This is a genomic window from Dickeya sp. ws52 (assembly GCF_007210685.1).
GTDB classification, from domain to species: Bacteria; Pseudomonadota; Gammaproteobacteria; order Enterobacterales; family Enterobacteriaceae; genus Dickeya; species Dickeya chrysanthemi.
This window is the reverse complement of record NZ_SZVX01000005.1, coordinates 1-115,343: the sequence shown is the minus strand read 5'-3', so window position 1 is coordinate 115,343 and position 115,343 is coordinate 1. Positions and strand designations below refer to the sequence as shown.

The following is a 115,343-nucleotide window of genomic DNA, read 5'->3' as shown; positions in this document are numbered from 1 at the left end:
CGCGATGGTTTTCGTAGTGTATAAAATGTTGAAAAAGATGCAACAAAATCAATACTGGTCGAACCAAGATTTTGTGCTTTTTGCAGTTTTCGCTGCAAATTAACGCAAATTACGGTGTTACTTATCAGATCATATACATGCCACCATTGACATGCAATGTTTCGCCAGTAATGTAACCCGCCTCATCAGAGGCTAAAAACGCTACAGCACTGGCGATTTCTTTAGCATCACCCAGACGATTGGCCGGAACATTCGTCAAAATGCCCGCGCGTTGTTCCTCTGTCAATGCCCGAGTCATATCGGTTTCGATGAAGCCAGGCGCCACCACGTTAACGGTGATACCGCGAGACGCCACTTCCTGAGCCAGTGATTTACTGAAACCAACCAACCCCGCTTTGGCAGCGGCATAGTTGGCCTGACCAGAATTGCCGCGGGAACCGATCACGGACCCTACGGTAATGATGCGACCAAAACGTTTTTTCATCATGGCGCGCAACACTGCTTTGGACAGCCGGAAAACGGAACTCAGGTTGGTATCCAGTACTTCCTGCCAGGCCTCATCTTTCATACGCAACATCAGATCATCGCGCGTAATCCCGGCATTGTTCACCAGAATATCAATATCGCCGAATGCTTCTTTGATGCTGGCCAAAACGCTTTCTATTGAGGCACTGTCCGTAACGTTCAACGCATAACCTTTACCTTTCGGCCCCAGCCATGCGCTGATATCCGCCGCCCCTTTCTCACTGGTGGCAGTACCGATTACGGTGGCGCCGCGGGCAGCCAACGTCTCGGCGATAGCCCGGCCAATACCACGACTAGCGCCCGTCACCAGGACAATTTTTCCTTCAAAATTCATTATCTTCACCGTTTTACTGTTCAAGCGCTGCTGATAAGGAAGCAGGATCATTAATCGCCGTCGCCGTGAGGCTATCGACGATTCGTTTGGTCAGCCCGGTCAGTACCTTGCCAGGGCCAACCTCTAGCAGGGAAGAAACGCCCTGCGCAGACATGTATTCGACGCACTCCGTCCAGCGAACCGGATTATGCAGTTGGCGCACCAGCGCGCTGCGGATGGCTTCCGGCGCAGATTCAGCACGCACATCCACATTATTCACTACCGGCACGTTCGGTGTGTTGAACGTGATGGCCTCCAGCGCCTCCGCCAGCTTACGTGCCGCCGGTTCCATCAACGCACAGTGAGACGGCACACTGACCGGCAACGGCAAAGCACGTTTCGCACCCGCGGCTTTACACGCGGCACCGGCACGCTCAACGGCGTCTTTACTACCGGCAATCACTACCTGACCCGGCGAATTGAAATTGACCGGTGAAACCACCTGGCCTTGCGCAGCCTCGGCACAGGCAGCAGCGATCGCGTCATTATCAAGACCGATGATAGCATACATCGCACCAGTCCCTTCCGGCACGGCTTCCTGCATCAGCTTACCGCGCAGTTCAACCAGACTAACCGCCTGTCTGAAATCCATAACCCCGGCACAGACCAGTGCGGAGTACTCTCCCAGACTGTGGCCCGCCATCAATGCCGGCAACGGGCCGCCCTGTTGCTGCCAGACACGCCAAAGCGCGACTGAGGCGGTTAATAAAGCCGGCTGGGTCTGCCAGGTTTTATTCAGTTCTTCCGCCGGCCCCTGCTGGGAAAGCAGCCACAAGTCATATCCCAGCACCGAGGACGCTTCGTCAAACGTTTCTTTGATCAACGGAAACTGTTCGGCCAGTTCAGCCAACATACCGACAGACTGAGACCCCTGACCGGGAAATACCATTGCAAATTTCGTCATAGTAATACGTCCAGATTAATCAAAAACGAATCAGAGCGGAGCCCCAGGTAAAGCCGCCGCCAAATGCTTCCAACAGAATCAACTGTCCACGTTGAATCCGCCCATCACGAACGGCCTCATCCAGCGCCGAAGGGACGGACGCGGCGGAGGTATTGCCATGGCGATCGAGCGTGACGACCACTTTATCCATCCCCATACCTAATTTTTTAGCGGTAGCGCTGATAATGCGCAAATTCGCCTGATGGGGAACCAGCCAGTCGAGCTCACTTTTATCCAGGCCGGACGCATCCAGCGTTTCTTCTACAATGTGGGCGAGTTCTGTTACCGCAACTTTAAATACTTCATTACCCGCCATCGTTAAATAAGCAGGCTGCGGTTCATGACGATCCGCATGAGGCAACGTCAGAAGGTTGCCATAACTGCCATCGGCGTGCAGATGTGTAGAAAGAATACCCGGCTCGTCCGAGCGGCCTAACAGCACGGCGCCGGCAGCGTCGCCGAACAGAATCAACGTGCCGCGATCAGCCGGATCCAATGTTCTTGACAAAGCATCTGACCCGATGACCAGCGCATATTCCACCGCACCGCTTTTCACATACTGGTCGGCCACGCTCAACGCGTAGGCAAAGCCGGCGCAGGCGGCTGCAAGATCAAAGGCGATCGTATCTTTGATGCCCAGCATCTGCTGGATTTGGCAAGCCGCGCTGGGGAACGCATGGCTGGAAGATGTCGTCGCTACGATCAGCAATCCCACCCGGCTCTTATCGACGTCTGCCATTTCAAGGGCGTTCTGCGCAGCGCGATACCCCATTGAAGCAACGCTTTCATCCGGCGCAGCAATGCGACGCTCACGAATACCGGTACGTGTGACGATCCATTCATCCGACGTATCCACCATTTTTTCTAAATCAGAGTTCGCTCTGATTTGTTCGGGCAAATAACTTCCCGTTCCGAGAATCTTTGTATACATGTACGCTCAGTCACTCTTGGGTAATACAGCCTTTAGTCGCGACGCAATCCGTTCCGGGAGTTGCCGCTGCACCGTCTGCATCGCCTGTTCAATCGCTACAGCAAACGCATTTTGGTTCGCAGCACCGTGGCTTTTTATGACAGTTCCACGTAATCCTAACAGACATGCACCGTTATAGTGGTCAGGGTTCAGGTGTCCGAAACGCCTGGCCAGACGTCTTTGCAGCCAACGCCCTAAAAATTTCAACCACCATGGCTGTGCTTGCCGACTTTCTCCCCTACCGGACGTCCCCTTCAGGAGAGACAGAAACATTCGCACGACACCTTCCATAGTTTTTAATGTGACGTTACCTACAAAGCCGTCACAGACCACCACATCCGTTTTGCCGGTCAGTAATTCGTTACCTTCCAGATAACCGATATAGTTAATCGAAGGCATCATTTTTAATTGCGCTGCGGCATCCCGAATACTGGCAAGCCCTTTGCTTTCTTCTTCACCGATATTCAGCAACGCCACTCGCGGGTTCGGTAATCCGAGCACGTCTTCCGCCATGACGGACCCCATCACGGCAAACTGGACCAACATCGAACTGTCGCAGTCAACATTCGCCCCTAAATCCAATACGACGCTTTTGCCATGTTGCTGATGAGGCAGCATGGTCACCAAGGCCGGGCGATCAATCCCCTCAATGGGTTTAATCAACAGTGTCGCCAATCCCATCAACGCGCCGGTATTACCCGCGCTGACGCAGGCTTGCGCCCGTCCTTCCCGGATCAGCTCCAGAGCAATGCGCATAGATGTCCCCCGGCTCGAACGAATAGCCTGAGACGGGCGCGCATCGCCAGCAATGACCGATTCAGCTGGCACAATTTCCAAACGGGAAGATAACGAAGAATCGACTTTGGCAAGTAATGGAGTAAGCGCAGAAGGATCGCCGACCAACAGCAAATGGAGGTCTGGATTAGAAGCCAGTGCCTGCAACGCAGCAGGCACTGTAATGCGGGGACCGAAGTCCCCGCCCATTGCATCTAACGCCAAGGTTAGGCGCGTCAAAGTGTTTCCTTGCTAAATCGCAAGAATTACTTGGCAACAACCTTGCGACCGCGGTAGTAACCATCCGCAGTGACGTGATGACGCAGATGTGTTTCGCCGGAAACTTTATCTACGGATACAGCGGAAGTGGTCAGCGCATCGTGAGCACGACGCATACCACGTTTGGAACGGCTAGGTTTATTCTGTTGTACGGCCATGGACCTTACTCCTTAATTACTTACGCTTTAAACTGGCTAATACGGCAAATGGATTCGGTTTTTCCGCCTCAGCGGGCAACTGACCAAACACCATATCCGCTTCGGACACTTCACAGTGTTCAGAATCATGCACCGGCGCAATGGGCAAAGAGAGGATAAGCTCATCTTCAACCATCGCCAGCAAATCAACCTCACCGAACTCATTGACTTCGATAGGCTCATAAGCTTCCGGCAAGGCTTCGGCCTGCTCATCACTGATGACCGGGCTAAAACAGAACGTGGTGTGGACCTGATGTTCGAAAGGCTTGCCGCAGCGCTGACACAGCAACGTCACCGTTACATCAGCCTGTCCATCAATCACCGCCAGCCGCTGGCTGTCAATGCTGAACGACAGCGTCGCATTCACATCGCTGTCCACACTAACCACTGAGTCGGCAACACGCATCGCCTGTTCAGCCGTATAGACACCAACATAATCTAAACGCTTTTGAGCAGTGCGAACCGCATCAAGGGTTAAGGGTAATTTTACCTTTTGCATAGGGCGCGCATATTAACGTCGTAACGACGGAGAGTCAAAGAAAAAGGTGGCGAGGTCAGTACTTTCACCCAAATTTGCTTTCGCACACCCCTATTCGCTTCCAGAGCGACAAGCAGTTTAAAATGCATTCCCTGATTACGCTATGGCCTGGTTTAAATTTATGTCCCGGATTGTGCTCGCTTCTACGTCTATTTATCGCAAAGCTCTACTGGAAAAATTAGGATTGCCGTTTGTATGCGCCGCGCCTGATATTGATGAAACGCCTCATGATGGTGAAAATACCGTCTCGCTGGTTCGCCGACTGGCTATCAGCAAGGCGCGAGCGCTGGCCAACCGCTATCCGAACCACCTTATTATCGGTAGCGATCAGGTCTGTGTACTGGAAGGAGCGATTACCGGAAAGCCGCACACGCCGGAAAACGCGATACGCCAGTTACAACAAGCCAGTGGGCAATGCATCACCTTTTATACCGGCCTGGCGTTATTCAACAGTTCGACGGCGCATCTGCAATCAGTCGTTGAGCCGTTTGACGTGTACTTTCGTACACTCAGTACTCGGGAAATTGAACGCTACGTTGATATTGAGCAGCCGCTTGACTGTGCAGGCAGCTTTAAAAGCGAGGGGCTTGGCATCACCTTGTTCGACCGGCTATCAGGGCGTGATCCCAATACCCTGATAGGATTGCCGTTGATTACGCTGCTGGAGTTATTGCGCGAAGAAGGTGTAAATCCCTTGTTACTTTGAAACCGTATTGCCTTGAAAACCGTTGCGCACGCCTCACCGTTGTAAGGCCGGCGTGCGTATAAGGTTATTTCGAGTTCTGTCGCTGCCGCAAAACCTGCAGACAATGGCGTAATGCCTCATCAAGCGGCGCTTCAATACGCAGCATCTCTCCGGTATGAGGGTGTTCGAAACGTAATGCCTGCGCATGGAGAAACAGGCGTTTGAGCCCAGTCCCCGTCAGTTGCGCGTCAAAATCGCGATCACCATACCGATCGTCAAACGCAATCGGGTGGCCGGCATACTGAGTATGAACACGAATCTGATGGGTTCGTCCGGTCACCGGACTGGCGCGCACCAGCGTGGCGCAATCGAACCGCTCCTCTACCTTGAACAGCGTTTCCGACGGCTTCCCTTCACTATTCACCCGAACGATACGCTCACCGCTTTGCAGCACATTCTTCAGCAAAGGGGCCTGGACCGACTTACAATGCGATTGCCACTGACCGCGCACCAGCGCCAGATAGTCTTTCTGCATACCCTTCCCGCGCAACTGCTCATGTAGCGAACGCAGGGCCGAGCGTTTTTTCGCCACCAGCAGAACCCCGGACGTATCGCGGTCCAGACGATGGACCAGTTCCAGAAAGCGCGCATCAGGGCGCAGAGCTCTAAGGCCTTCGATTACCCCGAAGCTGAGCCCACTGCCGCCATGCACGGCAGTACCCGACGGTTTATTCAGCAGCAACAGATGATCATCTTCATAGAGGATACAATCAGCCAGAGCGGAGACTTTATCCAGGCTGGCGGAAACCGCCGCCTCTTCACGCTCAGACTGGCGCACCGGCGGAATACGCACTTCATCGCCATCCTGCAGCTTATATTCCGGCTTGATGCGTTTTTTGTTTACCCGCACTTCGCCTTTGCGCAGGATGCGATAAATCATGCTTTTCGGCACGCCTTTAAGCTGCGTACGCAAAAAATTGTCGATTCGCTGACCGGCTTCCTCGGCGGAAATCGTCAGAAATTGTACGGTTGGATTCTCTGTTTTCATGGAGCCGGATTCTAAAGAGCACACATCGATAGCGCCACATCTTTTTCTATGGTTAACTGTCAGTCTGGCTTATGAAGATATTGTTACTGCCCATGACCAGACTGGTTTCAGCACCAATCGGCATCAGTTTGATTAAAAGCAGCACAATAAACTTTATATTGACAGGCAAAGTCACCTTGCTAACGACGTAGCAGCAATGGAATAATGCTTTGGCTTTCCGTGCTGATTTCCGGTAGAACAAGGGAAATTGCGGAATTATTATATTTGTCTGATTACTCATAAACGCAGCAATGGCGTAAGACGTATTGAATAATCAGGCAGTTAGCGAGCTGTGGTTTGCAGCTTGGCCGGCATATGGAATCAGATCTGGCAACCTACTTTCAGAAGCTGTTCCCGCAGTAAACGTGCTGTATTTCATCAGGAAATACAGGCTACCGAAACATGCGCCTCTATGCAGGCGACAACCGTGAGGTTGACGCCCCTGCGATAAGACACGAGGCCATCGGTCCCCTCCGGTCATGCACCGCGTTCATCCGCAGCTCTATCAATAATGTAAGTAAAAATAACGAGTTATGTACGATGAAAAGAATGTTGATTAACGCAACTCAACAGGAAGAGTTGCGTGTTGCCTTGGTTGATGGTCAGCGGCTCTATGATTTGGATATTGAAAGCCCCGGACACGAGCAAAAAAAGGCAAACATTTACAAAGGCAAAATCACCCGCATTGAACCTAGCCTTGAAGCCGCTTTTGTTGATTACGGCGCAGAGCGACACGGCTTCCTTCCTCTCAAAGAAATCGCCCGCGAATACTTCCCCAGCAATTACAACTCTCACGGTCGTCCGAACATCAAAGACGTGCTGCGTGAAGGTCAGGAAGTTATCGTTCAGGTGGATAAAGAGGAACGCGGCAACAAAGGCGCCGCTTTAACCACTTTTATTAGTCTCGCCGGCAGCTATTTGGTATTGATGCCAAACAACCCACGCGCAGGCGGTATCTCCCGTCGTATCGAAGGCGATGACCGTACCGAACTGAAAGAAGCGTTGGGCTCACTGGAACTGCCGGATGGGATGGGCTTGATCGTCCGTACCGCCGGGGTAGGTAAATCCGCCGACGCATTACAGTGGGACCTGGCGTTTCGTCTGAAGCACTGGGAGGCTATCAAAAAAGCAGCGGAAGGCCGCTCGGCGCCATTCCTGATTCATCAGGAAAGCAACGTGATTGTCCGCGCGTTTCGTGACTATTTGCGCCCGGACATCGGTGAAATTCTGATCGATAATCCCAAAATTCTGGAGCTGGCTAAAGAGCATATCGCTGCGCTGGGTCGCCCGGATTTCAGTAGCAAAATCAAACTGTACACCGGTGAAATTCCGCTGTTCAGCCATTATCAGATTGAATCGCAGATAGAGTCCGCCTTCCAGCGTGAAGTGCGTCTGCCCTCGGGCGGCTCCATCGTCATCGATACCACCGAAGCGCTGACCGCTATTGATATCAACTCCGCCCGGGCAACTCGCGGCGGCGACATTGAAGAAACCGCATTCAACACCAACCTGGAAGCTGCCGATGAAATCGCTCGCCAGTTGCGTCTGCGCGATTTGGGTGGTTTGATTGTCATCGACTTCATTGACATGACTCCGGTTCGCCATCAACGTGAGGTGGAAAACCGCCTGCGTGACGCGGTACGCCAGGATCGTGCCCGTATTCAGATTGGCCGTATTTCCCGCTTTGGCCTGCTGGAAATGTCACGCCAGCGCTTAAGCCCGTCGCTGGGTGAATCCAGCCACCACGTCTGTCCACGCTGTAGCGGCACCGGCACTATTCGTGACAATGAATCACTGTCGCTGTCTATCCTGCGCCTGATTGAAGAAGAAGCGCTGAAAGAAAACACCAAAGAAGTCCATGCGATTGTACCGGTGCCTATCGCGTCTTATCTGCTTAACGAAAAACGCGAAGCCGTCAATGCAATCGAAAAACGTCAAGGCGGCGTTCGCGCTATTATCGTGCCGCATGATGGGATGGAAACGCCGCACTACTCCGTGCTGCGCATCCGCAAAGGTGAAGAAAAACAAACCCTGAGCTACATGTTGCCTCAGTTACTGGATGCTGAATCTCAGCAGGTAACGGAAGAGCAAGTCGCTGAACGCCGTGCACCCGAACAACCAGCGCTGGTTTCGTTCACTATGCCGGATATTCCGCCCGATGAAGCCAAATCGACGGTGGTCACGGCGACTCCGCCTGCCGCAGCCAAACCCGCTGTTCCTGAACGGGGTTTGTTCGGACGTTTTATCGGCGCCCTGAAGGGGATTTTCGCATCATCCGACGACGGCAAAGACCAGCAGCCTGCCGATACCGCTAAAGCGGAATCCGACGAGCAGGAGCAAAGGCCGGAACGTCGGAACAATCGCCGTCAGTCCGGCCGTCGGGATCGTCCTCGCGACAATCGCGAACCGCGTGAACGTGATGAGCAGCGTCGTAACAAACGCGTACAGCAGCAGAATGCAGACGTTGAAAACGCCCCTGTAACGGATACGTCGGTTCAGGATAAAGCCGTACGTGATGAGCAACGCCGCGAACAACGCGCTGAGCGTCAGCGTCGCCGCCAGGAAGAAAAACGTCAGGCGCAGGGTGAAGTCAAAGAACTGAACAATGCCGCCGCCGAGACAGAAGATGTTGTTACCGAACAGGAAAAACCAGCACAGGTAATGCCGCGTCGTCAACGCCGCCAGTTGACCCAAAAAGTAAGGATTGAAGAGAGTAACGCCACAGGAGAAGACGCTGGCGCAGCACCTCTTTCTGTTACGTACGTGCCATCTTCTCAGGCAGAAGAAACGCTGGATTCCGTTGCTCCGGTCACGGATGTCGCGGATACGGAGAATGATGTTGCCGCAACGGAAAACAGCCGTGAAAATGGCTTGCCTCGCCGTTCCCGTCGTTCACCTCGTCATCTGCGTGTCAGCGGTCAACGCCGCCGTCGCTACCGTGATGAGCGCTACCCGACGCAATCACCGATGCCACTGGCGCAAGCTTCCGCCTCACCGGAAATGGCTTCAGGTAAAGTTTGGGTTCATTACCCAATCGCACAGCCGCAACAGGCGGAATGGATTGAAGAAAGTACCGCTACGCCTGCCGACGACGTGCAGCATTCTGCCGCGCCGGAACTCGCCGCTGCAGCGGTGTTGACCGAGGTTGCAGAGGTTGTGGCCGCAACGCCTGCAAGCACTCCAATCGTAGAAGCACCGGCATCGTCTCCAACACAGCAGGATTCAACCGAATCCAGCAGCGATACTCAGCCTGCCGAAGCCAATGTGCCGGAACAGGCTCAGGAAGACATATCGCCGTCTACGGAGCCTCAGGCGCCTGCGCCTCAGGTTGTAGATAAGATTGCCGATGCTGGAGAAACGCCTGCTGATGCTGTTCCGGATAATGAGACCGTAGCCGACGGCGATGAATCCATGGCGGCTCAGGTCGCTGAACAACCACTGGTGACTCAAGCTCAGGAACAGGCCGAGATCACGCCCGTTGCCGAAGAGCCTGCCGTTACGCCGGCGCTTGTCGAGAGTGTCTCTGTTGTGGTAGCGACGAGTCAGCATCACGCCACTGCGCCAATGACGCGTGCACCGGCTCCGGCATACATTCCGGATGCTCCACGCGTGAGTGACTGGCAGCGCCCGGCATTTGAATTTACAGGCAAAGGTTCCGCAGGTGGTCATGCTGCCGTTAATCAAGCCAGCGCACCCGCAACTCGCCCTGTAGAGTGATATGAAAAAAGCACCTGGCGTTTGCAGGTGCTTTTTCTTCCATTCAGTGCCCGTCTATGACGGGCATTTTTTTAAGCTACGACCTGTAGCAACTTAATATCAATGCCTTCAGTTTTGCCTTCAAGCTGAGCGACAAACGCTTGAAAATGGGCGGTCTTTTCATGTTCATTGATCGCTTCCTGACTTTTCCAGCGTTCAAAAAACACGAATGAACCGCTTTTATTCAGTTCCTCATGCAATTCATACTGCAAGTTGCCCGCTTCCTGGCGGCTCGGTGCTACAACCTGACGAACAACTGCTGTGACCTCATTAATAAATTCCGGTTTAGCCTGAATAGTGGCAACGATACGAATTTCCATCATAATGCTCCATTTATATAACAACCAATTGAATATCCAACCATAAAACGCCAACAACAAGCTAATTTCAACCTTTTCGCAACGAACGGATGCATTAGCGACATTTTCCGCTTATGCTTATTCCCCGCCGTATTTCCCCCTGCTTCAGGGATGCTACTTACTGACTGCCGGAGTTTTCATGACCCCCTTGTCGACTATCCTGAAGATTCGCCGTCCTGACGACTGGCATCTTCATCTGCGTGACGATCAGATGCTCAAGGCTGTACTGCCCTATACCAGTCGTTTGTTTGCCAGAGCCATCGTGATGCCGAATCTGACGCCGCCCATTACCCGCGTGGCACAGGCCGAAGCATATCGGCAACGGATTTTATCCGCTGTTCCTGACGGTGAGACCTTCCAGCCGCTGATGACCTGCTATCTGACTGAGTCACTGGACAAAAACGAGATAATCTCCGGCCATCAGCAAGGCGTATTTACTGCTGCCAAGCTTTACCCGGCACATGCCACGACAAACTCAAGTCATGGGGTTTCAGATATCAAAACTATCTATCCCATACTGGAAGCGATGCAAAAACTGGGAATGCCGCTGTTGGTGCATGGTGAGGTCACCGACCCGGAAGTCGACATCTTCGATCGCGAGGCTCGTTTCATCGAACGAATCATGGAACCGCTGCGTAAGCAGTTCCCGGAGCTGAAAGTGGTTTTCGAGCACATTACCACTCGTGAAGCGGCGCAGTATGTACAATCAGCCGATCGCTTCGTGGCGGCCACCATTACTCCGCAACACTTGATGTTCAACCGCAACCATATGCTGGTAGGCGGTATTCGCCCGCACCTGTACTGCCTGCCAATCCTCAAGCGCAACATACACCAGCAGGCACTACGCGAAGCCGTTGCCTCCGGCAGTGAGAAATTTTTCCTCGGCACCGACTCTGCGCCCCACGCCAAACATCGTAAAGAGTCATCCTGTGGTTGTGCCGGCGTTTTCAATGCACAAGCATCACTCAGCGCCTACGCCACCGTGTTTGAAGAGTTGAACGCACTGGATAAACTGGAAGCCTTCTGCTCGTTGAACGGCCCTCGTTTTTATGGGCTACCGGTTAATGAAGAGACGCTGGAACTGCACCGTCAGCCAGTACAATTTCCAGAAGAGATACCAGCGGGTGAAGAAAGCATCATTCCATTCCTTGCTGGCCAGAGTCTGAACTGGTCGGTTGCCTGATAGTATGCCCCCGACCCGGGCGGGGGCGTCTATACATTTTTTGTTCACGATTGTTGCTTTTCTTTGGGCGCTGTATAAAAATACAGTAAAAAAGGAGACAACTATGCGTATTGAACTCACTTTGGCAAAAACCACCCCACTGCCTGTCGGCGCACTTGAAGCATTGACAAGCGAATTGAGTCATCGGGTTCATGGCATTTACCCGGATACTTCTGTGCATATTCGTTATGCAGCTACAAATAACCTCAGTGTTTTCGGCGGCAGTAAGGACGATAAAGAAAGAATATCGGAAATCCTGCAGGAGACATGGGAGAGCGCTGACGACTGGTTTATTCAAAACGACTAATCCCGACGTCCATCGCAACAGGCGCCTATCGCCACATAAGTATCCAGCGATTCAGCGCTGTCGTTTTGCCTTCTCGTTTCGCTATGAGGCGTAGCGCTGAATCCCTTTCTTAACATTAAGATACTGTACTATTTTTGTTCAATTCCTGTTGTTCACTTTCCAAGATAATTAACCGAAACATCCACTTGAGTTTTTTTTACATTTAATTTCCATAAATGAATCCGGCGGAGATATACTGATATTGCTCAGCTACAAGAGCCGTCTTAAACCTCGTTTAGTCACTCACGGTAGTAACTAGTCAATAAGGGGTATTTATGGACAGAAAAAATGAGATTATTCAAACGCACCCGTTAGTGGGTTGGGATATCAGTACCGTTGACAGTTATGACGCGATGATGATCCGTCTGCATTACCTTTCTACGGCGGATCAGGCGCCGAATGAAGCACAGGTTGACCGAACATTATGGTTAACCACCGATGTGGCAAAACAGCTCATCTCCATTCTGGAAGCTGGCATTGCTAAAATCGAGTCAAAAGACTGCCGCCCTGCTGACTACCTTAAACATTAAAATTTTTCATATTTATCACCGATATCATTCACAGCTCTGACACCGCTCTCTGGAGCGGTGTCTCACTTTCATAACTATACTCTGAATAATTCATCACTTTATTTGTTCCTTTGGACAAATAACCAGAAAAATAAAATACAGAGGTAAAAAATTAAAAAATAAAGAAGTGATATTAGTTAATAAACAAAAATAGATAAATATTTATATAACATTACATACTTAACCCCTCCCCCTATATCGATTGACATATAAGTTTATTATTTTTAATATTCGATTTACATGTTGATTTTACTCTTCAATATCTTTAAGTTTTCGGAACGGTTGTTAACCAACGATAAGGATTTCAATAATGCTTTGGCGTAACACATCAACTCGCTATGGACAGGCGAGTATACTCCTGCACTGGATTACTGCTGCCACAGTGTATGGCATGTTTGGATTAGGCCTATGGATGGTTGCTCTGGGATATTACGACCCCTGGTATCACAAAGCGCCTGATATACATAAAGGGATTGGAGTATTACTGTTCGTTGTCCTGCTTATTCGGGCGATATGGCGCTGGATATCTCCGCCTCCTCATCCTCTTTCCAGTTATTCGGCACTGACTCGTATTGGTGCGGCACTGGCCCATATTTTTCTTTATCTGCTGTTATTTAGCATTCTTATTAGCGGTTATTTGATCTCTACCGCTGAAGGCCAATCAATTTCCGTATTTGGCTGGTTTTCCATTCCTGCCACGTTAAGCGGTGTTCAGGATCAAGCTGATATTGCAGGTACGATTCATTTGTATCTTGCATGGGCCGTGGTCATTTTGTCCGTCTTTCACGCTTTGGCAGCATTCAAGCACCACTTTATTGATCGTGACGCTACGTTGAAACGTATGTTGGGCCGACATGTTGATTAATTCATTCTGGATGTAAAGGAGACATATCCATGTTTAAGAAAGCACTCACCGGTGTAGTTATCGCTTCTCTGTTTACCTGGGCTGGCGTTGCCTCCGCCGCTGATTACAAAATTGACAAGGAAGGACAACACGCATTTGTTCAATTCCGAATTAAACACCTGGGGTACAGCTGGTTATATGGTACTTTCAAAGACTTCGACGGCGCCTTTACTTTCGATGAAAATAACCCTTCCGCAGATAAAGTCAGCGTCACCATTAATACCAACAGCGTAGATACGAATCACGCCGAACGCGATAAACACATTCGCGGAGCCGAGTTTCTGAACGCAACAAAATACCCTCAAGCGACATTTACATCGACAGCAGTGAAAAAAGAGGGTGACGAATTAAAAATTACCGGTGACCTTACATTAAATGGCGTCACCAAACCCCTTACGTTGGATGCCAAACCTGTTGGCCAGGGTAATGACCCATGGGGAAATTATCGTGCCGGCTTTGAAGCTGAGGGTAAACTGAAGCTAAAAGATTTTAATATCACTACCGATCTGGGGCCTGCTTCCCAGGAAGTAGAGCTGATTATTTCTATCGAAGGCATTCGCAAGAAGTAATGTCTCGCGCAGAGCCTAACCGCTCTGCGCGTCTCACCGAATTAATTCTTTTTCTCTTCCGGTGCAGGAATACCTAAGGCGGCATTTAGCAATCCTTTAGATTTATTGAATATTTTCATGCTTGCCTCACGATTCTTCCGACGCTGACGCTGTTCTTCCAACGGTAACCGAATTTCGTCCTGACACACATCACTACAGCACCCGGCATATTTTTCTGCACATGCCGGACATTGAATAAACAACAAATGGCACCCCTGATTTTTACAGTTGACATGGGTATCGCATGGTTCACCGCATTGATGACAATGTGCAATCACGTCACCTGATACACGCTCTCCCATTCGCTCGTCAAAAACAAAATTTTTACCGATAAACTTAAGGGGTAACCCGCGCGACTTAGCCTGACGGACATACTCAATAATACCGCCTTCAATGTGGTAGACGTTTTTGAAACCATGATGAAGCATATAAGCGCTGGCTTTTTCACAACGAATTCCGCCGGTACAATACATCACGATATTCTTGTCGTGTGCGTCGGCCAGCATATCGACCGCCATCGGTAATTGCTCCCGAAACGTATCTGAAGGCACTTCAATCGCATTTTCAAAATGACCAACTTCATATTCATAATGATTGCGCATATCGACAAACAGTGTATCGGGCTCATCCACCATGCGGTTGACATCTTCCGCATTAAGGTATTGACCAACTCGTGTTGGATCGAAACTGTCGTCATCAATACCATCAGCGACAATCCGGTCCCGTACTTTCATGCGTAATACCCAAAACGACTTACCGTCATCCTCCAGCGCAATATTCAGACGGATCCCGTCCAATACAGGGTGAGAACTAAATAATGCAGCGCGAAAATGCTCAAATCGGCTGGCCGGGACGCTGATCTGTGCATTGATGCCTTCTTTGGCGATATACACACGGCCAAATACCTGAATCTGATGAAAGGCGATGTATAACGCATCGCGAAAAGCCTGCGGCTCGTCTAACTGAAAATACTTATAAAAGGACACTGTTGTTCGCGGCTCGGTTTCAGCGAGCATACGCGCTTTCAGTTCCTCATTCGAAACACGGTTATGTAACACTGGCATGGTGTACTGTCCTGTTTTTATTGAGGTGAATGACGTTAAGGTGATATGAATGCAATGTTGCGCAAATAATAAATTTACGCTGCATCATACAGGAGGGATAGCCTGCTGTCAGTGAATGCCCCCCATTAATGACATCCGCTGTTCATGTTTCCAGCGGTGGTCTGTCGCCTTTACAGCAAATCCACCCGGCCCCCAACTACCAGGTGACTTTCGCACAAAAGATGCGCCAGGAAACGGGGTTAGTGACGATTGCCGTGCGATATTGTTCACCCCTCTCTGGCCGTGGAATGCGGTAATCAGGCTAAAAAAGCGCATCACCGTTTCTCCACAGTTCTGGCGGTGCGAACCACATTACGTCAAAGGGTTATTCACCTCCTGATAGCGATTAGTCCCCCCGCGCGCCATGCGGAGATTTATCGTGCAACATCACGAAACCCTATCAATGTCATCAAACGTTAAAATCCGTATTTCACAGATGCTATGATTAATACCGTATTGAATTTGCGGGTAAAAGCCTATGCGTATCTTCGTCTTAAGAAGGATACCGGCGGCTGTTTTGTTGAGAAACACACCTCACTCCATTAACCGTCGGCGCACTGTGCGCCGCTTTTTGATACTAAAGCTATGACACAAATCCCCTCCTTTCATCGCTCACTACTACACCCACGTTACTGGCCGACATGGTTAGGAATTATTCTGCTCTATCTGGTGGTACTACTGCCGTATCCTCTCATCTATCGTATCGGCACCGGCATGGGCAGGCTGTCTATGCGTATTCTAAAGCGCCGTGTCGCTATTGCTCACCGTAATTTGCAACTTTGCTTCCCTGATATGCCTATTGAAGAACGGGAAACGCTGGTTAAGAAAAACTTTGAATCTGTCGGTATGGGCGTCATGGAAACCGGTATGGCATGGTTCTGGCCAGACTGGAGAGTAACGCGCTGGTTTACCGTAATAGGGATCGAAAATATGCAGCCTTTACGTGAGCAGAAGCGTGGAGTGCTGTTGATTGGCCTACATTTTCTGACGCTGGAGTTAGGGGCTCGCATTTTCGGTATGCAAAACGCCGGTATTGGCGTTTATCGCCCCAATGATAATAAATTAATCGACTGGTTGCAGACCTGGGGCAGAATGCGCTCTAACAAATCCATGCTGGATCGCAAAGACGTAAAAGGCATGATTCGTGCACTGAAACAGGGTGAAATCATCTGGTACGCCCCCGATCATGACTATGGCCCACGCAGCAGTGTGTTTGTTCCTTTGTTTGCAGTTAAAAGCGCTGCTACCACCGTCGGCAGCTATATGCTGGCTCGGGCTGCAAAACCCGCGATTGTGCCGTTCGTTCCCCGCCGCCGAGCTGATGGGAAGGGTTATGAATTAATCATTCGCCCGGCTCAGCTGGATATACCGTTGGAAAATGAGGAAACCGCCGCTGCATGGATGAATACCCTGGTGGAAGAAAACATCATGCTGGCACCAGACCAATACATGTGGCTGCATCGGCGTTTCAAAACACGCCCTGCCGGCGAACCCTCACTCTATTAAACGCATCTTAATTACGCACCGAACAATATGGCCAGCCAGGAAAGTGCGATGGGCGACACGGCTCCGAACGATTAGGAACGCGACCTTTGCATTGCCTGGCTGGGCTTGCCCCCTTTACCGAGGCAGCCTTCAGCTTGGTCATCCCATTTCTCTCGCTATACCCCAAATAATTCGAGTTGCGAGACAATCGGCTTACATGCTGAACAACGCAACGCAGCAAATCCTCCGACGCTTCTGGAGTGCGCGACGATTCTGCCGGGAGCGGAGTTGAAGAGGCGAGGCACAAGGATGAGCCAAGTAATAAAGCCAACGGACGGTACCCGAAATGGAATGGGTGCGATTTGCCCTGCCCTGAATGACAAGCATAAAAAAAGCAACGGACATGCCGTTGCTTTTTCATTAAACCTGATCGCCAATCTATTCGCTTTTGATCATTGGTGCAGCAAGCATCTGATAATCACTTCGCCAATTACCGTAATTTTCCGGTTGGCTCCATACCCGATGATGCAGACGGGCCAATGTAACAGGGTCGCTGATTAGCGCCAGACGTAGATTTCCATCCACGTCCTGCGGCTTGCGACTTAGCGCCTCATTGACGCGTTGCTCACGCATATTTTCAATCGGTTTGCTCAGGCGGTGACGTGCCGTTGCCATCGCACTAGCCAACGCATTGATCGACGGGTCAAAAATCGCGTGCATGAAGCCATTTTCCAGCTTGCGCTCACGATTCCGGCGGAAATACTCATCAGTCGCCACCAATTCACGGGGAGGTTCATACTCTTCCGGAATAAGCAGCAGTTTGCCACGCTTACACGCTAAACCCAGACCAGCGCGACTCGACAACACCGATACCAACGGCGACAAAATCAATGAGAAGACGATTGGCCCCAGCCACCAGAGGAAACGTAAATCCAACCATGCCATACCGCCAGCCCAAACCAAGCCCAGCAAAAGTTGGGAACCATGACGGGCAAACGCTTCACTCCACGGGGTCGCATCATCATCACGTTGCGGCGACTTCCATTGTACCGACCACCCCAGGAATGCACTGACGACAAACACGGTATGGAACAACATACGCACTGGCGCCAGCAACACTGAAAACAGCATTTCAATCAGCAGAGAGAGGCACAATCTGGCAGTACCGCCATAAGATTTTGCCCCCTTGGCGCAAACCAAAATGACGCTCAACAGTTTCGGCAGGAACAACAGTACCAGGGTCGTCGAGAACAGGGCTATCGCCAGTTCCGGTCGCCACTGCGGCCATACCGGGTACAATTGACGCGGCTGCAGAAAGTACTGCGGCTCCATCAATGTATGCACCACCTGTAATGCCGTAGAAAGCGCCAGAAACATAAACCACAACGGCGCAGACAAATAAGACATGACCCCCGTCAGGAACACCGCACGATGTACCGGATGCATACCTTTGACCAAAAACAGCCTGAAGTTCATCAGGTTGCCGTGGCACCAACGACGGTCTCGCTTCAACTCGTCCAGCAGATTAGGCGGCAACTCTTCATAGCTACCCGGCAAATCGTAAGCAATCCAGACGCCCCACCCGGCACGACGCATCAACGCGGCTTCGACAAAGTCATGCGACAGGATGGAACCGGCAAAAGATCCCTCACCCGGCAACGGTGCCAGCGCACAATGCTCAATAAATGGTTTCACGCGGATGATCGCGTTATGCCCCCAGTAATGGGACTCACCCAACTGCCAGAAGTGCAACCCGGCTGTGAACAAGGGCCCATAAACGCGGGTAGCAAACTGCTGACAACGGGCATATAACGTATCCATACCCGATGCACGTGGCGCAGACTGGATAATCCCGGCATTTGGATTAGCCTCCATTAGCCGAACCAGAGATGTCAGGCATTCCCCGCTCATCACACTGTCGGCATCCAGCACGACCATATAGCTATACTGGTTGCCCCAGCGGCGACAGAAATCGTCGATGTTGCCACTCTTACGTTTCACACGGCGGCGGCGGCGGCGATAGAAGATACGCCCGGCGCCGTCGACTTCACGGCACAAATCCATCCATGCTTTTTGCTCGGCGATACAGATATCCGGATCGTTACTGTCGCTGAGCACATAAATATCAAAATGGTCCAGATCGCCAGTCGCTGCAACCGACTCGTAAGTCGCACGCAATCCCGCGAAGACGCGTTCCACATCCTCGTTGCAAATCGGCATAATTAATGCCGTACGGTGCTTGGGATTAAGCGGTTCATTGCCGGTGATCGTCGAAGAGATGCTGTATTTATCTTTACCTATCAGCAGTTGCAAGAACCCCATTAATGCGGTCCAAAAACCTGCCGAAACCCAGCAAAATAGAATAGCAAACAGGATCAATATCCCGCTTTGCAGAACGTACGGCAGCAATTGCATAATCGTACGCCATATATCCTGATGAGCCATGGCAAACGGATCGATTAACGCCCATCCCTGATAAGGAAGAATGGTCTTCATATACCAGGTAGCAATAGCAGTCTGGAATAACGTCAGTACCAACAAAATGTAGCGACGTAGCGTACCGACTTTACGCCAGCGATTTTCCGCTTCGTTCTCTTCTGCAGTTTTGTACTGATGACGAAGCGGTTTAGTACGCCCGTTTATCGAATCCCACCAGCGTGCCATGGGATTTGTTTGCCAGGCGTCAGGAAACATGGAAGCACGGGTAATGCGCGGCATAGCTTGTAACGCGGTACGCCCTTCGCGATCTTTACCCAGTTGCTTGCCACCATTTAGCCCGTCTTCCCATGCCAATTCCAGACGGCGTGGAACGGAAACCAGCGGAATATCGTCTGATGACTGCATATTGACGACAGAACCATCAGACAATGACTGGTGTACGGAAGACAAATCCTGAGACGAAGACAATATCTCATGAAGGGCCTCTGCCTGCCCGGCAGGCAGAGGCAATTTCTCGATGTACTCGAGGGAAGTGGTTGACTTATTCATTAGCAGGCAGCTGATAGCTCCAGGTTTCAGTCAATGTCGTATCGCCATTGACCAACGCCGCTCGCATTTCCGTCGGCTGTTTATTGTCCTTCACTTTCAGACGCAGTGTCAGACGCCAGCCATGTGTTACCGGATTATAGCGAACACTGTTTTCCACGATTTCACCGTTGTCGCCAATACTGGCTTGTGAGGCGACAGGCGAATTCGGGTCCAGATCCTTCATTTTGCCGCCGGCAAAATCAACCAGGAATGCGATAGTGCCGTCAGGCTGACGAATCAGGTTGGACTGTTTCACATCCCCCGTCGAACGTCTGGTCTGCATGACGTATGCCTGTTCCGGAGAATGCAGGGCTTCTTCGTCTTTCGTGAAATGCAGCCGATATTTAACTTCCAGCGGCTTACCTTTTTCCGGCAGGGTTTCAGGTGTCCAGAAGGCGACGATATTATCGTTGGTTTCATCCGCAGTCGGGATCTCTACCAGTTCAACTTTGCCTTTACCCCAGTCACCTTTGGTTTCCACCCAACCGCTCGGACGCAAGTCATAACGATCGTCCAGATCTTCATAACCCGAGAAATTACGGCCGCGCTGTAGCAAGCCAAAACCTTTCGGATTCTCAATCGTATAGGTGCTTACGGCGAGATGTTTAGGATTATTCAGCGGACGCCAGATCCACTCGCCATTGCCGGCATGAATCGATAGACCATTGGAATCATGCAATGCCGGACGATAATTCAGTGTTGGCGACGGCTGATTAGGTCCAAACAAATACATACTGGTCAGCGGTGCAACACCCAATTTACCCACTTTATCACGCAGGTAAATCTTGGCTTCCACATCCATCATGCTGTCGCTACCCGGATAAAGCACGAAACGGTAAGCACCCGCAGAACGCGGGGAGTCCAGCAAGGCATAGATCACCAGATGCTTGTCTTCCGGTTTCGGATGTTCAATCCAGAACTCGCGGAAACGCGGAAACTCTTCGCCGGAAGGTAAAGCCGTATCAAGCGCCAGGCCGCGAGCCGAAAGGCCATATACCTGCCCCTTGCCTACGATGCGGAAATAGCTTGCACCCAGCATACTGAGAATTTCATCGTTTTTATCCGCTTTATTGATCGGATAAAGAACTTTAAAACCTGCGAAACCCAGATCTTTTACCGTCTCCGGGTCATGATTGACGGAGCCAAAATCGAAATAATCAGTGGAATATTTGATTTCGTTGACTTCAGTGGCCGTCACTTCGTTGATTCTGACTGGGATGTCAAAATACATACCCTGATGGTAGAACTGCAGTTTGAAAGGCGTCTGGTCCGAATTCCAGTAGGATTTGTCCTGGTTGAAGCGAATCTGCTGATAATCAGCAAATTTCATATCACGAAATTGAGCAGGAAGATTACTCTTTGGCGCTTCATACCCCTTTTCAGCAAGCTTTTCCGCCTTCTGCGCAACATCATCAATGGAAAAAGCCCAAGCGTGCAATGATGTCAAAGACAGCATAACCGCAGCTGAAACCCAGCGAAGATTTGCAACCCGCTGCTTAACCCTAAATTTATTAACCAGCACATCTCCCCCTGTATGTGTGCCTAAATCAACTAAAACCCATATTAATGGATAAGTTAGCTTTCCGACAACTCGAGAAAAGAACGGTTCATCATAATAGGTCATCGTTTAGACAACCATCGACACGCTTAAACGGTAAACCGCCTTTTCAGGATGAAAAACCATAACGGATATCCTTCTGGAAAAGCCTAAGAATAGTCCGTTGAGAAACGAGGGTAAATTTTCCTCTCACACGGCGGTAGTAGCAAGAAACTTCTGGTTATGACCATCACTCAACGTCGCTTTGTGGAACGCAAACCGCAATATCTTCACCTGACATGAACAAAATAGAACATTTTCTTAACTCTCGCGTCATGAATCAGGTAGAGTGTCGCCCATGTTGCCCTTTTCTATTCATCACATGTAAAACATGTCCTTGTTTGAACTGAGACAATGGCGCTTCCCTGCCTGGCTTGGGATCCTGGCCTTTGCCATGATCTTTCTGGCACCGCCTGTTTCGCAGTCATTGCGAAACAGTCATCATGTTCAAATGGCGTCGCACCATTCGCTTTCAGCGATGGCATCCATGCCGGCTCACCACAATCACCACGCCCCTCCCGCTATTCCGACCGGGGGAATGGGAGATATGGGGATGGATCATGCCGCCTGCGGTTATTGCGTTCTCCTTTCTTACTTACCGCTGCTGACGTTATCCGGCCGGCTTCAACCGGTTCATGCAGTTTGGTTATCCCACCGGCAACCCATTAATCGCCGCTCTTTTCTGCCGCCTATTGCCTCTTTCCTATCGCCACTGCCCCGCTCTCCTCCGCAGTCACTCAGCACGATTAAACACCTATGAACTCATTGACGTGGCATCAGACGCGGTTCGGTTTACCGCGGGCTCCGTCATGTCAAACATCGCTGAATCGCTGTAACCGCGCCAGAAAAAACATGTTTTCTTGCTGACGGCGGATTTATTTTATTCCGGAGAGTTTATGTCCGAGTTAAAAACCGAGACATCCTTAATACCGACAATACCGACAGGAACGCGCATTAATGCGCCGCCCGCGCGCAATACGCACCACGATAATATGCTCCGCTCGCAACGAGCGTCATTACAGGCCTTATTGATACGGCTGCATTTTTACATCGGTTTATTTGTCGGCCCGTTCATCTTTATTGCAGCTTTGACCGGCACGCTCTATGTGCTTACACCTCAGATTGAAGCCAAACTGTATTCTCACCAGTTACTTACCAACACGACAGGAACACCGCGCTCACTGTCGCAACAGATTGAAGCCGCTACCCATACTCTGGGTGATAAGGCTCAGCAAGCCCGATTAGTCGCAGTGCGACCAGCCCCGGCAGCCGGACAGACGACGAGGGTAATGTACGCATTGCCGAGTCTCGGTCCATCAGAAAGCTTTGCGGTTTTTGTTGATCCGGTTTCACTCGACATCCGTGGCACCTTAACGGTGTACGGCACCAGCGGCATTTTGCCGTTTCGCACAACGCTGGACTATTTGCACCGCAATCTGTTGCTGGGTGATATTGGCCGTCACTACAGTGAGCTGGCTGCCTCCTGGTTATGGATTGCCGCATTAGGGGGCTTATACATCTGGGTCTCAACCCGCAAAAACCATCCTCAGTTGCGCCGTCGCCCCACAGCCGGGCGACCAAGTCCCGTCAGGCAGCGCCAACTGTTACGCAATAACCACGCGTTAACCGGCTTACTGCTGCTTATTGGGCTGCTGTTTTTTTCAGCAACCGGACTCACCTGGTCCCGTTGGGCCGGTGATAACATTACCCAGCTCCGTACTGTGATGGGCTGGCTGACCCCCTCAGTCAATACCAAGCTGAATTCGGTAACTGCGGCACCCGCTTCGCCGCCGGTGGAACACCCTATGATATCAATGCCTATGGTGCCTACCGGTGCAACGCCGCAAACCTTTGACCAGGTGTTGACCGTTGCCCGAAACGCAGGCATTGATGCGGGAAAAATAGAGATTCGCCCGGCAGCAAACCCCCAGCGGGCATGGACGGTTAGCGAAATTGATCGAGCATGGCCTACACAGGTTGACGCCGTGGCAGTTGATCTGACAACGCTTCGCGTCATAGACAAAGTTAATTTTTCCGACTATCCGTTGGCCGCTAAATTAACGCGTTGGGGGATTGATGCTCATATGGGCATTTTATTCGGTCTGCCCAATCAGATAGTGCTTGCCGCTTTTGGCATCGGTTTATGCAGTCTGATCATATGGGGCTATCGGATGTGGTGGACACGACGCCCTACGCTTGCCGCCACGCGCCACCCCGCTCAAACGTTAACCACAACGTTCCTGCAACTGAATGGCCAATACCGGTTACTGGTACTGGTTATGGCAAGTGCACTGGCGATCAGCCTGCCCGTCATGGGCGTCAGTCTGGTACTGTTTTTACTGCTCGATATCTGGCGTTGGTCACGGCAGCGCCAGACGGCATAACTCATGCCGTTCAGTGAAATGGCGCCTCGCAAACGCAATGCGGCGGCACCTTTCATTTACGGTTACATCTGAATATAAAAAACACCGCAGCCTCGATCCGCTGCGGTGTTTACCCGTCTTTAGTCAACCGTTTAAAACGCTGCCCATTCCGGCGTATCAGTCACTCTTGCGTCTTTTGCGCCCGGCAACCCGGTCAACGCCAGCCCTTTTTCTCCAGGCTGGAACCGAGCCGCACTATTGTCAGACCAGTTATTATTCAGCCTGAATACACTAACGGTTTTCGCCAGCGTTTGCGCTTGTTCCTGCAACGACAACGCCGCCGCCGCAGATTCCTCTACCAACGCCGCATTCTGTTGCGTCGTCGTATCGATCTGCCCGATTGCCAGGTTTATCTGATTAATCCCCTCGCTTTGCTCCAGGCTGGCTCTAGCGATCTCTTTGATGAACCCATCGGCGTTATTCGCGTTATCAATCACCGCCACCATGGTCTGCTCCGTGCTTTCCACCAGTGACATCCCTTCCTGCACCTTCTGGACGGAGTTATCAATCAATTCTTTGATTTCTTTAGCAGAATTAGCACTACGCTGCGCCAGTGCCCGCACCTCGCTGGCAACAACGGCGAATCCCCGTCCTTGCTCACCAGCGCGAGCCGCTTCCACCGCCGCATTCAGCGCCAGGATATTGGTCTGAAAGGCGATGCTGTCAATAACACCAATAATTTCCGCCATACGCTGGGATGCGTTGCGTATTTCACGCATTTCCCGGGTAACATTCGCCATCATTTCTCCGCTCTGGCGGACAATATCGGAAGCCTCGCCGGCCAGTGACGCAGCATGATCCGTATTCGCCGCCGTATTCTTAATGGTGGAGGTCAGTTGCTCAATCGACGCCGCCGTCTGTTCCAGAGAGCTGGCCTGTTCTTCGGTACGGGCAGACAAATCCTGATTTCCCGCCGCAATCTGCGAAGCAGCGGACGAAATGGTTTCAGCACCATCGCGTACCTGGCTGACAATATTGCGCAAGCTCTCATTCATGCCGTACAACGCCTGCAACAGTTGACCGGTTTCGTCCCTTGTACACGCAGAGGCTTCCGTGGTTAAGTCGCCTTTGGCGACTTTTCCCGCCAGTGTTAATGCCGCCTGCAACGGTTGCGTCACGCTACGGGTTATTCCCCAGGCGATCAGCCCTCCAGCGACAATACTGACGATAACAACCAGCCACAGCACTATGCGAATATCGCTATAACTCTGTTGTACGGCTTCCCGTGCGCTACTCATTTGATCGTCCTGATAATCAATGAATTCAGCTACCTTAGCCTTATATTTTTTTTGTAGGTCCTGAGATACACTCATTAATTCAGCTATTGCTTCTTGCTTATTTCCACGGCTAGCCAAATCCATGATTTTATTTCCAGACACACTATATTCACTTCGAATTTGCTGAATCTCATGAAGTAAACTGGCAGAGTGCTCATCCTTCACACTTTTACCTAAATCAGCCAATAAATTGGTAATCACTGCGGAGTGATTTTTAGTTTCTTTATTCTTTTGTTGAATATCGGCATTAGTGTCCAACATCAACACCAGTTGTTGACCAAGCAAGGCATCATTCAACTCGTCGATCAACTTATTCCCTTTGGCTGTCAGCGGATAAAGCTCAGAAACAGTATAATTCATTTTTCGGTTAAATTCGTTCAGGTTGCTTAATGCCACTGCTCCAGAAATAAACAACATGACGATGAGAAATGAAAATCCGATTGCTAGTCTATAGCCTATTTTTAAGTTAGATAAATTCATGTTGAGCCTCTTTAATAAAATCCTTTCGTTTACAATCCAATAAAATAAAGTGGTAAATATTTTATATTTACCAAATTCCATGCTTTAAGAGATTCATTTCTCTGCAATATGAACCATAGGCACACAATCTCTGTCCGACAAGAAGGAAAGTAAGCTGAGGTAATAGCACAGATCTCTTACCTGCGAACAGCCTGGGAAAACCTGTCCGGTATACCCCGAATGGGTTAAGGTCGGATCTCAAGTCATTTTTGTTGGCACGGCATGTGCGCCAACACATTATTCCAGATTTGGAAATCATTTTATCCTCCATGATTATCATTACCAGCTAGTGAGCAGTAGCCAACGCGGCCATGCAATGGCCTGATGAGTAGTCAAGGCCATACCATGGTTATTTCTACCGGCTATTGATTGGCAATAATCGGATGCGGCATCCTGCCATCCCCATTATCAGCGTAATCACCTTCTATGTGACCACACTGACAGTGGATTGTTTCACATTATAAACAGAATGGTAAGTGCATTATGGTTTATGACAAAAAAATCTTACATAAATTTCCATATCATGACGCGACAACTTACCTGGTTTTCCATTCAAGAAATCCTCCTACCTGTCGATATCTTATTTTATAATTAACACCTCTACGTGATGAGACAGAAAGATATTCGATAATTTTGGAAAAAAAAGATGACATTTATATCTTAAAGAAAATTTCCGAAAAAAATGTATACCCTAAATAATTCGATTTGCAGGACAAAACGCGTTGGCCCTACAGAGCAAGGCTCATTGGGCCTTGCCACGCGTTCAGAGATGTCCGTTGCTTAACATTGATCTCCTGTTTGTCACTGCGCGCCCAGACTCGTACTCAGCAAACACAAAACCGTCGATGACGCGCCATGTGAATTAAGTAGATGAACCCAGATGAAAGTTCCATTCAAGTCTCGCCAATCGCAAACGTACCATTTCAATCCCGGCAGGTCGCCCATCGGAGAATTGCACAACGCCACACCCCAACCTTTTAGAGTAAAACGGCGGCGTCTCATGACGCGGCGGTACGGTGCACATTGAGCGCTAACATAAAACAGAGATCAGGGTAACGGGCGAATCGGCATTAGCCAATTTGAACGCTGCCAGCAACGGCTCGTAGGGCGAAGCCCATTGATGGGCAGAAGTAAGAAAGCCAACGCGCCTGTAACGTGAAGCATGACGGGTAATAGAAGTATGACGGGGATAAATGCTGCATCATGACGGCTGATACAGCATTCGACAAACGGAATTATTTTTTCTTGGATGCGCTTTTGCTCTTCAGCAGTTGACGAAGTTTTTTGATTTCCTTCGCCGTCAGCGGTTGCTCCACGATCTCTTCCGTATTCTGACTATCAACGATTTCTGCCTCATCAGCGTCATGGCCATGCTCTTCGATATCAAAACTTCGCAGCAAACGAGCACTGACCTCAGCGCTGATAGAAACCTCGTTTTCCAACGCGGCGGCTTTGATCCGCTCTTTCAGCTCCAATGGGATTTTCAGTGACAGACTTGATATCTCGCTCATTTCATTACCTTTATGGCAGGAGAAAATCTCAAGCTATGCCAGTCTTTGCACAAAGTCCATACTGCAACAAAAAATTAATATAATCGTCATGAAAGTCACAAAAAAACATAAAAAAGATGCATCTTTGATGTGATATAGATCGCAACTTTATTCAACTTATCTTCGTCGATATTTTCCCCGTACCATAACAGCAACCCACCGCGTTAATGCCCAGCGTCAATTACGCTTTGTTCATACTAGAAATAAAGGGTTATCTAAAAAATAGGCAAGTGAAGTTCAGATTATTCTTGATCTGCATTCTTTGACATGTCCGTCAAAAATAAATGAAGGCTCCGTGTAATATTATTACAAAGTAAGGCAAGATCAGCTTAGGGACTGCGCCAGCCGCAACGACACTGCCGCACGCTGTTAACATTTCCCGCTGTTGAGTACCGATGACGGGAGGTGCGCCGCCACGTTGACGAAGAACGGGATAATGAACGCCTCGGCGTGCAGCAAGGTTTAACGACTGGAGCACGGATCCGGCATCGCCAGGCCGGTTAATCGATTGATCGCAACATTTTAACAGCATAGAATACGCCCCCCTGCAACCATAAGGAAGTAAATGTGTCACACCATCACCTATGGGAAATGATCAGAACGCTCTATTTCCTGGGCCTTTCGGTCTCGATGTTATTTACTTTTTTTATGAGTAAAGATAATTCCTTAGTCATGCGCTTTCTGGCTGCAATATTAATTGGCGTTACCTGGCCATTAAGTTTTCCAGTCGTTATCGTTTTTTCATTTTTTTAATTATTATACCCAAAATAATTTTCGGCGCAGGATAAAACGCCCACCTTTTGAACAACGCATTGACTATCGAAGGGTGATGGGACAACGAGTGATGTGAGTCGAACATCAGGCTGCAACGAGGGGCAACGAAGGGAATAGAAAACGCCCCATCATTAATATCTGCGCTATCCATTGACGCTGATGTGCATCCCTGAGAGTAAAGATGGGTACAAACAAGTAGACCATAAGTGAAAGACAAATCATCGTTATTCGGCGGCCGTATTAATCCGTCGATGTATCGTCCGGCGGCTGGTTTAGCATGGCCTGAAGGTCTTGCCTAAGCAACGACATCTGGCTGGCATACTTCTCCTTATGTTCCGCATCCTCCAGCAATTGCACGATGGTTTCCGACAAGGTAATGCCGCGTCGCTGCGCCAGCGCCGCCAAACGTTGCCATACCAGATATTCCAGATCGATGGATTTTTTACGGGTATGCTGGTGCTCTGCATTGAAGTGCCTTTTGCGTCTGGCACGAATCGTCTGTTTCAACCTATTTTCCAGTGCCGGGTTCATACACTGTGCAATCCACTCCAGCACCAATACCGGCTGACTTTCCATTTTCAACAAACGGCTTACGGCTTCATCAGCCGCGCTTTGTTCAATAAAGCGCGTAATGGGCTCACCTTCGCGATGTTTTTTAACCAGGTACTTCCACTTCCAACCGCACTCAAGATTTTTTAGTTGTTGATATTTCATATATTATTCTTTAGTGACCGTGTAACGTGCCTGAACTTGTCACCATTGTTGCCCGATATTCCCATTGCAGGCAATCCCTGGCTGATTGTTTTTCATCCAAAACAGACGCTGAATGCTCTCTTGTTCGCCTCTCCGATCTCAGCACATATGCAGCATTGAGAATTCTTGTATAATTACGCTTTTCCTTATAAACGATTACAGCAGATACTTTGACCAGTAACCGACTCGAATGGCAGCAATTGCTGCCCGATCATGCGCCATATCAAACATTATTCTCCCAGGCCGCTCAGTTGGCTCCTGCAGAATTCTCCGCAGTCCAACCCCGACTGGCCGATGCATTGACGATTTTCTGTCATCCTCGCTCGCCGTCTCAGTTCATGCTGCTGAAAGCGCAGGAGAATAATGCTTATCTCGCATTGATTGCCAATGCCATCGCTCATTTGCCGGCCCGGCAACCAGAGACGTTGCACGGCTATCGTTATCATATTGACGGCCGTCAGATCAGTATTCAGCCGGCTCAATATCCAGATGACAATTTTGCGGCTACGCTGCGTAGCGGCTATCAGGAGTGGATCGAGCCAGAACAGCTGTTCGGCTGTGTGCGGGTGTATAAAGACGACATCAGCCTGCAACCCGGCCTGATCCACCGTGTAAACGGCGGTACGCTGATTCTGTCGGCACGAACATTGCTGGCGCAACCGCTGATGTGGCTACGGCTTAAGCAAATCATTATCGATGGTCAGTACCACTGGCTATCTCCCGATGAGCGGCAACCATTACCGGTATCGATTCCACCGGTGCCGATTGACCTGCGTCTGGTCGTAGTTGGCGATCGAGAAAGTCTGGGCGATATTCACGACATGGAGCCCGAGCTGGGCGAACTGGCAATCTATGGTGAATTTGAATCACACCTGCAATTGATCGAACCCGAAGATATGGTGCACTGGTGTTCGTACATCAATGCGCTATGTCTGGAAAATCAACTGCCGTTGCTGGCCGCAGACGCCTGGCCGGAATTGTTCACGCTGGCGGTACGTTATAGCGGTGATCAGGGCAGTGTTCCATTATGTCCGCAATGGCTGACTCACCAACTCAAACACGCAGCGTTGTATACGCGTCAGGAAGACATTACCGGACAAGCGATTATTGATGCCGTGACTACGCGCCGTTGGCGGGAAGGCTATCTGTCCGAACGTATGCAGGATGAAATCGAACTCGGCCAGGTGTTGATCGAAACCGAGGGCGAGATCATTGGTCAAGTGAATGGCTTGTCTGTACTGGAGTATCCCGGTTACCCACTGATGTTCGGCGAACCAACCCGCATCAGCTGTGTAGTACACCCCGGCGACGGCGAGTTAACCGATGTTGAACGCAAAGCCGAGCTGGGTGGCAACCTACATGCCAAAGGCATGATGATCATGCAGGCTTTTCTGATTTCTGAATTAGAACTGGAGCAACAACTGCCCTTTTCTGCCTCGATCGTGTTCGAGCAATCTTACGGTGAAGTCGATGGCGACAGCGCCTCGCTAGCCGAACTCAGTGCTCTGGTGAGTGCGTTATCGCAATACCCGATTAATCAGCAACTGGCCGTGACCGGCTCAGTCGACCAGTTTGGTCATGTACAACCTATCGGCGGCGTTAACGAAAAAATCGAAGGATTTTTCGAGGTCTGTCAGCGCCGCGGCCTGACGGGTAAGCAAGGGGTAGTTATCCCGGCGACCAACCAGCGCCATTTATGCCTGTCGCCGGATATCATCGATGCGGTACGTAAAGAACAATTCCATATTTATGCCGTGGATTCAGTGGCTGAAGCCTTGATGATATTAACCCAAATGCCTTATGACGATGAGCACCAGCCCAGCCTGCTCTCGGCGATCCGTGAACGCATTGCACAGTTGGCACAACCGGAACGACGTCGTTTCCCATGGTTTTTCCGTTGAGGAAACTGGTTGGGCCAGCAGCAACGGACTTGCTCAGCGTACATCTGTACGCTAACCTGCGTGCTCCACAAAAACAGGGCTTATAGAAACATGGTAGACAAACGCGACTCCTACTCAAAAGAAGATCTTTTCGCCAGCGGACGCGGTGAACTGTTTGGTCCTCAGGGGCCACAACTGCCGGCCGGCAACATGCTGATGATGGATCGTGTCATCTCGATGACCGAAGAAGGCGGTCTGCATGGAAAAGGCTATGTGGAAGCAGAGCTGGACATCCGCCCGGACCTGTGGTTCTTCGGTTGCCATTTCATCGGCGACCCGGTGATGCCAGGTTGTCTGGGGCTGGATGCCATGTGGCAGTTGGTAGGTTTCTACCTCGGCTGGCTGGGCGGTGAAGGCAAAGGCCGTGCGCTGGGCGTGGGTGAAGTAAAATTCACCGGGCAAGTGCTGCCGGACGCTAAGAAAGTGACTTATCGCATCCATTTCAAGCGTGTTATCAACCGCAAGCTGATCATGGGCATTGCAGACGGTGAAGTGTTGGTCGATGGCCGCCTGATCTATACGGCAACCGACCTGAAGGTCGGTCTGTTCAAAGATACCAGCACATTCTAATCACAGAAAAAACGCGGCGTTCTCGCCGCGTTTTGCTGTCGACGCCCGCTCCACTGCACGTTGACGGTCCGCAGACCTCGCCTGTCGCCTGTATCATTTCTTTGCTTTTTCATCTTCCGGTCATTATCCGTCGCCTGACGTCCGGCAACATAACATCAGTCTGAGAAACGGATAACGGTGTACGCCACGAACCCGGTCGGCTATCTTCTCTGCAATTCACAGGCAAAGGCGGTCACGAGAGGTCGATCAGTTCACGTTTTTGCGATCAATTCCGGTTTCTGGTGGTTTGCGGTTTCTGATGAGCAAGGTATACTGAGCCATCGAAATGAAATAGTGTTTTAAAAAATGTAGTTGTCCGCACACTTAAAGGAATGAACATGAAAATTGCACTGATTAACGAGAACAGCCAGGCTGCAAAAAACGCGATTATCGCTGCTGCTCTGTCCAAAGCCGTTGAACCGATGGGTCACACCGTACACAACTACGGTCAATACGCTGTTGAAGACGCAGCACAGCTGACTTACATCCAGAACGGTATTCTGGCTGCCATCCTGCTGAACTCCGGTGCCGCTGATTTCGTGGTCACGGGTTGTGGTACTGGCCAGGGCGCAATGCTCGCCTGTAACTCTTTCCCGGGTGTAATCTGTGGTCTGGTTGTTGACCCGTCAGACGCTTACCTGTTCTCTCAGATCAACAACGGTAATGCCGTTTCTCTGCCGTACGCTAAAGGCTTTGGCTGGGGTGCTGAACTGAATCTGGAAAACCTGTTCACCCAGTTGTTCAAAGAAGAAGGCGGCCGCGGCTATCCGAGCGATCGCGTAGTTCCGCAGCAGCGTAACAAGAAAATTCTGGATGCAGTAAAAGCGGTGACCTACAACGACCTGATCACCATCCTGAAAGGTTTGGATCAGGAATTGGTCAAAGGCGCTATCGCCGGTCCGAAATTCCAGGAGTACTTCTTCGCCAATAGCACCAATGCGGAACTGACCAGCTACATCAAATCCCTGCTGAACTAATTAAGCCAGGTCATATGATGCGACCATCGCTCCGGCGGTGGTCTTTTTTTGCCCGCAAGACAACGCTCGGCAGTACGGGTCGAGCAACAGTTAACCAGACGTTTTAAAAGCCTGAAATACTGCTTGACCATAACAGGGCGACTCCCTATAGTAGCGCCCCGTTGCCCCTGACGGCGACAATCCGGTGAGGTGTCCGAGTGGCTGAAGGAGCACGCCTGGAAAGTGTGTATACGTGAAAACGTATCGAGGGTTCGAATCCCTCCCTCACCGCCAGATTAAAGACAAAAACCCCAGACGCAAGTCTGGGGTTTTTGTCTTTAACCGGTGCCGGGACGGACGAGAACCCACGACAGGGTTCGACAAAACGGTATGCCGTTTTGGACCGCCGCAGGCGGCCCGCAGGGCGAGCGCTCCGCGCGAGTCAATCCCGACCGGACCGGCTCACCCTCACCCGCCTTTCCCCAGACGCAAGTCTGGGGGTTTTGTTTTTAACCGGTGCCGGGACGGATGAGAACCCACGACAGGGTTCGACAAAACGGTATGCCGTTTTGGACCGCCGCAGGCGGCCCGCAGGGCGAGCGCTCCGCGCGAGTCAATCCCGACCGGACCGGCTCACCCTCACCCGCCTTTCCCCAGACGCAAGTCTGGGGTTTTTGTTTTTAACCGGTGCCGGGACGAATGAGAACCCACGACAGAGTTCGACAAAACGGTATGCCGTTTTGGACCGCTGCCCGCCCCTGAACTTCACTCTAACCGCTCATTGCTAACCGGATAAAGAGTCAGCCGAAACAGAGTAGACTGAGCACAAGCTAACAAATAAAAACAGCATCTCGAAATGCATAAAACATGGCAGGCATAACTATCTGAGATAATGTGCTATCTTTATTCGTATATAATAAATAAGAAGAATTAAACTTTTCTTCATATAACAACGTATTCCATACAGATAGTTTCAGCACAGCCTTCTTTATCAAAGGGATAGTGAACACTCAGTAAAACAGGCAAAACATTGATGCAGAACAATAAAATTAAATGACCCATTAGTTACTTAGGTTATACTTACCCAGAAAAGCAAATAAAGCGATTTTTCCTTTTCATTAATGTTCACTTAATCTAAATAAAATAGATTAACCACTGTAAGATAATTATACCGCTACCCAATTCTTCCTTTTTGGTGGAGTATTCGAACATGACCATCGTAAAAAAATTAGCTATCGCAATCAGTATTTTTTCTCTGGCACTGATTTGCGTAGGTGGTTTTGGGCTGCATTCACTGAGCCAGTCAAAAGACCGTCTGGAATATGTGATGACTAACACATTACCCAGCCTCGATAATCTGGTGAGATCGACCAATGCTCTGAACGACGCACGAGGTGCATTGGGGCTCTTTTTTCTTAGCCGTGACGAGCAACAGCGTAATGCTTTAAAGCGTACGCTGGACAACGCTCTCGCCAACGTTGACAAACTGAATGCTGTTTATAAAAAAGAATTGGTTTCTGACAGCAAAGATTTGCAGATGACCAATGACAATCTGCAATATCTGAGCGATTTTCGCGCAGCCAAAGATAAGCTATTCCAGCAATCTCTGACGGATCCCCAGATAGCAGAAAAAGCCTTTTCCAGCCAGGGGTACGTAACACTGGCGCAGGACAAACTGGTAAAAGGGTTCCAGGATCAGTACGACTATAATGTGGCGTTGGCTGGTGATTTGCAGGAACAGAACAACTCCAGTTTCAGGCTGGCATTTTTGGGGCTGGTCGGACTGATTGTGGCTGCACTGCTGGTAGCGGGTACATTGTCCACAATGATTATTAACTATGTTCGTACCAGCCTGAACGCTCTGCGCCAGACATTGACGAACGTTAGTGAAAATCTGGATTTGACGTTACGGGCAGATACCAGCAAGAACGACGAGATAGGCCAGACTGCCAACGCCTTTAATAACCTGATTCAACGTTTCTCCGCTGTGCTGATCAATGTACGCTCCGCCAGCGAAAATGTATCGACTGCATCCGGAGAAATTGCTGCCGCCAATGAAGATCTCTCTGCCAGAACAGAAGAACAAGCTTCCTCTCTGGCACAAACAGCCGCCAGTATGCATGAAATTTCATCGACAATCGAAAGTAATGTCGATAACACCGCGCAGGCTAATAAGTTGGGCCAACAAGCCGGCGTTGCTGTTCAGCATGGCGACGAAGCGGTGCAGCGTATGACGCTTGCGATGGAGGAGATTGCCAACGGGTCTGCCAAAGTCGCGGATATCACCAACCTGATTGAAGGCATCGCCTTCCAGACAAACATTCTGGCCCTGAATGCTGCGGTAGAAGCCGCACGAGCCGGTGAACATGGCCGGGGATTTGCGGTCGTAGCCGGTGAAGTCCGTACGTTGTCGCAGCGTTCTTCATCAGCAGCGAAAGAGATCAAGACCCTAATCGACAGCGCAATTTCCGCCGTAAAACATGGCGCGGTGCAAGCAGATGAGGTGCGCGATGCCATCAGCAATGTGAAGACCGTCATTCAGAACGTATCCAATCTGGTCAATGAAGTATCGTTGGCTTCAGAAGAACAAAGCCGTGGCATCTCTCAGATTAATACCGCCATCAACCAGATGGAGGCGGTTACCCAGCAGAACGCCGCGATGGTGGAACAGGCTTCCTCCGCAGCAGACTCACTCAACGAACAAGCAACGCAATTGCGTCAATCGGTTGAAGTATTCAAACTGCAAGCAAACCACGCGTTCGGCGATGCACATGCGATGGGTGGAAGCACGTCCTTGCGCCTCGGTCATCACTGATTTGTTATGATAAAAAAGGGTTGCTCACGCAACCCTTTTTTCTTTTACGTTAACCCTGAATCAGGAGTACGCCACCAGCGTACGCTGGCACAGTTCAGAACGGACGCAATCCCCTTTACCGAACGTGACAATACTGATCATCGCATCCTCGGTAAACCGCTCTAGCGCATCCTGCAAGCCGGATTTCACACCGGTCGGTAAGTCACATTGCGTGATATCGCCATTAACGATCACCGTAACGTTTTCACCCAAACGCGTCAGGAACATCTTCATCTGATTGACGGTAACATTTTGCGCCTCGTCTAAAATCACAACGGCATTTTCGAACGTTCGCCCACGCATATAGGCAAACGGCGCAATTTCCACTTTAGCGATTTCCGGCCGCAGGCAATACTGTAAGAAGGATGAACCGAGTCGGCGCTGCAACACGTCGTACACCGGCCGGAAATAAGGTGCAAATTTCTCCGCTATGTCGCCCGGCAGGAAGCCGAGATCTTCCTCCGCCTGCAATACCGGTCGGGTAACGATAATGCGTTCAACCTCTTTATGAAGCAGTGCTTCGGCTGCTTTAGCCGCACTGAGAAACGTTTTGCCACAACCCGCCTCGCCGGTGGCAAAGATTAACTGTTTATTTTCTATTGCAGACAAGTACTGTTCCTGGGCTGGGGTTCTGGCTTCGATAATTGAGGTGTCGCGACTCTCACGCGCCATACCGATAGCTTCAATACCACCCAACTGAACCAGAGAAGTGACCGAATCTTCTTCACGCTGACGATGACTGCGTGATTCGCGTCTGATGACGCGTTTAGCTTCACGACGCGCTTTGATCACTGCTTTTTGTCTTCCCATAGTGGCACCTTACAGTTTGTTTCACTGACCGAACGACTCAGGCCGACGGTGTTTTGTTCACAAATGAGGTTTGGCTTCCTTATTAAGCCGCAATTCAAGTGAGATGACGAAAACCAATGGGTAAACACCGCCGTCACGCTTGTAGTGATAGCAATGTGTTTAGCATTGGTGTGAGAGAATGAAGCGGAAATCACGCTGTAGAACGTATTGAAAAAACAGGGGGACAGTGAAAAAGTGAAGCGGGAGAGAGAACCTCCGCCTCGACAAGGCGGCAGAAATGAGCGAATTTGCTGACTGTTCCGTCCAGGGAAGGACTCTACCATTCGCGCTCCTCACTGTGACAATGACTATTCAGATGAATAATGATTGATCGCATCAGGCATCTAACATCTCTGGAGGAAGCTACCTCTCAAAGATGTCATTATGATGACAGTGCTCTATTTTGCCCCTGCATAGCAAGTTTTTTTACATTGTCATAACATAAAACTATATATTGCATAGGCTGCGCACTTGCCGGCTATATATTGAGTTCACTGTCTTAAGGCGGGTGAGGTATACCCGTCATATTCCAAGTTGCAGGCGCGTTGGCTTTATTACTCGGCCTCTCCTTGGCCCTTTCAAGGCCGCAGCAGCCGGTTGTCCTGCAACTCTAATTATTTTGGGTATATTGAATTAACCATATATCAGAACGACGAGAATGGGTTTCCTCCGCCCAGGCAGCGGAGGAATTCGAAGGCTAGTAATGTTTTTGCCAATGCAGATACTGATCATACTTTCGTAAGGCACTGCGGTAGGTATTCTGCTCAATATCAGGCAGGTAATCGCAAACACGCTGCTGAATACTGTCATCCGATATAAAACTATCCTGCGGATAATTCTTCGCCAACAGCAGCTCATCCAAACGTCGTAAACGAATGACATATTCACGCATGGTGCTGTGACGCACCTCGGTCTGTTCGATTAGATACTGCGTAAATGCTTTGATATCGAAATAATTGGCGTGCGTATTGCAGGAAACCTCACTACAAAAACGGCACAGCGGGACAAGTTCTTCCTGCACAGATTCCCAGATCGTGTTGTCGATCAGCCGATCCATCATAGCAATCGACTTTTTATTGATAAGCTGATCGCGGAATACCAATGAAACACGATCTAATTCCTTACCACAATTGGCGCAGTGTGTTTGCCTGTGCTTGAAGTCTTTCAAATAACGGCTAAGAAGTTGCTTCTTCCTGGTTGCTTGGGGCATGAGTCCATTCCTGACTGTAGGGTGGTACAACTACATGTCTGTGTGCTCCAAAATTAAACGTCACTCATTAATTTCGCACGCAGACGCTTAATCGCCTGGCTATGCAACTGACTAACGCGCGACTCCCCTACTTCCAGCACTGCACCAATTTCCTTCAGGTTCAGCTCTTCCTGATAGTAGAGAGTCAACACCATTTTTTCGCGCTCTGGCAGGTTTTCAATCGCATCCATTACCCGTTGACGTAGACTGACATCCATCAACTGATTCAGTGGATTAGCGTCTTCGTTTCCTTCCAGCAACGCCTCGGCACTGTCCCCATGTTCTTCCCGCCATTCATCGTAAGAAAACAGCTGGCTATTGTTGGTATCCAGCAAAATCTGACGATATTCCTCCAGCGAGATATTCAGAGTTTGGGCGACCTCCTGTTCGGAAGGCGCCCTGCCGAGTGACTGTTCAGCCTGCTGCATCGCCTGCGCTACTTCCCGGGCGTTACGCCTGACACTGCGTGGCGCCCAATCCCGGCTACGCAACTCATCCAGCATTGCGCCACGAATACGCTGCACGGCATAGGTTGTGAATGCCGTACCTTGCAACGAATCATAGCGCTCTACCGCACTGAGTAGCCCAATGCCTCCCGCCTGCAGGAGGTCATCAAGCTCAACGCTCGCCGGGAGACGAACCTGTAAGCGTAAGGCTTCATGGCGCACCAATGGAACATAGCGCTTCCATAATGAATTTTTATCCATTGTGCCTTCAGCGGTATACAGTTCGCTCACAGTGATAAATACCTATAAAATTAAGGTGCTCAACATCATTATGCGTTTAGCATACTATGACAATCGGAAGAACAGATGTAGAAAAAAGGCTTTTTTCAGATACGTCGCCAGACTCTCATCTTCATACTATAGCGTCTATAGCAAAGATATGGTACATACCCAGCTCACCTTGTCTATAAATTCAATCTTGGTTTCAGGTAACTGATAAAAAGAAAATGATTCACAAAAAAATTATCAAACATTCACCACATCTATAGCCACAGATATCCCGCTCCATATAAAGCCATGAAGCAACCCAATGAATTTAAAGACATTATCTTCACAATTGCATGATGAGGTAACTAATAGAGAAAACCATAAATGTACTGAGCACCCTATACGCAGCACCTATGGCTAAAAATATGACACCAGGTGAAATGGTGCCATATTCTGGTAGAAATAATTATTATCTATCGCCTCGCTCACATAGTAAAAAAATACTAGAGCAAAGATCAGGATATTGTTGCCCTAGTTTATAGCAACCCTCTAAATAATCTTGACTGATAATGTCAGTTTGCAGCAGCCTATCCCACTGAAAATTAGCAAGTGCTTTGAAGAAAATGCCAGATCGTTGTACAACCTTTAATCCAGCACTCACGGCATCTCGTTCTAATGTATCTAAGGTATAAGTACACCGATGCCCATGCTCCTTCTCTGCCTCTGTCACTGCTGAATTATATGGAATCAGCCCCATTTTTACTGCAATTTGCCGGGATGGTGCATTAGCATTAGGGCAAACTAAAAATAGTCGTCCATTTTTAGAAAGCCATTCATCATTAATTCGCTTTAAGACAGAGACAGGATCATCGAGATGCTCTAATACATGTGTTAGAACGATGTTATTGTACTGATTATCTAACTTTACGCTTTCAAAGCGATCACTAACGAATCGAACATTTCCCTGTAAGCGTTTTTTTGCTTCTGAAATAGCGACATCCGATACTTCAACGCATGTAATATCATCAAAATAAGATTGAAGCCGACGAGTAAAATCCCCTTTAAAACTACCCAGCTCCAATAAATTTCCAGACTTGAAAAATGGCTCAAACGATCTAATCATAAACGGATGCATTACATCAAAATCAAAGCCATATGCATATTTGTGTTCTGATGTATCATTTATTTCGGCGTTATAGTCGCGTTTATTTTCCATGTGTCACTCCATATTTTTATACATAAAAATTGAATCATCAGTACGGTTCAGTATGGAAAAACCTTTTCGTTCATAGAGCGATATCGCCGAAAAATTATGTCGACTTACCTCTAACTCAATGCTTTTAAATTTCTGACCATGCAAAAAATCTATCGTTAAGGATAGTAATTTTGAAGCAATACCCATACCTTGCCAATATGGTGATACACATACATTAGTTATAAACGCGACAAAATTATTTTTATCATTGCAATATACAGCAACCAACCCAACCAAGTTATTATCAGACCATGCTTCCACTCGCTCAGCCTGCTTGGTTATTTTTTCGGCATACATCGCAATATGCACACGCTCACTCAAAGGAGGAGTGAAGTGACCATCGCAAAGCTGCAATAACTGAGCGACATTCTCTTCATCAGACTGGTTGATACTAAACTTAAGAGTATGTGTCACGTTTTCAACACCGCCAAACCAAACCCATTACGACCGAACTCGTTACCATTATACAGTAAGAAGACTTTATTATCACATTCAAAGACATGTGGATAACATTGCATATCGCTATCCCATTCACCGGGTGTTCCTTGCAAGAGAAAAGATTCATCATCGCGAGTCCAATTTTTCAAATCATCAGACCAGGCATGGCCAATACGATATCCTCTACCTTTACTTGTTCTGAAATCAAAAGACTCCCGGTAACAAAAGAACATATGATATCGTTCATTTATAGCAATAACCGAAGGCAAAGCTTGGCTTTCATCAGGGCCAAGTTTATCTGAAATGATCTGATCAGCCTCATGATCTTTAAACCAATTAATGCCGTCATCAGAAATTGCATGACCAATCTTATAGGTTCGTTCCGGAGCTCCATTTGGCGAAGACTTTTTCCAATGTGTACCAAATATATACCACATATGAAAAGTACCATCGACGACCTTTACAAAACCATCACCGACCAGACAAGGTTCATGAAGAGATGAGGCAAGCACCGGGCCATCACCAATTCGTTGAAAAGTTAGGCCGTCATCTTGACTAATAGCCAATCCTATCGCTGTGTCCACTGATACAGAAACACGGCGATTCCAACCACAGGTATATCCATATATATCATTATTGTGGCGAACGACATTCATTGGAAATATTCCATGCTCATCGAAACAGCCAAGATTACCTAAAGGAATAACTGTTTTGTCTGATACACGGATAATCGTTTTTAAATCTTTTTGCATATCAACAAAAGCGATATGACTGAGATATTTCCCATTACTCTTATCTAAAGCGCGAGTAGAAAAATAAATACGGATAAAGTCATGAAAAACAAGTGCTTGTGGTGATTGAGCGAACTCAACACAATCGTTAGGTAGAGAATGTTCTGTTGGATCAAATATTTTACCGACTTTTTCCCATTTCATATTATTGCCCAATTATTCTAACGTACCATCTAAGACAGCCAATCCAAACCCTTCTCGGCCAACCTGATTACCAAGATAAGCTAAGTAAATCTTATTATCCAACTCAAAAACATGAGGATAGCTAATCATTTCAGAATCCCAGCCATCGTCCGATACATTAATTCCAGCTTTTTTATCGTCCCTGACCCAATCAGTCAAGTTCTCACTATATGCATACCCTATCCGATATCCATTTGCTTTTCCTCGATAGTCACTACTGTATCGATAGCAGAAAAACATGTGATATTTACCGTTAGCATAAAAGACATCGGGGCTAGCCTGTGCCTCATCTTCCTCTATACGACTCTCAATCAAATCTTTATTCTGTTTAACCCAATGGATACCATCATCTGAGGTTGCCATACGAATTTTATATACAGGTTCTGCACGACCATTAACCATTTTCCACTTACGGCCTGCGATATACCATAAATACCAGCTATTATTAAATCGACGAACTTTCGGGCCACTTAATACAAAAGGCTCATCAGGTGTATAGGATATAATTGGTCCATTCCCTAGTTTTTCGAAACTATTACCACCATCATGACTCGCTGCAGCCCCAATGGCCACATTGAAAGGAACAGATTCGCATCGAGTCCATCCTGCATAATAAGCATACACTTTGTTCGCATGACGAATTACCGATACAGGATAAGTACCAAACTCATCAAACTCTCCCAGACTACCTAACTTTAAAATAGGTTGCTCACTAATACGTAAAATCTGAAAGAGATCATGCCGTGCCAAATCAACATAAGCCGAATAGCTTACATACTGACCATTACTATCTGCTGGTGGACGGCAAGAAAAATAGACACGAACAAAGTCATCAAAAACCAGTGTCGCTGGTGCTTGAGCAAACTCTTTCAACCAGGGACGATTTTTTATTTCTTGTGGTGTAAATACCTTACCTAACTTTATCCATTTAAACATGGTTTATATCAACTCGTAGTTGGTTTCTATTAATTCACGAACAGCATCGCAAGAATTAAACATCATCACATCTATAATAGACAGCCATGGTATAAAATTATTATTATACTGTTTGTATTCAAAAGGAGTCGTTTTGATAAATTTCAACTCAATATTTTTTTCACGAAACGTCTCTTTTGAATATAACTCGACCCCACCAATTGCGTTAATATATTTCCTTGCCTGTAGAACCTCGCATAGTGCTAACACCTTTTCTTGCCCCTTCAAGGCGTGGTCAATTGACACATGAGAAGATATTATGAATTCAGTTTTTATGCCCAAGTACTTACACAATTCAACAATAGAATTATAAATATATAAAAATAAGTTTTTTTCCTTGCTAGAGATAATACTCTCAAGGACAGGGAAGAAGCTTTGGAAACAAGGTGCTTTTCCATATGCACCATGAATTTTACTTAATAATTCGTTAGGGTAAAAAGTATCAGCAAGACTTCGTTCACTAATAGTGAGATAGTCTGATGCTTTTTTTAATGGCAATGAGAAAACAACATCTTTGTTATTTACTAATATACGATTACGATTTATCCATCCTTTTTTTGTATATTTAACATTATCATAAATAACAATCTTATCTACCGATGATATCAGTTGAAAATAGCCAATATAAGGAAAAAAGTAAGGCTGCATTATCGCCAACCGTATATCTCTTGCTTGCTCTGATTTTCCCATTTTTCAGACCCATACTACTTTTCATAGAACACATTATAAATGAAATTATTTATCTTACATCCTGTTATCAATAACCATACTTACCTAATAGATAATCTTTATATTCAGAATATCTATTTTTGGCATCTTTAATTGTTGTCACAACCCAAGAAAATGAATTATCCCTATGGTTCACATCACACATAAATGATGCATCGATCTTACCCATTTCAGACTGGTCACTCGTCTTTTCCATAACAGCAGATAAAGCAACCTGATCTAAAAACCATACTGCATTACCTTTTTTTAAATTATTCCAAATAAAAAAAGAAACTTTTTTTATAAATCTACGAGAATACTCACTTCCATCTAAGTAAACAAAACCAGCAATTGCTTTTTCCCAAAATGGTGTATTCTCACTTTGAGCTAAAACAACACTATATTTTGACACATCAAATTTTATAGTATTCCAATTTTTTCTAATCAAACAATCGGCATCAACAATAATTAATGGTCTATTCAAGAATTTTTGCAAATAGTTCGCAGAGATAAATCGCCTACAAGCATAATGAACATTAATCCCTTGTTCAAAACCTATAGATTCCGTAGTACAAGAAATATTTATCTCTGGTAATTTTTTTGATTTATTAATGACATCATCAACCGTTTTACCATCGATATTATAAATATGAAGATGAACATTAAGATTATTTTTATTAGTATCATAAATAGAATAAATCAATCCTATTGCATGCTCATAATAGTATTTTAAATCACACGCGATAAGAACAGTAGGCTTAACACTGTCAACATCTACATTTTTCACCCACTGATACCCAGAGTAATCAATATCTTCTGTCTTTGATCTTAATGAACTGAAGTCTATATAATCATCAGGGTAGCCACCGTTCTTAAAGATTGTCGTCACAATCATCAGCATGGCTAGGGGATCCTCGCCAATAAGATTGGAATCCGCGACCATCAATTTTACAAGCATCAATGCATATTCATAATTATCTTCGAACATACAAGTTAATAGCAGGATTTTATATATTACAGGGATATCATTCAATATAGAGAAGTTACTCTCAATAAGAGAAATTGCTTCATCTATAGCCCCGACTTTAAAAAGAAGCTGTATTGATGCAACCAAATACTCAAGGTTTGGCGAGATATCCAGAACATCAGATACAGCATTGATTACACCTTGAATATAATCAGATGGTAATTTAACCTGCAATCCTTCCCATTTTTCATTTGATGCCAGATTAGCCAATGCAATCGCATTGAGCATTATCTTTAATGCTTTGTCCTGCTGCTCCGGCAAATTACTTGATGCTTCGGCCAATTTTTTAGTCAGAGAGTATGTATCACAACTTTTTCGTACTATCAAATCAATTAATATTTCATGATCAAGCTCACCAATGCTACCCAGCCTCAATTCTCGGCTGAATATATCACGGTAGTATTGATTTGCAGATTTCATCCGAATATAGTTACTCATAGTGAAGCACTCTCCTAAAAATTAAAAAATGAGAATATAATATTAACTACACTCTCATTCTCTATAAAAATCCATTAAATAGTTTGCTAATACGATCACATCATTGTTTCTATGATGATATTAACAATTTCATCTTGCTCATCAACTTTTAATCCTGGGTATATGGGTAAACAAAGGACAGCATCAGCAATACGAGTAGCGGTAGGCAAATTATTGACGCTTGCGCTGCTAAGCCCTCGATACATAGGAAAACTACTGATAAGCGGATAAAAATAACGTCGTGACATCACACCTTTTTCTTTTAATGCAAGATAAAGCTTCTCACGCTTTTCGAATACATCTTCATTAACAAAGACAGGAAAGTAAGCATAATTCCAATCAACTGATTCAGGCACACTAAGGGTTCGGATACCATGAACTTCACTCAGTTGTCTACGATAGTAATGATAAATATCACATCTATCTCTAATAGCCTGGTCAATATAATTTAATTGTAATAGACCAAATGCGGCCTGAACCTCATTCATTTTCCCATTGATACCGGGTGCAACAACAATTGTTTCATCAACGAAACCAAAGTTTTTCAGATGGTCTATACGCTTCTTCATTTTCAAATCCGGGCATATAATTGCACCACCCTCTATTGTATTAAACACCTTAGTTGCATGAAAACTCAGTATAGAAAGATCTCCATGGCGTAGAATACTGGTGTTGTTTTTCTTAACGCCAAAAGCATGGGCAGCATCATAAATCACTTTGAGGCCATAGATATCTGCAATTTCCTGAATACGATCTACATCACAAGGAATACCATAACAATGTACGGGTAAAATAGCTGATGTATTAGGCGTTATAGCCTCTTCTATCTTGTTAGGATCAAGGTTGCAGGTTACAGGATCAATATCAACAAAAACAGGCTTTAAGTTATTCCACAGCAGTGAGTGAGATGTCGCGACAAATGAGTAAGGCGTGGTGATAACCTCACCAGTAATCCGTAAAGCTTGCAACGCAGTCAATAAGGCCAATGTACCATTGGTAAATAAGCATAGGTGTTCTACCCCCAAGTATTCAGACAGCGATTGCTCTAACTGTTGATGAAAAGGGCCACCATTTGTTAAATGTTTATTTGACCATATAGCCTCTAAATAAGGAACAAAATTTTCCAAAGGAGGTAATAAAGGACTCGTCACGTAAATATTCTTACTCATCATTCACCTGCCCTTTCACTTTAAATCATCATAAATATTTATGACTAAAATAACATCCCCGAGCCAGACAGATTAATTATTTCAGCCAGATATTAGAAATAATTAATTATAGAATCACACCATCAGGCTCAATTCTAAAGCTTCTTGGCCGATTCCCTTCACAATAATTTCCCCATACTTGATGAAGAGCTTTTTCAAAATAAAAAGAAGGTGATATACCTACCTTATTTTTATTACTCATACGTTCTCGCAATCCGCTCCTGATTTCACTGAGCTCTTTAAGTGATTTGCTCCAATAGAATGCCTTACTCATAAACTCATCATCATTGCCAGCAACAAAATCTGAGAGTCCATATATCCGCATTATCACTCCACCTTGTCGGGATGCCATTGTCACCCCTTCTAATGTTAATACAGGAACCCCCATCCATGCCGCATGCCCAACCGTTGTTCCACCAGAATAAGGATAAGCATCTAATAACATATCAACTTCTTGGTGCATCCCCAGGTACTCTTTCAATCCTGTTCTCATGCGAAATGATAATTGAGACTCTAGGACACCAAAATCAATCAATTTGGAACGAAAATAATCGATACACTCCTGGCCCGTCATGTACCCCATCACCAAACGTGAATCCGGTAAAGCAGTCAATACTTTGGCCCATAACGCCAAAGTTTCATCTGTGATTTTTTGAGGCCGATTAAAACTCGCAAATGTCAGGTATCCATTTTTCAATGCAGGGAGTTCATTAACGTCGGGACAATCATTATGCGGTTCAAAAAATTTGACAGAAGGCATATAAATAGCACTTTCTGTCAGTTGATCATCAAGAGCTCCCCGCTCTAAAAAGTTTCGATCCATCAAAATGTAATCCATAGAACGCATACCTGTGGTGCCAGGATATCCTAACCAGGTTATTTGGATCGGTGCAGGTTTTAAGGCAAATACAGGCAGTCGGTTATAAGCTGTGTGGCCGGACAAATCGATCAGGATATCAATTTCATCCTTATTGATGAGCGTCGCCAATTCCAGATCACCCATCTTGTCAACATCATACCAGCCAGCAGCAGTCTGTTTTAAACTCTCTGCTTTTTCCTCAAGACGCTGAAAACTTGAATAGGCATAAAGCGAGAATTCACGTCGATCAAGAGAATTCCAGATAGGCTCCAAAAAGTTTGTCACAGGATGGTTACCAAAATCACCGGAAATAAAACCGATGCGCAACGGACGGTGGATATCCTTGTTAAGAGAATAGGCAAAATGACAGTTATGGCGTACAGCAGCTGCTTCCACACGTTGACCAAATATGAGGTGCTCCTGAAACAACGCCTGCGGCGTGATACTGATATCATGCGACAATCCCAGCAGTAAATTACTGTATAAATGGAACGCATGAGGCATCAGTTCAATAGTCTTGCGGTGATATAAGACGGCATCCTTTCGTCCCAGGTTATGACAGACCATTCCCATATGACTGATAAAATTGGGATTTTCTGGTTCAATCTGCAGTGCTTTCTCCATGCACTTAAACGCTGAATCAAGGTCATGAGTAATATTCAGCAATACCGCCAGAGTGTCCCACGCCAGCCCTTTTTGCTTATCACAACGCAATACTTTTCTGGTCAGCGCCATACCATGGTGCAATTCATTTTTTTTCCAGAGGCACACTGCTAAGTCAATATAAAAATCCCAATTGAAAGGTACTAGTGCAATTGCTCTGGTAATAATACTCAACGCACCATCGAAATCACCGGTAAGGACATGTGTTCTCACGAAAGGATACCAAGCATCCAGATTGTCGGGATAAGTGCTGATAATCTCTTCGGCCTTTTCTCTAACCTCGGCGAAATGCCCTAATGCAGTTAATCGCTCAATATCTTCGTATACCTTCCGGTTTAACGGTCCCTTGTTATGCGGCTTATTCTTTTTATTTACTGACGATTTTTCCGTCTCAACAAGACCGCCCGCACGAGGTTCACTGATATAAACGACCAATGACTGGATATAAACCGCAACCTGAGCAGCATTCGCTTTTATGATCGCTTCTTGCAAATAGTCTCGCCATGCACGTATCGTTCCCCATACCACACCTTTATTACGCAACGCCCAGAGTTTGCTATAAAATGTATTATCTTTATTCTGGAGCGGCGAAGACAGCTGTTGCAAGAACCGTCGCTCGTCACTATCAAGTGAAACCGGTTCATGCCAGAAATTGAATGCCAAATCAGTCTCTGCAAGACCAGTCAACCCAGTCAACGTTTTATGTGGGCTGCTACGATAAGTACAGTTCCCTATCCGTGTGTAGAGACCACCGATGCCTTTTACAAACAGGTTTTTTAATGCATCCAGTACATCTTGCCGATGATTTTCTGTTTCTTTTTCTGGCAATCGGGTATTAAAAATAAGTTGATCCAGACTTAAACTGGCAGGCCAGGCTTCTCCTAGCGCATCCAGAACACTCAATACCACCCGATTTTCTGTCCCAATAGTTTCACCTGTACCGGAAGTGTGGACATTCAGCGTGCCGCCATTACTTGCCGTAACACGCTGGAAATTTCCAGCCCAGTTGAAATCCGCCAGTTTTGAAAGATCCGGCTCCGGCAACACACTCCCAGCCCTTTCCTGTGGAACCAGTATGCTGAATCGCTGGGAACGATTAACTGCAAAATCCAGATATTGCTGGCGCAAGTAAGTGGTATTTTCAGGACAAATTGTCTCATGTAAGTGAGAAACCTGATCGCCATAATGCCCAGCCAGTTCAGTGTATGCCCGAACATCCCCCACATAGGAAAAGCCGACCTGGCTAATCTGCGCATAGAAATCGACGAAGTAACAAGGCTGATTTAACCCCTGTAGATAGTGCAATGCAAAATCCACATTGGACTGTTTTTCGGCTTGTTCAATAAAGGTTTTCAGGGCTGCATTCTGGGGATTATCCGGCGAGGTTCCCAGAGATAGATAGGTTAACATTGCACGGGCGCTGGCTTGCGCTGTTTTATCATCGCTAGCAAGGCTGCTATGAAGCTGGATAGCGTCTCGCAGAATTTCGCCAGTCTTCCACCCTGGATATGTGTTATAGCTATAACAGACAATGCCTTCTGACGTTAGGTGATCATGGCAGAACCGCAGCAATGCCTCCCGCGTCTCACCACCGATGAGGCTGAATAAACCGTGGATAATGATGTAATCGAATGTTCCAGGATCGCAGGCTAGTAGAGACTCAAGGTCCAATGCAAATAAAGCAATGTTTTCCAGTTCAAGCTGTTTTATCAGCGCATTACCTTTCTCGATCTGCTCCGCATCAAGATCAACACCAACAGCCTGTGCTTGTGGGTTTGCCAGCGCAAAAGGCAGCAAATTACCGCCATCCTTACACCCAATCTCAAGTACTCGAGCCTTTTCCGGAATAGCGGATTTAATGCCGTAAAGATGTGCGGTAGCTTGTAAATGGAAAGGCGCAATATATGGAATGGGAGGAGACATCGAACTCAATGGCGTTGTATCATTATCTTCAGCCATATCGGCATTATTCGCTAAAGGTTGTGCATCTGGCATGGTCACAAGGCATTTCCCTCAATACTTTATGCGGAGATGAAATTGCCTGCAGTATACAAGAAAACCTTTTTTACCAATCCCCTGAGCATCAAATTATAACTTCTCTATTTCATCGCTTAAGGAGCCGATTTTTATTCTGGTAATTTTATTTACTCCAGTAGCACCACAGAATAAATAAAAAAACCAACCCCGGAGGGTTGGTTTCTCAATCGGCAACTGCGTAAACAGGGATTACTGCAGCAGTTTCAGAACAGTCTGCGGTACCTGGTTAGCCTGAGCCAGTACAGAAGTACCAGCCTGCTGCAGAATCTGCGCACGGCTCATGTTGGATACTTCAGTCGCGTAGTCAGCATCCTGAATACGACTACGAGCGGTAGTCAGGTTATTGATGGTGTTACTCAGGTTGTCAATGGTGGACTGGAAGCGGTTCAGCGTAGCACCAATGTTTGCCTTAGCGTTGTTAATATTCTGCAACGCGGTATCAATCGCAGCAACGACCGCGGTTGCACTAGCAGCGGTAGATACGTCGGTAGTTGATACGCCCAGACCACCAGTAGTGGCGTTGATCAATGCAGCGCTACCTACGGAGATCGCGTCGTTGGCAGTGGTGCCGGCACCAACCTGAATGTTGAAACCAGTGGCGTTAACGGTACCGTTCAGCAGAGCCTGGCCGTTAAAGTTCGCGCTGGCAGCAACACGGTTGATTTCATCAACACGACGGTTAATTTCAGTCTGGATAGAGCTACGGTTGATGGTGTTGTTCGTGTCGTTAGCTGCCTGTACGGCCAGCTCACGGATACGCTGCAAGTTGTCGTTGATGGTGTTCAGGTTACCTTCAGCGGTCTGAACCAGAGAGATACCGTCGTTGGCGTTTTTAGATGCCTGAGTCAGACCACGAATCTGAGCGGTCATGTCGTTGGAGATACCGGCACCGGCAGCGTTATCTTTGGCGCTGTTGATGGCCAGACCGGAGGACAGACGCTCAATAGCAGTCTGCAGGGAAGATTGAGATTTGTTCAGGTTGGTCTGGGCCAACAGCGACATACTGTTAGTATTAATGACTGCCATAATTATATTCCTTTCATCTCTATTAATGGGGATGGGCTGTTGCCCCCGGTGTCATCACCGTCCCTAACTGTATCGGCCGGGGTAAAACAACCTTTAGCTTTTTTTTGAAATTTTTGTATCCCCCAGATAAACCGCCCATTTGCGGAGTTACGCTCAAGTAAGTAGTTCCTCCTGGAGTGATAACCCCCTTCGTACCCCATATGCATGATGGAAATCAGGGCGAATGCCGATTACGCTGAAATTTACATTACGTCTATAAATTTTTGGTATACAGTGCCGATAAGTATGTCAGTTCACAATTTAAACGGAAGGGTATCTCTATGGCGACTTCAGTTAGCTCTAACTCGGATATTATCTCATCAATCGGTTTGAACCTGGGGTCGACAATCAAGGGTCAATCGCTTGACTTAAGTAACCTTGTCACTAAATTGCAATCTGTCGAAGAACAACGATTAACACCTTATACCAACAAACAAACTTCGCTAAGCGCACAGGCAACGGCCTACAGCACCATCGAAACAGCGATGAAAGGCCTGCAGAGCGCTACCACTACGCTGCAGAACATGAAAAACATCACGTCGACTGCAGTCACAAGCACCAATACCGCATTCAGTGCTACCACGGATAACACTGCAGTGGTGGGTTCCTACAGTGTTTTCGTCAATAATCTCGCGCAAGCCCAGTCACAAATATCCGGTGCCTTTAGCAGCGCATCGACCGCACTGGTAGCAGGCGGCACCTCCAGCACCAGCAGCACGATCACGATCTCACAGCCCAGCCGGTCTACCCCACTGACGATTACGCTGACTGATGACAAAACATCATTAAATGATATCCGCGACGCTATCAACAATGCCGGAGGTAGCGTTAGTGCCAGTATTATTAATAACGGCACCAGCAATTATTTGATGTTAACGTCGAAAGACACCGGCACGCAATCGGCGATGACCATTTCAGTCAGCGGTTCACTTTCCAGTTCGCTGAGCAGCGGTAGCTTTAGCGAGCAAGTTGCGGCTAAAGATGCTTCATTTACGCTTAACGGCATGCAGATAACCAGTCAGAGCAATACCGTTACTACGGCTATCAGTGGTGTAACACTGAACCTTAAATCGGCCTCCGCTGTAGGTTCAACTGCGGAAAACCTGACGATTACATCCGATATCACCAGCACCAAAAAAGCCGTTCAGGATTGGGTCACTGCCTACAACAACGTGTTGGATGTGATCAAAACCCAGACCGATGCCAGCAGCAAGGGCGCACTGAACGGTGACGGGACGGTTCGTGCTATCCAACAGCAGCTACAAAGTTTGATGACGAATGTTCAGAGCGGTAGCGGTTCGCTGCGCATCATGGCCGATATGGGCATTACCCAAGATCCTATCAATAATGGCAAACTGACTATTGATAATACCAAACTGGAAAGTACGCTGAAAGTCAGCGCCAGTAGCGTAACTACATTCTTCACCGGTAACGGAACCACCACAGGATTCGCTACCCAGGTGGGAAATTACCTGTCCAGAACAGTAGACTCGTCGGATGGTTTGATCAAATCGGCTAAGGCTGGTATTGAGACCAGCCAGAAAAGTTTAGAAAAACAGATCACCAGCATCCAAGACAGTATTGATGCGACGATGAAACGTTATAAAGCACAGTTTACTCAACTCAACAAGTTGCTATCCCAAATGACAACGACCAGTAATTACCTGACAAAACAGTTTGATAGTAACAATCAATCCAACTAATTAGTACAGCGCGAAGTGCCGTACCAACGGCACTTCACTCACGATGGGCATTGCTGTCTTTTTTATTGTTAATCGGTTATTCAACATATGGTCATGTATAGAAAGAATGCCAGTCAGGCTTACGCACAGGTGGGTGTGGAAAGCGCAGTAATGAGCGCCAGTCCACACCAACTGATTGTTCTGTTGTTTGACGGCACCAAGAGCGCACTTATCCGGGCACGGATTCTCATCGAGCAAAATGACATCGCCGGCAAAGGGAACGCCTTATCTAAAGCCATTGACCTTATCAGCAACGGCTTAAAGCTCGGATTGGACATGGAAAACGGTGGTGAGTTGGCTGAAAATCTTGCCGATCTTTACGACTACATGGTGCGTCGATTATTACATGCCAATATTAATAACGATTTGCAGGCAATTATGGAAGTGGAAGCTCTCCTTGAAAATATTGCGGACGCTTGGAAACAAATTGGGCCTGGTTATCAACCAACGACGGAAGCGCGCTAATGGACAACCTCTCTCCATTACTAACTGAGTATCAGGGGTTACTCACACTCATCCGTAATATCAAAACCATGGCCATCAATGGATTATGGGATGATGTTGTTGAACAGGAAATTATTTATATTCAGTCAATAGAGAGAATCAGTCAGGCTAACGCTCCGGCTAATATTCCTAGTACGGTGCAATTACAGTTTCGGCAACTTCTTCAGGATATACTGGATACGGAAGCACAGGTGAAAGAGCTGTTACAAAACAGAATGCAGGAGCTGGCAGTCTTAATCCAGCAGTCTCAAAACCAAAAATCCGTCAACAATGCGTACGCCGAGTTTTCCAACGATATACTCACTGGAAAACCACAGCCCTGATTAACCGCTCATGGGCCCCAACCTCTCAGGACGGGCCCATCAATATTACCCTAATACTAACACTCACTTTCTTCAAAAAAATCAGGGTGAATAACCATAGTCATTCACCCTGACTCTGAAAAACCAAGTAATTACCAGATAAAAATCATATAGATAATCACACCGTGCTCTGCTTGCGATTATACTGTCATATTCATGACTTCCTGATAAGCAGACACCAGTTTATTGCGCACCTGAACGCCCATCTGCAAAGCAATGGATGCTTTCTGGTTATCAACCATGACATCATTCAGGGCCACGCCTGGTTTTCCCAACGTAAATGCTTCAGCCTGTGTCTGAGCCTGTACCCGTGTTTCGTTGATTTTCTCAAGTGCGGCTTTCAGCTCACTGGCAAAGCCAGACTGAGATGCTACATTAGAATCCAGCCCGCCGGCTGCTTTAGTTGCAGTAACCTGCATTTGTTGCAATACCGCATCAATACCCTGAATAGACATGCCCGCTTCCTCAACTAAAGATTGAGAACTGAAAAAATAAAATGAAATCATGAGGATATACATAATGAACAAACACAAACCGCTGTCAGCGCTGTTTATTCCACATACATCTCTCTACAGGGTAAATACGCTACCATATCCACAAGGTAGTAAATCGTATAAATGACATTAAAAATGCCAGCTTATCGACCCATCAAATTTTGCGTAACGGAAAATAATGACATGCCGGTAAGTGTCGGTGATGAGTTTTTATGATTGCGCAATCAGGGAGTTCTGTTTTGTTACGTTACAACGTTATCCATATCGTTCAGCAACCAGGCAGAGATAGAGTATGAACGCCTTAACATCCGGCGCCGCAACCGGTGGGAAAAGCTTTGGCGAGATACTCGACCGTTTGCGTGCCAACCCTAGAATCCCTTTGTTGATTGCCGCCGCCGCCACGATAGCTATCGTCGTCGCACTGTCCTTGTGGGCGCGCGGCCCTGATTATCGCGTTCTTTATACTAATCTGAATGAACGCGATGGCGGCAGCATTGTTTCTGAACTGGGTAAAATGAATATTCCTTACCGCTTTACGGAAAGCGGTGCGGCTATCATGATCCCGGCGGATAAAGTTTATGAAACCCGACTGAAACTGGCGCAACAAGGATTGCCGAAAGGTGGTGCGGTCGGTTTCGAACTGCTCGATCAGGAAAAATTCGGCATCAGCCAGTTTAGCGAGCAGATTAATTACCAGCGTGCATTGGAAGGCGAATTGGCGAGAACCATGGAAACTCTGGGGCCGATCCAGAATGCACGTGTTCATCTGGCTATTCCCAAGCCATCGCTGTTTGTTCGTGAACAAAAATCTCCTTCAGCAGCAGTCACCGTAACCCTACAACCAGGACGCGCGTTGGATGACAGCCAGATCAACGCTATTACGTATCTGGTTTCCAGCAGCGTGGCCGGTCTTCCTGCCGATAAAGTCACTGTTGTTGATCAGACCGGAAAGCTGCTGACACAGAATGATGGTTCAGGGCGTGATCTGAATGCGGCACAGCTGAAATATGCTAACGAAATCGAAGGCAATTACCAGCGCAGGATTGAAGCTATTCTGGCGCCGGTAGTCGGCGCAGGAAACGTACATGCGCAAGTCACCGCGCAAATCGATTTTGCTAATCGTGAACAGACTGACGAGCAATACCAGCCTAATCAGTCGCCGAATCAGTCGGCAGTAAGATCTCAACAATCCAGCCAGAGCGATCAACGCGGCGGTTCTAACGTAGGTGGAGTACCAGGCGCATTGTCTAATACGCCCTCGCCCGCTCCTACGGCACCGATTTCTACTCCACCGGCAAATAATGCCAATAACACCAACAATACTAACAATACCAATACGGCGGGAACGAATACTCAGACCTCAGGCAATAACGCCGCTAATCAGACTTACAATAGCCGTCATGATCAGACGATCAACTATGAAGTTGACCGCACAATCCGTCATACCAAACAAAGCACCGGAAACATCCAGCGTCTGTCCGTCGCTGTCGTGGTTAACTACACACAGGGCGAAGATGGTAAACCGGCGGCACTCAGCGATGAGCAGTTGAAAAAAATCGAAGCGCTGGTGCGTGAATCAATGGGGTTCTCCACCGAACGCGGCGACTCTCTGAATGTGGTTAATACACCATTCACGATAACGGATACCAGTGGTGGTGAACTGCCCTTCTGGCAGAAACAAGTCTTCTTCGATTTGCTGACCGCAGCAGGCCGCTGGCTGTTGGTACTGATTGTCGGCTGGATTCTGTATCGCAAATTGGTGCGTCCGCAGTTGCAAAGACGCGTTCAGATACAAGAGGCTGCCGCCGCCGCTGCTGCGCTACGCGGGCAGGATCCGGATGTTTCCGTCACGATCAGTTCAATGGAAGAGGAACTGCAGAAAAAATCCGAACAACGGGCCCATACAGAAATGCACAGTCAGCGTATTCGTGAGCTGGCCGAAAACGACCCTCGCGTTGTCGCACTGGTAATCCGCCATTGGATGAGTAACGAACTATGAGTCTGACAGGTACAGAAAAAAGCGCCGTCTTATTGATGACTATCGGCGAAGACCGTGCGGCAGAAGTGTTTACGCACCTTTCAACGCGTGAGGTTCAGCATCTCAGTACTGCAATGGCCAATATGAAACAGGTCTCCCAGTCAGAATTGCTGGAAGTGCTGCGTGAATTTGATCTTGAAGCCGAGCAGTATGCAGCTCTGGGCGTGAATGCGGGTGAATATCTCCGTTCTGTACTGGTTAAAGCATTAGGTGAAGAGCGCGCCTCCAGCCTGCTGGAAGACATTCTTGAAAGTAAGGAAACGTCTTCCGGTATGGAAACGCTTAACTTCATGGAGCCACAAAGTGCAGCTGATCTTATCCGCGACGAACATCCGCAGATTATCGCGACCATTCTTGTACACTTGAAGCGTGCGCAAGCAGCCGATATTCTGGCTCATTTCGATGAACGTATGCGTAATGACGTAATGCTGCGTATCGCTACTTTCGGTGGTGTGCAACCATCAGCATTGGCGGAATTGACTGAAGTGCTTAACGGCCTGTTGGATGGTCAGAACCTCAAACGCAGCAAGATGGGTGGTGTTCGTACTGCGGCGGAAATCATTAACCTGATGAAAACGCAGCACGAGGAAGCGGTTATCGATGCAGTTCGCGAATTCGATGGCGAACTGGCACAAAAAATTATCGACGAAATGTTCCTGTTCGAGAATCTGGTGGAAGTGGACGACCGCAGTATCCAGCGTCTGCTGCAAGAAGTGGAATCCGAGTCTCTGTTGATCGCCCTGAAGGGTGCCGAGCAGCCGCTGCGCGAGAAGTTCCTGCGCAATATGTCGCAGCGTGCGGCGGAAATTCTGCGCGACGACTTGGCTACCCGCGGCCCGGTACGTATGTCTCAGGTAGAAAACGAACAGAAAGCCATTTTGCTCATCGTACGTCGACTGGCAGACAGCGGCGAAATGATTATCGGTGGTGGCGATGACGCGTTTGTCTAATTCTTCCAGTGATCTTGACTGGCAGCCGTGGAAACTGGATGACCTTTCTGCACCGACTAAACCGGTAACGAAAGGCGTAGCCCCGTCGACGTCGGTTTCTTCTACTACCCTGTCGCCAATGCCGCAGGAAGACGATAACGGTTTCTTCGCCATGTCGGATTTTCAGCCGCCGCAGGACGATCTGGCGACATTGCGGGAACAAGTGCTGCAGCAGGCGCGGGAAACCGGGTTTGCTGAAGGCAAACAGCAAGGCTACGCGGCGGGTTATCAGGATGGACTCCAGGCCGGTACACAGCAAGGTCTCCAGAATGCGGTTCAACAGCAGCAACCCGTTATTGCCCAAATGCAACAGATGGTCAATGAGTTCCAGCAAACACTAGACGCACTCGACAGCGTCATTGTTTCACGACTCATGCAACTCGCCTTAACGGCGGCCAGGCAGGTCATCGGTCAGTCACCGGTCTGTGATGGTACGGCGCTGATGGGGCAGATACAGCAACTCATCCAACAAGAGCCTATGTTCAGCGGCAAACCACAGTTGCGCGTTCACCCATCGGATCTGGAGATGGTGGAGCAACACTTGGGCCCCACTCTCAGCCTTCACGGTTGGCGGCTGCTGGCGGATAATCAGTTGCACCCTGGCGGATGCAAAGTTAGCGCCGAAGAAGGTGATCTGGACGCCAGCATCGCTACGCGCTGGCATGAACTTTGTCGACTGGCCGCGCCGGGAGAACTCTGATGACAGTGCGTCTCTCCCGTTGGCTTTCTTCTATCGATACATTTGAAAAACGTATTACCAATACGCCTGCGATACGTCGTTATGGCCGACTGACGCGGGCAACGGGATTGGTGCTTGAAGCAACAGGTCTGCATATGCCATTAGGCTCAACGTGCCTGATTGAACGGCAGACAGGTAATCAGATTGACGAGGTCGAAAGCGAAGTTGTCGGGTTTAATGGCCAGAAATTGTTTCTGATGCCACTTGAAGAAGTGGAAGGAATTATCCCTGGCGCACGTGTTTATGAACGTGTTGGTCTTTCCGGCAGCAGTCAAGGCAAGCAGCTACCACTAGGCCCGGCATTGTTAGGGCGCGTATTAGATGGCAGTGCAAAACCGCTGGATGGGCTGCCGGCACCGGAGACCGGCTATAGAGCGTCTTTGGCGACAGCGCCGTTTAACCCTCTCCAGCGTACGCCGATTGAGCATGTGCTGGATGTCGGCGTACGTGCCATTAATGCGTTGTTGACCGTTGGCCGCGGCCAGCGTATGGGCCTTTTCGCCGGTTCCGGCGTAGGTAAAAGTGTGCTGCTCGGCATGATGGCGCGCTATACTCAAGCTGATGTCATCGTTGTCGGTCTGATCGGTGAGCGTGGTCGCGAAGTAAAAGATTTCATTGAAAATATTCTCGGCACCGAGGGGCTTGCCCGCTCAGTGGTTATTGCTGCTCCAGCGGATGTCTCTCCCTTGCTGCGTATGCAAGGTGCCGCTTATGCTACACGCATCGCAGAAGATTTTCGCGACCGTGGACATCATGTCTTGTTGATTATGGACTCGCTAACGCGCTACGCGATGGCACAGCGTGAAATAGCACTGGCAATTGGCGAACCACCGGCGACCAAAGGTTATCCACCGTCCGTTTTCGCCAAACTGCCGGCATTAGTAGAACGCGCAGGCAATGGCATTTCAGGCGGCGGCTCAATCACAGCATTTTATACGGTGTTGACCGAAGGCGACGACCAACAAGATCCGATAGCAGACTCTGCCCGAGCCATTCTGGACGGACATATCGTGTTGTCGCGTCAGCTAGCCGAATCCGGGCATTATCCGGCTATCGATATTGAAGCATCGATTAGCCGTGCCATGACGGCGTTGATTGATGAAAATCATTATTCTGCGGTAAGGCAGTTTAAACAATCACTGTCCAGTTACCAGCGCAATCGCGACCTGATTAATGTTGGCGCCTATGCAGCCGGTAGCGACCCAATGCTTGATCGAGCCATACAGCTGTATCCGCATATGCAGCACTTTTTGCAGCAGGGAATGTTTGAGCGAAGCTCATTTGACGAAGCCTGTCAGGCGCTGAATAACATTTTCCCGTATAATCGATAGGAGGGTGAATGAGCACTCAATCAACCTTCGGTATGCTGCGCGATTTGGCCCAAAAAGAGGTCGATGCCGCAACAACGCATTTAGGACAGGTACAAAAGGCTTATTTGCAGGCTGAACAGCAACTCAATATGTTGTTAGGTTATCATGACGATTATCGCCAACGACTTAATGAGTCTATGACTGAAGGTATGGCCAACACCTCGTGGCAAAATTATCAACAATTTATTTTGACTCTGGAAAAAGCGATTGAGCAGCATCAGCATCAGTTATTAAATTGGTCTTCTCGTCTGAACCAGGCGATGAAAGCCTGGCAAGAAAAACAGCAGCGACTCAACGCATTCAGTACGCTGCAGCAGCGTGAACAGACCAAAATGCTGGCGCACGAAAATCGTCTGGAACAAAAGCGGATGGATGAATTTGCCCAACGCGCATCAATGAGGAAAACATAACTATGAACTTGCCAGCAATGACAATCACGACGACTGATGCAAGCACCACCGCGCCTCAGGGAAACTCCTTACTTGCGCTGATAGGCAAAGATCAACTGCCTGAAAACTTTTTGCAATTGCTTACCCAGAAACTGTCGACAACACATGCATCCAAGAAGACGGTGCTTAGCTCTCAAGAGAGCGCCGAGTTTAAGGATGCGCTGGCAAAAAATGGTATTGATGCAAACAGTGATGAATTAAACACTATCTTAAGTGCTCTGACTAAAGGGACGCTGACATTGGCTGACCTGCAATCAGGCAATTCCCTTGAATCGCTGCTGGTGAAAGCGCAGCAAAAAGACAGTGTAAAAGACGAGAAAACATCCAATAATGATGCGTTGGCTATGCAGGCACTGTTTGCCATGATTCCAATGCAAACCACAGGTCAGGCAAAACTATCCGTTGGAGATACAGGGACTCAGACTGTATCTGATGCGTTGAGTACACTGTCAAATGATAAAAGCAGCAATAGCGTTTTAGCTTCGCTCCTGAACGCAAGCAAAACCGGTGACTCATCAGCACAAGGCAATTTTGCGCTGAGTTCCACCTCAACCGCAAATAACGCGGTTATGTCATCGCCACTGAATGCGGTGAATGCATCAGCGGCAGTTAAAAATGCCGGGCTGGCGCCTTCCGAACATGGTCACGACCAGTTCCAAGATAATCCATTACTGGCCTCCCGCAAGGAAGATAGCGCCAGTAATCCAATTGTGGCATCCGCACCGGCTGACGCAAACGCTAATTCATCATTGCAGACACTGTCATCGCTGTTTTCCAGTAATGCGACGCCAACTCAGCCGGCGGCTCAGCACGTGACCAGTCAAATCAGCGCACCGCTAGGCACACAGCAATGGAATGATGCATTAGGGCAACAGGTAGTGATGTTTAGCCGTAATGGACAACAAACCGCCGAGCTTAAGCTCCACCCGGAAGAGCTTGGCGCTCTGCATATTATGTTGAAAATCGAAGATAATCAGGCGCAAATTCACCTGGTTTCCGGCAATAGCCAAGTGCGTTCCACACTGGAGTCAGCGCTGCCCCACCTGCGCAACGCCATGGCGGAAAATGGCATTAATTTGGGACAAAGCAGCGTAGGATCAGACGCCAGCAGTTGGCAGCAGTCACAACAGCAGGTAGCAACCAATGCCAACAGCAATGGCGGTGGTAATACCTCATCTTATCAACAGCAGTTTGGTCAATCTGAACGCTCGGGTGCCGAAGCTGAAACACTGGCAGTTCCTGCACCGCTGCAGTCGATGGCCTCGGGACTTAATGGCGTCGATATCTTTGCCTAATGAAGAAGTTAACGCTTTTTTTATTGTTTATTCATTGTATTGAAGCGATGAATAGGCGGGATAATCATGATATCACGCATTTATCTCATGGCCGACCTTGCCATTAGATACTGATAAATAACAGGATATATCATTGGCTACGTCTAATAAGAAAGCCCAGTCAGGCGATAAGAAGCGCTCGCTCTGGCTGATACTCTTGATTGTTATCGCCCTGGCAGCCACGGCTGCTGCAGGTGCTGGCTGGTGGTTCTTGAATCATAAAAAAACTGAAATGGTGTCCAGCGAGCCGCCTCCGCCGCCTGCGCCGGTATTTATGCCTTTGGATACGTTTACCGTTAATCTGTTATCTCCGGATAACAACCCGGATCGGGTACTGTATGTAGGGATTACTCTACGACTGCCGGATGAAGCAACCCGTGCACGCCTGACCAATTATCTGCCAGAAATTCGCAGTCGTTTGATTATGCTGTTTTCTCGTCAGAGCTCGTCATTTCTGGCAACGGAACAAGGCAAACAAAAGCTGGTTGAAGATATCAAGCAGGTATTAAGCCCACCGCTGGTTCCCGGACAACCTAACCAGGTAGTCAGCGATGTCCTGTTCACTGCTTTCATTTTGCGGTAATCACTATGGGTGACAGCATTCTATCACAGGCAGAGATTGATGCTCTGCTAAACGGTGACAGTGGCGATAGTAGCGCTGATGCCAACAACGCCGCTTCGCAGAAAGACGGGGGTGTTAAGCCCTATGATCCCAATACACAGCGACGCGTCATTCGTGAACGTTTGCAGGCGCTGGAGATCATCAACGAGCGTTTTGCGCGTCAGTTCCGTATGGGGCTGTTTAACCTGCTCCGTCGTAGCCCGGATATCACCGTTGGTGCTATCAAGATTCAGCCATATCATGAGTTTGCACGTAACTTACCGGTTCCAACCAATCTCAACCTGATACACTTGAAGCCACTGCGCGGCACCGCCTTGTTCGTGTTTTCACCTAGCCTGGTTTTTATTGCCGTCGATAACCTGTTCGGCGGCGACGGCCGTTTCCCTACCAAAGTTGAAGGCCGCGAATTTACGCATACCGAACAACGAGTTGTACGTCGAATGCTGAAACTGGCGCTTGATGCCTACAGCGATGCCTGGAACGCCATTTATAAACTGGATGTTGAATATGTGCGTTCCGAAATGCAGGTAAAATTCACCAACATCACGACATCACCAAACGATATTGTAGTAACAACCCCTTTCCATCTCGAAATTGGGACGCTGACCGGTGAGTTCAGCATTTGTATTCCTTTTTCGATGATTGAACCTTTACGCGAATTGCTGGCCAACCCTCCGCTTGAAAACTCACAGCAGGAAGACCAGCATTGGCGTGAAACACTGGCCAAGCAGGTTCAGCATTCAGAACTGGAGCTGGTTGCCAATTTCGTTGATATTCCGGTTCGACTGTCAAAGGTTTTGAAACTCAAACCCGGAGATATTTTGCCGATTGATAAACCTGAACGCCTGGTGGCTCATGTGGACGGCGTTCCCGTATTGACCTGTCAATATGGTACGCTAGATGGTCAGTATGCCTTGCGTGTTGAACACTTGATTAACCCCATTTTAAATTCGCTGAATGACGAGGAACCGCTCAATGAGTGACATCAAGAAACCGTCCGAAGAAACGGATTCCGTGGACGATCTGTGGGCTGATGCATTTAACGAGCAGCAGTCGGCAGAAAAAAGTGCCTCGAGCAGCACGGAAGGTATTTTTAAGAACTTTGATGTGCAAGACACCCAGGGCTCAATGCAGGATATCGATCTCATTTTAGATATCCCGGTAAAACTGACGGTAGAACTAGGTCGGACCAAAATGACGATCAAAGAGTTGCTGCGTTTATCGCAAGGCTCTGTGGTCGCATTAGATGGCCTGGCCGGTGAACCGTTGGATATCATGATTAACGGATATCTGATTGCTCAGGGCGAAGTCGTGGTCGTTTCTGACAAATATGGTGTGCGTATTACTGATATTATTACGCCGTCAGAACGTATGCGCAGGCTAGGCCGCTAATGGCTGGAGCCGTACAACAAACCACTTCTACAATTCAGCAGCCGCCAATGGCTGCTGAATCCGTTATTTCTGGTAGTACGCTCCTGTCACAAGTAGGTACTGCCTTGTGTGGTGTTTTGTTACTGATACTGTTGGTAGCCTGGCTATTGCGAAAACTGGGTTTTGCCCCACAGACTAAACACAATAATGCCATGAAAATGGTGTCAAGTTATCCGGTTGGACAACGCGAACGTATTGTCATCGTTGAAGTTGATGATACCTGGCTTGTGTTAGGCGTAACGGCACAGCAAATTACTCATTTGCACACCCTGCCCGCACGTCCCGTCAATGATGTTTTATCGCCAGAAAAAATTGCGCCGGCTGATTTTCTTCAGTTTCTCAAGAAAGCGACCAAGCGTCCGGAAAAAACCGAATGAGTACCCCTCTGCAGCTAACTTCTTTTTCTGTATGGTTTCGCCTGCTTCGTTATCCCGCAGCCTCAATACTGTTATTGATAGCACCTCACGCGCTGGCTCAATTACCCGGCATTATTAGCCAACCTCTGGCCAACGGTGGGCAAAGCTGGTCATTACCTATTCAGACACTGGTTTTCATCACCGCGCTGAGCTTTATCCCAGCGGTATTACTGATGATGACCTGTTTTACTCGTATCATCATCGTTCTGAGCTTGCTGCGTAACGCGCTGGGAACGCCCACGGCGCCCCCCAACCAGGTATTGCTGGGGCTAAGTCTATTTCTGACTTTTTTTGTTATGTCTCCTGTACTGAATCGTATTTACGATGAGGCCTATCGCCCGTTCAGTGAGGATAAAATCAGTATGGAAGTCGCTATCGATAAAGGGTCGCAGCCATTGCGTGAATTTATGTTGCGGCAAACCCGGGAAGCAGATTTAGCCTTGTTTACTCGTCTGGCGCAGATTCCTTCATTGCAAGGTCCGGAAGCCGTTCCGATGCGAGTGCTGGTGCCGGCTTATGTCACCAGTGAACTGAAAACCGCATTCCAGATCGGTTTTACGATTTTTATTCCTTTTCTGCTGATTGACTTGGTCGTAGCCAGCGTGCTGATGGCATTGGGTATGATGATGGTTCCTCCGGCAACTATTGCATTACCATTCAAGCTGATGCTTTTCGTACTGGTTGACGGATGGCAGTTGTTGCTGGGGTCACTGGCCCAAAGTTTCTATACTTAGTTGATGCGGATACTGTTTATCACATCAGAGGAATGTCTTTATGACTCCTGAATCCGTCATGGCTTTAGGCTATGAAGCAATGAAAATAGCACTCATGTTGGCAGGCCCTCCTCTTATCGCCGCATTGGTAAGTGGTTTGATTATTAGCCTGCTTCAGGCAGCCACACAAATCAACGAAATGACTTTATCATTCATCCCTAAAGTTCTAACGGTATTTTTCACGCTGGTCGTCGCCGGCCCGTGGATGCTCAGTGTCATTCTGGACTATATGCGTACAATGTTTAGCCAATTCCCTAATATGATTGGATAGATATGGTCACCCTCAGCAGCATCGATATGATCGGTTGGTTCAACCAATTCTTTTGGCCGCTGGTCAGAATCCTGGCGTTGATTAGCACTGCTCCTATTTTTAGCGAACGGGCTATTACACGCCGGGTAAAACTCGGGCTCGGGGTATTAATTACCATCGCCATCATGCCAGCCATTCCCCATACCTCAATCCCTATTTTCTCTGCGGCAGGTATCTGGATGCTGTTTCAGCAAGTCGTGATCGGGGTCATGCTGGGGTTTACCATGCAATTAGCGTTTACCGCGATTCGGCTGGCCGGCGAGATTATTGGTCTTCAGATGGGGCTTTCATTCGCCACGTTTTTTGACCCTAGCGGTGGTCCTAACATGCCGGTGATCGCTCGATTCATGAATTTACTGGCACTATTACTTTTCCTGACCATGAATGGGCACTTATGGCTGATATCACTACTCGCTGATAGTTTCCACACTATTCCCATCGGTGCCGGGCCCGTCAGCGGTAATGTATTCATGAGTCTGGCCGAAGCAGGAGGACGGATATTTTCTAATGGTCTGATGCTTGCTCTGCCGCTTATCACCTTATTATTAACAATTAACATGGCACTGGGGTTATTAAGCCGACTAGCGCCACAACTAACCATCTTCGCTATCGGTTTTCCTATCACCCTTTTCACCGGCATTATCACCGTCGGCTTTCTGATATTCCTTATCTCACCCTACGCCGAAAAATTATTCGGCGAAACTTACGATCTGCTGGCTGATTTACTGAACCATCTCGCCGGGTAATCATTCCACTCACTGATTCCGCTATCAAAATGTACAGTAAAAAAAAGCATGTCATCTTATAAAGGATGACATGCCAAAAAGAATACGCCCGGTTTAAGCGTATCCAAATACTGGATCGCTATTCCGTTTTATTATTTATTAAGTTGGAACAGCGAGAGGCCCTGCATATCGCTAAATGCCTTGTATGAAGCCTGCAGAGACTGTTGTTGCATCATGTAAGCCGAAATGGTCGCAACCAGATCGATATCAACCAGGTCACTCAACGTCTCTTTGTTTGCCATAGTGCGATCAGTGCCGATACTATCCAGCGTGTCGATCTCTTGCAGTTGAACACCCAACGTTGCTTGAGCAGAAGACACATTAGTCAATGCGCTCCTGATACTTTGGATGGCGCCGTTGAGTGATGCAGTATTAGCGCTTTTCACTGCGTCGGTAGCACCCTCCAGCGGGGTTTCAAGCGCGCTGATAGCGCTATCCAGCGCGCTGAAAATATCGGCAGTACCACTTGCATTATTGAATACATCCGAACCAATATGCCCGACGGTCATAATCCGATTAGCATCTACCTGCTGGGAAATCGCCTGGGTACCACCTACATAGCTGACGGTGCCGGAAGCATTGGTAGTAAATGGTTGGATATTAGTCTTGTAACCACCAAAAATGTAATTGCCGTTACCATCAGTACTGTTTGCCAAATTAAGCAATTGAGATTTCAGGCCACGCAATGATGTTGCAATCATCTGGCGAGAATTATCGTTTTTGGTACCGTCGGCACTGATAAGGGTCGTACTGCCAGTGGTCAATGCAGTCACTACGTTAGTCAGCACGGACAACTCACCATTCATACCATTCTTAGCGAAGGTTCTGGCCAGCGTATATTGCTCATTCTGATTCTGCGCCTGATTAACCATAACCGCTTTGGATGCAGCAATCGGATCATCAGAAGGGGTAAGCACCCGGGTGTTACTGGCTAATTGCTGGCCCGTTTTACTAAAAGTGGATAAGCCATCTGTGACGCCTTGCATACCCTGCTGAAAAATAATACTGGTACTCAGTCGCATAACTTGTTCCTTACTGTTTTGCCGTCACAAAATTAACCGCGAATCGCCAACAGGGCATCAAAGATAGTCGAAGCAGTCTGGATTACCTTGGCATTTGCCATGTAATACTGCTGAAAACGCACCAAATTACCGTACTCTTCATCCAGATTGACGCCGGACACAGACTGCTGTTCGGTAGTCAACTGCTTCACGACATTCTTCTGGGATGTATCGGTAACCTTAGCCGTACTGGTTTTATTGCCGATATCGCCCACCAAACTGGCATACGCCTGGCTAACGCTAGATTTGTTTTCGACGACTTTAGCCGTTTGCAGATTCAACAACGCCTTAGCGTTAGTGTTATCACTTACACCGCCACCTGCAGATGTCAAGGGAGCGCCAGCCGCTGCAATCTTGGATGAGTCCGTTACTTTCACCGACATATCTACGATAACATCGCGAACGCCCTTGACCATAAACAGGTCTTTAGCTGCCGGCGTTCCTGTAATATCGAGTTTCATCCCATCAAAAATCAGGCTGGCCGGCGTCGAACCACTGGCTGCGGTATACGTCGCAGAGGAAGACAGGTTAGCGCCATCCGACAAACGGGTGATAGACCAGTCACTCGCTGACGGACCAACAAATTTGACGTTGTAATCACTCGCCTTGATGTAGTTGCTATCATTTCGCGTCAGCGAAGCGGCAGATGTAGACCCTGTAGGTGCGGTCTGCGAAATTGACGTTTTTCCTGGTGATACTTTGAAGCTAAAAGTATCGCCTGAAGCGGCCGAACCAGAGATATCGATAGTGAAACCATCAAAGGTCAAGGCAGAGCCGGAGAGGGTTGAACTTGCCGAGGTACCGTCCGAGCGGGTAACGCTCCAGGATGTCCCGTTGTACTGCAGCGAGTACGTGTCGTTCAAATATGCAGAAGTCAATTCGGCAGCAGAAGTATTATTGGCGCTTTTCAATGTGACAGAAGAACCAACACCAAAGAAGTCTCCTCCCTGCACATTGTTTAAGTCGAACCCGAGTTTATGCTGCTGATTGAAAGCATCGGCAAATGACAGCGCCATCTGCCCTAACTGGTTACGAGCGCTATCCAGCGTACTGGTGCGGAAATTTAATAAACCGCCAAGAGAGCCGCCTGTGATCGCGCTCTCCTTCACTTCGCTTAAGCCAGCAATCGTATCATTATAAGAAACGGTTGTGCGGGTAGGATCAGTGCTGGATGGCGTAGCGGCAAGTGTGTTGAAATTTTTTCCCTGTACCAGCGTCAGGCCATTCTTCAGCGAGATGTTGTAAACGTCGCCGTCCTGAACCGCAACATCGATACCGACCAACTTGTTCAAGTCATTGACCAGATTATCGCGCTGATCCAGCAGATCATTGGGCGAAGCACCATTATTAGCGCCTTTCAGACGGACGATTTGATCGTTGATATCGGCAATCTGCTTGGCGTAGGTGTTGATTTGCGAAACGGTGACGGAAATCTCGCCGTTAATATTAGTATCCATATCACGCAGATACTGATCGGTAATCTTGAACTGGTTAACCAAAGCGCTAGCCTTGCCGAGTACGGTTTGGCGTACTGACGAATCGCTAGAGTTACTGGTCAGGTTCTGTAAATTTTTGAAGAAATCCTGAATGTTGGTAGACAAGCTGGATGAGCTGCTCGACAACAGGTTATCGATCTTGGAAATCTGCTCGTAATAGGCAGCAGTAGAACTGCTGGTTGTCTGCGCCGAACGTAATTGTTTGGAAACAAAGTCGTTATAATCACGATTGATACTGACAACGGTAACACCATTACCAATATAACCGGCGGAAACATTGGTGCCGTTGTTCTGTGCCAACAGTGCATTTTGACGGCTATACCCTGCAACAGCCTGATTACTGATATTGTTACTGACAGTGCTCAGCGCTGCTTGTGCAGCACTCAAACCACTCATTCCGGTATTAATCAAATTGGACATGCTGGGTTCCTTTACTCTTACTCATGCGCAGACAGGGCACAATTCTATTGCCGGGCACAAAAAGATATCGTCGTTATAAATTAACTTGTATGACTATCGGCAGGCGGGCTGAAAACTTGAGAAAAATTAGAAAATCCCGCTCAGATCATGTGTATAAGCCTGAACGGCTTTTTCACCTGAATTTTTCATCTGCTGAATCATACTGACCAGTTTCTTCGCATAAGCTGGGTCCGTCGCATATCCAGCTTGCTGTAATGCTACTGCCGCTTGTTCTGCTGTTGCTGCTGAGGATACGGCGGCATAGCGGGGATTCTGCGTTAGCAATTTAGCGTAATCGTTCAGCGCTTCCAGATAGGAGCCATATACCCGGAAAGCCGCAGTCACTTTTTTGGCCACACCTTGCTCATACTCTGTCGTGGTAATTTCTGTTACCGGACCATCCCAGCTACTGCCGGCTTTAATACCAAAAATATTATGGCTGCGCCGGCCATCAGAGGTCGGGATCTCATGCTGCCCCCAACCCGACTCCAGGGCGGCTTGCGCCATAATCAGATGATGAGGAATACCACTTTGCTGGCTAACCAACATAGCCGGTGTAGACAAGCGGGAGATAAAGTCGGAGCTACTCATCGGCAACGGTGATGATTTTTCTGGTAGCTTAGGCATTGCCTTACGCACCATCTGTTCCATTACCAACGAAGGCATTTCTCGAGCTAATTGGCTATCGGGCTTGAACGGTGTTGGCGACGCGGCTTGTTCAGTTCCGGCAATCCCCTGCCCCATCATCTGTTTTTCAATCAAGGAAGCCAGACCGACTCCCTTGCCCGACGACATCTGCTGCGCAAGCTGTTGGTCATACATTGATGTAAGCATACGTGTTTGATCACTACTGAAAATGCCATCTTTTGGCAGCGTATCACGCATACTTTTCATCATCATTTGTACGAAGACGCCTTCCAGCTGTTTAGCAACAGCACGAATCCCTTCCCGGCCCTGGGGATGATTCGACACATCGCGCTTCAGTGAGTTAAGCGACTGTGTTTCATAAGCCGGGTTGTTAAACGCCTTCATCTCTCTCATTAGATAATTTCCAGCTTCGCTCGCAAGCAACCAGCACTTTCCATCGCCTGAAGAATCGACATCAAATCCATCGGCGTGGCCCCAAGTGAGTTCAACGCTCTGACTACGCTGTTGAGGTTGGCGCTTGAATTTACACGCTGCAATGCGCCTCCTTCCTGGCGCATAGAAATTTCCGTTTGCGGCGTGACCACGGTTTGTCCACCCGCCAACGGTGTATTCGGTTGGCTAACCACGTTCTGCTGATTAATCGTAACGGACAGGTTACCTTGTGCAACAGCGCAGTTTTCCAACTGGACATTACGGTTCATCACGACAGAACCTGTGCGCGAGTTAATGATGACTTTGGCATCCAAAGTGCCGACATTGACTTCAATATTCTGCATATCCGCCAGAAACCGGACCTGAGAACTGTTACCCGCCGGCACAACAACCCGGATGGTCCGGGAATCCAGCGGCGCGGCAGAACCACCGCGACCGAAACGGTTAATCGCATCGCTAATGCTTTGCGCCATCGTGAAATCGTCTTGATTCAGTTGCAGCATAATCGTATTGCCGGTCCCAAAAGTATTCGGTAGCTCACGCTCAACAATCGCACCGCCGCTAATACGACCACCCGAGACTTGGTTAACCTGCACGCTGCTGCCGCCGGCAGAGGCACCCGCCCCGCCAATCAGGACGTTTCCCTGTGCGATAGCATAGATCTGATTATCCACGCCTTTCAGCGGCGTCATCAACAAGGTACCGCCCCTCAGGCTTTTAGCGTTCCCCATAGAGGACACAACCACATCGACCGCCTGTCCGGAACGGGCGAATGGCGGCAATTTAGCCGTCACCATAACCGCGGCTACGTTTTTCAACTGCATATTGGTGCCGGCGGGAACGGTAATCCCCAATTGGGACAGCATGTTATTCAAACTTTGAGTGGTGAACGGGGTCTGCGTGGTCTGGTCGCCCGTACCATCCAGTCCTACAACCAGACCATAGCCAATAAGCGCGTTATCACGCACGCCCTGAATAGTCACCAGATCGCGGATACGCTCGGCTGATGCCGGCGGAACCGCCATAACCAGCAGAGCAAGAAAAACGGTAAAAACTGAAGTGATCCGCATTATGTGCCTCATCAATTTAGAACGGCGAAACATTAAGGAAGAAGCGCTGCAGCCAACCCATGGTCTGTGCTTCGTTAATGTAGCCATTACCCACATATTCCATACGCGCGTCCGCCACTTGCGTTGACGGCACGGTATTGCTGCCGCTGATAGTTCTTGGGTTTACCACCCCAGAGAAGCGAATAAACTCAGTTCCCTGATTCACTGCAATTTGTTTTTCACCCACAACGTGCAAATTACCGTTTGTCAGCACTTGGTCCACCGTAACCGTAATTGTACCGGTGAACGTGTTGTTCGCATTAGCGCCGCCTTTTCCGGTAAAATCATCTTTTCCGGTAGCATTAAATGCTGCCCGGTTGTTACCTAATGGGCCTTCCAACAAGCGCGGCGTTGCGGTCATCCCAAATGAGCCGGACGCATCACGGCTGGCATTTGCCGATGAATTCTTGCTGGCACTGACGTTTTCCTGCAGCACGATAGTCAGCGTATCCCCTACGTTCCTTGGACGACGATCCTCAAACATCGGCTGATATCCGTAGTTCATCGCTTGCCCGGTCTGGAAAATGGAACCGTTGGGAATGGCCTGTAAAGGCGGGGCTGGTTGGGCTGTCGTTGCTCCCGTCACCACCTTGTCATGAGGTACATAGGCGCAACCGGACAGTGTTAACATCATCACGTATGCCAGCAACCGGAGCCGACATGGCTGCAATGCTGCAACCGACTTCGTATTCATCATCACTACGGATATCGCCTTACTTTCAGTAACCTATCTACACATTGAATCAAGGTGGCGACTTCACCTATTTGCATAAAAACCGCAAATCAGTAAAACGCCACCCTCGCTTAACAAGCGCGCCCAGAAGAGATTACAACTGGGTCAGTTTTTGCAGCATCTGGTCCGTAGACGAGATAGCCTTACTGTTGATTTCATACGCACGCTGAGTCTGAATCATCGAGACCAGCTCTTCAGCAACGTTCACGTTCGACGTTTCAACGAATTTCTGATAAATCAGCCCGGCGCCATTCAGACCTGGCGTACTTTGGGTAGGTGCACCAGAACTGGCCGTCTCCGCGTACAGGTTTTCCCCGAGATTCTCAAGCCCAGCTTCGTTGATAAACATCGCCAGGTTAAGTTGACCGATCTGAACCGGCGCAGCCTGACCTTGCTGAGTAACGGTCACCACCCCGTCACGCCCTACCGTCAGATTACTGGAGTTCGCAGGGATAGTGATAACCGGCTGTACCTGAAAACCGCTTGATGTTACCAACTGACCGTTAGAATCCTGCTGGAAAGAACCATCGCGGGTATAAGCGGTCGTACCATCAGGCATCAATACCTGGAAGAAACCCGCACCTTTTATCGCCAAATCTTTGACGTTACCGGTTTCGGAAAAAGAGCCTTGCGTATGAATGCGCTCGGTTGCCACCGGGCGTACCCCTGTCCCCAATTGCAAACCTGACGGCAACGTCGTCTGTTCTGATGATTGTGCTCCCGGCTGACGCACGGTTTGATACATCAGATCTTCAAATACAGCACGCTGACGTTTAAAACCATTGGTACTGACGTTCGCCAGGTTGTTGGATATCACATCCATATTGGTTTGCTGGGCATTCAAACCGGTTTTGGCAATCCATAAAGAACGGATCATCGAGTCACTCCTGTGCGCAAAGGCACTTAATTCATTGCAAGTATCTGATTAGCGCGCTGCGTGTTGTCATCAACGTTGCTAATCACTTTCATCTGCATCTCAAAACGGCGCGAGTTGGAAATCATCTCCACCATCGACTCAACCGTATTGACGTTACTGCCTTCCAACACACCCGGCATTACCCTGACCGTGGCATCATTCTGCAATACCGCACCACGTTGCTGCTGCGCCGCAGGGGAAACACGGAAAAAACCGTCGTCACCACGAGTGACTTCGTTCGCCGTAGCCTTGACCAGTTTTAAACGCCCAATTTGGGTAACAGTATTTGCTGCATCACTGGGATTTAACGCATTAATAGTACCATCAGGACCGATGGTGAGCTGTGTCTGAGGCGGAACCTCTATCGGGCCGCCATCGCCCATCACCAGTCGCCCCTGAACGGCCAACTGCCCGTTGGAATTGATTTCCATATTACCGTTACGGGTATAAGCCTCACTACCATCCGCTGCTCGAACAGCCAGCCAGCCATCCTGAGAAAGCGCAACGTCCATCGAGCGACCGGTGTAATCCATTGAACCAGGGGTGGTATCCACCCCCGGCGTCGACGAAATAACCAGCGTGCGCGTCTCATTAGTGACGCCCTGGATTGGCACAGCACGCATCGCAGCCAGTTGTGCGCGGAAGCCCGGCGTAGAGGCGTTAGCCATGTTATGCGACGTAACGGCCTGTTGTTCCAGCGTCTGACTTGCCGCGCCCATCGCTGTATAGATAGCGTGATCCATGCAATATCCTCGTTATGATAATTAACGCAGGTTAACCAAGGTATTAAGGATCTGATCCTGTGTTTTGATGGTCTGAGCGTTCGACTGATAGTTACGCTGAGCAACGATCATGTTGACCAGTTCCTTACTCATATCGACGTTGGAACTTTCCGTTGCCTTGCCCACCAGATTCCCGAAGTTACCAGTACCCGCTGACCCCACCACCGCCTGACCAGAGTTGTTGGTTGCGGCCCACACGTTATCGCCTTGCGGAGAAAGCCCTTCCGGGTTAGCAAAGTTAGCCAGCACAATCTGTCCCAGAAGCTGGGTTCTCTTGTTGGAATAGGAACCAATAACGCTGCCGTCGTTGCTGATGCTGTAGCCCGTCAATTCACCAGGTTCATAGCCATCTTGAGTCGGTGTCTTGGTGCTGTTTGAACCGCTGTTCTGTTGTACAGAACCGGTGAACGCCAGGGTAAATGTGCTTGCAGCAGAACCGTTCAGAGACGCCATGCTGAGAGTCACTGGCGTAACGGCAGTTGCAGGCGGTGTAGGGACCAATGCGCCACTGGTATCAAACGTCAATCTGGTCGGCCCCTGGAAGCCTGCACCAGTAATACTGGTGTCCTGTGCATAGACATCCCAGTTATTGGCTGCGGTTTTCACAAAATACAACGCAAAGTTATGTGCGTTACCCAAACTATCGTAGGTCGTGATGGAACCTTTATAGTTGGATGTATTGGTCGGGTCGGTAGCGTTCCAGGTATTTGTGCTGTCCGACGAGTTCAGGTTGGCGATGATCGACGCAATATTGGTCGCCTTGGCCGACATGGTGTTTTCTGGAATGCTCAAACCCACCGGATCCGCACCCGATTGAATCGCTGGTGGCGTCCCAGTAGCTGGGAAGCCAGTCAGTTGCAAGCCCTGCGCATTAACGATATTGCGGCTGCTATCTAACGTGAATTGACCATTACGGCTGTAAACCACACTACCGTTGCCATTCAGCAGACGATAAAAACCGCTACCGTTAATAGCGACATCCAATGCACGAGATGTACTGTTAATTGAACCGTTAGTGAAATCCTGCAATACGGATGCAACACGAGTACCCAAACCGACGTTGGAACCGGCATACATATCAGCAAAAGAGATATTGCTGGCCTTAAAACCAACAGTAGCGGAGTTGGCAATGTTGTTACCAATCACGTCCAGATTGTTAGAGGCAGCGTTTAACCCACTGACCGCCTGAGAAAAGCTCATAGTGCTCTCCTGAATATTGATGAACTGTTATTCACTAAAAAGTGACGCGCGTTATATCCGTAACTGCTACAAAATCTGGCGTACGTTATCCAGCGTGGACTGCCCACTCAGCCCCAGATCCAGCAATGCTCCGCTGCTGTTGGTGACCACACCGTTTACGTACGCATAGTTCAGAGCCTGAACCACCTGCTGAGTGCCGTTCGAGGTAGCGGAAACTGAAATCGTATAGGAGCCATCCGGCGCAGTCGTACCATCGGTGGCTTTCCCATCCCAAGAGAATGCATGTACCCCTGCTCTAAGCGACCCCAGATCCATTGTGTTAACAACTTTGCCGGAACTGTCGGTAATATTGACGGTGACATTCTCAGCAGAATTCTCCAGTTCAACGCCGAACGGTGTCGTCGTTCCTTTACCCACCAGTACGGTTGAACCGGGCACCAGCACGCCATGACCGATTAATGAAGCCGCCTGAACGGATTGATTACTGTTGATTTGAGTAGAGATAGAACCGAGAGTCGTATTCAGCTTCTCGATACCGCTTACCGTATTTAGCTGTGCCAACTGCGAAACCAGTTGGTTGTTATCCATAGGATTGGTCGGATCCTGATTTTTCAACTGCGCAACCAGCAGCGTCAGAAAGCTATTCTGTAGATCAGCACTGCTATTACCGCTGATAGATGAGGATGCCGATGTAGACGATGTGCCTTGGACGTTACTGACAGAAGAAGTGGTAGCCATGAATCCTCCAGATTACTGACCGATAGTTAACGTCTTCAGCATCATCGATTTTGTGGTATTCAATACTTCCACGTTCGCCTGATAGCTTCTGGACGCCGAAATGGTGTTGACCATCTCATTGACAGGATCCACATTTGGCATGCGGACATAGCCTTTGGCATCGGCCAGAGGGTTACCCGGCTGATAGACCAGTTTTTCGGGAGAAGGATCTTCGACGACCTTCGCAACCTTCACTCCCCCCGTCGCCTGCCCTGGAGCGGCATCGACCTCAAAAACTACCTGTTTAGCACGATAGGGCTGACCATCTGGACCAGCGACGCTATCTGCGTTAGCCAAATTACTGGCGCTGACGTTAAGGCGCTGAGACTGAGCTGAAAGCGCCGAACCGGAAATATCAAAAATATTAAGTAACGACATGAGACATCAACCTTATATCCGCCGCCAATCCTGTTATGATGATCCAGACTGAAGTACCGACATCATCCCTTTTATCTGCCCATTGATGAGCGTCAGGCTACCCTGATACTTGAGGCTATTATCCGCAAAGTTGGTGCGTTCGCGATCCATGTCGACAGTATTGCCATCAAGAGCGGGTTGAGTAGGGACGCGGTAGAGCAGATCGAGTGCTGGCGGCTGTGCCGTCTGTGCCGGAATATGGCGTGAAGATGTCAAACTCAACGAGACGGATTGACCGTCGACGCGCCCTTTCTCCATGACCTTGTTCAGTTCGCTGGCAAAATCAATATCACGCGCTTGATACCCTGGAGTATCCGCGTTAGCGATATTTGCAGCCAGAATCTCCTGACGCTGAGCACGGAGATTCAACGCCTCTTGCTGAAACCGTAGCGCAGCATCTAATTTGTCGAGCATGCTCCCTCCGCAATTTAAACTTTAGTCTGCGTAGGATAATTCTCATCCTGCTAAAATCATCGAAAGAATAGGCATAAAATGAAGCGCTATTTATTGCCTTAACTGTAAGCAAGTGCCGCTACACTGGTAGCGTAAAATTAATTGGGTTTAAGAGAGCACAGGACGGATGCCAGATATCAGAAAATACATACAGTTATCGCTTTTATGCATACTGTTTGCACCGGTACTGGTGAATGCTGCCGATCTCGCATCACAATTATCCCGTTTCTTTGCGAATAATTTCAAAGGCTCATCGAATACAGTCAACGTCGTAGTAAAAACACCTGAAGCCCAATGGCCTGTTTGCGATAACCCACAGATTTCGCTACCGGGAAATGCAAGGATGTGGGGCAATCTTTCGGTTTCCGTTAGTTGCAATCAGGATCGGCGTTTTATTCAGGTTGAGGTGCAGGTCACAGGAAGTTATGTCGTTGCGGCAGCGCCGGTGAGCCGGGGATCAGAACTGGCAGCCGGAGACATTCGCACCGTACGTGGTAGAATAGACCAACTTCCTCCTAGAGCGCTTTTCACACCGGAAGAAGCTCAGGGCGCCATAGCTTTGCGGGATATCGCACCGGGGCAGGCGATTACACAGGTTATGATAAGAAAACCCTGGGTTATTCGTGCCGGCCAAAATGTACAGATTCTCGCGCAGGGAGAAGGGTTTAGCGTTCGTAGCGAAGGTAAGGCCATGAATAATGCGGCCTCAGGACAGCCAGCGAGAGCTCGCACGGCTTCTGGACAGGTTGTATCCGGTATTGCCAGCGGTGATGGGATTATTCTGATCTCACAATAATTTGCTAAAGTAACGCTCATTGCTGCCGATATGATATACATCGCCGCTGATGATAATGTTGGTCAAACAAGTACCACCTGAGAGAACAAACGGCTATCTCATTAATTATCATCGTTATATACCCTTATGACATGAGCACACTACCATGAGCATTGATCGGACCCAGTCAGTCAAACCGGTAAGCCAGGTTCAACCCCGGGATACCGGCGACGTAGCAAAATTAAAGCGTAAAGAAGAAACCGGGCAACAGAGCTCAGTAACGGGTACTCAGGTTAAACTGAGCGACGCGCAGTCCAAGCTGATGCAGCCATCTTCGCAAGATATTGATATGCAGCGTGTAGAGACGCTGAAACAGGCTATTCGTGACGGTTCATTAAAAATGAACGTCGGTAAAATTGCTGATGCATTAATCAAAAATGCTCAGGACTTAATTGCAGACGAGTAACACAATGGAAAGACTTGTAAAGCTACTGGAACAACTTCTGCTCAATATGCGTGAGCTTGAAGCTGTATTGTCGGATGAGCAATCATTGCTCTGTGCCGGTCATGTTGATGGGCCAGCGCTACAAGTTATTACCGATAAAAAGAGTTCTCTGCTCGCCACCATCCAACATCTGGATAAAATTCGGCTTCAGGGCGAGTCGGCGTTACGAGTACAGGCACCTTATGCTGTTCATGCTGCTGCCGCTCAAATCTGGCAACAGGTTACAAAATTAAGCGAAGCGTTGCGTGATAAAAATCAGCATAACGGCCTGTTACTTGGTTATCACCTCGAGCATAACGAAAAAGCACTCGAGGTACTGAAGCCTCTCCATGCGCAATCACTGTACGGGCCAGATGGTCAGTCACGGCGCAACTCGATTTCCGCTCGCCGAATCAGCATCTGATTCTTCTTTTGACTTACTCAAGCGCGATGTCATCAAGGCTCACATAGTTTGTTTCTATTGAACTACTTATAGTTTACAGCAATTTCGTTAGATACGACCTCTACCGAGGTAGCCATCCGCCCAGAGCCGGGTACGTAAAATACCATTCTAAACTCACTGTTAGCAGGGACGCCTTGCAATCCATAGGTTTGCCCGCTGGCACCGTCCAGATTGACGCAGCGGTTAGCCGCACAGAGTTTGACGGCTAAATCGACCGGTGCTGGCGATTTCAGTTGATATCGCCAGTAGATGACGGTAACGGATTGGGCCGTCGTGATGCCGAATCCAGAAGGGGGAAGCAGAGCGGGAGAAGATGCCAGCATCCCTTTGTAATCAAATGATGGCCCAGAGAGATTAGCATTCCACCCCCCTTGCTGGGCATAGAGCCTGGGCGACAGCATTGCTACTGCCGCCCCACAAAGCACGACCATCATCATTTTATTCATCGAGGCAGTTCACCACCAATCATCGACGTCATTCTGATTTGACGGCTGTCGCTAATCTCAAGGTTAGACAATACGGCAATTTGAGGAAGACTACGACGCAGGAAACGTGACAACAATCCGCGCAACGCATGGTTAACCAGCAACACTGGAGGCGCACCCAATGCTTCCTGATGTTGCAATGCCTGCCGAGCCTGGTCCAACAATCTGTCGCTTAATCCCGGTTCCAAACCACCGCCGCCCTGAAGTGCTTGCAACAGTAGACGCTCCAGAGCACCATCAAGTCCGATAACCTGAAGCTCTGTATCCCCTGGGAACCATTGCTGGGTAATAGCACGGCCAAGGGCAATACGCACGGCTGTCGTCAATTCATTTGGGTCCGTCTGTACTGCCGCATGTTCGGCCAATGTTTCGATAACTGTACGCATATCCCGAATCGAAACTTGTTCGCTTAACAAATTCTGCAGAACCTTGTGTAACGTTGTTAACGTCACTACACTCGGAATGAAATCCTCGGTCAGCTTCGGCATTTCCTGAGATACGCGATCCATCAGTTGCTGTGCTTCCTGCCGCCCAAATAACTCACTGGCATGCAAGCTGAGCAAATGATTCAGATGGGTCGCCACAACTGTACTGGCCTCGACTACAGTATATCCTTGCGTTTGCGCCTGTTCTTTAAGCGCACTTTCTATCCAGATTGCTGGTAGACCAAAAGCGGGATCTTTAGTTAAATCACCTGGCAAAGTACCTACCGCGTTTCCCGGATTAATCGCCATCCAGCGTCCTGGGTGAGCCTCGCCGTTACCAATCTCAACACCTTTCATCAAAATACGATAACTGGCCGGCTGTAAATCCAGGTTATCCCGAATATGGACGACAGGCGGCAGGAACCCCATTTCCTGGGCAAATTTCTTTCGAATACTACGGATACGTCCGAGCAACTCGCCATTTTGCTGAAAATCAACCATAGGAATCAGGCGATACCCGACTTCCATCCCAAGCGGATCTTCTAGCTGCACATCAGACCAACTGGCCTCGATCACCTGTGGTGCCGTTGGGGTAGCGGTTGCAGCCTCAGTCGCAGCAAATGCAGCTTTGCTTTCCTCTCCTTTCCTCATCCACCATGCCAACCCTAACAGGGCAGCAGTAAAAAGGAGGAAAACAAGGTTAGGCATACCAGGCACAAGGCCGATAAGCCCCAAGACTGCCGCGCTTAAAATCATGACCCGCGGGTTATTAAACAGCTGGGTGACCATCTGCTGGCCAACGTCTTGATCCGTGCTGACTCGGGTCACAATCACACCAGCGGCAGTCGAAATCACCAACGCCGGAATTTGCGCCACCAGACCATCACCGATGGTCAACAGCGTATAGTTTTCGACGGCCTGCCCTAACACCATGTCATGCTGAACCACACCGACTAGCAAGCCGCCGATGATATTAATGGCCATGATCATCAGGCCGGCGACAGCATCACCACGAACAAATTTACTCGCACCATCCATCGACCCATAGAAATCCGCTTCCTGAGTCACTTCCGAACGCCGTTTCTTAGCTTCATCCTCACCAATTAACCCAGCGTTCAGGTCGGCATCAATTGCCATTTGTTTGCCAGGCATACCATCCAGTGTAAAGCGTGCTCCAACCTCAGCAATACGACCGGCCCCCTTCGTGATAACCATGAAGTTAATCAGTACCAGGATAATGAATACGACGATACCGATGGCAAAATTACCGCCCACCAGGAAGTGCCCGAACGCTTCAACCACTCGCCCAGCCGCGCCTGCGCCAGTATGTCCTTCCATCAGAATGATACGTGTCGATGCTACGTTGAGTGACAAACGCAACAGCGTAGAAAACAACAGAATGGTAGGAAATGCGGCAAAATCGAGTGTGCGCTGGGTAAACATGGCGACCAGCAGTACCATAATCGACAGCGCAATATTAAATGTGAACAGCAAGTCCAGAATAAACGGCGGCAGCGGCAGAACCATCATCGACAAGATGAGTAATATAAGAACAGGTCCCGCCAGAATCTGCCATTGTGAACCTTTCATATTGCCGGGTAGGCGAAGCAAAGAGGCCAGGTTAGCCATCGGTTGTTTTCTCTTTAGCAAAATCCAGTGCATCCGGCACAGGTAAGTTTTTAGGTTTACGCGGAATCAATCCGCCTTCACGTTTCCAGCGTTTAAGCTGATAGACCCACGAAAGCACTTCAGCAACAGCGGCATATAATCCGGCAGGAATCTGCTGCCCAATCTCAGTATGGCGATACAACGCTCGAGCCAGAGGCGGCGCCTCCAAAATTGGGACGCGGTTCTCTGCACCCAACTCACGAATACGCTGAGCAATCCTATCTGCACCTTTAGCCAATACCTTGGGTGCATTCATTTTCTTTTCATCATACTTCAACGCAACGGCATAATGAGTCGGGTTGGTGACGATAACATCGGCTTTCGGCACGTCAGCCATCATTCGGCGTTGGGCCATGGCCCGCTGTTGCTGCCGGATACGACCTTTAATGTGAGGATCGCCTTCGTGCTCTTTGTATTCGTCACGGATTTCCTGTTTGCTCATCCGTAGCCGTTTAATATGGCTCCATATTTGCCATGCCACGTCGAAAGCGACCATGGGGAAAAGCCCCATGATTACCCAAAAACAACATAGAAAAGCAATATTTAACGCATCCTTTAGCGCGATCCCCATGGGCTCAGAGACAAGATGCAGCATGCTATTCCAGTTATGCAAAAGAAACCAATACGTAATACAACCAACGATGACGGCCTTTAGGATAGCTTTAAATAACTCGGCCAGTACATGGGTTGAAAACATACGTTTCAAGCCAGATAACGGATTCAACTTGCCAAAATCGAAGCTAATCGCTTTAGTGCTAAAAATCAGGCCGCCCAGCAGTACCGGCGCGGCCAGAGCAACCAGTACCAATCCGAATAAGATAGGCACAATCGCCAGCATTGCTTGCTTAAGCAATGCACCGACATGAGAAATGAACAATCGCTCATCACTGATGAGGTTATGGTCAAAGATCAGTCCTTTGGCCATCATGTCAGTCAGTTTTCCAGCCATGCTGGAACCGTAACCCCATAAAATAGCCAGACCGGCAATCAGCATGAATACCGATGTCAACTCCTTCGATCGGGGTATCTGACCTTCTTCTCGGGCTTTTTCTGTTCGTTGGGGGGTGGGAGCTTCTGTTTTCTCCAGATCGCTATCATCTGCCACTAGAGCCGCTCCTGTTAATGCTCGCTGACATAAAGTTATACACCGCTAGCATGACAAAATCCGGCAAAGCATTATGGGGAGAACAAAGAAGAAAATAAGCGGCTATTTATTTTATTGGATAATACAAGAGACAGGAATTTACGATCGGGACATGCCCGATCGTAAACATCCACATACTTTACGCCACGATGCCCATTCATACCGAGGATGTAATGGGTGTCGAGGTGAAATCAAAAACCCAGGCTATCCAACAGATCATCAACCTGATCCTGGTTGGAAACAATACCTGCAGCGGTTTTATCAACCTGAGGCCCGTTGAGCAGACCTTCATTCGCACGACGCGTTTCCGATGGTTTCTCAGGAATATTTTCCAACAAGACCATCAGCAACTGTTTCTCGATTTCCTGAACAACATCCATCATGCGTTTGATTACTTGCCCGGTTAAATCCTGGAAGTCCTGAGCCATCATGATTTCCAGTAACTGAGCATTAGTAAACGCGGTATGATCCGGGACCGACTCAAGATAGTTACGAGTATCAGTAACTAGCTCGCGGGCCTCCGAAAGTTCTATCGGATTCTCAAACCACTGATCCCAACGGGTTTTCAGTGCTTTGGACTCTTCTTCCAGTTGGTTCTGACGAGGTTGGGCTGCTTCAACACAACTCAATGCACGCTCTGCCGCCTGTGCAGTCATCTGAACAACATAATCAAGACGATCACGAGCATCGGGAATTGCTTCGGCTGCTTCAGTGATCGCCTGATCTAAACCAAGCTCTTTCAGGCTGTCACGCAGCATGCGTGTCAATTGCCCGATACGAGAAATAATCTCTGTGGCAGACGCATGATCGTTAATGGGCATCGGATGTGGATTCATGGCATCTCCTTACATACCAAGCTTTTCGAAAATCTTACTCAGCTTTTCTTCAAGCGTAGCGGCAGTAAACGGTTTAACAACATAACCACTGGCACCAGCCTGTGCTGCAGCAATAATATTCTCTTTCTTTGCTTCAGCGGTTACCATCAGTACTGGGAGCTTGGAAAGCGAGCCGTCGGCGCGGATAGCCTGTAACAGTTCCAGTCCGTCCATATTCGGCATGTTCCAGTCAGAAATGACGAAATCGAAACCACCGGAACGAAGCTTGTTCAGGGCATCTGCACCATCTTCCGCTTCTTCCACATTATTGAAGCCCAGCTCTTTTAGTAGATTTCGAACAATACGACGCATTGTCGAAAAGTCATCCACTACTAAAAATCTGAGTTCTTTATCAGCCATACCTACTCCTAATATTATTGCTCACCCCGGAGCTGCTATATACGTAATGCCTGTCCGGCAGAAACTTGTGCCAGCATCCGCTGACTCACCTGGTGCAAATCCACCACCTCATCGACACCACCGAGTGCTATAGCCTCTCGAGGCATACCGAATACAACACAGCTGGCTTCATTTTGCGCGATCGTATACGCTCCCGCTTTATGAAGCTCCAGCATTCCCGCTGCACCATCATTCCCCATGCCAGTTAGGATTACTCCTACTGCATTTCGTCCGGCGTACTGTGCAACAGAGTGGAACAGTACGTCAACAGAAGGACGATGACGATTTACCGGCGGACCATCATGTAATTTAACCTGATAGTTCGCCCCACTACGCGCAAGTTCAAGATGACGGGCACCCGGTGCAATATAGGCATGACCAGGCAGAACACGCTCACCATCTTCGGCTTCCTTCACTGTAATTTGACACAGTTTATTCAAACGCTCAGCAAAAGACTTAGTGAATCCCGGTGGCATATGCTGAGTAATCAGCAATGCCGGACTTGTCGGCGGCAATGGCTGTAAGACATGTCTGATCGCCTCGGTTCCGCCTGTCGACGCACCAATCGCGATCAGCTTTTCACTACTCAGCAGCGGCATACTGGGAATCAGCACGGTAGGTGCCGGTCCTGAACTGCGCTGAGGCAAACGCGCTTTGGCAGCCATGCGGATTTTTTCCGCAATCAGCTCACTGTATGCCAACATACCTTCACGAATACCCAACTGAGGCTTAGTAACAAAATCGATCGCCCCAAGCTCAAGCGCCCGTAAAGTGATTTCCGAACCTTTCCCCGTCAATGAAGACACCATCACCACAGGCATCGGGCGAAGGCGCATCAACTTTTCAAGAAAATCAAGGCCATCCATACGAGGCATTTCGACATCAAGCGTCAACACCTGCGGGTTGAACTTCTTGATTAAATCACGTGCCACCAATGGATCAGGTGCCGTTGCAACCACTTCCATATCGGGATGACTATTAATGATTTCGGTCATGATCTGCCGCATTAACGCAGAATCATCAACACATAATACTTTTATTTTGCTCATTATCTTTCCTTAGCCAGCCCATAAACAGTCTGTCCGCGCAGGTAGAATTCCCGACTGATCTGACTGAAGTTCTCTGAATGTCCGGCAAACAATAATCCGCCGGGTTTAAGCAGCGGAACAAAACGGCGTAAAATGCGCTCCTGGGTTTCTTTATCAAAGTAAATCATTACATTACGACAAAAAATCGCATCAAACGGTGCAGGTAAGGACCATTCCGGCGCCAACAAATTCACTTGTTGAAAATGAATCATACTTGCCAGATCCGGGCGTACCCGCACCAACCCACTGTGTGGTCCGGTTCCGCGTAAAAAGAAACGCTGCATCTGTTGTGGAGAAAGCGAACGCAGATCTTCCTGCCGGTAAATACCCGCAGATGCTTTCTCTAAAACCTGTGTATCAATATCACTGGCTACAATTTGGCAATTACTGGCACGATCTCCATAAACTTCCGCAAGGGTCATAGCCAGAGAATAAGGCTCCTCCCCGGTGGAAGCCGCGGTACACCAAATACTGTACCCACCCTGCCGCTTACGCGCATGGTCGGCGAGGATAGGAAAATGGTGCGCCTCGCGAAAAAATGCCGTTAGATTCGTCGTTAACGCATTAATAAATGCCTGCCATTCAGCACTGTTCTGATCTGACTCCAACAACGCAAGGTACTGACCAAAATCGTTGATTCCGAGCAAACGCAGCCGTCTAACCAAACGGTTGTAGACCATTTCACGCTTATGATCGGCCAGCACGATGCCGGCACGTTGATAGATGAGCTGACTGATTCGCCGGAAATGAACATCAGACAGCGGTAACCGTTCAACCATCTGACTCAAAATAGATGTAGAACCTGAACGATTTGGCGATGGTGTATTCTTCATATCTGACCGCCCGAAAATGGATAGATGATTTTATTGTTTTTCAATCAGACTTCCCATTATGACTATTACAGGTCTCATGCCTTATCTCCGGCTCTATCACATGAACCGGTACCCCCACAACATACCACTGGGAAACATGCCCTTATCAGCCGTTATCCAACGGATCAATGGCGGTAATCACGCGATGGTTTAAATTAGTGCATTCGGCATTGTTCATAATGAGGATTGTTCACAAAAAACTAATCCACTCCTCATTACCATATCCCCTTGAACATTATCATCGTTACCAGAAAAACCGGTTGATTGCGACAATCATCCTCAGAGGATCGAGAAAACACGCCTATGCTGTTGGCATTAGTTATATAAATCGGCCGCATTAAACCTTTCTTTAACTGAAGAAGCGCTATAACGGTAACAAAAATTAAAACTGCCACCTTTGTCTCAAAACCGCCACATCCTTGATGCCTCTCCGATACTATTAATGCACAGAATCCCTTAAATATATCTTAAGTAAACAACATTAAATATAGATCTTCTCTGCTGTTTTTCCCGTTATGTGACAGGATTTTTATTAGAAACACGAATGCAAGACGAAAAAATCACCAATTGAAAATTTATACTCAACATTGTTGCTCAGGATAAATTTTCATTGTTATTTAATATCAATCGGATGGGTCGATGCTCTGACCCATCCGATTCAGCGATTAAAAGGTTTCCCAGTTATCCGAGGTTTTGCTGGTTCTGGCCTTGTTCTCTTTATTCATAGCAACCGAAGTTGCAAGCAACGCTGGCTTTGCTGCACGTACCGGCGCAGCGACAGCGGCAGGGCGCGAGATCATTGATCTCTCTGATAAACGAAATACGGCCACTGCCTGATTCAATACCCGAACTTGTTCTTCAAGCGTGTTCGCCGCAGACGCGGACTCTTCAACCAACGCAGAGTTTTGCTGAGTAACGCGATCCATCTCAGTGACGGCCTGACCGACCTGATCGATGCCACGACTTTGCTCCTCAGATGCTGAGGCGATTTCTCCCATGATATCGGTAACACGTGTCACAGCACCCACGATCTCACCCATGGTTTCACCGGCACTCTCAACCAGCACCGAACCTTCTTGAACTCGATTTACCGAATCCTCAATCAAGGATTTGATTTCTTTCGCCGCCTGCGCACTACGCTGAGCCAGATTACGCACCTCTCCCGCGACAACAGCAAAACCGCGCCCCTGCTCACCTGCCCTGGCGGCTTCGACGGCGGCATTTAGCGCCAGAATATTTGTCTGGAATGCAATACCGTCAATCACACTGGTGATATCCGCAATTTTCTGCGAGCTTCCTGCAATGTTATGCATAGTTTTCACCACGTTATCGACTACTTTGCCGCCTTTTTGTGCAGTTTCGGAAGCACTTAGCGCCAGTTGGCTGGCCTGCCGGGCATTTTCGGCGTTCTGCTTCACTGTCGAAGTCAGTTGCTCCATGCTGGCCGCCGTTTCTTCAAGCGCCGCAGCCTGCTGCTCAGTTCGTGATGACAAGTCACTATTGCCTGCACTGATTTCCGACGCACCGGTATAAATGGCCTCAGAACTCTGCCTCACCGCACTGACCGTCGTAACAAATTCGGTCTGCATATGCCGTAAACTATCGGCCAGAATTCCCATTTCGTTGGTGCCATGAAAATCAATTCGCGTCGACAAATCCCCTTTCGCCATATGACGAATATGCTCAATAAGATTATGCAATGGCTGAACCAGGGAACGATTGATACCCAACCAAACGACCAGCGCCATAACCACAACCAATATAGCCACCGATATCAGCAACCATAATGCCGTCGAATAAGCTGAATTATTCTCTTCCACAGCATTGGCATAAACTTTGTCGTAGGAGTCTTTGTAAGAATAATAGGCCTTCTCAAACCTGTCCTGGAAACCTTGGGTTGGCTGATCAAAAAACTCTTTCAATTTACCGGTAGAGATAAAAACAATCAGCTCACTTAACGCACTGTTCAACGCTGTATAATTATCCTTTACCACTTGAGCGATGGCTGGGTCTTGCTGATCGGTATATGGGATTTTTTCATAGTTGGCAAAGTGGGTATTAGCAATAACCAGTTGTTTTTTCGCCAGCTCAATCAAGTCCTTAGCAGACACACCCCCAGTAACGCCACCGGATGCATCCATTGCATAACGCGTTCCTGCACGGTTCAACGTGTTACGCGTTTGCAATAAATAAGACCAGGTCGATTCCAGTTCCGATTTTTGCTGATTAATAATTCTTGTCGTCGTAAAGATATCTCTATCTGACTTTAGTGCATTAAAAAACAGCCCGCCGGAAATAACTTGAAGAGCAATGAATAGCCCAAGAATAATAACGAGTCCAGTAACAACTTTTACACGATTCAGCATATTAAGCCTTAATTACAACGATCACCGATGCTTTAGCATCTCTATAACTTATTCAATTCCAGAGAATGAGGGTACGAAATGATATGGGCCACCGAAGTGGCCCAATAGGGTTGTGTTATCAAACCTTCATGACACTATCAACTAGCGCCATTTCTTCGCTGCTGAGTAGCTTCTCAATATCAACCAGAATCAACATGCGCTCACCGAGAGAACCAAGTCCTGTAAGATATTCAGTTGACAGGGTAACCGCAAACTCCGGTGCAGGACGAATTTGATCGGCAGTCAAAGACAGCACATCAGACACACCGTCTACCACAATACCGACCACACGCTGACCAAGATTCAATACGATAACAACCGTATTATCATCATAATCGACTTCCTGCTGCATAAATTTAATGCGTAGATCGACGATCGGTACAATAACACCACGCAGATTGGTGACACCTTTAATAAACCCAGGGGTATTGGCAATACGGGTAACCTGATCGTAACCACGAATTTCCTGAACCTTCAAAATATCCACGCCGTACTCTTCATCACCCAGCGTGAAAATCAAAAATTCCTGACCTACTGTCTCGCCAGCTAGTTTTGTGACATTTGCAAGTCCAGTCATGTTTCTCACCTTTAATCTATAGCTGTAATTTGCTGTTAAGCTGCGGTCTCAACCACACGCTTTTCCCGATAAAGCGCCTGCAGCGCAGAAACATCCACAATCAGCGCTACGCTACCATCACCCAAAATAGTTGCGGCTGAAACGCCTGGCACCTTGCGGTAGTTGCTTTCCAGGTTTTTCACAACGACCTGATGCTGACCAATTAACTGGTCAACCAGCAAGGCATAGCGACGGCCAGCACTCTGCAGAATAACGACGATACCTTGAGTGGCATCCGTTTTTGCTCCGGCGACATCGAATACCTGATACAGCTCAACCAGTGGCAGATATTCACCACGAACCTGCAGCACGCGCTCCCCACCCGCCAGAGGATACAGATCCTCGGCCTGCGGCTGCGAGGACTCCATGACCGCGTTAAGCGGCAGGATAAACACTTCATTATTGACCTTGACCGACATCCCATCCAGGATCGCCAGCGTCAACGGTAGAAGAATACGGATGGTGGTTCCTTTCCCTTTCACGAAATGAATTTCAACATGCCCACCCATCTCCTGAATATTCCGTTTCACCACATCCATGCCAACGCCACGACCCGACACATCGGTCACTTTCTCAGCAGTAGAAAAGCCCGGAGCAAAAATCAGCATACCGACTTCTTCATCAGTCATGCTATCGCTTACCGCCATCCCCTGAGACAAGGCTTTAGCCAGGATACGTTCGCGATTCAGACCGGCACCGTCGTCAATCACTTCGATACAGATATTGCCGCCCTGATGTTCCGCCGACAACGTTAGGTTGCCCACGGCCGACTTGCCTGCTTCAATACGTTTTTCCGGTGACTCAATGCCATGATCGAGGCTATTACGCACAAGATGCGTCAATGGGTCAATAATGCGTTCGATAAGGCTCTTATCCAGCTCGGTTGAACTCCCCAATTGGGTCAGCTCAACCTCTTTACCCAATTTAGCAGCCAGGTCACGAACCAGACGTGGGAAACGGCTAAAGACATACTCCATCGGCATCATACGGATGGACATCACGGACTCTTGCAGGTCACGTGCGTTTCTCTCCAGTTGCCCCATGCTATTCAGCAGATCGCCATGTGCGACGGGGTCAAGAGCGCTGGAACGCTGCGCCAACATAGATTGGGTAATAACCAGCTCGCCGACCAAGTTAATAAGCTGGTCAACCTTTTCTACCGCTACGCGGATACTGGTGTCACCGGTTTTCTGCCTACCTTTCGCCGCCTCATTATTATTACCTCCGGCAGGTTTAGCCGCAGGTGCAGCGGCTGCAGGCTGCACTGGTGCCGGGGCAGGCGCGGGCTCAACCGGTTCGGCGACGACCTCCGCTGCAGGGGGAGCAACTTCCACCGGCGCGGCGCCAGAGGTCGATTTGAAGCTAATTTGATCCGGATCCAACACAAAACACAACACAGCGCTGATATCGTCCTCACTGGCTGATGTATCCAACGTGAGTTCGACGCTGTTGCTGGTTTGGACCGTGTCTTTTACCGTCCCCAGATTTCCCAGTTCTTCAAGTAACTGGGGAATATCCGATTCTTTCAGGTTGGTAAGAGCGATACGCAAGCCTGAATGATTGCCGGCAGAAGCGGAAACCGTTTTTTCAGCCTCTACCTTGTCAGGGGCGGATGCTCCGGCAGTACCATTTTCTTTGGACTCCAGAGCAAGCTGGCGCAGAGCCTGACAGATATACTTAAAGCTTTCGGCGTTGGGCTCCTGCGCGGTTTTGTAAGCATCCAACTGATCCTGCATGATATCTTTGGTTTCCAAAAACAGGTTGATAATATCGGTACTCAGGCGCATTTCACCGCGCCTGGCACCGTCCAACAGGTTTTCCAGTATATGCGTAGTTTCCTGTAATACAGTGAAACCGAACGTTCCCGCGCCCCCTTTAATCGAGTGAGCAGCGCGAAATATGGCATTCATCTGTTCCGCATCGGGTGCTAACGGATCAAGCTGCAATAAATGCTGCTCCATGTCCGCCAACAATTCATCTGCTTCATCAAAAAATGTTTGATAAAAAGCACTCATGTCCATGCTCACGTGGGTCACCTCTGCTGTGAATCGCGGCTTGTTGAAGAAGGTGTCGCCTGACTATCAGGTGCTGCTGGCAAAGCTGTTGTAGGCTGCCTGCGGCTTGTCGCCGATGAGCCATTCGCCCCCGACGCTGGCGCCGCTGTTGCGGGTGCCTGAACAGGAGCCACAGGTGAGCCAGATGCAGGCGTCCCATTGGTTTCAGGTTGTGATATAGCCGGGCCGTTACCGTTATCGACAGGTGCGGTAACTGGTTTGGCTTTATCCATCCCCATGTTCTGTAAATTCTCTATTTTATCAATGTTTACTGCACTGCTTTCAGCATTTTCACGCTCGATATTCTCCTGCGCCTGCTTATTAAGGACGACCAGACTGATACGCCGGTTAATTGCATCACTGCCCCCTTTTGCCTGCTTCAGATTCATCGTGTCGGCCATGCCGACAACGCGTAAAACTTTACCATCGGCCAACCCGCCCGCAATCAGCTCACGCCGGGATGCGTTAGCACGATCCGCCGATAGTTCCCAGTTACTATAGCCACGTTCTCCCATCGCATACTGCGCATCATCAGTATGGCCCGATAAACTGATCTTATTGGGAATATCATTCAAAATCGGGGCGATGGCTCGCAAAATATCACTCATGTAAGGCTCTACCTGAGCACTCCCCGTTTTAAACATCGGGCGATTGTTACTATCGATAATCTGAATTCGCAGCCCTTCATCGACCATTTCTATCAACAGATGCGGCCGCAACGCTCTAAGACGTGGGTCAGCCTCAATCAATTGATCAAGCCGCTCACGTAATTTATTGAGTTTAATTTCTTCCAGGCGCCCATCCATAGTATCAATCTGCCGCTTCACATCGCCTTCCTGTTGAGTGGGGTCTGAACCACCGCCTGGAATAGGATTAGAGGCATCACTCATTTTTGGGCCGGATGTAATGGCAATTTTCAGTGGTGTGCGGAAATATTCGGCAATCTGCGCCAACTGGGAAGGTGAAGAAATGGCAATCAGCCACATGACCAGAAAAAGCGCCATCATAGCGGTCATGAAGTCGGCATAAGCAATCTTCCATGAACCGCCATGATGCGCGGCATGTCCTGATTTACGTTTCTTGCGGATTATCGGATGCTGATGTTTCATGCGTCATTTTCCGATGCCTGCTGTGCCGGAGCCTTCACATTACGAATATGCTCTTCCATTTCAGTAAATGAAGGACGCACGGTTGAGTAAAGCGTTTTACGTCCGAATTCAACAGCAATCTGAGGTGCATAACCATTCAAACTGGATAGCAGCGTTACCTTAATGCACTGTAGAACTTTGATTTTCTCTGAATTTTTCTGGCGTAATAACGATGCCAAAGGTGAAACAAAACCATAAGCCAACAGAATACCGAGGAACGTCCCGACCATTGCATGGGCAATCATCATTCCCAGCTCGGCGGCCGGGCGATCAACAAACGCCAGTGAATGTACCACCCCCATGACCGCGGCAACGATACCGAATGCAGGTAAACCATCGCCCATCAGATTCAAACTGGTAGCCGGAACTTCAACCTCATGCTCAACGGTTTCGATCTCTTCATCCATCAGCGTTTCAATTTCAAACGCATTCATGTTTCCGCTGACCATCAGGCGCAAATAATCCGTAACGAACTCTACGATATAATCATCAGAAAGAATGCGAGGATAATTGGAAAAAATCTCACTCTCTTTCGGGTTGTCGATATCGAACTCTAAAGAAAGCATACCTTGCTGGCGAGATTTGGCCATCAACCGGAATAAAACGGCCATTAGGTCCATATATACAGCTTTGGTATATTTGGAGCCTTGAAATAACACGGGTAACGCTTTCAGCGTCGCTTTAATCGCTTTAGCATTGTTACCAACAATAAATGCCCCTACCGCCGCACCACCGATAATCAGCAGTTCCGAAGGCTGATACAACGCCCCCAACTCGCCACCAACGATAAGATAACCGCCAAGTATGGAGCCTATAGTGACAAGATAACCCAATATAACCAGCACAAGAATTCCTTATAGATAGTAAAAGGGTAGCGGAGAGGGTTATAAATGCAGTCTTACCAACGACTTATTTGGAGGGAATACTGCCATCGAGCAATGAACGCGCGATGACAGAACCACAAAATCGCCATCAGGCTCAGACTGCATGCTTAACCTGTTCGTCCAGCAGTTGAGGTATCATATCGGCAACACTCGGCGAAAGTTTACGTCTTTTTACTGCTCTGGAAGGTGGCTGGCATAAACTGCAGACAAAACTGTTTTTAGGCTGGTGTGCGTGGGTGATGAACATCCCCTTGCAGCAATTGCATGAAGACAACTGCAACATGCCGCTATCAACAAAGCGGACCAATGTCCAGGCGCGGGTCAACGCCAGTAAAGGAACATCGCTTTGAGGAGCACATTGTTCAAGGTAAAGGCGATACGCTTTGATAACCGCTTCAACACCACTGCATTGGCTATTCTTGAGCAAAAATAGATAGGCGTTATAGAACATGGAAGAGTGGATATTCTGCTCCCATGTCATAAACCAGTCAGTAGAAAACGGCAGCATGCCCTTAGGCGGAGGGCTACCTCTTAATTCTTTGTAGAGTTTGATCAAACGGCCGCGACTTAACTGGGTCTCGCTTTCAAGCATCTGAAGGCGTGCACCCAATGAAATGAGTTCCATCGCCAGCTGTATATCCTTAGCTTCCTGAACAATACTTTTCTCCGCCATCATTATGCCCTTTTCTTAGGCAAGCTATCTTCTTTTGAAGACAACTCTTGTAATAAATGACTCGACAACAATATACCGGTGTGAATTTGTTGCAAATCATCAACCCGGGATTCTTGTGTTAATAATTTAATCGTATTGTGATCATTGAAGCGGAAATGGCATATTAGTTGATTGGTTTCGGCCAGCTTTACCATCTGGGGTAAAGTCAGTTGCATCAAGGCATCAGCCATTTCTTCATTGATACCTAACCGGAACATCGCTGATGCTTTTTCGTCGTTGATTAATCGCTGAGCCAGTAACAAATAAGACAAATTGATGTCATAAATGTGTTTAAGCAATTCAGAGGTACCCATATTCCCATCCCGACAGACTATGTTTCAAAACATAAGTTAGGTGATAGACTGCTCACCCGCTAAACAATCACTCTCCATAGGTGGCATGAAAACTATCGGTGCCAGATAATTCTACTACTTTATAATCTTCTAATATGACGAAAAATACAGCATCAATGTTGATGCATCTGAGGATCCATCTCTTCATATCCGTTCTCTAGTATTGCGTCCAACATAGAACGTAGGATTAATCCTAATCCCATGTCACTGTACCGCCTTCGGCCTGACTCATACAACGCAAGCACATCAGCATTTTGATAATTATGTGACCTCTATCACAAAAATGAAAGAGGCAAAACATAATATTTCACTGATTTTTGCTCTGCAGTGAAATTTTCCTGAACACAATATACTCACAACAGAAGAAAAAAACTCTCTACACACCTTCTTTCTTTAGAATATAAAAACAATGCATTGATTTAAAAAGAAAAAAATATATCGCCTATCTGCCGGAACGAATTCAAAAATCGTAACCACTTTGCTTTACATTAAAATTTCTAATCTTATAACATATGTTATTATTTTTTTAGTATGTTTTATATCCACATTCAGAAACACAGGCACTATTTTTATGCCGAATGTTGAGTATTTGACCCCGACCAAAATCTGGTTTTGTCCAGGTAAGCTATCTGAGATAGTCAAGTACATTCCAGAATATTGCATAAAAAACAGACAGAACCTAATGTCACAATACCAACAGATTCGTGATCGACATCGCATTGAAATCCATGAATGTTTCACATTATATGACGACGTTGAATTATGTTGGTATTTTGAAAACGGATCACCACACAGCTGTTTCCAGAAACAAAAGCACCCAAACTACACCTGCGAGTAGTACGGTTGATGTACATATATTTTTCCTGAAAATGAGCGAATGGATATGAAAATGATGTCAAAGTCTGAACAACAGGGTAAAACCGGCATACTGGGCAATCTTGGACTGGTGCCGTTATTTGTCATCATTCTGGGCGGCATCATGCTGTTGTTCGCCCTGGCTATCGGTACTGCCAGCTATTTCCTGGTGCGCGCCAATCAAAGTCTGGACTATGTTACTCAGGAAATTGACGTCCGCCTCGGTCTGTCAAACAGCTCTAACCACCTCAGAACAGCACGTTTGTTGATTATCCAGGCGGGTGCTGCAGTGCGTGTTGGAGATACGGATGTTTTCAATAACAACCTGAAGCAGGCAGAACAACGTATTGCCTCATCGAAAGACGCCTTTCAAGTCTATGAAAACCGAAGCGTTAAGACCGATATGGATTTAGCGCTCGAACCAGAACTGAACAAAGCCTATAACGAGTACGTCGAAAAAGGCATCATGCCGATGCTTAAAGCGGCAAAAGATGGCTATTTCGAAGAAATACTGACGCATGAAGCGGAAGAAGTGCGTGTACTGGATGAGGCTTATAATAAACCGCTGCTGAAAGCCATCGCTTTTCGTACTGAGCGCGCCAAAGCGCTTAATAACAATGCCCAACATCAGGCAATGCTGGGTTACATCCTGATGGCAGTGAGCTTCGCCATTGCTATCGTGATGACATTACTGACCTTCTTATTCTTGCGAGGTACGCTGATTAAACCGATGCACCGCCTGGTACAACGCATTCAACGTATTGCACAAGGCGATTTGACCCAGCCCAACGAAGCCTATGGCAAAAACGAAATCGGCATACTGGGACAAAACATCCAACAGATGCAGGCATCGCTGGTGCACACCGTTTCTACCGTGCGTGACAGCGCCGATTCCATTTATCAGGGCACAACCGAAATCACTGCCGGTAACAGCGATTTGTCCTCCCGAACCGAGCAGCAGGCGGCAGCCATCGAACAGACGGCAGCCAGCATGGAACAGTTGACCGCAACCGTCAAACAGAACTCCGACAATGCTCACAATGCCAGCCAATTGGCGTCGAACGCCTCAGGCAAGGCAAAACAAGGGGGCGAGATCGTCGAGAATGTTGTTCATACCATGAATAGTATTTCCGGTAGTTCGCGAAAAATTTCTGAAATTACAAACGTGATCAACAGCATCGCTTTCCAGACTAACATTCTGGCGCTGAATGCTGCGGTAGAAGCCGCTCGTGCCGGAGAGCAAGGCCGAGGGTTTGCAGTCGTTGCAGGTGAGGTGCGGAGTCTAGCGCAACGCAGCGCACAGGCGGCAAAAGAGATTGAAGGTTTGATCTCGGAATCCGTTTCACTGGTTCACAGCGGCTCGGAATTGGTCGATAAGGCAGGCCAGACGATGCACGAAATTGTTCAGGCTGTGAGCAATGTGACGGATATTATGAATGAAATCGCCTCCGCTTCCGATGAGCAAAGCCGTGGTATCACCCAGGTCGGACAGGCAATTTCCGAAATGGATAGCGTAACCCAGCAGAACGCAGCACTGGTACAACAGGCTTCTGCCGCCGCCGCATCGCTCGAAGAGCAGGCTATGGTGCTAACCCGTGCAGTATCTGCGTTTAAACTCGCTAATCACCTTCAGGATACCGCCCCCACCACCGCTTCCATCATGTCGAAGCCGTTGTTGGCCACATCTGGCACTGCTCGCTTAAAAGCGCCTTCCGGAGCGAAACCGGGCAGTGATAATTGGGAAACGTTCTAATCAAGGTAGCCGATACGGGCAACCGTATCGGCGTCTTTTATTTATCAGCAATCCGACGCGGCTCGACAAAAACGCCCTCACGGCTGTTAAGCTCATTAAAGAACCAGATCCCTTCAGGATAGTTATCCAAAGCAATGAGATACATCGTTCCCTCCTGAAAAGGCTCTACCGCCAGAATGACGCCTTCTCTGCGTACTTCGCCATCCGTTTTTACCGTTACCACGTCATTCACGTTCACTCGATCACCTTTTCGTATCAGCACTACCGTCAAAGAAATTTAATCCAACCCACCGATGGTATTTATCAAACTCCGGAGTATAGACAAAACACAATTAATTCCCCTGCGGATCACGATAATCAGCACCTTAATAATCAGGAGCATAGTACGGCCGAAGCCCTGGCTCTCCATCATCATAACCTCTCAGCGAGGTACGTGAGGATTTCGAGTACTCCCCAGACCCAAAATGTATCCAGGTAAAGCAATAAGCTATGCGCATGGCAGCCCACTCTGGTGACAACATTATCCTTATTTTTATCTGCAGACAGCCCTGGCACATCACCGCTGAATTACTGCCGTGGATAGATGAATATATCGCCACGCGCACTTAAAACACCGTTTCATCTAAATTGCCTTTTTTCTGATATCAGCCAATCCCATCTAGCCGCCATACTTTTATAATCACAGACGTGAATAGTTATATGGACATGTAATCCGGCCGCAATCTGTGTGATGTAACGCAACCCCACGTTATCCACGGCACACCTGTCCTGACTATTACACCTTTTTTAACCCATCATCCTGCCATGCGCTCCGGATGAAAGAGGCTCGGGATATCGCCCAACAGCCTGCCAGTAATAAGAAGACAAGTAATATGATTCTAAATACAGCCAAACAGCTGTTAAGCACACTAAAAAGCTCTGCCTGGTACAGAAAACGACATTCCAATCGGGTCTTGCTGTGGCGGGAAATCACACCGTTGGCGGTTCCTATTTTTATTGAGGGATTGTGTGTGGTGCTGATGGGGATATTCAGCACCTTTCTGGTCAGTTGGTTAGGTAAAGAAGCCATGGCGGCTGTTGGGCTGGCGGATAGCTTCAATATGCTGATCATCGCGTTTTTTACCGCCGTTGCATTAGGAACCGCTGTCGTAGTAGCTTTCAGTCTGGGTCAACGCAATCGTAAGCAAGCCCGCCAGGCCGCGCGCCAATCCATCTCATTATTAGTCCTAATTTCCTTGTTATTAGTCGTTCTAGTTGAAATCGCAGGTCAGGCTATCATTGATCTGATTGCCGGTAGCGCAGAGCCAGCCGTGAAGTCACTGGCGCTGACCTTCCTGCGTTTGACCGTGTGGGGCTATCCCGCTTTGGCTATCACGCTGGTAGGGTGCGGCGCATTACGCGGCGCCGGTAATACTCGCTTGCCGATGATTATCAATATCGGCATGAATATCCTGAATATTCTGTTCAGCGGCGTCTTGATTTACGGCGTTGGTTCATGGCCCGGATTCGGCTTTATTGGCGCAGGCCTGGGGATCACCCTTTCCCGCTATCTGGGGGCACTTTGCGTCGTGCTCGCCCTGACAAAAGGCTTCAATGGCGCATTACGTATCCCATTCCTGAGTTATTTCGCCCCTTTTACTACGGCAATTCTCTATGAGGTGCTCAGTATCGGCATCCCGGCCAGCATCGAATCGGTTATGTTTAATGTTGGAAAACTAATCACTCAGCGCTTTGTCGCCGGAATGGGAACCGAGGTGATCGCCGGTAATTTCATCGCTTTTTCGATTGTTGCGCTGATTAACCTTCCGGGTAATGCCTTGGGTTCGACGTCGACGATTATTGTGGGTTCCCGTCTGGGCAAAGGGCAACGCATACAGCCGGAACGGCAACTAAAATATATTTTCTGGCTTTCCAATATTGGCTTATGTGCTTTGGCGCTACTTTCCATACCCACGGCCGGGCTGCTGGCATCACTGTATACCAATGAACCGGATGTGATTACTGTTGTTAAACAGTTGCTCTGGCTAAATGCGTTGTTCATGCCGATATGGGCCGCATCCTGGGTGTTGCCTGCCGGCTTGAAGGGAGCCAAAGATGCCAGCTATACCATGTGGGTAGCGCTGGCCGGTATGTGGGGATGTCGGGTGATCGTCGGATATATTTTGGGCATCATGCTGGGTTTCGGCGTACTGGGTGTCTGGATGGGAATGTTTTTTGACTGGATAGTTCGAGGCATACTATTTTATCGTCGTATGATTAGCGGCAAATGGCTATGGCGTTATCAACCAAAAACCAAATCGAATCCATAAAAATGCCAAATCGAATCCATAAAAATGAAAGTACAGGCGGTGCATTCATAACACCGTCTTTGGTCCTCCCATTAATTTCATACAAACAGAGATCATTTATCATATCTAATGAGTTAGCTGAAAATAATCCCCTTATCATGTTGTTTTAATAATTATCATTCCCACTCGGCATAAAATCCATTTGACCATCCATATTGGGTCGTGAATACTGCCGAAAACTAATAAGGGTATAAACCCCGCCATCCGGCTAACTAACAGGAGTGAGCAATGAAAAAAGCAATTATGGCTATCAGTCTGGCAATCGCGGCATCAGCTGTAACGCTGCCGTTCACCAGTCAGGCTGCAGTCAAAGACGAAATGGGCGCAATGGCAAAAAGCTACAAGAGCGCCTCAGGTGCTACCGATGCCGCCACGCTAAAAGCGGATCTGCTGAACCTGAAAGCCCATGCTACTAAGGCTAAAGCCGATCCGGAATTCGCTAATAGCCCGAACAGTAAAGTCTTTAATGAGGGGCTGGATAAGCTGCTTAAACAAATTGATGCTGCCATCGCACTGGTTGACGCTGGAAAACTGCCGGAAGCCAAAGCCGCCACAGATGAGTTGAAGAAGACCCGTGCCGAGTATCACAAAAAACTCGGTGTGTAACTCACGATAACCATTGCAGCAGTGTGAAATGAGCACTGCTGTTTTTTTGCTTATGAACAATGAATTATATACCCGTCATACTTCAAGTTGCAGGTGTATTGGCTGAATTACTCAGCCTGCAAATGACTCTTGCCCTTCGGCCGCTGCTTGCAATTCGAATTATTTTGGGTATAAAGCCACACGGCATACCTTTTATCTGCTGATTCTTTTCAAATAGAACACTCACGGGAAATGCATTCGGCATCCATCCTGAATCATAAAAATGATGGAATATCAAATTTATACTCATCCATCTTTTCATTGTGACATGATTTAATTTCCTTTTATTGTAATCCATTGGAAATGACTACATTATTTTTACAACAAGAATGTGATTTCACGCATTAAGATACATCCTATAAAAGAAAACAACGCATTGAAAAATCCGAGAATGAGAAAATCATCTGGATATCATGAAAGAAATACACTATAAAATAGAACGTCTCTCATAACATAGATGTATTGTGATATTAGTGAGAGCGTCAGAGAACAGGATGATATTAAATATACATTCTGTTTATATAACGATATGAAATGGAGATTCATTTATGCCTATTTTTGATCTGGACAAGAAAAACACCTCCAATAAAAAACACTACTCTTCACGTAAAAGCCTGTATTTTTCCGGTATTTTCTTAGGATTAAGTATTACCTGTCTCTCCGGTAGTGCCTGGGCCAGCGTTGACCCCCTTTCCGTCAGCGGTAATAAAATCTATGCGGGCGAAAAAGCTCAGAGCTTCGCCGGCAATAGCCTATTCTGGAGTAATAATGGCTGGGGTGGTGAGAAATTCTATACTGCCGATACGGTTGCCTCACTAAAAAAAGACTGGGGTTCCAGTATTGTTCGTGCGGCGATGGGGGTACAAGACGCCGGTGGTTATCTCCAGGACCCAGCCGGCAACAAAGCTAAAGTTGAAAAAGTTGTGGATGCGGCTATCGCCAACGACATGTATGTGATTATTGACTGGCATTCACACTCAGCAGAAAATAACCGTAACGAAGCGATTAGCTTCTTCCAGGAAATGGCCAGAAAGTATGGCAAAAATCCTAATGTTATTTATGAAATCTACAATGAGCCACTTCAGGTTTCATGGAGTAACACAATCAAACCTTATGCAGAAGCAGTTATTTCCGCTATCAGGGCGATTGATCCGGATAATCTCATTATTGTCGGCACCCCCAGTTGGTCACAAAACGTAGACGAAGCCTCACGAGATCCAATCAACGCCAAAAATATTGCCTATACATTACACTTCTATGCCGGAACACATGGCGAGTCGTTACGCAATAAAGCCCGCCAGGCGCTAAATAATGGTATCGCTCTCTTTGTTACCGAGTGGGGAGCAGTCAATGCCGATGGTAATGGTGGGGTAAATCAAACAGAAACGGATGCCTGGGTAACATTTATGAAGGATAACAATATCAGCAACGCTAACTGGGCGTTGAATGATAAAAATGAAGGGGCATCTACTTATTATCCTGATTCCAAAAACCTTACCGAGTCGGGCAAGAAAGTAAAATCGATCATTCAAAATTGGCCTTATAAAATCAACGGCACATCCAGTACCACAACTGAACCATCAACCGAACCCACACCAACGCCTACCACAGACGAGCCGGTGACGACGGATGAGCCGGCAACAACCAACTGTTCGAATACCAATGTGTATCCCAATTGGGTCAGTAAGGACTGGGCTGGTGGGCAACCAAATCATAATGAAGCGGGTCAATCGATCGTCTACAAAGGCAATCTCTATACTGCAAACTGGTACACGACCTCTACCCCTGGCAGCGACTCCTCATGGACGTTGGTCGGTAGCTGCAATTGATTGTCGATTAGTTTGAACTCACATAAAACAGGGCTGCATATTGCAGCCCTGATGCATAATATCCAATGACTTAATTACGCTCAAACGCACCTAAATCCGGTGCACTACCTGAATAACTGATAGTGCTCTCCTTCGTACCGGCATTAATCAGCTTTGAATTAGCCGACAAGCGAAACAGCGCAGTTTCAGGCAATGTCCCGTCATTATCACGTGATATCGTAGCCAGTGAGGTATCCAGGCTGACAAAATCAGATGCGGAGGCCGCAGGGCCGGTGTCCCATGAGTTAGACTTCGCATCTGCATTATTAACAGTCGCCGCGCCGGACAGAGAAACGTTATTACGGAAGTAGTGCTTCTGACCTGATTTCACATTACTGCCGAAGCCATAGTTAATACCATTCTTGTATGACGTATTATTTACTACCGTCACACCACCGGCATTATTATTCTGATCAAAGCCTTTACTCACATTGCCAAATGCAACGGAGCGTGTAATCTGGTGGTTACCAACTGCTTGATTCCCACCTAATTTAAACCCATTGCCGTTACCTGCGAACGAACTATCATTAAAATAGTTGATACCATTGCGAAAAGCCCAACTGTTCTCAATGACGACTTTCTGCGGGCTGTCAAATAAGTCAAAACCGTCATCGGAGTTTTCCCATGCCCGGCATCCGACAAAGCGGTTACCTGGGCCTTGTTTTTGTTTCGGCCCAAAACCATCAGCCATGCTGCCATTTTTTTTAGGATCATAATTACGATAAGCATCGGAGTTAATTACCGTGTTATATGAACCACCATTATTGATTTCAAGGCCAGTGTTACGGTTATGGTGAAACGCCGTATTCTCAAAGGTATTATGGCTACCCGTTACATAGGCTCCCTGGTAGCCGGCACGAGTGACTTCAATGCCTTTAAAATACCAATAATCCCCCGTCACATAGAAACCGTATGATGCCTGAACCCATTGGCTGTCCGGGAATGAAAAATCAAAGACTGCACGACCGCAATTTGCTGCCGCCACATAAATCGGCGAGCCCTCTTTCCCCGATTTATTAAAGGTTAGGGTATTCCCTTTACCCTGCGTATAAGGAATAGTATATGTGCCTGGCTTAAGTAGAATCAGTTCTCCAGGGTTAGCTGCCGCCATAGCCGCAGTGAAACTCATTGGAGAATTAAAACTATTCCCGTTATTACTGCTGCTGCCATTCGGCGCAACGTAGTAAATACGTTTAGTACTGATCCCGCTGGTAAGATCCGAACTGCAATCCGCAGCCAGAACAGATGTACTATTGACTAAGAAAAACGCTGCCAACCCGGTACTGATAAAACAATTTAAATATTTCATCTCTTACCTCATGATATTGTAAAATTTATCTATCCATCGGCCCCAAGATGCGCACGCCGGAAAATGTCGCCAGAAAAACAAGCGGCGACTCAACCAACCTCACAGCAATAGCAACATTGATGATGAGCGTGAGTCAATCTGGCAGACTTAATCAACCAAGCTGTCGAGGTAAAATTACATTAGAAGAGAGTCGCGCTCCTTCGACTGTCCTTGAACAGAGGCTGTTTTAAATACATTGCATCCTGCATATTGAGGTGAGGCCAGTATACTATGTTTAGGCGACATGAATACGGATGAAGTATCATTTGTATTATGAAAAAAAAGAAACTTATACCATGAAAAAATAAAATAATGACATAAATAATCATCAGCACATCAATACAAGATATTTACAACTCTCTTAAATAAAAATTACATTATTTGAATATGAATTCAAAAATGAGAAATCACACCAACCCGCAATCTTCTGTTTGCTGATAACTGAGCCATCACCTATCGCTGCCATCACCACGCGCCAGCTGGTTTAATGACGGGCATATACCACGAGACGACACGTAAAAAAACACGCTGTTATCTCCATCTTTTTATTTCCCCGCTTCAAAACCAAAGACTGGACACACCACATGAATGAAACTGATAAAAGCATCGTCTCCCTATTTATCATCGGCACACTGATTGCCGCCGGTAAAGTACTGGCGAGTAGCGAACCCATCACACTTCGACTGTTCGTCGGCCGTGTGATGCTGGGTGGGTTTGTCTCAATGATGGCCGGTATCGCACTGGTTCAATTTCCTGACCTGTCGCCCGTCGCTATCAATGGTATCGGCGCCGCACTCGGCATCGCAGGTTATCAGACTATTGAACTGCTCATCCAACGTCGTGTGCGGCAACTGGATAAACAAGCCAAATCGGAGAAAAACGACGATGCTCAATAATTCCCCCAACCTGATTGCATTTCTGGACATGCTGGCTTTTTCCGAAGGCACCGCAACGCACCCTTTAACCCGTAACCGCGGTTACGACGTCATTGTGACGGGCATTGATGGTAAACCGGAGATTTTCATCGACTATCATGATCATCCGTTCGCTAATGGTCGCCCAGGGAAAATCTTCAACAAACAAGGGCAACGCTCCACCGCAGCCGGGCGCTATCAACAGCTCTATCGTTATTGGCCGGCATACAAAACACAGTTAAAACTGCAGGATTTCGGCCCTGATTCTCAAGACACACTGGCTATTCAGTTGATCAGAGAACGAAATGCACTGGAAGACATTAGGCAAGGCCGCATTGCCAGCGCCATTAACCGATGCAATAACATCTGGGCCTCATTACCGGGCGCAGGTTATGGCCAACGCGAGCACAATACAGCGCGCCTGCTCGATATATATCAACAAGCAGGCGGAGAGCTGGCATGAAAAGCGGCATGATTATCGCTGCCATCATAATGCTACTTATCGTCGGCGTCGGTGTGCAGTCCTGGCGGCTGCACGCCACCCATCAACTGGCAGAGCAGCAAGCGCAAACCCTGTCGCTACAGCAAACGGCGTTAAATGAAAAATCAACTCAACTGAAAACGCTGACTGAACAAGCTGAACGCAACAACGTTGAGCAAGCACGTCTACGCGACATGGCCGCCGATACCCAGGCAGCACTCTCCGAACGGCAGAAAATAGTAGCGAGATTACAACATGAAAATGAAACGCTTAAACGCTGGGCTGATACTGATCTGCCTGCTGACATTATCCGGCTGCGTCAGCGCCCCGCCCTCTCCGGTGGCCGTGCTTACCGTGAATGGCTGTCCCAGACTGACTCCTTGCCGGTTTCCAACCGCCAACCCGCAAACCAACGGTGAACTCAACGCCCTGTTGGACGAAACCGAAGCGGCATTAGCAATGTGTGCCGACCAGGTGGACATGGTTATCGATTGTCAGGCAAAAAGCAGTGCCACTGATTCCACTGTTGACGTACCGCCCGGCCAATTAGCCAGGCCATCAAAAGAAGAGTGATGGAGTCCGCGACTTAAGCCAAGCCGCGGGCGCATTGCTCGGGAGTAAGGGAGCATCCAGCTTGATGGCCGATAATAAATTAATAAACGTCTTCATCCGGCCATTCCAGCTCGGTAATTTCCAAGCTTTTGCCATACGGCAAACGGTTTACAAATCCACTTTCCTGCTCTGACTTCTGGGTAGCTTTCGCTAATCCACTCACCAATGTGTAACTTGCTGATTGTCATTGAAACTATCCCGCTATATAAAACGGAAGTGTAAATGCATATAAAAATAATAGCGCGGCCTTACTTGTTACAATAAGAAGCAGGCGATATCCGGACATATAGCTATCAGTCAAACAGCGTGATGCGACCAAGATATATCGATAGCGCCGGTTACCGATGATTAAAATAAGAAATCAAGATAAGCATATAAAAAGGATATTAGGAAAGGGACTTGCAGGCACAAAAAAACCGCCCGTGGCGGTCATGTTTTTTAATTATTTTCTTATATTACAGGCATTAACGCATGGTGCCCAGAGCGGGACTTGAACCCGCACAGCGCGAACGCCGAGGGATTTTAAAAACCTGTAACGGTATAGACAGATCAATAACTTACTGAAATATCACTGTTTCATCTTTCCGATTATTGGCGATAGCTAACATTAGTCGTGTTTCTGTCGCCACTGAGTATGGCACTCGCTTCCGATGGCGTATCGCTATCAGGCCACCACTCAGAGCTCTGCATATCTAAGCACCATGAATCAGGTGCGATGTCGTTGCCAAACAGTAACATCGCTGGATGTTGCGACCGCAATAAACTCCCCGTTCCAGGAAAAGCCCATGCTGAGAATCTGGTCGCGGAAGATACGGCAGCACCCAGCTTGATGGCCGTTAATAAACGCTGACTTATTCGGCGGGCAAAAATAAACGTCTTCATCAGGCCATTCCGGTGCAGCGACTTCCAGGCTCTCACCATAGCGGTTACATACTGGCAATCCACCACCGCATAACCCAGCAATGGAGATCAGCTCACCATCAAGCGGGCCAATGCCAAGGCAAGTCATATTCAGCGAGTCGTACCAGGAGCCATATTCTTCATAATCTCTGGCTACACGCTCCCCTGTCTGACAGTCGATAACCCCGCGACCATTGGATGAAACGACTAACAGGTGATGAGTCACTTTTGAGAAGCCGATTTCACTCAATCCGCCAACAGCGATTTCCGCGCGTCGCTCCCATCCTTCTGGAGCAAAAACCGTTTCAATGTGGCGGAGCCTATCGGCTACCTCCTCCCGGTTATTCTGCTTTGGTTTAAACCAGCTAAACATGATGGCTATTCCTTAATTAGCCGTGAAAGCGCCTGATACATCCCTTCGCGCAGCACATCTTTATTCACGGCATAATGCAAAGCGCGGTGGCAATTGGGGCATAACGCCACAGCATTTTCTACCGTGTCGGAACCGCCGTCCGCCAAGGGCTTAAGGTGATGCACCTCCAGGTAAGGCCGCCCGTCAGCAAGTTGAAACGGTGCCGGGGAAGCACAGCATTCACAAACGCCGTTCGACTGTTGCAACACATAGGCTTTCACCAGCGGGTCGCGGCTAATAACAGTGGTTTCTCGCACCTTCTGAGCCGGGGCAGCGCTCCCCTGGGGCTTGACCTTCACCCCTTGCTTCAATAACCGGCTAACCTGGGTTTCAAACTGCTGATCGGTCAGTTCGCTGATGGGGTCCAGCTCTTTTATCAACGCTTCAATACGCGGGAACATCTTGGCGCCAACATTGGTAGCGGGCGTTAAACCAGGCAACCAATCACGCCCCAGCTCCTGATAAACGAATGAAATGTTCTGCATCCGGAATTCAAAGGATTTTGCCGTGCGGCCAAAACGCCCGGCCAGATCATCATAAATCGCTTTCTTGGCAAACTTTTCCCCGGCCTGCTGTTTCTGCTTCATTACCACATACGCCGCTACCGAGGCTTTTAATTCCTCATCGCTCCAGCCAACACGCTGCTTTTCTTCCATCTCACATCGTTTCCAAACGGTCATAAGGGTTCAGGGTCACGGCGGCATCCAGGTGATCAGGGGCGAAATGTGCATAGCGCATTGTCATCTGGATTGAGGTATGCCCCAGGATTTCTTTCAACACCAGTATATTACCGCCATTCATCATAAAATGGCTGGCAAAGGTGTGTCGTAAAACGTGGGTTAACTGCCCTTCTGGTAACTCAATGCGCGCCCGTTTTAGCGCCTGGCGAAATGCATCATAGCAAGGGCTGAACAGTGCGCCGCGCCGCCGTGGCAAACGCTGAAATAATGCCTGCGAGATCGGCACTGTGCGATTACGCTTGCCCTTCGTGTTGGTGTAGGTCACACGATACGGCACAACTTGAGATTGCTTTATCCCTTGTGCCTCGCTCCACCGTGCACCGGTGGCAAGGCAGATGCGCACAACGTTACCGAGATCAGGATTATTGGATGCATCGCACTCTGTCAGCAACAAGCGGATATCGTCGTGATACAGGAACGCCAATTCATTCTCGCTTTCTTTGTACTGGCGAACGTCTTCAAGTGGATTCCCGCCTTCCCATTCCCCCAGGCGTTTCAACTCGTTGAATACCGCGCTTAGGTATGCATGTTCCCGGTTGATGGTGGATTCTTTCACCGGCTTATCAAACCGGCCAAACTTGCCACTTAGTCGCTGCTGCCGATAAGCAGCAAAATCAGCCTTGGTAAACAGGTTAGCGATCGGGTCATTCAGGTTTTCACACAGCATCTGCAATTTACGCAGCCGCGCCTCACCGTCTGACAACGAGCGCCCATGCATATCAAACCAGCGTTGCACCAGTTCAGAAAGCGTTTGCCCGGCAACTTCCGCCTGGCTGGTATCGATAGAATATCCCGCCAGTTTCAGCGACCGCTCAAACGCAGCCGCCTCGCCACGGGTGGTGAACTGCTTGCGAACCCGCTTTCCTGCTCTACCTTCTGGGTAGGTTTCACTAATCCACTTGCCGCTGGGTAACTTCCTGATTGCCATTGATACGATCCCGTTGTAAAAAACGGGATAGTCTTACTGTATATAAAAACAGTTATCAATGTTTTTTGACACGATAAATAAATATCTTATTTTCTTTTTACCAATGTTTGCTCGATCGCGTTATTCAAAACATATTTGCTGAATGCTCTATCAAATTTTTTACTTTCTGCTAATTTTTTGCTTTGTATATTTTCTGTTGCACAAATTTTCAAACACCATCCGAAAAACAATTGAAACTCAGACTCACTCAAATCCAATTCAGACACTTCCGCCCATTCGTATATGCTATAAAACTTCTCACCTTCTATTGTAGATGTAATATTCTCCAACCCATCAGAAAGAAGTTTTAATTTATTATCATGCTCTACAAATTTTTCTTTTATCTCCCTTTCACTTTGCTCCCTTGTTTCAATTTCACAAAGTAATAACTTCACTAACTTTTTAATCTCTGAGTCATTGTTTTTCTCAGGGGGAGGATATGTCCCATATTTCTGTATGGAGGGTAAGACTTCATGAAGCACCCATTTTTGGAACTTCCTACAAGCTGGACTACTGTCTCTAAGAATCACCCGAAAAAGACCTGCTTGAGTTACATACGATTCGTTGACATTATTATCAATGACACTATATAACTCATCTGATTCTAATGCCTGGGCATGTGCGGTAAGTAATCCGTTAAAAGCTCTAGCCTGAGAGCTAGGATTTATCGCTCTATTCTCTGCTGCTATAGTCCTCACCACATCAGACAGTGAAAAGAGTATTTCGTCCCCTCTATTTATCGTTCTTATTTCACTTTTTCCCGCTGTACTTTCATAATATAACGCAACTTTTCCAATATTCATCACCCTCACCTAATCAGTTAATTAAAAACCGTCCATGTTAATTTGATGATTACCTATGATTTTTTCTTCAACTTCAAAAGTTGAACCTAAAAAGCTCAAGTTATCAACTTTGGGAAAAGGTATTGAATTAAAGGCACCCTGACCCTTTTCGTTCAAAACTCGGCGAAGCTCCATTAATATTCTCCCCAATACATTCCCACCTTGCAAAGTATCTTTCGATGTTGGCACTGCCCCCCAAAAATTATCTTTTTCAGAATATTCAACGATATCTAATCCATTGCTTTTTATTAACTCTTTAGAAAAGGAATCAATATTCTGAGATAGTTTTAGGCATACGCACCACTTCATTATAATTACGCGAATAGCCATCCAGTCTTTTCTGGTTTTATCTATATGGGGAATGCATATTCTTTTTGCATACAGTGCATTAGGTTGTTCAATTATCAATTTTTGTATTTCGGGATAATCCGTAAACCTACAACATTGATATAATGCCTCACTTGATTTGAAAGTAATGCCATTAATAACAATAGGGTAATTAGATGCCATATTAGAGAACCCCCCCCATTTTTCATTTGTTTTATGAAAAACGGCCGAATTACTTCTTGAATATGTTCTTACTAATTCCCTATCAATCATCATATTAAACTCCGATTAAAAAAAATCAAAAATTTCACTTTTCCTTTTATATACCTTTCTCGGTAGCAATGGATACCAGGTATTCTCATCTTTCCCTCCCCACCAAAAAGCCAATGGGGCATTATTAGGACAATTTCGGTATGTGAATATCGTACCACCAAACCCATGCCCAGGAAAGATACTATACCCTAAAGGTCTAAATGTGGGCTGCCTATCATGACATCTTGATAAAATCCGGCAACCTGACTCATACAAAATACGCTCATAACGTTCTCTCACCTCTGACTCACAATTAAATGTTTTAGATTTAACATGAAAATCCCTGTATATTATTTTGGATTTTTTATTATTTTCTCTTATATACCTCTCTTCAGAGAGGATATAATCATTTATTTCCTCGCTGTCTGTTATAGTATGCATAGGCCAAAAATTCTCAGATGAATTTTTATTTCCTGGAGAGTTCTCAAAAGAAAGTAAATTATCCTTCTTCCATATAATTAGGTTGAAATTTCTACACCCTGATATTGATTTAAGATTTTCATATAATTTATACTTGCCATAGGAATAATACCCAAACAATAGTATATCCAAATGAAAATTATTTTTATTTTTTGTATCAAGCCATTCTTTTATGTCCTTTTCAATTCTATTCCCACTAAATAAAAAATCATCTACATATATATAGTGGTTTTTCTCCATATCGTTTACTGCAACAGTGACACCATATTTAATATCAACAATCCCCCTCAAAATCTCATTCATTTCATTCTGGCTATTACCATCTTTCTGGATAGAAAGAAGCGAGACATCAGACCAAAAATTTCGGTAGGAATCTCTTGTGAACTTATCACTTTCAGAAGCACACCCCAGAAATTTCTTATACTTTTCCTTATTAAAATAATTCTTACTGAATAGATTTACTGTCTGCTCTAAAACAAACTCCCTGTCAATATCATTAAATTGCTCAACCCAGCATTTGACATGGTCATTATTCATATGATAATCAAACTCAGAGTCATCTTTCCTATAATCAAAAATAATAGATACTACCTTCTCAATTAATTCATCCATAAACCCCTCGAATAGAATAAAAATCATGCTTTGTGTAGAAATCAAATATCACTATATTTATAAATAAAAATCGTTCATTACTTACTTTACGGTCATATCACTAGTACAAGCATTACCTTCTTTCTAAAAGATAGTTGCCTAATAACAAAGGAACCAGGATGTTTTGTATTACCCACATTTTTTCTTAGACTTACTAATCGAGCCATCATTACAAACAAAATGCCCATCAGCAGTACAATGAGACACACCGCCCTTTGATTGTGAGCAGGGTGTGTTCTTAGCAAATCCAGGCATAGCAAATAAGGAAATGCTCAGTGTTAGTGAAATGACTAACTTAGATTTATTCAAGCTCATAAAATCTCCTATTAAAGTCTAATCTTCTTTCGAGATTCAATAAATTGATATGAATCGCCAGATGGCATGTCAAAACATTTTTTATTACCACCATAAAAAACAACACTAAATGATTGATATAAGTTTATGACCTCGATTTTTTCAAAAGGAGTATCATCCCATATATCAGGATATTTCTTCGTCACTGAACATACGGCTTTAATTATCTGATAGAATCTTTTGTTATTGACTTTATCACTATCGAGCATTATCACTAAGGCCCCATCATCTACAGCAACTTCATCCATTTCAAATTCATTAAACCCTATCGATTCAAACTCATCGAGAAGCTCATCAGGTGCGGCATACTTCTCCGCATACGAAAGAGCAGGAAGGAGTGATAAGGAAAATAATACTAAGAAAAAGGCATTCGCCTTCATAATTATTAACATCCATTTATATAATTAGCGAGATAATCAACTACCCCGCTCAAACGTAATAACCACCAGTGCAACGCCTTTTACATCGTCTATTGAGCATTCGAATTTGGTGGCATTCCCAGAGATCTGGAGCCGATTGCCGGGGATACGGGCGACGTCATACACATCAACATCACCGTCAATATCTAATAACCAGCGGCCATTACTCACTTGTGTTACGGCCATATCAGCGATCCAGGCATTATTCCCTTTCTCAATGAAGGCAGGTTCAGAAACAGAATCATCAAGAAGTGTGCTATCAACGCTCCACTTTCCAGCATCGGTTAATTTGCCGCCGACAATCCTGATCTTTTTCAAAGAGATAGTATCGTTATTAATACTATTTTCTGTGGGCTTTGCAAGAGTTGGCCGCATGTCCCCAACCCCCATAGCAAGCCACTCTAACGAGGTTCCGGTTTCCAGAGCACATCTAATGACCACTTCGCCGGGAAAGTAATTCCTTTTTATCCAAGTGCTTACAGTCCCATTTCCCACATCAAGATGATCATGTAACTGCTTCTGAGTTGTGAAGCCGTAAGCTCTCAAAATTCGCTGTACTACTTCTTTCCCACCGTCAAATCGCATAGATAACATTTTCCACTTTTACGCATTGACAGATATCATTTTTGATTTTATCTTGGCGACATATAACAAATGATATCTAACAGTAACTATCATTAGCTAACAGAACAGAATGCCTTATGGACAAGCCACTTTCAATTACTCTGGCAACCCCTTATGTCACGCTAAAGGAGTTTTCACGCCTTACCGGAGTGCCAATGAGCACCTGCTATGACTGGGTTCACCAGGGGAAACTGCCTATCCGAGAGAAAACGGATAAGAACGAGCGGATATTGGTCAATCTTATCGCACTGACGAAAGAAGCCGATTTGCTTTCACGTCTTCCGGCCCTGTAATTCAAATTTGTGAATTTATTATCGATTGAGTGAGAAATTTGACCATGTTTGACTATCAGACCGCTAAACAGCCGCTCTTTGATGATGCGTGCCGCAAATTCGCCAACCAGCAGAACCTGGCAGACGTTGCACGCGCCGTAAACATACGCCCGCAGATGCTGCGCAACAAACTGAACCCAGAGCAGCCGCACAAGCTCACTTGTGAAGAACTGCTGGCAATCACCGACGCCACCGAAGACGCCACCTTGTTAGATGGTCTGTTGGCACAACTGAAATGTATGCCTGCGGTTCCCATGAATGAGGCCAACGCTGAACGCATCACTACCTATGTATTGCAGGCAACAGCCGCTATGGGTGCCGTTGCGGCGGAAAGCGTGTCTACCGAACGCATGAGCCAAAGCCGCCGCCATGCGTTTATCAGCAGCATTAACTCCGGCATCAAGTATCTGTCGCTGGTTGGCCTGTCACTACAAACACGTATCCAGTCAAACCCGGCGTTGGTCTCCACCGTAGACGCCATCAGCGGGATCGGCGCATCGCTGAATATCTGAATAACAACACCAGGGAAACCACGCGCCGGGCGTGGTGAAACATCCCGGCACCTATTCGCAACCGCCTGAATACGGGCGGTTACTAATAGGAGGAAACATGTACAAGCCAATATCGATCGCGCCTTTCCTCTGGCATCACCAGACAGAAAGCCGCACTCCCGCTGATATCCGTCACGGGAAAGGTAAGCCGGGCATCATTATTCGGCCCGATGGCCGCCGCTGGACACCACCCAAAGGTACGTTTAAGGATTTACTCAGGAGGGCATCATGAATCAGCAATACGCTTTTACCACTGGGCACCTGCAAACCATGCCGGCCAGCCTGCGGACATTGATTGGCAAGCACTTTGCCGGTAGCCGGTGGCATCAATCCTGTGATTTCTATAACCACTTTTCAGAGCGCTACCGGGTAACGGTCTGCTTTCATACAGGGCTAAACCGTGCGATGGCGGTTTATCAACTGGAAGAGATGGAACAGGAGGTTTGCGAGCGGGTTATTTGTGCGCTGGATGAATTGCGTAAAGCCTTTGCCAAATACCGCAAGCATGAAATCGGCGACAGTGCTTTTATAAAGCGCTTATCAATTGGCGAACGCCGGACGTTATTTTTTCACGCCGGACTGACGGCAACGGAATTTAATCAGCCTATCTGGCGTATCGAAAGTGAAAATTGCCATTGGCGAACGCCACTGATTCGAGCATTGCAAGAATTACTCAGCGCCTTTGACGATGCACCGGCGATATTAACCAGCGTTAAACCCGAAATTTATACCCGTTAATCCCAGCCCGAAAAATTAAGGCGCTTAACCGCGTCGGGCTTTCTATTACCTAAAAACAAGGAATACAACATGTTAACCATTGGTGATGCATACCATCAGCGGCTGCTTGAAGAAAGCCGGCAACACACGTTGACCCAGGCTATCAACCAGGCCCGTCTGGAAGAAAAAGCCCATGCAGCCACGCTTTTTTCAAGCCGTTTAGACCGGTTGGCCGCACACGCTCAAAAAGAAAACATGAGCAGCGCGGAAATCATTGAACTGTTACGGCAGGAAGCCGACCGCTTCCAGAATCAGGTCGGAGAGCAGATTGATGGCTGACCATATCGATATTTCTCAAGAACAGCAGGAAACACTGCTGGCTGCGCAAATTCAAAAAGCGCGGATGACACCGGGCATGGCATCACAGCACACTTGCGAAGACTGCAACGCGCCGATCCCCGAAGCGCGTCGTATCGCTGTGCAGGGTGTGTGCTGCTGCGTCACCTGCCAGGAAATCCGTGAACTGAAACAGCAGCACTACCGGGGAGCGTTATGATTTACGCCTTCCCCGTCATCGCATTAGGCAGCGGCTTACTCGCAGGGGCCGCTGCCTGCCGCTTGCTCATGGTGATTATGGATTGGCGGGATCACCGCGCATGAGCACACCTCGGCCAAAACAAGCCAACTCACCTCACATGCAACCAAGCAAGGTAAAAACGCCGGAATCATTCATCGGCGTTTATCCCTGGAATGCGCCCCGCCCCGCTATTGGCCCCGATGAAAGAGCGCTTACCCGTGATGAACTCCATCAGGGGCAAGCGGTTTTATCACGCCTTCATACCCTGCCCCGTTTTCTCGCGGCCAAGTTTCGCACTCGGTTTGAGTTCCTGAAAAAGAATCAGGGGCTGCACTCGGCTTTCCGCTATCTGGTGCTGACTGTTGAGCGCCGGCTGTGGCCGCGGATTGACGCCATCAACCAACGCCACGGCATTAACCAGCATCGGGCGCTGGATGAGTTCGACAGTTTCCGTTACCTGCCGGATATGAGCGACGCTTCGCTGAAAAAATTTGCTCGTCGCGTTGCCCGTCAGGTGAGCCAGGCTTATGAGGTGCTCAGCGATGGCTATCTGGCTGAACACGGGCCGGATAACTCGGTGTTGTTTACTGATACCGCACAACACGAGCTATACGGCAAAATCGCCGGAATGAGCCGCACCTTTAACGTGCGCCCGTTGTACTGGCGGAAATATCGCAAAGGCAAGCTGACCATGCGCGATGCTTTTTCCGCGTTATCCCGCCTGTGCAATGAGGAATGGTGGGAGCGCCAATTGAAAGCCCAGCGTGCTCGCTGGCGTGAAGCGTTCCTAATTGCGATCGGCGACGTCAACAAAGATATCTCGCCTTATGCCAGCGCTCAGGCAATACGCGACGTGCGCGCCCGCCGCCTGGCGAACCTCGATTTTCTGAAAAGTTGCGAGGTGGAGAACACCACCACCGGGGAACGCTTCGACCTGATAGACAAAGTGATGGCGAGCATATCCAACCCGGAGATCCGCCGCATGGAGCTGATGAGCACCATTGCAGGTATTGAACGCTACGCCGGTCAGCAAGGCCACGTCGGCATGTTCGTGACAATCACTACGCCTTCCAAGTATCACCCTACTCGCATCATCGGTAAGGCCCGCCGTGTTCAGTTCAACCGAAGCTGGGACAAAGAAGCCTTCACCCCGAAAGACGGCCAGCGCTATCTGGTGCGAGTGTGGAGCCTGATGCGTACCGCCTTTAAGGATAACGATCTGCAGGTTTATGGTATGCGCGTGGTTGAACCTCACCACGATGGCACACCGCACTGGCATATGATGCTGTTTTGCCGCAAAGAGCAACGCCAGCACATTATCGACATCATGCGCCGTTATGCCTTGAAAGAGGATGGAGGCGAACCGGGCGCATGGGAAAACCGCTTTGACTGTAAGCATCTGAACAAAGGCGGCGCGGCCGGGTATATCGCTAAGTACATCGCCAAAAATATTGATGGCTACGCACTGGATGGCGAACTGGACAAAGACACCGGCAAGCCGCTGAAAGACACCGCAGCCGCGGTAATGGCCTGGGCGGCCACTTGGAGGATCCCACAATTCCACCCTATCGGTATTCCGACAATGGGCGCTTATCGAGAGTGCCGGCGCATCCGTGATTGCTCGTTGGCCGAACAGTTTGATGAGCAGGTGGAGGCCGTCCGTGCCGCCGCTGACATCGGCGATTTTGCCGCCTACATCGGTGCCCAAGGCGGCGCCAATGTCCCCCGCGACCAGCAAACGCTACGGGTCGCCCGGACTGTCGCCGCCAATCTCAACGCCTACGATGAAGAAGTGCAGAAGGTGATCGGGATTTTCTCGCCGCGTTATGGTTTTTCCCACGTATTTACCACCCGCGCCGACGAATGGCGCATTGTTCCCAAAGCCATTGACGTTGGGGCTTTGCCCTTAAAAAGCGGCTCTGCCGCGCCTCGGAGTCCTGTCAATAACTGTGGGTGGGCAGATTGGGCGCCGGGGGAAAATCGCATTATTGAGGTGGGGAATCGGGCTTCTGACGGGCTTTCTGACCCGCTTCCGGTGCTTTTTAACTGGAACGATAGTGAGCTTGTCGCATCGCTGGCTGCGTTTGCCAGGGCGCACACGCCACGACATCGCACATTACAACAGCCCATTCCTCCCTCAACGGACATCCCGCGCACGCCGTCTGCCCGGTTGAGCATGGCACAACGCCAGCAACTGGCCCGATTGCAAACGGAACTACAGCAAAAAGGCATCCAGACCAGCCGCCAGGAACGGGAAGCACTGCTAAGAGGGGCAACGTTACGGATTGATGGTGAAGAGATCCGTTATCAGCCGCCGGACGACGGCTGGGAGTGGTGAGAGTAAAGACTTCACTTTTAACCTATTGACGACAATTACATTTTGTAAAATACTGTATATAATTACAGTAAAGAGGAAGATATGGATACCTTAGAACACGCACAGCTTGCACTGGCCCGGGTGCAATTTATCGCTGAGATAGCGTTAACGGCTGACTGCGATAAAAAAGACCTGCAAATGGCCCTTGCTACTATTTCTCACCTGGTTGATGTGCTTCTGAAAGAACACGATCAACATCAGATCCCCAGCCCTATAGGCACGAAAAATTAACAGGAAAGTCCAGCGTTTCCCCATAGCTGGCACAACACGATTAAAGTGCAATTGAGTGCATGGAACTGCATGATTAGTAGCACCCACTAAGATTAAAACAAAGCCCGCTCGGCTGCGCTCCAGACAGGATCATGCAGGTGCATGAAAACCACTACGCAAAGCGGGCAGGCGCGGCGGGGCCACGATTGCGCGCTTAGATATAACGATGGTCGGATTTCTTGGTTTTGGATAGATTGCTAAGTTAGCAATGGAACTTAAATATTGAATACCACTCAAAACACCAGAGATTGCTAGGTGGGGAACGAACCTTTAGTGCTTTATTGACACCGATGGCACTAGATGTTGTGGACGTTTTTTCTTTAGCCATCAATATGGATAATATAGGTTGATTTTTTCATCAATTTAAGTGATCAGTATGTGAGGATACATACTAAAATTTAATGTGTTTAGATGTATCAGGCTTTACTGTCACAAGTTACAAGTTGTAGAATCTTCGCCCACTTTCATGTACCGCGGCTGGATGATAAATGGGGAAGGCTAAAAAGGGACCGGGGAGACCTCAATCGCAGCTCACGTGGGCGCAGGCTTGGCGTGATGTGATGAATAAGGCTATCTCTTCAGGGCAGATAGTACCAACGTCAATAGCTATAGTTTTAATGATCGCTTTTTGGCGGATGCCTGAGTCAGAGTTAAGTCCGTTAATGAATCGAATATTAGACGGGCTTTCCAATCGTGAACTACTGGGTTGGATCTTACTTGGCTTAGCGTTGTGTGTGTGGTCGTGGCATTCATCTGTGATGCGTCGTCGTTTCAGTGCGGAAGTGAATCGTATTGGAAAAGAAAAAACGAGGCACCAACAGGCCAATACTACACAGCCTCTTGGTTCTAGTGAGTAGTTGTACTTAAGGAGAGTTTATGCTGACAGTGCTATTTTATGTGCTGTTGGGGCTAGCAGCGGCACATTTCGTATATGAAAGAATCTTATTGCCATCAGTTAGGTTACATTATAGAAATCAGCTATTTGAGTTAAGAGATCGTGTTAGAGATGTAATGATTTCTAACAAATCAGCAGCTGACAATCAGGCAGCTACTCTTGTTCATGATGCTTTGAACAATGCAATAAATAGATTGCATATGATGACTTTGCATAACCGTTACAAAGCACAGCGTTATATGGATGCAAATCCGAACATCAGGGCGAGAATTAAGAAAGAAATTGCTTTATTTGAGAAATGTAACAATCAGGTTATCAATGACACGATACGGCAATCAGCTGATATCTTAAATAAAGTTTTATTATTCAATAGTTTAATGTTGATAATGTATTTGCTTCCTATAGCATTAGTTGTTTTTGCTGTAGCGAAACTCATTAGAACTGCTAATTCTATGTTAACTGTTTTTCGCCTGGTTAAAAGTAGAAGTCCACTTGAAGATGCCGTTTTACTTCTACCAGACCAGCAAGTACTAAAAGTTGTTGTTTGATAAAAAACCGCCACTATGGCTAACACCGATCGGTTAAGCAAATGATCGGTTGAACGATCCAGTGGGTAGACGACAATAGCCTCATCATTTTTTG

Annotated in this window: 112 protein-coding genes, 1 tRNA gene and 1 pseudogene; 51 read left to right on the top strand and 63 right to left on the bottom strand. The window is 47.9% G+C overall.

Annotated features, from left to right (window positions below):
• Positions 1-124 precede the first annotated feature (124 nt).
• The 6 genes from fabG to yceD are packed head-to-tail and all read right to left on the bottom strand — an operon-like array spanning position 125 to position 4,560.
• The gene (gene fabG / locus FDP13_RS06460) at positions 125-859 is read right to left on the bottom strand and encodes a 3-oxoacyl-ACP reductase FabG (protein WP_012769347.1); all 735 of its coding nucleotides are present in this window, start codon (positions 857-859) and stop codon (positions 125-127) included.
• Positions 860-872: 13 nt separating this feature from the next.
• Positions 873-1,802 (bottom strand): ACP S-malonyltransferase, encoded by a 930-nt coding sequence (fabD, locus tag FDP13_RS06455; protein WP_143839045.1) that lies wholly within the window; start codon positions 1,800-1,802, stop codon positions 873-875.
• A 19-nt stretch (positions 1,803-1,821) separates the two neighbouring features.
• On the bottom strand, positions 1,822-2,772 hold the full coding sequence (locus FDP13_RS06450) for a beta-ketoacyl-ACP synthase III (RefSeq protein ID WP_012769345.1): 951 nt from the start codon (positions 2,770-2,772) through the stop codon (positions 1,822-1,824).
• A gap of 6 nt (positions 2,773-2,778) precedes the next feature.
• Positions 2,779-3,825 carry a phosphate acyltransferase PlsX gene (gene plsX, locus FDP13_RS06445; RefSeq protein WP_033576265.1) on the bottom strand — a complete coding sequence of 349 codons (1,047 nt, stop codon included), beginning with the start codon at positions 3,823-3,825 and terminating at the stop codon, positions 2,779-2,781.
• A gap of 26 nt (positions 3,826-3,851) precedes the next feature.
• On the bottom strand, positions 3,852-4,022 hold the full coding sequence (gene rpmF, locus FDP13_RS06440) for a 50S ribosomal protein L32 (protein ID WP_012769343.1): 171 nt from the start codon (positions 4,020-4,022) through the stop codon (positions 3,852-3,854).
• 16 nt (positions 4,023-4,038) lie between these two features.
• Complete coding sequence (gene yceD, locus FDP13_RS06435) at positions 4,039-4,560, bottom strand: 23S rRNA accumulation protein YceD (RefSeq protein WP_012769342.1); 522 nt, start codon at positions 4,558-4,560, stop codon at positions 4,039-4,041.
• Between the two features lie 160 nt (positions 4,561-4,720).
• Here yceD and FDP13_RS06430 point away from each other — a divergent pair, with 160 nt between their 5' ends.
• Positions 4,721-5,305, top strand: coding sequence for a nucleoside triphosphate pyrophosphatase (locus FDP13_RS06430; protein ID WP_143839044.1), 585 nt, complete (start codon positions 4,721-4,723; stop codon positions 5,303-5,305).
• Between the two features lie 64 nt (positions 5,306-5,369).
• On the opposite strand, the gene rluC is transcribed toward FDP13_RS06430, so the two are convergent.
• Positions 5,370-6,332 (bottom strand): 23S rRNA pseudouridine(955/2504/2580) synthase RluC, encoded by a 963-nt coding sequence (gene rluC, locus FDP13_RS06425; protein WP_012769340.1) that lies wholly within the window; start codon positions 6,330-6,332, stop codon positions 5,370-5,372.
• Positions 6,333-6,911: 579 nt separating this feature from the next.
• Here rluC and rne point away from each other — a divergent pair.
• The gene (gene rne, locus FDP13_RS06420; protein ID WP_143839043.1) at positions 6,912-10,088 is read left to right on the top strand and encodes a ribonuclease E; all 3,177 of its coding nucleotides are present in this window, start codon (positions 6,912-6,914) and stop codon (positions 10,086-10,088) included.
• Between the two features lie 71 nt (positions 10,089-10,159).
• Here rne and FDP13_RS06415 read toward each other — a convergent pair whose 3' ends face one another.
• Positions 10,160-10,447, bottom strand: coding sequence for a putative quinol monooxygenase (locus FDP13_RS06415; RefSeq protein ID WP_027711694.1), 288 nt, complete (start codon positions 10,445-10,447; stop codon positions 10,160-10,162).
• 178 nt (positions 10,448-10,625) lie between these two features.
• On the opposite strand from FDP13_RS06415, the gene pyrC reads away from it, so the two are divergent.
• The 5 genes from pyrC (at position 10,626) to FDP13_RS06390 (ending at position 14,096) form a co-directional block, all read left to right on the top strand.
• Positions 10,626-11,669 carry a dihydroorotase gene (gene pyrC, locus FDP13_RS06410; protein ID WP_143839042.1) on the top strand — a complete coding sequence of 348 codons (1,044 nt, stop codon included), beginning with the start codon at positions 10,626-10,628 and terminating at the stop codon, positions 11,667-11,669.
• 103 nt (positions 11,670-11,772) lie between these two features.
• Positions 11,773-12,015: a DNA damage-inducible protein I gene (dinI, locus tag FDP13_RS06405; protein ID WP_012769336.1), complete on the top strand. Its 243-nt coding sequence runs from the start codon at positions 11,773-11,775 to the stop codon at positions 12,013-12,015.
• 314 nt (positions 12,016-12,329) lie between these two features.
• Positions 12,330-12,584, top strand: coding sequence for a biofilm formation regulator BssS (gene bssS, locus FDP13_RS06400; RefSeq protein ID WP_012769335.1), 255 nt, complete (start codon positions 12,330-12,332; stop codon positions 12,582-12,584).
• A 349-nt stretch (positions 12,585-12,933) separates the two neighbouring features.
• The gene (locus FDP13_RS06395) at positions 12,934-13,488 is read left to right on the top strand and encodes a cytochrome b (protein WP_012769334.1); all 555 of its coding nucleotides are present in this window, start codon (positions 12,934-12,936) and stop codon (positions 13,486-13,488) included.
• A 29-nt stretch (positions 13,489-13,517) separates the two neighbouring features.
• Positions 13,518-14,096, top strand: coding sequence for a YceI family protein (locus tag FDP13_RS06390; protein ID WP_012769333.1), 579 nt, complete (start codon positions 13,518-13,520; stop codon positions 14,094-14,096).
• Positions 14,097-14,137: 41 nt separating this feature from the next.
• On the opposite strand, the gene FDP13_RS06385 is transcribed toward FDP13_RS06390, so the two are convergent.
• On the bottom strand, positions 14,138-15,199 hold the full coding sequence (locus tag FDP13_RS06385) for a rhodanese-related sulfurtransferase (RefSeq protein ID WP_143839041.1): 1,062 nt from the start codon (positions 15,197-15,199) through the stop codon (positions 14,138-14,140).
• Between the two features lie 624 nt (positions 15,200-15,823).
• On the opposite strand from FDP13_RS06385, the gene FDP13_RS06375 reads away from it, so the two are divergent.
• Positions 15,824-16,744, top strand: a complete 921-nt coding sequence (locus FDP13_RS06375; protein ID WP_012769331.1) for a Kdo(2)-lipid IV(A) acyltransferase — start codon at positions 15,824-15,826, stop codon at positions 16,742-16,744.
• Between the two features lie 417 nt (positions 16,745-17,161).
• Here FDP13_RS06375 and mdoH read toward each other — a convergent pair whose 3' ends face one another.
• Both mdoH and FDP13_RS06365 read right to left on the bottom strand, forming a co-directional pair.
• Entirely contained in the window at positions 17,162-19,711 is a 2,550-nt protein-coding gene (gene mdoH / locus FDP13_RS06370; protein ID WP_143839040.1) for a glucans biosynthesis glucosyltransferase MdoH, read from the bottom strand.
• The gene (locus FDP13_RS06365; protein ID WP_143839096.1) at positions 19,704-21,206 is read right to left on the bottom strand and encodes a glucan biosynthesis protein G; all 1,503 of its coding nucleotides are present in this window, start codon (positions 21,204-21,206) and stop codon (positions 19,704-19,706) included. The genes mdoH and FDP13_RS06365 overlap by 8 nt, the downstream gene beginning before the upstream one ends.
• Before the next feature lie 472 nt (positions 21,207-21,678).
• Between FDP13_RS06365 and FDP13_RS21970 the strand changes: the two genes are divergently transcribed.
• Together FDP13_RS21970 and FDP13_RS06355 are read left to right on the top strand one after the other, a co-directional pair.
• Positions 21,679-22,107 (top strand): DUF2946 domain-containing protein, encoded by a 429-nt coding sequence (locus FDP13_RS21970; protein WP_143839039.1) that lies wholly within the window; start codon positions 21,679-21,681, stop codon positions 22,105-22,107.
• Positions 22,108-22,243: 136 nt separating this feature from the next.
• Complete coding sequence (locus tag FDP13_RS06355; RefSeq protein WP_143839038.1) at positions 22,244-23,731, top strand: PepSY domain-containing protein; 1,488 nt, start codon at positions 22,244-22,246, stop codon at positions 23,729-23,731.
• Positions 23,732-23,862: 131 nt separating this feature from the next.
• Here FDP13_RS06355 and FDP13_RS06350 read toward each other — a convergent pair whose 3' ends face one another.
• Positions 23,863-25,527 (bottom strand): methyl-accepting chemotaxis protein, encoded by a 1,665-nt coding sequence (locus FDP13_RS06350; protein ID WP_012769327.1) that lies wholly within the window; start codon positions 25,525-25,527, stop codon positions 23,863-23,865.
• A gap of 1,274 nt (positions 25,528-26,801) precedes the next feature.
• Complete coding sequence (locus tag FDP13_RS06345; protein ID WP_012769326.1) at positions 26,802-27,077, bottom strand: hypothetical protein; 276 nt, start codon at positions 27,075-27,077, stop codon at positions 26,802-26,804.
• A 606-nt stretch (positions 27,078-27,683) separates the two neighbouring features.
• Here FDP13_RS06345 and FDP13_RS06340 point away from each other — a divergent pair.
• A complete protein-coding gene (locus FDP13_RS06340; RefSeq protein WP_012769325.1) occupies positions 27,684-27,869 on the top strand; it encodes a GhoT/OrtT family toxin in 186 nt (61 codons plus the stop codon).
• Positions 27,870-28,130: 261 nt separating this feature from the next.
• On the opposite strand, the gene matP is transcribed toward FDP13_RS06340, so the two are convergent.
• Entirely contained in the window at positions 28,131-28,604 is a 474-nt protein-coding gene (gene matP / locus FDP13_RS06335) for a macrodomain Ter protein MatP (RefSeq protein WP_027711686.1), read from the bottom strand.
• A gap of 209 nt (positions 28,605-28,813) precedes the next feature.
• On the opposite strand from matP, the gene FDP13_RS06330 reads away from it, so the two are divergent.
• The 5 genes from FDP13_RS06330 to FDP13_RS06310 all read left to right on the top strand — a co-directional run bounded on the left by FDP13_RS06330 (position 28,814) and on the right by FDP13_RS06310 (position 34,963).
• Complete coding sequence (locus FDP13_RS06330; protein ID WP_012769323.1) at positions 28,814-30,544, top strand: Lon protease family protein; 1,731 nt, start codon at positions 28,814-28,816, stop codon at positions 30,542-30,544.
• Between the two features lie 90 nt (positions 30,545-30,634).
• Positions 30,635-31,153, top strand: a complete 519-nt coding sequence (fabA, locus tag FDP13_RS06325; RefSeq protein WP_012769322.1) for a bifunctional 3-hydroxydecanoyl-ACP dehydratase/trans-2-decenoyl-ACP isomerase — start codon at positions 30,635-30,637, stop codon at positions 31,151-31,153.
• A 377-nt stretch (positions 31,154-31,530) separates the two neighbouring features.
• The gene (locus FDP13_RS06320; RefSeq protein WP_012769321.1) at positions 31,531-32,169 is read left to right on the top strand and encodes an RpiB/LacA/LacB family sugar-phosphate isomerase; all 639 of its coding nucleotides are present in this window, start codon (positions 31,531-31,533) and stop codon (positions 32,167-32,169) included.
• A gap of 183 nt (positions 32,170-32,352) precedes the next feature.
• Positions 32,353-32,442: transfer RNA gene (locus FDP13_RS06315), tRNA-Ser, on the top strand.
• Positions 32,443-33,358: 916 nt separating this feature from the next.
• A complete protein-coding gene (locus FDP13_RS06310) occupies positions 33,359-34,963 on the top strand; it encodes a methyl-accepting chemotaxis protein (protein WP_143839037.1) in 1,605 nt (534 codons plus the stop codon).
• Between the two features lie 60 nt (positions 34,964-35,023).
• On the opposite strand, the gene phoH is transcribed toward FDP13_RS06310, so the two are convergent.
• The 12 genes from phoH to FDP13_RS06245 form a co-directional block, all read right to left on the bottom strand.
• A complete protein-coding gene (phoH, locus tag FDP13_RS06305) occupies positions 35,024-35,812 on the bottom strand; it encodes a phosphate starvation-inducible protein PhoH (RefSeq protein WP_012769319.1) in 789 nt (262 codons plus the stop codon).
• Positions 35,813-36,548: 736 nt separating this feature from the next.
• Positions 36,549-37,061, bottom strand: a complete 513-nt coding sequence (gene fliZ / locus FDP13_RS06295; RefSeq protein WP_012769317.1) for a flagella biosynthesis regulatory protein FliZ — start codon at positions 37,059-37,061, stop codon at positions 36,549-36,551.
• A gap of 53 nt (positions 37,062-37,114) precedes the next feature.
• On the bottom strand, positions 37,115-37,837 hold the full coding sequence (locus FDP13_RS06290) for an RNA polymerase sigma factor FliA (protein ID WP_012769316.1): 723 nt from the start codon (positions 37,835-37,837) through the stop codon (positions 37,115-37,117).
• Between the two features lie 445 nt (positions 37,838-38,282).
• The gene (locus FDP13_RS06285; protein ID WP_033576273.1) at positions 38,283-39,029 is read right to left on the bottom strand and encodes a class I SAM-dependent methyltransferase; all 747 of its coding nucleotides are present in this window, start codon (positions 39,027-39,029) and stop codon (positions 38,283-38,285) included.
• Between the two features lie 3 nt (positions 39,030-39,032).
• The gene (locus FDP13_RS06280) at positions 39,033-39,482 is read right to left on the bottom strand and encodes an N-acetyltransferase (RefSeq protein WP_050516104.1); all 450 of its coding nucleotides are present in this window, start codon (positions 39,480-39,482) and stop codon (positions 39,033-39,035) included.
• On the bottom strand, positions 39,479-40,441 hold the full coding sequence (locus FDP13_RS06275) for a hypothetical protein (protein ID WP_033576274.1): 963 nt from the start codon (positions 40,439-40,441) through the stop codon (positions 39,479-39,481). The genes FDP13_RS06280 and FDP13_RS06275 overlap by 4 nt, the downstream gene beginning before the upstream one ends.
• Before the next feature lie 12 nt (positions 40,442-40,453).
• Positions 40,454-41,416, bottom strand: a complete 963-nt coding sequence (locus tag FDP13_RS06270) for a glycosylase (protein ID WP_143839036.1) — start codon at positions 41,414-41,416, stop codon at positions 40,454-40,456.
• Positions 41,417-41,419: 3 nt separating this feature from the next.
• A complete protein-coding gene (locus tag FDP13_RS06265) occupies positions 41,420-42,145 on the bottom strand; it encodes a WbqC family protein (protein ID WP_199886311.1) in 726 nt (241 codons plus the stop codon).
• Positions 42,146-42,212: 67 nt separating this feature from the next.
• Entirely contained in the window at positions 42,213-43,628 is a 1,416-nt protein-coding gene (locus FDP13_RS06260; protein ID WP_143839035.1) for a hypothetical protein, read from the bottom strand.
• A gap of 95 nt (positions 43,629-43,723) precedes the next feature.
• Positions 43,724-44,836, bottom strand: a complete 1,113-nt coding sequence (locus FDP13_RS06255) for a DegT/DnrJ/EryC1/StrS aminotransferase family protein (protein ID WP_033576323.1) — start codon at positions 44,834-44,836, stop codon at positions 43,724-43,726.
• 106 nt (positions 44,837-44,942) lie between these two features.
• Positions 44,943-48,392: a methyltransferase regulatory domain-containing protein gene (locus FDP13_RS06250; RefSeq protein ID WP_143839094.1), complete on the bottom strand. Its 3,450-nt coding sequence runs from the start codon at positions 48,390-48,392 to the stop codon at positions 44,943-44,945.
• Between the two features lie 231 nt (positions 48,393-48,623).
• The gene (locus tag FDP13_RS06245) at positions 48,624-49,460 is read right to left on the bottom strand and encodes a flagellin (protein WP_040001469.1); all 837 of its coding nucleotides are present in this window, start codon (positions 49,458-49,460) and stop codon (positions 48,624-48,626) included.
• Positions 49,461-49,780: 320 nt separating this feature from the next.
• Between FDP13_RS06245 and fliD the strand changes: the two genes are divergently transcribed.
• The 3 genes from fliD to fliT all read left to right on the top strand — a co-directional run bounded on the left by fliD (position 49,781) and on the right by fliT (position 52,068).
• On the top strand, positions 49,781-51,202 hold the full coding sequence (fliD, locus tag FDP13_RS06240; protein ID WP_143839034.1) for a flagellar filament capping protein FliD: 1,422 nt from the start codon (positions 49,781-49,783) through the stop codon (positions 51,200-51,202).
• Between the two features lie 93 nt (positions 51,203-51,295).
• Entirely contained in the window at positions 51,296-51,706 is a 411-nt protein-coding gene (gene fliS, locus FDP13_RS06235) for a flagellar export chaperone FliS (RefSeq protein WP_033576325.1), read from the top strand.
• A complete protein-coding gene (fliT, locus tag FDP13_RS06230) occupies positions 51,706-52,068 on the top strand; it encodes a flagellar protein FliT (protein WP_012769304.1) in 363 nt (120 codons plus the stop codon). The genes fliS and fliT overlap by 1 nt, the downstream gene beginning before the upstream one ends.
• Before the next feature lie 179 nt (positions 52,069-52,247).
• Here fliT and fliE read toward each other — a convergent pair whose 3' ends face one another.
• Entirely contained in the window at positions 52,248-52,562 is a 315-nt protein-coding gene (fliE, locus tag FDP13_RS06225) for a flagellar hook-basal body complex protein FliE (protein WP_012769303.1), read from the bottom strand.
• A 331-nt stretch (positions 52,563-52,893) separates the two neighbouring features.
• On the opposite strand from fliE, the gene fliF reads away from it, so the two are divergent.
• From fliF to fliR, 13 genes are all read left to right on the top strand, one after another.
• A complete protein-coding gene (gene fliF, locus FDP13_RS06220) occupies positions 52,894-54,600 on the top strand; it encodes a flagellar basal-body MS-ring/collar protein FliF (RefSeq protein ID WP_143839033.1) in 1,707 nt (568 codons plus the stop codon).
• On the top strand, positions 54,597-55,589 hold the full coding sequence (gene fliG, locus FDP13_RS06215) for a flagellar motor switch protein FliG (RefSeq protein ID WP_012769301.1): 993 nt from the start codon (positions 54,597-54,599) through the stop codon (positions 55,587-55,589). The genes fliF and fliG overlap by 4 nt, the downstream gene beginning before the upstream one ends.
• A complete protein-coding gene (gene fliH / locus FDP13_RS06210) occupies positions 55,573-56,328 on the top strand; it encodes a flagellar assembly protein FliH (protein ID WP_012769300.1) in 756 nt (251 codons plus the stop codon). Before fliG ends, fliH begins: the two co-directional genes overlap by 17 nt.
• Complete coding sequence (gene fliI, locus FDP13_RS06205) at positions 56,328-57,698, top strand: flagellar protein export ATPase FliI (protein WP_012769299.1); 1,371 nt, start codon at positions 56,328-56,330, stop codon at positions 57,696-57,698. The genes fliH and fliI overlap by 1 nt, the downstream gene beginning before the upstream one ends.
• 8 nt (positions 57,699-57,706) lie before the next feature.
• Positions 57,707-58,147, top strand: coding sequence for a flagellar export protein FliJ (gene fliJ, locus FDP13_RS06200; RefSeq protein ID WP_012769298.1), 441 nt, complete (start codon positions 57,707-57,709; stop codon positions 58,145-58,147).
• A gap of 2 nt (positions 58,148-58,149) precedes the next feature.
• Positions 58,150-59,481, top strand: coding sequence for a flagellar hook-length control protein FliK (locus tag FDP13_RS06195; RefSeq protein ID WP_143839032.1), 1,332 nt, complete (start codon positions 58,150-58,152; stop codon positions 59,479-59,481).
• Between the two features lie 133 nt (positions 59,482-59,614).
• Entirely contained in the window at positions 59,615-60,103 is a 489-nt protein-coding gene (fliL, locus tag FDP13_RS06190) for a flagellar basal body-associated protein FliL (RefSeq protein ID WP_012769296.1), read from the top strand.
• Between the two features lie 5 nt (positions 60,104-60,108).
• Entirely contained in the window at positions 60,109-61,125 is a 1,017-nt protein-coding gene (gene fliM / locus FDP13_RS06185) for a flagellar motor switch protein FliM (protein ID WP_012769295.1), read from the top strand.
• The gene (gene fliN / locus FDP13_RS06180) at positions 61,118-61,534 is read left to right on the top strand and encodes a flagellar motor switch protein FliN (protein ID WP_012769294.1); all 417 of its coding nucleotides are present in this window, start codon (positions 61,118-61,120) and stop codon (positions 61,532-61,534) included. Before fliM ends, fliN begins: the two co-directional genes overlap by 8 nt.
• Positions 61,534-61,950 carry a flagellar biosynthetic protein FliO gene (fliO, locus tag FDP13_RS06175; protein WP_012769293.1) on the top strand — a complete coding sequence of 139 codons (417 nt, stop codon included), beginning with the start codon at positions 61,534-61,536 and terminating at the stop codon, positions 61,948-61,950. The genes fliN and fliO overlap by 1 nt, the downstream gene beginning before the upstream one ends.
• Positions 61,947-62,723, top strand: a complete 777-nt coding sequence (gene fliP / locus FDP13_RS06170) for a flagellar type III secretion system pore protein FliP (protein ID WP_012769292.1) — start codon at positions 61,947-61,949, stop codon at positions 62,721-62,723. Before fliO ends, fliP begins: the two co-directional genes overlap by 4 nt.
• Before the next feature lie 40 nt (positions 62,724-62,763).
• Positions 62,764-63,033, top strand: coding sequence for a flagellar biosynthesis protein FliQ (fliQ, locus tag FDP13_RS06165; RefSeq protein ID WP_012769291.1), 270 nt, complete (start codon positions 62,764-62,766; stop codon positions 63,031-63,033).
• A 2-nt stretch (positions 63,034-63,035) separates the two neighbouring features.
• Entirely contained in the window at positions 63,036-63,818 is a 783-nt protein-coding gene (gene fliR / locus FDP13_RS06160; RefSeq protein WP_012769290.1) for a flagellar biosynthetic protein FliR, read from the top strand.
• Between the two features lie 131 nt (positions 63,819-63,949).
• On the opposite strand, the gene flgL is transcribed toward fliR, so the two are convergent.
• From flgL to flgB, 11 genes are all read right to left on the bottom strand, one after another.
• Positions 63,950-64,879, bottom strand: coding sequence for a flagellar hook-associated protein FlgL (flgL, locus tag FDP13_RS06155; protein WP_033576283.1), 930 nt, complete (start codon positions 64,877-64,879; stop codon positions 63,950-63,952).
• A gap of 32 nt (positions 64,880-64,911) precedes the next feature.
• The gene (flgK, locus tag FDP13_RS06150) at positions 64,912-66,834 is read right to left on the bottom strand and encodes a flagellar hook-associated protein FlgK (protein ID WP_012769288.1); all 1,923 of its coding nucleotides are present in this window, start codon (positions 66,832-66,834) and stop codon (positions 64,912-64,914) included.
• 126 nt (positions 66,835-66,960) lie between these two features.
• Positions 66,961-67,914: a flagellar assembly peptidoglycan hydrolase FlgJ gene (gene flgJ / locus FDP13_RS06145; RefSeq protein ID WP_143839031.1), complete on the bottom strand. Its 954-nt coding sequence runs from the start codon at positions 67,912-67,914 to the stop codon at positions 66,961-66,963.
• Positions 67,914-69,023 (bottom strand): flagellar basal body P-ring protein FlgI, encoded by a 1,110-nt coding sequence (locus FDP13_RS06140; protein WP_012769286.1) that lies wholly within the window; start codon positions 69,021-69,023, stop codon positions 67,914-67,916. Before FDP13_RS06140 ends, flgJ begins: the two co-directional genes overlap by 1 nt.
• A 16-nt stretch (positions 69,024-69,039) precedes the next feature.
• On the bottom strand, positions 69,040-69,756 hold the full coding sequence (locus FDP13_RS06135; RefSeq protein ID WP_033576328.1) for a flagellar basal body L-ring protein FlgH: 717 nt from the start codon (positions 69,754-69,756) through the stop codon (positions 69,040-69,042).
• Between the two features lie 133 nt (positions 69,757-69,889).
• Positions 69,890-70,672 carry a flagellar basal-body rod protein FlgG gene (gene flgG / locus FDP13_RS06130; protein WP_012769284.1) on the bottom strand — a complete coding sequence of 261 codons (783 nt, stop codon included), beginning with the start codon at positions 70,670-70,672 and terminating at the stop codon, positions 69,890-69,892.
• A 26-nt stretch (positions 70,673-70,698) separates the two neighbouring features.
• Positions 70,699-71,454 (bottom strand): flagellar basal body rod protein FlgF, encoded by a 756-nt coding sequence (locus FDP13_RS06125; RefSeq protein ID WP_012769283.1) that lies wholly within the window; start codon positions 71,452-71,454, stop codon positions 70,699-70,701.
• 21 nt (positions 71,455-71,475) lie between these two features.
• Positions 71,476-72,693, bottom strand: a complete 1,218-nt coding sequence (flgE, locus tag FDP13_RS06120; RefSeq protein ID WP_012769282.1) for a flagellar hook protein FlgE — start codon at positions 72,691-72,693, stop codon at positions 71,476-71,478.
• Positions 72,694-72,759: 66 nt separating this feature from the next.
• Positions 72,760-73,431 carry a flagellar hook assembly protein FlgD gene (flgD, locus tag FDP13_RS06115; RefSeq protein WP_012769281.1) on the bottom strand — a complete coding sequence of 224 codons (672 nt, stop codon included), beginning with the start codon at positions 73,429-73,431 and terminating at the stop codon, positions 72,760-72,762.
• A gap of 12 nt (positions 73,432-73,443) precedes the next feature.
• Positions 73,444-73,848: a flagellar basal body rod protein FlgC gene (gene flgC / locus FDP13_RS06110; RefSeq protein WP_143839030.1), complete on the bottom strand. Its 405-nt coding sequence runs from the start codon at positions 73,846-73,848 to the stop codon at positions 73,444-73,446.
• 33 nt (positions 73,849-73,881) lie between these two features.
• A complete protein-coding gene (gene flgB, locus FDP13_RS06105) occupies positions 73,882-74,301 on the bottom strand; it encodes a flagellar basal body rod protein FlgB (RefSeq protein ID WP_012769279.1) in 420 nt (139 codons plus the stop codon).
• Between the two features lie 166 nt (positions 74,302-74,467).
• Between flgB and flgA the strand changes: the two genes are divergently transcribed.
• The 3 genes from flgA to FDP13_RS06090 all read left to right on the top strand — a co-directional run bounded on the left by flgA (position 74,468) and on the right by FDP13_RS06090 (position 76,023).
• Positions 74,468-75,136 (top strand): flagellar basal body P-ring formation chaperone FlgA, encoded by a 669-nt coding sequence (gene flgA / locus FDP13_RS06100; protein ID WP_012769278.1) that lies wholly within the window; start codon positions 74,468-74,470, stop codon positions 75,134-75,136.
• A 145-nt stretch (positions 75,137-75,281) separates the two neighbouring features.
• Positions 75,282-75,581, top strand: a complete 300-nt coding sequence (gene flgM / locus FDP13_RS06095; protein ID WP_012769277.1) for a flagellar biosynthesis anti-sigma factor FlgM — start codon at positions 75,282-75,284, stop codon at positions 75,579-75,581.
• Positions 75,582-75,585: 4 nt separating this feature from the next.
• Positions 75,586-76,023 carry a flagella synthesis protein FlgN gene (locus FDP13_RS06090; RefSeq protein WP_033576284.1) on the top strand — a complete coding sequence of 146 codons (438 nt, stop codon included), beginning with the start codon at positions 75,586-75,588 and terminating at the stop codon, positions 76,021-76,023.
• Between the two features lie 62 nt (positions 76,024-76,085).
• On the opposite strand, the gene FDP13_RS06085 is transcribed toward FDP13_RS06090, so the two are convergent.
• The 14 genes from FDP13_RS06085 to flhD form a co-directional block, all read right to left on the bottom strand.
• Positions 76,086-76,508, bottom strand: coding sequence for a flagellar protein FlhE (locus tag FDP13_RS06085; RefSeq protein WP_012769275.1), 423 nt, complete (start codon positions 76,506-76,508; stop codon positions 76,086-76,088).
• Positions 76,505-78,601, bottom strand: a complete 2,097-nt coding sequence (gene flhA / locus FDP13_RS06080) for a flagellar biosynthesis protein FlhA (protein WP_143839029.1) — start codon at positions 78,599-78,601, stop codon at positions 76,505-76,507. Before flhA ends, FDP13_RS06085 begins: the two co-directional genes overlap by 4 nt.
• On the bottom strand, positions 78,594-79,745 hold the full coding sequence (gene flhB, locus FDP13_RS06075; protein ID WP_143839028.1) for a flagellar biosynthesis protein FlhB: 1,152 nt from the start codon (positions 79,743-79,745) through the stop codon (positions 78,594-78,596). The genes flhA and flhB overlap by 8 nt, the downstream gene beginning before the upstream one ends.
• 230 nt (positions 79,746-79,975) lie before the next feature.
• Positions 79,976-80,620 (bottom strand): protein phosphatase CheZ, encoded by a 645-nt coding sequence (gene cheZ, locus FDP13_RS06070; protein ID WP_012769272.1) that lies wholly within the window; start codon positions 80,618-80,620, stop codon positions 79,976-79,978.
• 9 nt (positions 80,621-80,629) lie between these two features.
• On the bottom strand, positions 80,630-81,019 hold the full coding sequence (gene cheY, locus FDP13_RS06065; RefSeq protein ID WP_012769271.1) for a chemotaxis response regulator CheY: 390 nt from the start codon (positions 81,017-81,019) through the stop codon (positions 80,630-80,632).
• 35 nt (positions 81,020-81,054) lie between these two features.
• On the bottom strand, positions 81,055-82,107 hold the full coding sequence (locus FDP13_RS06060; RefSeq protein ID WP_012769270.1) for a chemotaxis response regulator protein-glutamate methylesterase: 1,053 nt from the start codon (positions 82,105-82,107) through the stop codon (positions 81,055-81,057).
• The gene (gene cheR, locus FDP13_RS06055; RefSeq protein WP_012769269.1) at positions 82,107-82,979 is read right to left on the bottom strand and encodes a protein-glutamate O-methyltransferase CheR; all 873 of its coding nucleotides are present in this window, start codon (positions 82,977-82,979) and stop codon (positions 82,107-82,109) included. The genes FDP13_RS06060 and cheR overlap by 1 nt, the downstream gene beginning before the upstream one ends.
• Positions 82,980-83,683: 704 nt before the next feature.
• Positions 83,684-85,384 carry a methyl-accepting chemotaxis protein gene (locus FDP13_RS06050; RefSeq protein ID WP_012769268.1) on the bottom strand — a complete coding sequence of 567 codons (1,701 nt, stop codon included), beginning with the start codon at positions 85,382-85,384 and terminating at the stop codon, positions 83,684-83,686.
• A 118-nt stretch (positions 85,385-85,502) separates the two neighbouring features.
• Positions 85,503-86,000: a chemotaxis protein CheW gene (gene cheW, locus FDP13_RS06045; protein WP_012769267.1), complete on the bottom strand. Its 498-nt coding sequence runs from the start codon at positions 85,998-86,000 to the stop codon at positions 85,503-85,505.
• 35 nt (positions 86,001-86,035) lie between these two features.
• Positions 86,036-88,054 (bottom strand): chemotaxis protein CheA, encoded by a 2,019-nt coding sequence (gene cheA, locus FDP13_RS06040; RefSeq protein ID WP_199886314.1) that lies wholly within the window; start codon positions 88,052-88,054, stop codon positions 86,036-86,038.
• Positions 88,055-88,071: 17 nt separating this feature from the next.
• Positions 88,072-89,202 (bottom strand): flagellar motor protein MotB, encoded by a 1,131-nt coding sequence (motB, locus tag FDP13_RS06035; RefSeq protein WP_012769265.1) that lies wholly within the window; start codon positions 89,200-89,202, stop codon positions 88,072-88,074.
• The gene (gene motA / locus FDP13_RS06030; RefSeq protein WP_012769264.1) at positions 89,199-90,086 is read right to left on the bottom strand and encodes a flagellar motor stator protein MotA; all 888 of its coding nucleotides are present in this window, start codon (positions 90,084-90,086) and stop codon (positions 89,199-89,201) included. The genes motB and motA overlap by 4 nt, the downstream gene beginning before the upstream one ends.
• 133 nt (positions 90,087-90,219) lie before the next feature.
• Positions 90,220-90,798, bottom strand: coding sequence for a flagellar transcriptional regulator FlhC (gene flhC, locus FDP13_RS06025; protein WP_023640182.1), 579 nt, complete (start codon positions 90,796-90,798; stop codon positions 90,220-90,222).
• A 2-nt stretch (positions 90,799-90,800) separates the two neighbouring features.
• A complete protein-coding gene (flhD, locus tag FDP13_RS06020) occupies positions 90,801-91,151 on the bottom strand; it encodes a flagellar transcriptional regulator FlhD (RefSeq protein ID WP_012769262.1) in 351 nt (116 codons plus the stop codon).
• A 916-nt stretch (positions 91,152-92,067) separates the two neighbouring features.
• Here flhD and FDP13_RS06015 point away from each other — a divergent pair.
• The gene (locus FDP13_RS06015) at positions 92,068-93,798 is read left to right on the top strand and encodes a methyl-accepting chemotaxis protein (RefSeq protein ID WP_143839027.1); all 1,731 of its coding nucleotides are present in this window, start codon (positions 92,068-92,070) and stop codon (positions 93,796-93,798) included.
• Positions 93,799-93,835: 37 nt separating this feature from the next.
• Here the strand turns inward: FDP13_RS06015 and dsrB are convergent, their stop codons facing one another.
• Positions 93,836-94,036 carry a protein DsrB gene (gene dsrB, locus FDP13_RS06010; RefSeq protein ID WP_012769260.1) on the bottom strand — a complete coding sequence of 67 codons (201 nt, stop codon included), beginning with the start codon at positions 94,034-94,036 and terminating at the stop codon, positions 93,836-93,838.
• 634 nt (positions 94,037-94,670) lie between these two features.
• Here dsrB and FDP13_RS06000 point away from each other — a divergent pair.
• The 3 genes from FDP13_RS06000 to FDP13_RS05990 all read left to right on the top strand — a co-directional run bounded on the left by FDP13_RS06000 (position 94,671) and on the right by FDP13_RS05990 (position 98,620).
• Complete coding sequence (locus FDP13_RS06000; RefSeq protein WP_033576329.1) at positions 94,671-96,107, top strand: EmmdR/YeeO family multidrug/toxin efflux MATE transporter; 1,437 nt, start codon at positions 94,671-94,673, stop codon at positions 96,105-96,107.
• A gap of 267 nt (positions 96,108-96,374) precedes the next feature.
• Entirely contained in the window at positions 96,375-96,752 is a 378-nt protein-coding gene (locus tag FDP13_RS05995; protein ID WP_012769257.1) for a cytochrome b562, read from the top strand.
• Positions 96,753-97,339: 587 nt separating this feature from the next.
• On the top strand, positions 97,340-98,620 hold the full coding sequence (locus FDP13_RS05990; protein WP_143839026.1) for a cellulase family glycosylhydrolase: 1,281 nt from the start codon (positions 97,340-97,342) through the stop codon (positions 98,618-98,620).
• A gap of 70 nt (positions 98,621-98,690) precedes the next feature.
• On the opposite strand, the gene pelL is transcribed toward FDP13_RS05990, so the two are convergent.
• Complete coding sequence (pelL, locus tag FDP13_RS05985; RefSeq protein WP_143839025.1) at positions 98,691-99,968, bottom strand: pectate lyase PelL; 1,278 nt, start codon at positions 99,966-99,968, stop codon at positions 98,691-98,693.
• Positions 99,969-100,591: 623 nt separating this feature from the next.
• Between pelL and FDP13_RS05980 the strand changes: the two genes are divergently transcribed.
• Genes FDP13_RS05980 through lysC form a run of 4 tightly spaced genes read left to right on the top strand, consistent with a single transcriptional unit; the run spans position 100,592 to position 101,975 of the window.
• Complete coding sequence (locus tag FDP13_RS05980) at positions 100,592-100,903, top strand: phage holin family protein (RefSeq protein WP_143839024.1); 312 nt, start codon at positions 100,592-100,594, stop codon at positions 100,901-100,903.
• Positions 100,893-101,384, top strand: coding sequence for a glycoside hydrolase family protein (locus tag FDP13_RS05975; RefSeq protein WP_143839023.1), 492 nt, complete (start codon positions 100,893-100,895; stop codon positions 101,382-101,384). Before FDP13_RS05980 ends, FDP13_RS05975 begins: the two co-directional genes overlap by 11 nt.
• The gene (gene lysB / locus FDP13_RS05970) at positions 101,381-101,821 is read left to right on the top strand and encodes an Rz-like lysis system protein LysB (protein ID WP_143839022.1); all 441 of its coding nucleotides are present in this window, start codon (positions 101,381-101,383) and stop codon (positions 101,819-101,821) included. Before FDP13_RS05975 ends, lysB begins: the two co-directional genes overlap by 4 nt.
• Entirely contained in the window at positions 101,703-101,975 is a 273-nt protein-coding gene (lysC, locus tag FDP13_RS21770) for an Rz1-like lysis system protein LysC (RefSeq protein ID WP_231578094.1), read from the top strand. Before lysB ends, lysC begins: the two co-directional genes overlap by 119 nt.
• A 745-nt stretch (positions 101,976-102,720) precedes the next feature.
• Here lysC and FDP13_RS05965 read toward each other — a convergent pair.
• The 9 genes and pseudogenes from FDP13_RS05965 to FDP13_RS05925 form a co-directional block, all read right to left on the bottom strand.
• Entirely contained in the window at positions 102,721-103,287 is a 567-nt protein-coding gene (locus tag FDP13_RS05965) for a hypothetical protein (protein ID WP_143839021.1), read from the bottom strand.
• Between the two features lie 5 nt (positions 103,288-103,292).
• Positions 103,293-103,982: an HNH endonuclease gene (locus tag FDP13_RS05960; protein WP_143839020.1), complete on the bottom strand. Its 690-nt coding sequence runs from the start codon at positions 103,980-103,982 to the stop codon at positions 103,293-103,295.
• A gap of 1 nt (position 103,983) precedes the next feature.
• Positions 103,984-104,994, bottom strand: coding sequence for a tyrosine-type recombinase/integrase (locus FDP13_RS05955; RefSeq protein ID WP_143839019.1), 1,011 nt, complete (start codon positions 104,992-104,994; stop codon positions 103,984-103,986).
• A gap of 86 nt (positions 104,995-105,080) precedes the next feature.
• Complete coding sequence (locus FDP13_RS05950) at positions 105,081-105,836, bottom strand: BRO family protein (protein WP_143839018.1); 756 nt, start codon at positions 105,834-105,836, stop codon at positions 105,081-105,083.
• Between the two features lie 21 nt (positions 105,837-105,857).
• Positions 105,858-106,478 carry an NADAR family protein gene (locus FDP13_RS05945; protein WP_143839017.1) on the bottom strand — a complete coding sequence of 207 codons (621 nt, stop codon included), beginning with the start codon at positions 106,476-106,478 and terminating at the stop codon, positions 105,858-105,860.
• 12 nt (positions 106,479-106,490) lie between these two features.
• Positions 106,491-107,546 (bottom strand): hypothetical protein, encoded by a 1,056-nt coding sequence (locus tag FDP13_RS05940; RefSeq protein WP_143839016.1) that lies wholly within the window; start codon positions 107,544-107,546, stop codon positions 106,491-106,493.
• Between the two features lie 168 nt (positions 107,547-107,714).
• Positions 107,715-107,819, bottom strand: a pseudogene (locus FDP13_RS05935) (hypothetical protein); the annotation flags it as partial.
• Positions 107,820-107,911: 92 nt separating this feature from the next.
• Positions 107,912-108,319 carry a hypothetical protein gene (locus tag FDP13_RS05930; protein WP_143839014.1) on the bottom strand — a complete coding sequence of 136 codons (408 nt, stop codon included), beginning with the start codon at positions 108,317-108,319 and terminating at the stop codon, positions 107,912-107,914.
• A gap of 36 nt (positions 108,320-108,355) precedes the next feature.
• The gene (locus FDP13_RS05925; RefSeq protein WP_234424387.1) at positions 108,356-108,943 is read right to left on the bottom strand and encodes a phage repressor protein CI; all 588 of its coding nucleotides are present in this window, start codon (positions 108,941-108,943) and stop codon (positions 108,356-108,358) included.
• Positions 108,944-109,059: 116 nt separating this feature from the next.
• Here FDP13_RS05925 and FDP13_RS05920 point away from each other — a divergent pair, with 116 nt between their 5' ends.
• From FDP13_RS05920 to FDP13_RS05880, 8 genes are all read left to right on the top strand, one after another.
• A complete protein-coding gene (locus FDP13_RS05920; RefSeq protein ID WP_143839012.1) occupies positions 109,060-109,275 on the top strand; it encodes a DNA-binding protein in 216 nt (71 codons plus the stop codon).
• A gap of 44 nt (positions 109,276-109,319) precedes the next feature.
• Positions 109,320-109,826 (top strand): phage regulatory CII family protein, encoded by a 507-nt coding sequence (locus FDP13_RS05915; protein ID WP_143839011.1) that lies wholly within the window; start codon positions 109,320-109,322, stop codon positions 109,824-109,826.
• Between the two features lie 267 nt (positions 109,827-110,093).
• Complete coding sequence (locus FDP13_RS05910) at positions 110,094-110,603, top strand: replication protein B (RefSeq protein WP_143839010.1); 510 nt, start codon at positions 110,094-110,096, stop codon at positions 110,601-110,603.
• A gap of 69 nt (positions 110,604-110,672) precedes the next feature.
• Positions 110,673-110,921, top strand: a complete 249-nt coding sequence (locus tag FDP13_RS05905) for a DUF2732 family protein (RefSeq protein WP_143839009.1) — start codon at positions 110,673-110,675, stop codon at positions 110,919-110,921.
• Positions 110,914-111,138 carry a TraR/DksA C4-type zinc finger protein gene (locus tag FDP13_RS05900; RefSeq protein WP_143839008.1) on the top strand — a complete coding sequence of 75 codons (225 nt, stop codon included), beginning with the start codon at positions 110,914-110,916 and terminating at the stop codon, positions 111,136-111,138. The genes FDP13_RS05905 and FDP13_RS05900 overlap by 8 nt, the downstream gene beginning before the upstream one ends.
• A 100-nt stretch (positions 111,139-111,238) precedes the next feature.
• Complete coding sequence (locus tag FDP13_RS05895; protein WP_143839007.1) at positions 111,239-113,497, top strand: replication endonuclease; 2,259 nt, start codon at positions 111,239-111,241, stop codon at positions 113,495-113,497.
• A gap of 81 nt (positions 113,498-113,578) precedes the next feature.
• Positions 113,579-113,767 carry a hypothetical protein gene (locus tag FDP13_RS05890; RefSeq protein ID WP_143839006.1) on the top strand — a complete coding sequence of 63 codons (189 nt, stop codon included), beginning with the start codon at positions 113,579-113,581 and terminating at the stop codon, positions 113,765-113,767.
• A 915-nt stretch (positions 113,768-114,682) separates the two neighbouring features.
• On the top strand, positions 114,683-115,249 hold the full coding sequence (locus tag FDP13_RS05880) for a hypothetical protein (protein WP_143839004.1): 567 nt from the start codon (positions 114,683-114,685) through the stop codon (positions 115,247-115,249).
• Positions 115,250-115,343 lie beyond the last annotated feature (94 nt).

Excerpts from the sequence above, each read along its gene's own strand:
- flgC (WP_143839030.1), bottom strand. The coding sequence starts at position 73,848 with ATGTCGTTACTTAATATTTTTGATATTTCCGGTTCGGCGCTTTCAGCT.
- FDP13_RS06085 (WP_012769275.1), bottom strand. The coding sequence starts at position 76,508 with ATGAATAAAATGATGATGGTCGTGCTTTGTGGGGCGGCAGTAGCAATG.
- FDP13_RS06015 (WP_143839027.1), top strand. The coding sequence starts at position 92,068 with ATGGATATGAAAATGATGTCAAAGTCTGAACAACAGGGTAAAACCGGC.
- FDP13_RS06285 (WP_033576273.1), bottom strand. The coding sequence starts at position 39,029 with ATGGAAAATAAACGCGACTATAACGCCGAAATAAATGATACATCAGAA.
- FDP13_RS06135 (WP_033576328.1), bottom strand. The coding sequence starts at position 69,756 with ATGAATACGAAGTCGGTTGCAGCATTGCAGCCATGTCGGCTCCGGTTG.
- cheR (WP_012769269.1), bottom strand. The coding sequence starts at position 82,979 with ATGAAGAATACACCATCGCCAAATCGTTCAGGTTCTACATCTATTTTG.
- FDP13_RS06415 (WP_027711694.1), bottom strand. The coding sequence starts at position 10,447 with ATGGAAATTCGTATCGTTGCCACTATTCAGGCTAAACCGGAATTTATT.
- FDP13_RS06320 (WP_012769321.1), top strand. The coding sequence starts at position 31,531 with ATGAAAATTGCACTGATTAACGAGAACAGCCAGGCTGCAAAAAACGCG.
- mdoH (WP_143839040.1), bottom strand. The coding sequence starts at position 19,711 with ATGAATAAGTCAACCACTTCCCTCGAGTACATCGAGAAATTGCCTCTG.
- FDP13_RS05965 (WP_143839021.1), bottom strand. The coding sequence starts at position 103,287 with ATGTTTAGCTGGTTTAAACCAAAGCAGAATAACCGGGAGGAGGTAGCC.
- fliD (WP_143839034.1), top strand. The coding sequence starts at position 49,781 with ATGGCGACTTCAGTTAGCTCTAACTCGGATATTATCTCATCAATCGGT.
- flgG (WP_012769284.1), bottom strand. The coding sequence starts at position 70,672 with ATGATCCGTTCTTTATGGATTGCCAAAACCGGTTTGAATGCCCAGCAA.
- dinI (WP_012769336.1), top strand. The coding sequence starts at position 11,773 with ATGCGTATTGAACTCACTTTGGCAAAAACCACCCCACTGCCTGTCGGC.
- FDP13_RS05890 (WP_143839006.1), top strand. The coding sequence starts at position 113,579 with ATGGATACCTTAGAACACGCACAGCTTGCACTGGCCCGGGTGCAATTT.
- cheW (WP_012769267.1), bottom strand. The coding sequence starts at position 86,000 with ATGACTGGACTTGCAAATGTCACAAAACTAGCTGGCGAGACAGTAGGT.
- fliG (WP_012769301.1), top strand. The coding sequence starts at position 54,597 with ATGAGTCTGACAGGTACAGAAAAAAGCGCCGTCTTATTGATGACTATC.
- fliH (WP_012769300.1), top strand. The coding sequence starts at position 55,573 with ATGACGCGTTTGTCTAATTCTTCCAGTGATCTTGACTGGCAGCCGTGG.
- FDP13_RS06050 (WP_012769268.1), bottom strand. The coding sequence starts at position 85,384 with ATGCTGAATCGTGTAAAAGTTGTTACTGGACTCGTTATTATTCTTGGG.
- fliI (WP_012769299.1), top strand. The coding sequence starts at position 56,328 with ATGACAGTGCGTCTCTCCCGTTGGCTTTCTTCTATCGATACATTTGAA.
- FDP13_RS05910 (WP_143839010.1), top strand. The coding sequence starts at position 110,094 with ATGAATCAGCAATACGCTTTTACCACTGGGCACCTGCAAACCATGCCG.
- flgE (WP_012769282.1), bottom strand. The coding sequence starts at position 72,693 with ATGAGCTTTTCTCAGGCGGTCAGTGGGTTAAACGCTGCCTCTAACAAT.
- FDP13_RS05990 (WP_143839026.1), top strand. The coding sequence starts at position 97,340 with ATGCCTATTTTTGATCTGGACAAGAAAAACACCTCCAATAAAAAACAC.
- rne (WP_143839043.1), top strand. The coding sequence starts at position 6,912 with ATGAAAAGAATGTTGATTAACGCAACTCAACAGGAAGAGTTGCGTGTT.
- flgB (WP_012769279.1), bottom strand. The coding sequence starts at position 74,301 with ATGCTCGACAAATTAGATGCTGCGCTACGGTTTCAGCAAGAGGCGTTG.
- flgK (WP_012769288.1), bottom strand. The coding sequence starts at position 66,834 with ATGTCCAATTTGATTAATACCGGAATGAGTGGTTTGAGTGCTGCACAA.
- FDP13_RS06430 (WP_143839044.1), top strand. The coding sequence starts at position 4,721 with ATGTCCCGGATTGTGCTCGCTTCTACGTCTATTTATCGCAAAGCTCTA.
- phoH (WP_012769319.1), bottom strand. The coding sequence starts at position 35,812 with ATGGGAAGACAAAAAGCAGTGATCAAAGCGCGTCGTGAAGCTAAACGC.
- FDP13_RS06250 (WP_143839094.1), bottom strand. The coding sequence starts at position 48,392 with ATGCCAGATGCACAACCTTTAGCGAATAATGCCGATATGGCTGAAGAT.
- FDP13_RS06390 (WP_012769333.1), top strand. The coding sequence starts at position 13,518 with ATGTTTAAGAAAGCACTCACCGGTGTAGTTATCGCTTCTCTGTTTACC.
- fliN (WP_012769294.1), top strand. The coding sequence starts at position 61,118 with ATGAGTGACATCAAGAAACCGTCCGAAGAAACGGATTCCGTGGACGAT.
- cheY (WP_012769271.1), bottom strand. The coding sequence starts at position 81,019 with ATGGCTGATAAAGAACTCAGATTTTTAGTAGTGGATGACTTTTCGACA.
- pelL (WP_143839025.1), bottom strand. The coding sequence starts at position 99,968 with ATGAAATATTTAAATTGTTTTATCAGTACCGGGTTGGCAGCGTTTTTC.
- FDP13_RS06000 (WP_033576329.1), top strand. The coding sequence starts at position 94,671 with ATGATTCTAAATACAGCCAAACAGCTGTTAAGCACACTAAAAAGCTCT.
- FDP13_RS06195 (WP_143839032.1), top strand. The coding sequence starts at position 58,150 with ATGAACTTGCCAGCAATGACAATCACGACGACTGATGCAAGCACCACC.
- fliE (WP_012769303.1), bottom strand. The coding sequence starts at position 52,562 with ATGTCTATTCAGGGTATTGATGCGGTATTGCAACAAATGCAGGTTACT.
- bssS (WP_012769335.1), top strand. The coding sequence starts at position 12,330 with ATGGACAGAAAAAATGAGATTATTCAAACGCACCCGTTAGTGGGTTGG.
- fabD (WP_143839045.1), bottom strand. The coding sequence starts at position 1,802 with ATGACGAAATTTGCAATGGTATTTCCCGGTCAGGGGTCTCAGTCTGTC.
- FDP13_RS06270 (WP_143839036.1), bottom strand. The coding sequence starts at position 41,416 with ATGTTTAAATGGATAAAGTTAGGTAAGGTATTTACACCACAAGAAATA.
- FDP13_RS05945 (WP_143839017.1), bottom strand. The coding sequence starts at position 106,478 with ATGATGATTGATAGGGAATTAGTAAGAACATATTCAAGAAGTAATTCG.
- FDP13_RS06355 (WP_143839038.1), top strand. The coding sequence starts at position 22,244 with ATGTCCGAGTTAAAAACCGAGACATCCTTAATACCGACAATACCGACA.
- FDP13_RS06275 (WP_033576274.1), bottom strand. The coding sequence starts at position 40,441 with ATGAAATGGGAAAAAGTCGGTAAAATATTTGATCCAACAGAACATTCT.
- FDP13_RS06450 (WP_012769345.1), bottom strand. The coding sequence starts at position 2,772 with ATGTATACAAAGATTCTCGGAACGGGAAGTTATTTGCCCGAACAAATC.
- FDP13_RS06265 (WP_199886311.1), bottom strand. The coding sequence starts at position 42,145 with ATGGGAAAATCAGAGCAAGCAAGAGATATACGGTTGGCGATAATGCAG.
- FDP13_RS06125 (WP_012769283.1), bottom strand. The coding sequence starts at position 71,454 with ATGGATCACGCTATCTATACAGCGATGGGCGCGGCAAGTCAGACGCTG.
- FDP13_RS05975 (WP_143839023.1), top strand. The coding sequence starts at position 100,893 with ATGCTCAATAATTCCCCCAACCTGATTGCATTTCTGGACATGCTGGCT.
- FDP13_RS06365 (WP_143839096.1), bottom strand. The coding sequence starts at position 21,206 with ATGCTGTCTTTGACATCATTGCACGCTTGGGCTTTTTCCATTGATGAT.
- FDP13_RS06060 (WP_012769270.1), bottom strand. The coding sequence starts at position 82,107 with ATGAGCAAAATAAAAGTATTATGTGTTGATGATTCTGCGTTAATGCGG.
- lysB (WP_143839022.1), top strand. The coding sequence starts at position 101,381 with ATGAAAAGCGGCATGATTATCGCTGCCATCATAATGCTACTTATCGTC.
- fliT (WP_012769304.1), top strand. The coding sequence starts at position 51,706 with ATGGACAACCTCTCTCCATTACTAACTGAGTATCAGGGGTTACTCACA.
- FDP13_RS21970 (WP_143839039.1), top strand. The coding sequence starts at position 21,679 with ATGTCCTTGTTTGAACTGAGACAATGGCGCTTCCCTGCCTGGCTTGGG.
- FDP13_RS05960 (WP_143839020.1), bottom strand. The coding sequence starts at position 103,982 with ATGGAAGAAAAGCAGCGTGTTGGCTGGAGCGATGAGGAATTAAAAGCC.
- flhC (WP_023640182.1), bottom strand. The coding sequence starts at position 90,798 with ATGGCGGAGAAAAGTATTGTTCAGGAAGCTAAGGATATACAGCTGGCG.
- fliO (WP_012769293.1), top strand. The coding sequence starts at position 61,534 with ATGGCTGGAGCCGTACAACAAACCACTTCTACAATTCAGCAGCCGCCA.
- FDP13_RS05905 (WP_143839009.1), top strand. The coding sequence starts at position 110,673 with ATGTTAACCATTGGTGATGCATACCATCAGCGGCTGCTTGAAGAAAGC.
- FDP13_RS06385 (WP_143839041.1), bottom strand. The coding sequence starts at position 15,199 with ATGCCAGTGTTACATAACCGTGTTTCGAATGAGGAACTGAAAGCGCGT.
- flhD (WP_012769262.1), bottom strand. The coding sequence starts at position 91,151 with ATGGGTACCTCTGAATTGCTTAAACACATTTATGACATCAATTTGTCT.
- fliQ (WP_012769291.1), top strand. The coding sequence starts at position 62,764 with ATGACTCCTGAATCCGTCATGGCTTTAGGCTATGAAGCAATGAAAATA.
- FDP13_RS06140 (WP_012769286.1), bottom strand. The coding sequence starts at position 69,023 with ATGCGGATCACTTCAGTTTTTACCGTTTTTCTTGCTCTGCTGGTTATG.
- rpmF (WP_012769343.1), bottom strand. The coding sequence starts at position 4,022 with ATGGCCGTACAACAGAATAAACCTAGCCGTTCCAAACGTGGTATGCGT.
- FDP13_RS05955 (WP_143839019.1), bottom strand. The coding sequence starts at position 104,994 with ATGGCAATCAGGAAGTTACCCAGCGGCAAGTGGATTAGTGAAACCTAC.
- FDP13_RS06255 (WP_033576323.1), bottom strand. The coding sequence starts at position 44,836 with ATGAGTAAGAATATTTACGTGACGAGTCCTTTATTACCTCCTTTGGAA.
- FDP13_RS06090 (WP_033576284.1), top strand. The coding sequence starts at position 75,586 with ATGGAAAGACTTGTAAAGCTACTGGAACAACTTCTGCTCAATATGCGT.
- FDP13_RS05940 (WP_143839016.1), bottom strand. The coding sequence starts at position 107,546 with ATGGATGAATTAATTGAGAAGGTAGTATCTATTATTTTTGATTATAGG.
- FDP13_RS06375 (WP_012769331.1), top strand. The coding sequence starts at position 15,824 with ATGACACAAATCCCCTCCTTTCATCGCTCACTACTACACCCACGTTAC.
- FDP13_RS05950 (WP_143839018.1), bottom strand. The coding sequence starts at position 105,836 with ATGAATATTGGAAAAGTTGCGTTATATTATGAAAGTACAGCGGGAAAA.
- FDP13_RS05930 (WP_143839014.1), bottom strand. The coding sequence starts at position 108,319 with ATGAAGGCGAATGCCTTTTTCTTAGTATTATTTTCCTTATCACTCCTT.
- FDP13_RS06350 (WP_012769327.1), bottom strand. The coding sequence starts at position 25,527 with ATGAATTTATCTAACTTAAAAATAGGCTATAGACTAGCAATCGGATTT.
- fabA (WP_012769322.1), top strand. The coding sequence starts at position 30,635 with ATGGTAGACAAACGCGACTCCTACTCAAAAGAAGATCTTTTCGCCAGC.
- flgM (WP_012769277.1), top strand. The coding sequence starts at position 75,282 with ATGAGCATTGATCGGACCCAGTCAGTCAAACCGGTAAGCCAGGTTCAA.
- FDP13_RS05925 (WP_234424387.1), bottom strand. The coding sequence starts at position 108,943 with ATGCGATTTGACGGTGGGAAAGAAGTAGTACAGCGAATTTTGAGAGCT.
- pyrC (WP_143839042.1), top strand. The coding sequence starts at position 10,626 with ATGACCCCCTTGTCGACTATCCTGAAGATTCGCCGTCCTGACGACTGG.
- flgD (WP_012769281.1), bottom strand. The coding sequence starts at position 73,431 with ATGGCTACCACTTCTTCTGTCAGTAACGTCCAAGGCACATCGTCTACA.
- fabG (WP_012769347.1), bottom strand. The coding sequence starts at position 859 with ATGAATTTTGAAGGAAAAATTGTCCTGGTGACGGGCGCTAGTCGTGGT.
- cheZ (WP_012769272.1), bottom strand. The coding sequence starts at position 80,620 with ATGAATCCACATCCGATGCCCATTAACGATCATGCGTCTGCCACAGAG.
- FDP13_RS05980 (WP_143839024.1), top strand. The coding sequence starts at position 100,592 with ATGAATGAAACTGATAAAAGCATCGTCTCCCTATTTATCATCGGCACA.
- fliP (WP_012769292.1), top strand. The coding sequence starts at position 61,947 with ATGAGTACCCCTCTGCAGCTAACTTCTTTTTCTGTATGGTTTCGCCTG.
- FDP13_RS05900 (WP_143839008.1), top strand. The coding sequence starts at position 110,914 with ATGGCTGACCATATCGATATTTCTCAAGAACAGCAGGAAACACTGCTG.
- rluC (WP_012769340.1), bottom strand. The coding sequence starts at position 6,332 with ATGAAAACAGAGAATCCAACCGTACAATTTCTGACGATTTCCGCCGAG.
- flgL (WP_033576283.1), bottom strand. The coding sequence starts at position 64,879 with ATGCGACTGAGTACCAGTATTATTTTTCAGCAGGGTATGCAAGGCGTC.
- fliS (WP_033576325.1), top strand. The coding sequence starts at position 51,296 with ATGTATAGAAAGAATGCCAGTCAGGCTTACGCACAGGTGGGTGTGGAA.
- FDP13_RS05915 (WP_143839011.1), top strand. The coding sequence starts at position 109,320 with ATGTTTGACTATCAGACCGCTAAACAGCCGCTCTTTGATGATGCGTGC.
- FDP13_RS05895 (WP_143839007.1), top strand. The coding sequence starts at position 111,239 with ATGAGCACACCTCGGCCAAAACAAGCCAACTCACCTCACATGCAACCA.
- fliF (WP_143839033.1), top strand. The coding sequence starts at position 52,894 with ATGAACGCCTTAACATCCGGCGCCGCAACCGGTGGGAAAAGCTTTGGC.
- fliJ (WP_012769298.1), top strand. The coding sequence starts at position 57,707 with ATGAGCACTCAATCAACCTTCGGTATGCTGCGCGATTTGGCCCAAAAA.
- FDP13_RS06345 (WP_012769326.1), bottom strand. The coding sequence starts at position 27,077 with ATGAGCGAGATATCAAGTCTGTCACTGAAAATCCCATTGGAGCTGAAA.
- flhA (WP_143839029.1), bottom strand. The coding sequence starts at position 78,601 with ATGGCTAACCTGGCCTCTTTGCTTCGCCTACCCGGCAATATGAAAGGT.
- yceD (WP_012769342.1), bottom strand. The coding sequence starts at position 4,560 with ATGCAAAAGGTAAAATTACCCTTAACCCTTGATGCGGTTCGCACTGCT.
- flgJ (WP_143839031.1), bottom strand. The coding sequence starts at position 67,914 with ATGAGAGAGATGAAGGCGTTTAACAACCCGGCTTATGAAACACAGTCG.
- FDP13_RS06260 (WP_143839035.1), bottom strand. The coding sequence starts at position 43,628 with ATGAGTAACTATATTCGGATGAAATCTGCAAATCAATACTACCGTGAT.
- FDP13_RS05920 (WP_143839012.1), top strand. The coding sequence starts at position 109,060 with ATGGACAAGCCACTTTCAATTACTCTGGCAACCCCTTATGTCACGCTA.
- cheA (WP_199886314.1), bottom strand. The coding sequence starts at position 88,054 with ATGAGTGCTTTTTATCAAACATTTTTTGATGAAGCAGATGAATTGTTG.
- fliZ (WP_012769317.1), bottom strand. The coding sequence starts at position 37,061 with ATGCCCCAAGCAACCAGGAAGAAGCAACTTCTTAGCCGTTATTTGAAA.
- FDP13_RS06245 (WP_040001469.1), bottom strand. The coding sequence starts at position 49,460 with ATGGCAGTCATTAATACTAACAGTATGTCGCTGTTGGCCCAGACCAAC.
- fliM (WP_012769295.1), top strand. The coding sequence starts at position 60,109 with ATGGGTGACAGCATTCTATCACAGGCAGAGATTGATGCTCTGCTAAAC.
- FDP13_RS06395 (WP_012769334.1), top strand. The coding sequence starts at position 12,934 with ATGCTTTGGCGTAACACATCAACTCGCTATGGACAGGCGAGTATACTC.
- motB (WP_012769265.1), bottom strand. The coding sequence starts at position 89,202 with ATGAAACATCAGCATCCGATAATCCGCAAGAAACGTAAATCAGGACAT.
- FDP13_RS05880 (WP_143839004.1), top strand. The coding sequence starts at position 114,683 with ATGCTGACAGTGCTATTTTATGTGCTGTTGGGGCTAGCAGCGGCACAT.
- matP (WP_027711686.1), bottom strand. The coding sequence starts at position 28,604 with ATGAAATATCAACAACTAAAAAATCTTGAGTGCGGTTGGAAGTGGAAG.
- FDP13_RS05995 (WP_012769257.1), top strand. The coding sequence starts at position 96,375 with ATGAAAAAAGCAATTATGGCTATCAGTCTGGCAATCGCGGCATCAGCT.
- flgA (WP_012769278.1), top strand. The coding sequence starts at position 74,468 with ATGCCAGATATCAGAAAATACATACAGTTATCGCTTTTATGCATACTG.
- FDP13_RS06310 (WP_143839037.1), top strand. The coding sequence starts at position 33,359 with ATGACCATCGTAAAAAAATTAGCTATCGCAATCAGTATTTTTTCTCTG.
- fliR (WP_012769290.1), top strand. The coding sequence starts at position 63,036 with ATGGTCACCCTCAGCAGCATCGATATGATCGGTTGGTTCAACCAATTC.